Origin of the sequence: Microbacterium sp. F2E, from assembly GCF_020905435.1 — a bacterium.
Lineage (GTDB): Bacteria > Actinomycetota > Actinomycetes > Actinomycetales > Microbacteriaceae > Microbacterium > Microbacterium lacticum.
On record NZ_JAJJIB010000008.1, the window covers coordinates 1 to 114,835 of the forward strand.

Consider the following 114,835-nt stretch of genomic DNA (forward strand, 5'->3'; position numbering starts at 1 on the left):
ATCGGTACTTCTCACTGACCATCGCACGATGGCTCACCCACGTCTACGACGCAGACAACCCTGCCGAATCCTCCACCACTCCAGGGGACGTCATCCCGACGCGGGGAGGTAGGGGTCAATGAGTAGTGGCTCTTCGAGCTTTGCTACCTCGATAAGCGCTCGCGCGTTCGTCACTGGGTCGTCCAGATGACCAACGACCTCAACCACTTCATCGGCTTGCACCGAATCGACGAGCTTCACTTCCCGTTCGCGAGCTGCGTCACCTGCACCTGGCCGACCTCGCCCGCGGCGATCTTCGGCCTAGCCATGACGCTGCTCCCGCGCCCAGGCGAGCACGTCGTCGCGGTCGTACTTGACGTGCCGGCCGAGCTTCAGCCACGGCGGCCCCGACTTCGTGAGCCGCCAGCCTTCGAGCGTGCGCGCGGGCACGCCCAGCAGCACGGCTACCTCAGCCTGGGTCAGGAACGCGGGCTCGACCTCGATGCGTGCATGAGCTTCCATGCCAGACAGGTGCGGAGCGCGTACCCACGCGAACGAGCGGGGCCGAGTGCGTACTTCATCAGCAGAGACGAGGGCGAGACGCGCCTCTCGGGGGTTTCTGGTCACCAGACGCCAAATCGCGCCATTCGACGGAGTGAGGAGGGAGCCGGACTTCCCAGGGAACTCTAGCGATTCGTTGCTGGGGTACCTGGACTCGAACCAAGAACAACTGAACCAGAATCAGCCGTGTTGCCAATTACACCATACCCCAAGGGGGTTCGACCGAAGTCGTACCGAGGGTCTAGCTTAGCCCACGGTCGGGGTGCAGCCAAACCCGCGACGCCCGGGCGTGCCGCCCCGATCCTCCCGGGCCGAGGCATCCGCATGCCGGCGGATCCAACGACTTCATAGCCCACGCTTCGATGCCGATGGGTGGGGTGGTTCTAGCGTGACTGCCGTGCTGATCATGGATGCCTCCCCCGCGCCGCCGCCCGCGGCGCTCGCGACCCCGGCCCGCCGCCGCGGCGGAGCATGGACGTGGGCACTCGTCGCGCTCGCCGCCGTGACGTTCGCGCTCACCGCATGGGGCGTCGGCGAATCGATGTCGGAGTACTACGCCTCGATCGCCCTGTCGATGAGCAGGAGCTGGCCGAACTTCTTCTTCGGCGCGGTCGACCCGGCGGGAACCCTTGCACGGGACAAGATCCCCGGCTCGTTCTGGATCACCACCCTGTCGGCACGGCTGTTCGGCTTCCCCCCTCGGCGATCAGCATCCCCGATGCGCTGGCCGCGACCGCCGCCGCCCTCATCACGGAGTGTTCATGGCCGCCGGCTTCCAGACGTACATGCTCGAGTCGTGGGCGGTGTGGCCCGCCCTCGCCGCCGCGTACCTGTGCACCCGCCGTCCGTGGCTTCGCAAGATCTCGCACCTCGCGCTGGCGGGCGCTGTCAGCCTCGCGCTCTCGCTCGGCTGGATCATCGTGGTGGCGCTGATCCCGACATCCCACCGCTTCTTCATCGGCAGCGTCGGCAGCATCGGCGGCTTCAACGGCGGCGACGCCGCGCCGACGCTCACCGCTTTCGAGAAGCTCGTCGAGGATGGTGCGCTCCGATACGTGCTCGGGTCGGGAAGCACCGGCGCCGCCGGTTCGTCGCGCGGGGGCTGCTTCGGCAGCACAGGAACCGGCAACACTGCGGCAACTCGGACGGATCGAGCAGTGCCGACACCTCCAGCGCCCAGATCCGCACGTGGGTGCTGGCGAACTGCACGGCCGTCGGCGACTCGCCGGTGACGGGCATTTACGAACGCGGCGGGTGACCCGCAGGGCGTCCGCGCCGAGCACGGGCGTCAGCCGATGCGCTGCACCAGGGCATCCAGCCGGCGGATCGTCTCCGCCTTGCCCAGGATCTCCATCGACTCGAACAGCGGCGGCGACACGCGGCGACCGCTGATCGCGACCCGCAGCGGGCCGTAAGCGACGCGGGGCTTCAGACCCAGGTCGTCGATGAGCGCCTTCTGCAGCTCCGACTGCACCGCCGCGGCGGTGAAGCCCTGCTCGGGCACGAGTTCGAGCGCGCCGACCGACGCGACGAGCACCGGCCCGGAGTTCTCCGGCAGGCTCTTCAGCGCGTCGTCGTCGTAGACGACCTCGTCGCGGAAGAGGAAGCCCAGCAGGCCCGGCGCCTCGCCGAGCAGCTGCATGCGCTCCTGCACGAGCGGAGCCGCCGCGTCGAGGATCGTCTGCTGGTCGGCGGTGGGCGGGTTCTCGACGAGGTCCGCCGTCGCCAGGTACGGCACGAGGCGGGCGGCGAAGTCGGATGCCTCGAGCATGCGGATGTGGTCGCCGTTGATCGACTCGGCCTTCTTCTGGTCGAAGCGGGCCGGGTTCGGGTTGACGTCGGCGATGTCGAACGCGGCGATGAACTCGTCGAGCGTGAACACGTCGCGGTCGGGAGCGATCGACCAGCCGAGGAGGGCGAGGTAGTTGAGCAGCCCCTCGTGGATGAAGCCCTTCTCCCGCTGCAGGAAGAGGTCGGCCTGCGGGTCGCGCTTGGAGAGCTTCTTGGTGCCGGTCTCGCCGAGCACCAGCGGCATGTGCCCGAACCGGGGCACGAAGTCGGTCACCCCCGCGCCGATGAGGGCGTCGTAGAGGGCGAGCTGACGCGCCGTCGAGGGCATGAGGTCTTCGCCGCGGATGACGTGGGTGATTCCCATGAGCGCATCGTCGACCGGGTTCGTGAACGTGTAGAGCGCCTGCCCGCCCGCTCGCACGACGACGAAGTCGGGGAACGAGCCGGCGGGGAAGGTCACCTCGCCGCGGATGAGGTCGACGTAGGTGAGGTCGTGGTCGGGCACGCGCAGCCGGTACGCGGGCTCGCGCCCCTCGGCGCGGAAGGCGGCTTTCTGCTCATCGCTGAGCGTCCGGTCGTAGTTGTCATACCCGAGCTGCTTCGCGCGCCCCGCCGCCTCGTTGCGCGCGTCGATCTCCTCGGCGGTCGAGTACGACTCGTACACGGCACCGCTGTCGATGAGCTGCTGCAGGACGCCCGCGTAGATGTCGCGCCGCTGCGACTGCCGGTACGGGGCGTGCGGGCCGCCTTTCTCGACGCCCTCGTCCCAGTCGATCTCGAGCCACGTGAGCGCGTCGACGAGCTGATGGTAGCTCTCCTCGCTGTCGCGCGCGGCGTCGGTGTCTTCGACGCGGAAGATCAGCTTGCCACCGGTGTGCCGCGCGTACGCCCAGTTGTAGAGCGCGGTGCGGATCATGCCGACGTGCGGCAGCCCGGTCGGCGAGGGGCAGAACCGCACGCGCACGTCGGTGCCGCTGGCGGTGGTGGTACGGGGATCGATCGCTGCAGACATCTCCCCCAGTCTAGCCAGCGGCGGCCCGCTCCTTCCGGCTCGTCCCGACGCTCTGCAGCACCGGTCCGAGCACCTCGAGCACCGCGGCGATGGATGGCACGCGCTCCGCGCTCTGCGCCGTCACGAGGTGCAGCCGCCGCGCCTCGGCGACCGGGAGCGGCACCGTCGCGACCCCGGGCAGCAGCGGGAACGACTCGAGCGCCATCCGCGGCAGCGTCGCCACCCCGATCCCCTGCGCGACGAGGCCCTCGACCGCGACGTAGTTGTCGGTCTCGTAGCCGATGCGCGGCGCGAAGCCCGCGCGCTCGCAGAGCTCCAGCAGGTGGCCGCGACAGCGCGGGCATCCGGCGATCCAGGTCTCGTCGGCGAGGTCCGAGACGTCGTCGACCGGCCCGTGCCCCGCCGGCAGCACCAGCATCAGCTCGTCGCGCCCCGCGGCGCGGACGCTGAGGCCGCGCGCGCTCGACCGGTGCGGGTCGTCGCGGTCACCCGGGTAGCTGAACGTGAGCGCGATGTCGGCGCGGTCGTCGCGGATCGCCTCGACCGCTTCGGGCGGCTCCGCTTCCAGGTACGTCAGCGAGAGCCCGGGGTGCGCGGCGGCGAGGGCGGCGATGAGGCGCGGCACGAGCACCGGGGATGCCGAGGGGAAGGCGACCAGGCGCACGACCCCCGTCCGGAGCCCCCGCAGCTGCGCGAGCTCCTCGGCGGCGGCGTCGACGGCGAGGGTCACGGCCGGAGCGTGCCGGGCGAGCACGCGCCCCGCCTCGGTGAGCCGCACGCCGCGCCCGACCCGCTCTACGACCGCCACCTCGACTCGCGCTTCGAGGCGGCGCAGGTGCTGGCTGATCGCCGGCTGGCTGTAGCCGAGCGCCGCCGCCGCGCCGGTGATCGAGCCGGTGTCGGCGATCGCCCGCACGATCTTGAGGCTCAGCACGTCGAGCTCGACCGAGGCATCCGTCATGCACACATAATCTCACGGCATGCGATGCATTCCATACCTGACGTAGACGCATGAGTATGCCCAAGCTGATGCTGGAGGCATGACTCTCACGGCGACCGCGACCGACCGCCTTGCGGCGCTCCGCGCAGAATTCCGGGGAGCGGATGCGGCCGCGGCAACGGGGTACCTCGCCGCCTGCACGGCGGGACTGCCGACGGCGGGCACGCGGCGCGCGATCACGGCCGATCTCGCCGGCCGCCCCGACGTCGCGGGGTACAGCCGGGCCGTCGAGGCATCGCGCTCGCACTTCGCGCGCCTCGTCGGCGTCGCACCCGACCGCGTCGCGATCGGCTCGCAGACCTCGGCGCAGGTCTCGCTGCTCGCCGCCGCGCTGCCGAGCGGCGCGCGGGTGCTCGTGCCCGAAGACGAGTTCTCCTCGCTCGTGCTGCCCTTCGTCCACGCCGGTCGCGGCATCGAGGTGCGCGCCGTCCCGCTGCGCACCCTCGCCGAGGAGATCGCGGCGGACACCGACCTCGTCGCCTTCTCGCTGGTGCAGTCGGGCTCGGGCGAGGTCGCCGACCTCGACGCCATCGGCGCCGCGGCGGCGCGCGTCGGCGCACGCACGGTGTGCGACGCGACGCAGGCTGTCGGATGGATGCCGGTGGATGCCTCGCGCGTCGACGCCCTGCTCTGCCACGCGTACAAGTGGCTGTGCTGCCCGCGCGGCGTCGCCTTCCTCGCGCTCCGTGCCGAATACGCCCGCACCCTCACTCCGCTGCACGCCGGGTGGTACGCCGGCAACGATCCGTGGTCGTCGTGCTACGGCGGTGCGGCCGAGCTCGCCTCCTGCGCGCGGCGCTTCGACGTGTCGCCGGCGTGGCAGGCGTTCGTCGGCGCCGAACCCGCGCTCCGGGCCTTCGCAGACGCCGACCCGGGCGCGTTGCACGCGCACGCGACGGGTCTCGCGGCGCGGTTCCGCGCGCTGATCGGCCTCGCCGAGCCCGCGCGGCCGAGCGCGATCGTCACGTGGCCGGATGCGTCAGGCGCCGACCTCGCGCGCCTCACCGCCGCCGGGCTGATCGCCTCGGGGCGCAACGGCCGCGCGCGCGTCGCGTTCCACGTGTTCAACGACGAGCGCGACGTCGACCTCGCCGCACGCGCACTCGCTCGCTGACCTCGTTCGCGGGCGCGCCGGCTCGCCGACCGGCCGGCGTCAGATCGCGAAGCCGAGGGCGCGCATCATGTCGCGCCCGTCGTCGGTGATGCGCTCGGGGCCCCACGGCGGCATCCACACCCAGTTGATGCGGAACCGGTCGACGACGTCGTCGAGCGCCTGCGCCGTCTGCTCCTCGAGCACGTCGGTGAGCGGGCACCCGGCCGAGGTGAGGGTCATGTGGATGACCAGCGCGTCGTTCTCGTCGTCCCACGACAGGTCGTAGATGAGCCCCAGGTCGACGACGTTGATCCCGAGTTCCGGGTCCATGACGTCTTTGAGCGCCTCGGTGACGTCGTCGTACTTCTCCGGGCTGAGCGTCGCGGTCATACGTCGATCCTAGGCTTCGGTGACATCGCTGGGGTCGAGGTAGCGGTCGTAGCCCTCGTTCTCCAGGCGCTCGGCGAGCTCGGGGCCGCCCTCCTCGGCGACGCGACCCTTGACGAGCACGTGCACGAAGTCGGGCTTGATGTAGCGGAGGATGCGCGTGTAGTGCGTGATGAGCAGCACACCGAGGTCGGTGGCGGCCTTCGCGCGGTTGACACCCTCGGAGACGATCTTCAGCGCGTCGACGTCGAGGCCCGAGTCGGTCTCGTCGAGCACCGCGATCGCGGGCTTGAGGAGCTCAAGCTGGAGGATCTCGTGGCGCTTCTTCTCGCCGCCCGAGAAGCCTTCGTTGACGTTGCGCGAGGCGAACTTCGGGTCCATCCGAAGGTCCTTCATGGCCGCCTTGACGTCCTTCGTCCACGCGCGGATCGCGGGCGCCTCGCCGTCGATCGCGGTCTTGGCGGTGCGGAGGAAGTTCGTGACGGTGACGCCCGGGATCTCGACCGGGTACTGCATCGCGAGGAAGAGGCCCGCGCGGGCGCGCTCGTCGACCGACATCGCGAGGACGTCTTCGCCGTCGAGGGTGATCGTGCCCTGCGTCACCGTGTACTTGGGGTGCCCGGCGATCGTGTAGGCGAGCGTCGACTTGCCCGAACCGTTCGGGCCCATGATCGCGTGGGTCTCGCCGGTGCGGACCGTCAGGTCGACGCCGTTGAGGATGGGGGTGGTCCCCTCGTCGGTCTCGACCGTCACGTGCAGGTCGCGGATCTCGAGAACAGCCATGTCAGATTCCTTCGTCAGTTCACATCTTTGGTGACGGCGGGGTCGATGAGGATGTCGTCCCCGTCGATCGTCACTTCGTATACGGGCACCGGCTCGTAGGCCGGGAGGTTCAGGGGGCGGCCGGTGCGCAGCGAGAACGCCGAGCCGTGCGCCCAGCACTCCAGGGTCTCCCCCTCGACGAAGCCGTCGGAGAGCGAGACGTCGCCGTGCGTGCAGGTGTCGCCGATCGCGTGCACCTCGCCGTTCGAGTCGAGCACGACGGCGATGGGCACGCCGTCGACGACGACGCGCACCGCGGTGTCCTGCTCGAGGTCGCTGAGGTTCAGCACCTTCTGCGCGGTCATGCGGATGCCTCGGCGGAGACCGATGCCGTGAGCGCGAGTTCCGCCTCGATGGCTTCGATGAGCTCGCTCTGCAGGTCGTCGATGCCGATCTTCTGCACGATCTCGGCGAGGAAGCCGAGGACGACGAGGCGACGCGCCTCGTCCTCGGCGATGCCGCGCGCCTGCAGGTAGAACAGCTGCTCGTCGTCGAAGCGTCCGGTGGCGCTCGCGTGTCCGGCGCCGACGATGTCGCCGGTCTCGATCTCGAGGTTCGGGATCGAGTCGGCGCGTGCGCCCTCGGTGAGCACCAGGTTGCGGTTCGCCTCGTACGAGTCGGTGCCCGTGGCATCCGGCCCGATCAGCACGTCGCCGATCCACACGGTGCGCGCACCGGCGCCCTGCAGGGCGGCCTTGTAGAGCACGTCGCCGGTGGTGTGCGGACCCTTGTGGTGCAGGTACACCTGGCTCTCCAGGTGCTGCCCCGAGTCGGAGAAGGCGAGGCCGTAGAGCTTGCCGTCGGCACCCGCGCCGGAGAGCTCGACCGACGGGTTCACGCGCACGAGACCGCCGCCGAGGCTGACGACGACGTGGGTGAGCGCGGCGTCGCGGTCGACGCGGGCCTGGTGGGATGCCAGGTGCACGGCGTCGTCGTCCCAGCGCTGCACCGACACGAGCGTGAGGGCGGCGCCGTCGCGGACGATGATCTCGACGTTCTGCGCCTGCTGGGCGGTGCCCTCGTGGCGGAGGATCACGGTGCCGCGCGAGTGCGGCTGCGCCTCGATGACGACGTGGGCGTGTGCGACGCCGCCGCGGCCGGTGAGGCGCACCACGATCGGATCGTCGAGCTCGACGCCCTGCGGGATGCGGATGAGCGGCGCCTCGGCCTCCTGGTGCCAGGCGATCGCGCTCGGCAGGTCTTCGGGGCGGAACACCTCGCCGCGCGGCGCCTCGCCGACGGCGAGACGGCCCTGCTCGACGGCGTCCGGCGCCGACACCTCGACGCCGATGACGTCGTGCGGGGCGGGCTCGTCGCGCAGCAGCTCGGCGATCGCCTTCAGCGGCGTGTGCTTCCAGTTGACCTCGGTGCCGACGGGCGTGCCGAAGTCGGCCGGGTCGAACGACGTGGGCCGCTCGGAGCGGGTCTGCACCGGCACGAACTCGTTGCTGTCGGGGATGCCGGGCTGGCGGACGCCGGTCAGGCGCGCGGCAGGGTCGAGGTGACCCTCCGTCCGCTCCTGGCCCGAGGAGGCGGGGGTCTGAGTCGCTGTCGTCATCAGCCGACGGATCCTTCCATGCCCATCTCGATGAGCTTGTTCAGTTCGAGGGCGTACTCCATGGGCAGCTCCCGGGCGATCGGCTCGATGAAGCCGCGCACGATCATGGCCATCGCCTCGTCTTCGGGCATGCCGCGGCTCATGAGGTAGAACAGCTGCTCCTCGCTGACCTTCGAGACCGTCGCCTCGTGGCCGAGCTGCACGTCGTCGACGCGGATGTCGATCGCGGGATACGTGTCGGAGCGCGACTTCGTGTCGACCAGCAGCGCGTCGCAGCGCACGGTGTTCGCCGAGTGGTGCGCATTGGCATCCACCCGCACCTCACCGCGGTAGCCCGCGCGTCCGCCGCCGCGGGCGATCGACTTCGAGACGATCGACGACTGCGTGTACGGCGCCATGTGGATCATCTTCGCGCCGGCATCCTGGTGCTGGCCGGGGCCGGCGAAGGCGACCGACAGCGTCTCGCCCTTGGCATGCTCGCCCATCAGGTAGATCGAGGGGTACTTCATCGTCACCTTGGAGCCGATGTTGCCGTCGATCCACTCCATCGTCGCGCCCTCGTGGGCGACGGCGCGCTTGGTGACGAGGTTGTACACGTTGTTCGACCAGTTCTGGATCGTCGTGTAGCGCACGCGCGCGTTCTTCTTGACGATGATCTCGACGACCGCCGAGTGCAGCGAGTCGGACTTGTAGATCGGGGCCGTGCAGCCTTCGATGTAGTGCACGTACGAGCCCTCGTCGGCGATGATCAGCGTCCGCTCGAACTGGCCCATGTTCTCCGTGTTGATGCGGAAGTAGGCCTGGAGCGGGATCTCCACGTGCACGCCCGGCGGCACGTAGACGAACGAGCCGCCCGACCAGACCGCGGTGTTGAGGGCCGCGAACTTGTTGTCGCCGGCGGGGATGACCGTGCCGAAGTACTCCTCGAAGAACTCGGGGTGCTCGCGCAGCGCGGTGTCGGTGTCCATGAAGATGACGCCCTGACGCTCGAGCTCTTCGTTGATCTGGTGGTAGACGACCTCGGACTCGTACTGCGCCGCGACACCGGCGACCAGGCGCGCACGCTCGGCCTCGGGGATGCCGAGCTTCTCGTACGTGTTGCGGATGTCCTCGGGGAGGTCCTCCCACGACTGCGCCTGCTTCTCGGTGGAGCGGACGAAGTACTTGATGTTGTCGAAGTCGATCTCCGACAGGTCGGCGCCCCACGTGGGCATCGGCTTGCGGCCGAAGAGCTGGTGGCCCTTCAGGCGCGTCTTGAGCATCCACTCCGGTTCGGCCTTCAGGGCCGAGATGTCGCGCACGACGGCCTCGGAAAGGCCTCGCTTGGCACTGGCACCCGCGGCATCCGCGTCGTGCCAGCCGAACTCGTAGACGCCGAGCCCTTCGAGCTCGGGTCGGTCGATGAGCACATCCGACATGGCATTGCCTCCTTCGCGCCCGGCGGTGTCATCCGCTCCGACATTCCCACGACCCGCCGTGCTCACGGTGGAGGGTCGTCGGCGAGGGGTGGGATGCCGCTGTCAGGCCGTCTGCGTCTTTCTCGGACGCACAGTTCGCGCGCCTAGACTGGGAGTGGGTCGGGCACGCATCGCGTCGCCGTTCCCACCATTCGAGTCTACAGGCAACGCTCCCCCTCGGGCGTGGCCGGCGCCTTCCCGAGGCGCATCCCAGGAGGCGACAGCCATGTCCGATCCGTCCGCTGCGACCGCGGCGCCCGCACGACCGACGCTCGTCTCGGCGCTGCTGCCCGACCACATCACCCGGTACACCCGGGTGCTGGCGTGGCTGCTGCTGATCAGCAACATCGTCATCGTCGGCACCGGCGGCCTCGTGCGGCTCACCGGTTCGGGCATGGGATGCGAGACCTGGCCGTACTGCACGTCCGAGTCGCTCGTGCCGACGCCCGAGCTCGGCGTGCACGGCCTGATCGAGTTCGGCAACCGCACCCTCACCGGCGTGCTGGTGGTCGTGGCGCTCTTCGCCTTCCTCTCGGTGGTGCGGCTGTGGTCCACGCGCCCGGAGCTTCCCCGCCTGACCCTCGCCGTCGGTATCGGCATCATCCTGCAGGCCGTCGTCGGCGGCGTCACGGTGTGGCTGCACCTGCACCCGGCGATCGTCGGGCTGCACTACCTGATCTCCGCCGCGCTCGTCGCGATCGCCACCGCCTACGTCGTGCGGGTCTACGCCGAACCCGGGCCGCGCCGTCTCGCCGTGCCGCGCCGCCACGCGACACTCGTGCACGTGACGAGCGTCGTCGTGCTGATCACGGTCATCATCGGCATCCTGCTCACCGGATCGGGCCCGCACGCGGGCGACGATGCGGCGGCGCGCAACGGGCTCGACCCGATCTTCTGGCAGCACGTGCACAGCTGGCCGGCGTACCTGCTGTTCGCCCTGACGATCGTCGTGTTCGCCGTGTCGTTCCGCATGCCGCAGACGCTGCGCCTACCGCTGTGGACCGGACTGCTGCTGGCGGTCGAGGTCGTGCAGATCATCGTGGGACTGTGGCAGGCGCGCACCGGACTGCCGATCGTCCTGGTGAACATCCACATGGTGCTGGCGGTGACGCTCGTCTCCGCGATGACCGCGGTGCTGATGCATCTGAAGGCCCCGCGCGCCGTGCTGACTTTCGCCGACGGATCCACAGCGGGATCATAGGTGGTGCATCGCTCGCACTCGGGCGGTTCGCAGATAGTCGAACAGCCGTCGCGTGTGCGTCGGCACGACAGAAGGAGTCCCGCATGTCCACCACCCGCCTCAGCCGCAGCATCCCGTTCTGGGTGCTCGTAGGCGGCTCCGTCGTCGCGATCGCCGGCGGCGCCTACCTGCTCATCTCGAAGCTGACCACGATGGCGTCGACACTCACCGACGGGACGGCGACCGGCGTCGAGGTCTACGCCGGTCAGATCTGGGCCGTCCTCGGCGCGATCCTCATCGGCGCCGGCCTCGTGGGTCTCGCTCTCGCTCTCGTGCTCGGCGCGCTCAACTCGGCCGTCGCACCCGCCGCGGACGCTGTCGTCGTCGAGCCGTCGGAAGAGGACGTCGTCGAGGTCGCCGCTCCCGTCACCGCCTCGGAGCCGGTCGTCTCTTCGGAGCCTGTCGTGGCATCCGAGCCCGTCGTGGCCTCCGAGCCGGTCGTCGAGACCGACGCCACGCCGAACACGGACGCACCGCGCGCCTGACGCCCGCTCCCTCCGCAACCGCGGAGATCTGCACACCTGCGGATGCCTCGCCGGCACCGATCCGCAGGAGTGCCGATCTCCGCGGTTCTGCGTGTGCCCGGCCTACGCGAGGTGCAGGCGCTGCGCGAGCGCGCGCATGATCGCGCTCTGCACAGCGGGCCAGTCGCCGACGATCTGCGCGTACGTGAAGCGCAGCACGTGGTATCCGCGGAGCATCAGCTCCGCGTCGTGGGCGAGGTCCTCCGCGCGCTGCGCCCCGACGTGATGCCCTCCGTCCGCCTGCACCACGAGCCGCTCGCCGATGAGGAAGTCGGCCCGGTGCCCGGTGAGCCAGATCTGATGCAGGATCCGCACGCGCAGCCAGCGCAGCCGCACCCGGAAGAGCGTCTCGATCCCGGAATCGGTGAACTCCTCCACCGCCGCCAGCACCGCGCGCCCCGCCGGACCGAGCGGCAGCCGCGCCAGCTCGGCCTTCGTCACGAGGCCCTGGCGCACGGCCGAATCCCACACCGTGAGTGCCGCCTCGTGCGGCTGGCAGGATGCCACGGCGACGAGCGCGTTCTCCACCGGATCGGCCAACGCATCGGTGTGACGCGGGACGACCGGCCGCGCCCAGTGGACCGTGACCGCCTCCGGCGCCGGTCCGCCGCGATGCGGATCGGCGGCGACGTGGCACCGGTCCTCTGCCAGCACCCACAGGCCGAGACGCCGGGCCGCCGTCACGCAGGTGAGCACGACGGCGTCCCGCGCCGCGGCGACCAGTTCGGGGTCGGCGCCGGGGAGCGCGACCCATCCTCGCCGCACGCGCACGAGCATCCCCGCATCGAGCGCGCCGGCGATGCGGGAGCGCGAATGGCCCGCGCGGATCAGCATCACGGTGCGCGCGACGCCCTGGCGGGCCCGCACGGCCTCGGTCAGCGCGCGCAGTCGGGGGTGTGTGGCGACGTCCATCCCGTCATCGTTGCGAGGGGGGTCGCCTGAAAACGCCGGAGCGACGCGAATGTGGACAACTCGCGCGACGTTCGCCCCTGGGGAGGAGGCGACGCCCCCTCCACTCGTGCCCCGCCCCGCCGGCGCCACCGCGGACATCGGCACAACAGCGGATGCCTCGCGCCCAGGCATCCGCGATTCGGCAGATCTCCGCAATTGCGCGAGCCGCGCGGCTCGCGAGATCTCCGCAGCTACGCAGGCGCAGCGCGCCAGCGGGTCAGAACGGGAGCAGCGGGTCGACGGCGATCGCGAGGAACAGCAGCGTCAGGTACGTGATCGAGGCGTGGAAGACGCGCATCGGCTTGATCTGCTCGCCGCGCACGGCACGGTTGTAGAGCACGTGCGACTCGTAGACGAACCAGCCGCCGAACACGAGCGCCGACACGGTGTAGACGAGTCCCATGCCCGCGACCGGGATGAGCAGCAGCGAGCAGGCGACCGTCGCCCACGCGTACAGGATGACCTGCAGACCGACCTGGATGCCGTCGCGCGTCGCGCCGAGCATCGGCACATCGGCCTCGGCGTAATCGCCCTTGTACTTCATCGACAGCGGCCAGTAGTGCGGCGGCGTCCAGAGGAACACGAGCAGGAACAGGATGAACGGGGTCCAGGTGAGCGACCCGGTCACGGCCGACCAGCCGATCAGCACGGGGAAGCATCCCGCGATGCCGCCCCACACGATGTTCTGCTCGGTGCGGCGCTTCAGGATCATCGTGTAAATCACGACGTAGAAGAAGATCGCCACCACGCTGAGCGTCGCCGCGAGCCAGTTGGTCGTCGCGAGCAGCCAGACGGTGGACGCCCCGGCCAGCACCCAGGCGAACACGAGACCCGCACGCGGGGAGATCTCACCCGTCACGAGCGGGCGGTTCTCGGTGCGGTGCATGTGCGCGTCGATGTCACGGTCGAGGTACATGTTGAACGCGGCGGCGGAGCCGGCGCTCATCGCCCCACCGATCGTCGTCGCGATCACGAGCCACAGGTCGGGCATGCCGCCCTGCGCGAGGATCATCACCGGCACGGTCGTCACCAGCAGCAGCTCGAGCACGCGAGGCTTGGTGAGGGTGACGTAGGCGGCGACGGTGTGACGCAGATCGCGCCCGGTGGTGGCGCGTTCACCGCTCTGGGTCGTCGTGATGTCCATCTCCCCCGCCGCTGTCTGGAAAGTCCCCGTCAGTCTACGTCATGGCTGCGGACGGCCGACGGCCGGCGGGGGCATCCGCCCACCATCCCCCACGCGTCGAGACGCTGCCGATCGGCGTCATGCATCGCCCCGACGGCATACCGCTTCGATATGCTGGAGGCACATACGCGCGCCCGATTCGCCGATCCCCTCCCCCTTCTCTTCGAGGCAACCGACCGGCGTGGGCGCTCTTGCAGAAAGGCGACCGCGTGGCCGAGCTGAACACCGTCCTGGACTGGGAAGACATCGATCGGCGCGCGGTGGACACCGCCCGCGTGCTGGCCGCCGATGCCGTGGAGAAGGTCGGCAACGGCCACCCCGGCACGGCGATGAGCCTGGCGCCGGCGGCGTACCTGCTGTATCAGCGCGTGCTGCGTCACGACCCGTCCGATACCCACTGGCTGGGCCGTGACCGGTTCATCCTCTCGGCGGGGCACTCGTCGCTCACCCAATACGTGCAGCTGTACCTCGGCGGCTTCGGTCTCGAGCTCAGCGACCTCCAGGCCCTCCGCACCTGGGGCTCGCTCACTCCGGGGCACCCCGAGTACGGCCACACGAAGGGCGTCGAGATCACGACCGGCCCGCTGGGTCAGGGCCTCTCCTCCGCCGTCGGCTTCGCGTACGCGGCGCGCTACGAGCGCGGGCTGTTCGACCCCGAGGCCGCTGCCGGCACGAGCCCGTTCGACCACTTCGTCTACGTGATCGCCAGTGACGGCGACCTGCAGGAGGGCGTCACCGCCGAGGCATCCAGCCTCGCCGGCCACCAGAAGCTCGGCAACCTCATCGCGATCTACGACTCGAACCAGATCTCGATCGAAGACGACACGAACGTCGCGTTCACCGAAGACGTCGCCAAGCGCTACGAGGCGTACGGCTGGCAGGTGCAGACCGTCGACTGGAAGAAGACCGGCGAGTACGTCGAAGACGTGGCCGAGCTGTACGCGGCGATCGAGGCCGCGAAGGGCGAGACGTCGAAGCCGTCGATGATCATCCTGAAGACGATCATCGGCTGGCCGAGCCCCGGCAAGCAGAACTCCGGCAAGATCCACGGGTCCGCGCTCGGCGCCGACGAGCTGGCCGCGACGAAGAAGGTGCTCGGCTTCGACCCGGAGCAGAGCTTCGTCGTCGCCGACGACGTGATCGCGCACACCCGCGAGCTGCAGGATCGCGCCGCCGAGGCGCGCGCCGCCTGGCAGAAGGACTTCGACGCGTGGGCCGCGGCGAACCCGGAGCGGAAGGCCCTCCTCGACCGGCTCGAGGCCGGCGAGCTCCCCGCAGACCTCGAAGCGCCCACGTTCGCAGCGGGCAAGGACGTCTCCACGCGCGCCGCGTCGGGCCAGGTCATCAACGCCCTCGCCGCGCAGCTCCCGGAGCTGTGGGGCGGGTCGGCGGACCTCGCCGAGTCGAACCTGACGACGATCAAGGATGCCAAGAGCTTCATCCCCGCCGAGTGGTCGACCCACGAGTGGTCGGGCGACCCGTACGGTCGCGTGCTGCACTTCGGCATCCGCGAGCACGCCATGGGCGCGATCGTCAACGGCATCAAGCTGCACGGACCGACCCGTCCGTTCGGCGGCACGTTCCTGATCTTCAGCGACTACATGCGCCCCCCGGTGCGCCTCGCCGCGCTCATGGACATCCCGTCGATCTTCGTCTGGACGCACGACTCGGTCGCGCTCGGCGAGGACGGCCCGACCCACCAGCCGGTCGAGCATCTGTCGACGCTGCGGCTCATCCCGAACTTCACCGTGGTGCGCCCCGCCGACGCGAACGAGACCTCCGCCGCGTGGCTCGAGATCGTCCGCCGCACCTCGGGCGGCCCGGTCGGCATCGCCCTCACCCGGCAGAACGTGCCGGTGTTCCCCCGCGGCATCGACGGGTTCGCGACGACCGACGGCGTCGCGAAGGGCGCCTACGTGCTGGTGGATGCCGAGAACGGCACCCCCGACGTGATCCTCATCGCGACCGGCTCCGAGGTGCAACTCGCCGTGCAGGCGCGCGAGACCCTCGCCGCCGAGGGCATCGCCGCGCGCGTCGTGTCGGCGCCCTCGCTGGAGTGGTTCGCCGAGCAGGATGCGGCGTACCGCGAGAGCGTGCTCCCCGCCGCCGTCACGGCGCGCGTGTCGGTCGAGGCCGGCTCCACCCCGCTGTGGCGCGGCATCGTCGGCGACACCGGCCGCTCGGTCGGCATCGACCACTTCGGCGCCTCCGCCGACTACAAGACCCTGTTCGAGAAGTTCGGCATCACCGCCGATGCGGTCGTCGAAGCGGCGCGCGCAACCGTCAAGGAGAACAACGCATGAGCACCCCCACCGAAGATCTGTCCGCCGCCGGCGTCAGCATCTGGCTCGACGACCTGTCGCGCTCGCGCATCGACTCCGGCAACCTCGCCGAGCTGATCTCGACCCGGAATGTCACCGGTGTCACCACGAACCCGTCGATCTTCCAGGCGGCGATCGGCAACCAGAACGACGACTCGTACGACGCGCCGCTCGCGGCCCTCGCGTCCGCCGGCGCCGACGTCGACACCGCGATCTTCGAGATCACCACGACCGATGTGCGCGACGCCGCCGACATCTTCCGCCCCGTCTACGACGCCACCGGCGGGCTCGACGGGCGCGTGTCGATCGAGGTCTCCCCCGACCTGGCGCACGACACCGAGGGCACCTCGGCCGAGGCGAAGAAGCTGTGGGCGAAGGTCGACCGCCCGAACGCGCTGATCAAGATCCCCGCGACCAAGGCGGGACTCCCCGCGATCACCGCGACGCTCGCCGAGGGCATCTCGGTCAACGTCACCCTGATCTTCTCGCTGGAGCGCTACGGCGAGGTCATCGACGCGTACCTCGCCGGTCTCGAGCAGGCGAAGAAGAACGGGCACGACCTGTCGGCCATCCACTCGGTCGCCTCGTTCTTCGTCTCGCGCGTGGACACCGAGGTCGACAAGCGGCTGTCGCTCTACCGCAGTGAAGAGGCCGAGGCGCTGAAGGGCAAGGCGGGGCTCGCGAACGCCCGCCTCGCGTACCAGCTGTTCGAGAAGCGTTTCGCCACCCCGCGCGCACAGGAGCTCGTCGCCGCCGGCGGCAACGTGCAGCGGCCGCTCTGGGCATCCACCGGCGTCAAGGACCCGGCCCTCCCCGACACGCTGTACGTGACCGAGCTCGTCGCCCCCGGCACCGTCAACACGATGCCCGAGAAGACCCTCGAGGCCACGTTCGACCACGGCGTCATCACCGGCGACACGATCACCGATCACTACGAAGACGCGCAGCTCGTGTTCGCCCAGCTCGCGCAGCTCGGCGTCGACATCGCCGACGTCACTCAGGTGCTCGAGGACGAGGGCGTCGAGAAGTTCATCGCCTCGTGGCACGACCTGCAGAAGACCGTCGCCACGGCGCTGGAGAGCGCACCGGAGAACGCCGCGGAGAACGCGCAGTGAGCTTCGAGATCCATGTCTCCGGCCACGTCAAGGACGTGGTCGACCAGACGCTGCCGGGGCTCGTCGACTCGCTCATCGCGAGCGGCATCACCGCCGGCGACCCCGACCTGTGGGGACCCGAGGCGGCCCCCGAGGCCGCACGTCGGCTCGGTTGGGTCGAGGCCGTCTCGGTCTCGCGCCCGCTCCTCCCCGAGATCGAGGCGCTCCGCGCGGAGCTGAGCGAGCGTGGCATCACCCGCGTGGTGCTCGCCGGCATGGGGGGCTCGTCGCTCGCGCCCGAGGTGATCACGGCGACCGCGAACCTGCCGCTGGTGATTCTCGACTCCACCGCCCCCGGTCAGGTGCTCGCCGCGATCGACGGCGACGCCGAGCAGGGCGGCCTGGCCGAGACGGTGCTGGTCGTCTCGTCGAAGTCCGGCTCGACGATCGAGACCGATTCGGCCCGTCGCGCGTTCGAGGCGGCGTGGACCGACCTCGGCATCGACCCCGCCGCGCACATCGTCGTGGTCACCGACCCGGGATCGCCGCTCGACGTCTCGGCGCGCGAGGCGGGCTACCGCGTCTTCAACGCCGACCCGAACGTCGGCGGCCGCTACTCGGCCCTGACCGCGTTCGGTCTCGTGCCGGCCGGGCTCGCGGGCGTCGACGTCTCGGAGATCCTCGACGAGGCCGACGCGACCCTGCTCGAGGTGTCGATCGACGACGCGCGCAACCCCGCGCTCATCCTCGCGGCCGCGATCGCCGGCACCGCCGACGGCGAGCCGCGCCGCGACAAGCTCGGTCTCATCACCGACGGCACGCACATCGTGGGCCTCCCCGACTGGATCGAGCAGCTCGTCGCCGAGTCGACGGGCAAGAACGGCACAGGCATCCTGCCCGTCGTGCTGCAGCCGCTCTCCCCCGAGGCCGACCCCGACTTCACACCGACCGACATGCAGCTGGTGCGTCTCGTCGACGACGCGGTGCACTTCCAGCTGATCGAGCAGCATCCGAGTGAGGTGCTCGTCAGCGGATCGCTGGGCGCGCAGTTCATCGTCTGGGAGTACGCGACGGCGATCGCCGGGCAGATCCTCGGCATCAACCCCTTCGACCAGCCCGACGTCGAATCCGCCAAGGAGGCGGCGCGCGGGCTCCTCGACGCGCGCCCCGAGGTGGGCGCCGCGGCGTTCCGCGCGGGCGGCATCGAGGTGCGCGTCTCCGACATCGCCCTCGTCGAGGGAGCGAGCCTCGAATCTGTGCTGGATGCCTTGTGGGCCCGCCTCTCGCCGACCGGGTACGTCTCGATCCAGGCCTACGTCGACCGCGTCGCCGTGCCGCAGCTCGCGGGCCTGCGCGAACTGGTCGCCGCCGACAGCCGTCGCCCGACGACCTTCGGCTGGGGGCCGCGCTTCCTGCACTCGACCGGCCAGTACCACAAGGGCGGTCCCGCGGAGGGCGTGTTCCTGCAGATCCTCGGGCCGAGCGACGTCGACCTCGAGATCCCCGGCCGGCCCTTCACGTTCGGCCAGCTCATCACCGCGCAGGCCGCCGGTGACGCCGCCGTGCTCGTCGCGCACGGGCGCCCCGTCGTGACCCTCACCCTCTCCGACCCGCAGGCCGACGTGCTCGCGCTGTTCGAAGCAGCCCAGTAGGAGTTCCACACCGATGACTGTCGAGATCTCGCGCGGAGTGAACCCTCTGCGCGACCCCGATGACCGCCGCCTGAACCGCATCGCCGGTCCGAGCGCGCTGGTCATCTTCGGCGTGACAGGAGACCTGTCGCGCAAGAAGCTCATGCCCGCCGTCTACGACCTCGCCAACCGCGGCCTGCTCCCCCCGGGCTTCGCGCTCGTCGGGTTCGCGCGGCGCGACTGGGAGGACCAGGACTTCGCCGAGGTCGTACACGATTCCGTGCGTCAGTACGCGCGTACGCCCTTCCGCGAGGAGACGTGGAAGCAGCTGCTGCAGGGGATCCGCTTCGTCTCCGGCGAGTTCGGCGACGCCGACGCGTTCCGCCGCCTGCGGGAGACGGTCGAGAAGCTCGACGTCGAACGCGGCACGATGGGAAACCACGCGTTCTACCTGTCGATCCCGCCGCGTGACTTCCCGATCGTGACGAAGCAGCTGAAGGACTCCGGTCTCGTCGACGACAAGGTGAACAACCCGGATGCCTGGCGCCGTGTCGTCGTCGAGAAGCCGTTCGGCTCCGACCTGCAGTCCGCGCGAGAGCTGAACGCGGGCCTCGAGGCCGCGTTCCCGGCCGACTCGATCTTCCGCATCGACCACTACCTCGGCAAGGAGACGGTGCAGAACATCCTCGCGCTGCGCTTCGCCAACGAGCTGTACGAGCCGATCTGGAACGCCAACTACGTCGACCACGTGCAGATCACGATGGCCGAGGACATCGGCGTCGGCGGCCGCGCCGGGTACTACGACGGCATCGGCGCCGCGCGCGACGTCATCCAGAACCACCTCCTGCAGCTGCTGGCTCTGACCGCGATGGAGGAGCCCATCTCGATGGATGCCTCGCACCTGCGCGCCGAGAAGGAGAAGGTGCTCGCCGCGGTCCGCCTGCCGGAGGACCTGTCCACCGCGACTGCCCGCGGACAGTACGCCGGGGGCTGGCAGGGCGGCGAGGAGGTCACCGGCTTCCTCGAAGAGGACGGCATCAACCCCGAGTCGACGACGGAGACGTACGCGGCCATCAAGCTCGAGATCGGCACGCGCCGCTGGGCGGGCGTCCCGTTCTACCTGCGCGCGGGCAAGCGCCTCGGTCGCCGCGTCACGGAGATCGCGGTCGTCTTCAAGCGCGCGCCGCAGCACCTGTTCCAGCGCAATCAGACGCTCGAGCTCGGCCAGAACGCGCTCGTGATCCGCGTGCAGCCCGACGAGGGCGTCACGATCCGGTTCGGTTCGAAGGTTCCCGGCGCGGCGAATGAGGTGCGCGACGTCACGATGGACTTCGGCTACGGGCACGCCTTCACCGAGTCCAGCCCCGAGGCGTACGAGCGCCTCATCCTGGATGTCCTGCTCGGCGACCCACCGCTGTTCCCCCGTCACGAAGAGGTCGAACTGTCGTGGAAGATCGTCGACCCCGTCGAGGAGTACTGGGCCGCCGTCGGTGGTCCGCTCGAGCAGTACGCCCCCGGTTCATGGGGCCCCTCTTCCGCCAATGAGCTCCTGGCCCGCGACGGCCGCGTCTGGAGGCGTCCATGATCGTCGATCTGCCCGATACCACCGTCTCGAAGATCGCGCGCTCGCTCGTGAGCGTGCGTGAAGAGGGCGGTGCGGTCGCGCTGGGCCGCGTGCTGACCCTCATCATCGTGACGGCCGACGGCCTGCAGGAAGAAGCCATCGAGGCCGCCAACGACGCCTCCCGCGAGCACCCGATGCGCGTCATCGTGCTGATCGCCGATCCCACGGGCGAGCCGAAGCTCGACGCGCAGATTCGCGTGGGCGGCGACGCCGGCGCGAGCGAGGTCATCGTACTGCGCGCACATGGTCCCGCCGCGGCGAGCCAGGAGGGTCTCATCACCGGCCTGCTGCTGCCTGACGCTCCGGTTGTCGCGTGGTGGCCCGATCACCCGCCGGCCTCCCCCTCGACCTCCGAAGTGGGACGTGTCGCGCAGCGTCGCATCACGGATGCGTCGACACCGCCGTTCGCGAAGACCCGGCTCAGCCAACTGGGTGCGACCTACGCACCCGGCGACACCGATCTCGCCTGGACTCGTCTGACGCGCTGGCGTGAGCAGCTCGCCGCCGTGCTGGACCAGCCTCCGTACGAGCCGGTCACGGCCGTCGAAGTCGTGGGCGCCGGCAGCTCCCCCTCCACGGGACTGCTGGCCGCGTGGTTGCGGCTCAAGCTGGACGTGCCCGTGAGCTGGCGCTCGGCTGACCCCGACGAGTGGGAGCACGGCATCCAGTTCGTCCGTCTCACGCGTCCCAGTGGCGACATCCTGCTGCAGCGCAGCAACGACATCGACGCGACTCTCACCCAGCCGGGACAGCCGTCGCACGACATCGTGCTGCCGCGCCGCACCCTGCGCGAGTGCCTCGCCGAGGAGTTGCGTCGGCTGGATCCGGACGTCCTGTATGGTCGAGTGATCACGGAGGGCTGGGAGCTCCTCGGGCCCCCGACCACCACCGAGTCGTAGGAGTCGCGATGGCGCAGCTGTGGACCGAGAAACGTGTCGTGATCAGCCCCGACGCGCAGACCCTGGCTTCCGCTGTCGCCGGGCGTCTCCTCGAGCGGCTCGCGCGCCGCTCAGGCGCGGGGAAGACGAGCCACGTGTTGCTCACCGGCGGCGTCATCGGCACGGCTGTGCTGCGCGCCGCCGGTGCGAGTCCCGCGCGCACGAAGGTCGACTGGTCGACCGTGCACCTGTGGTGGGGCGACGAGTTGTTCCTGCCGGCATCCGACCCCGAGCGCAACGACGTGCGGGCGCATCGCGCGCTGATCGACCACATCGACATCCCGGCCGAGAACGTGCACGCGATGGCGGGCGCCGACAGCGGCGTTGACATGGCGGCCGCGGCCGAAGCGTACGCGGGCGAGCTCGCGATGTTCGCGGCCGACGACCAGGAGTGGCCGTCGTTCTACGTGTGCTTCCTCGGCGTCGGTCCGGACGGCCACATCGCCTCGCTGTTCCCCGACCGCGGTGAGATCCAGTCGACGGATGCCGTCGTGCTGCCGGTCTCCGGCGCGCCCAAGCCCCCGTCGGAGCGGCTGACGCTCACGCGTCCCGTGCTGAACTCAGCGCGGTGCGTGTGGCTCGTCGTCTCGGGCACCGACAAGGCCGCGGCCCTGGGGCTCGCTCTCGCGGGTGCGAGTTATGAGAGCGTCCCCGCAGCAGGCGCGAAGGGCCGCAAGCGCACGCTCTTCTTCGTCGACGAGGCTGCCGCCGCCAACGTCCCGCCCGAGCTCATCGACCAGGAGTTCTGAGTCGAGCCCCACCGGTCGCGCCGGCACTCGATCAACAGTGGGTCGGCGAGGCGGGTCAGGCCTGGCCGCGGCGCTCGCGCAGCTGCTGCAGCGCGTCGTCGAGGAGGGCGTCGGCCTCTTCCTCGGTGCGACGCTCCTTCACGTACGCGAGGTGCGTCTTGTAGGGCTCGGTCTTGGCGACAGCGGGCGGGTTCTCCTTGTCGCGACCGGCGGGAAGGCCGGAGTGCGGCGAGTCGATGACCTCGGGGATCTCCTCCTCGGGAATCCCCGCGGCGAAGTAGCGGACGGTCTCGTTGCCGAGCGCATCCCAGTACGAGATGGCGACGCGGTCGGCGTGGTGGCCGTGATCCTGCTCGCCCATCGGGCCGGCGCCGACACGGGTGCCGCGGATTGCGTTTCCGCCGGTAGCCATCAGATCCCCTGGAACTTCGTGATCAGGCCGAGCGCCACGATCGAGACGAACCACACGAGCGCGAGCACGACCGTGAAGCGGTTGAGGTTGCGTTCGGCCAGTCCCGACGATCCCATCGCCGAGCTCATGCCGCCGCCGAACATGTCAGACAGACCGCCACCGCGGCCCTTGTGCAGCAGGATCAGGAGGGTCAGCAGGAGGCTGGTGATGCCCAGCAGCACCTGCAGCACGAACTCGAGGATGTCCACAGTCGAGAAAGCCTTTCGCGGCGCCCACCGCAGGGCGCACAGGGTACGAGTATACCGGTGCCTCCGACAGGCTCAGGGCCGGCGGGGCTCACGCCCCACCGACCCCGAGCCCATCGAGCGGCGTCAGACGCCGACGTGCTTCTGGTAGCGGATGATCGCGGCGAACTCTTCGGCGACGAGGCTCGCACCACCCACCAGCGCACCGTCGACATCGGGCTCGCGCATGAAGCTCGCGATGTTGCCCGACTTCACGGAGCCGCCGTACAGGATGCGCGTGCGCGCCGCCGCATCCGCACCGAGCTTGTCGGCGACGACCTGGCGCACGGCGGCACAGACCTCCTGCGCCTGCTCGGGCGAGGCCACCTGACCGGTGCCGATCGCCCAGACGGGCTCGTAGGCCACGACGATGTCCGCGTCGGCCGGCACGCCCTCAAGCGCCACCTGCAGCTGCGCAACCGCCACCGCGGTGGGGCCGGACTCCTCACGCTGCTCCAGCGTCTCGCCGACGCAGATGACGGGGACGAGCCCGTGCCTCAGTGCGGCCTGCACCTTGGCGGCGACGATCTCGTCGGTCTCGTGGTGGTACTCGCGACGCTCGGAGTGCCCGATGATCACGTACGCGCAGCCGAGCTTCGCCAGGAACGCCCCCGAGACCTCACCCGTGTATGCGCCCGCATCGTGCATCGAGAGGTCCTGCGCGCCGTGGGCGAACGGGATCTTGTCGGCGTCAATCAGCGTCTGCACCGTGCGGATGCTTGTGTACGGCGGAAAGACGGCGACCTCGACGGAGGCGTCGTCGTGCGCGGCATCCTTCAGCGTCCAGTGCAGCTTCTGCACGAAGGCGACCGCCTGCAGGTGGTCGAGGTTCATCTTCCAGTTGCCGGCGATGAGCGGTGTGCGGGCCATCAGCTCTCCCATCCCAGGACTTCGAGCCCGGGGAGCTTCTTGCCCTCCAGGAACTCCAGACTCGCCCCACCACCGGTGGAGATGTGACCGAACTGCTCGTCGCGGAAGCCGAGCTGACGGACGGCCGCGGCGGAATCGCCGCCGCCGACGACCGAGAGGCCGTCGACCTCGGTGAGCGCCTGCGCGACGGCGCGGGTGCCGCCCGAGAAGGCGGGGAACTCGAACACGCCCATCGGGCCGTTCCAGAACACCGTCGTCGACGAGCGGATCGCCTCGGCGAAGGTCGTCGCCGTGTCGGGACCGATGTCGAGACCCATGCCGTCCGCGCCGAAGGGGGTGTCCTCCAGCGCATCGGCGGGGGCGACGACGTGGTCGGCGTCGGCGGCGAAGCCGGAGGCCATGACCGCGTCGACGGGGAGGATCAGTTCCACGCCCTTGTCGGCCGCCGTCTGGATGTAGCCCTTGACCGTGTCGATCTGGTCGGCCTCGAGCAGGCTCTTGCCGACGGGGAAGCCCTGTGCGGCGAGGAACGTGAACATCATGCCGCCGCCGACGAGGATCTTGTCGGCGCGCGGGAGCAGGTGCTCGATGACGCCCAGCTTGTCGCTGACCTTCGACCCGCCGAGGACGACCGCGTACGGGCGCTCGGGGTTCTCGGTGAGGCGGTCGAGCACGTCGACCTCCTTCTCGATCAGCAGACCCGCCGCCGACGGCAGGATCTCCGCGAGTTCGTAGACCGAGGCCTGCTTGCGGTGCACGACGCCGAAGCCGTCGGAGACGAGGGCCTCGCCGAGCGCGGCCAGCTGCTCCGCGAAGGCGCGGCGCTCACCGGCATCCTTCGCCGTCTCGCCCGGGTTGAAGCGGAGGTTCTCGATCACCGCGACGTCGCCGTCTTCGAGTGCCGCAGCGGCCTCCTGGGCGGAGGTGCCGACCGTGTCGCGCGCGAACGCGACCGGCTTCCCGAGCAGCTCCGAGAGCCGCTGGGCGACCGGTTCGAGGCTGTACTTGGGGTCGGGGGCGCCGTCGGGACGACCCAGGTGCGAGCACGCGATGACGCGGGCGCCCTGGTCGATGAGCTTGTTCAGCGTGGGAAGAGCCGCCCGGATACGGCCATCGTCCGTGATGACGCCCTCTTTGAGAGGGACGTTGAAGTCAACACGGACGATGACGCGCTTACCGGCCAGCGAACCCAGCGAATCGAGGGTACGCAGAGCCATGAGTGAACCTCAGAGCTTTTCGGCGACGAGCTCGGCGAGGTCGACGAGGCGGTTCGAGTAGCCCCACTCGTTGTCGTACCACGCCGACACCTTCACGAGGTTGCCCGAGACGTTGGTCTGGCCCGCGTCGAAGATCGACGAGTGCGGGTCGTGGACGATGTCGGTCGAGACGATCGGGTCGGTGTTGTACTTCAGGTAGCCGACGAGCTCACCCTCCGACGCGGCCTTCTCGTACGCGGCGTTGATCGCCTCGACGGTCAGACCCTCGGTGGGGGTGATGATCGTCAGGTCGACGATCGAGCCCGTGGGGATCGGCACACGGTACGACGAGCCGCTCAGCTTGCCATTGAGCTCGGGCAGCACAAGGCCGATCGCCTTGGCGGCACCGGTCGAGGCGGGAACGATGTTCAGCGCGGCGGCGCGGGCACGGTGCAGGTCGCTGTGCGGGCCGTCCTGCAGGTTCTGGTCGGCCGTGTAGGCGTGCGCGGTCATCATGAAGCCGCGCTCGATGCCGAACGCGTCGTTGAAGACCTTGGCCAGCGGCGCGAGGCAGTTCGTGGTGCACGAGGCGTTGGAGATGATGTTCATCGTCTCGGTGTCGTACGACTCGTCGTTCACACCCACGACGAACGTGCCGTCGACATCGGTGCCGGGAGCCGAGATGATGACCTTCTTGGCGCCGCCCGCGAGGTGCTTGCCGGCGTCTGCGCCCTTGGTGAAGCGACCGGTCGACTCGATGACGATGTCGACGCCCAGGTCGCCCCAGGGGAGGTTCGCGGGGTCGCGCTCTTCGAAGACCTTGATCGACTTGCCGTTGACGGTGATCGAGTCCGCGTCGTACGAGACCTCGGCGTCGAGACGTCCGCCGACGGAGTCGTACTTGAGCAGGTGAGCGAGGGTCTTGTTGTCGGTGAGGTCGTTCACCGCCACGATGTCGAGGTCCGCACCCTGCTCCAGAGCTGCGCGGAGGAAGTTACGTCCGATGCGGCCGAAGCCGTTGATTCCGATCTTGACAGACACGTTGTCTCCCGGTTCTTGTCGCCGCAGCCGCCGTCGGGCGCTCCGCGAAGCGATTGTCTGATGTGAGAAGAGGATGCCGGGTCTCCCCCCATCACCGGGCGGAGACCCGGCATCCTCACCTGGTCATGACACTACTACTTGAGTAGGCCCACCGTCTTGTCGCGAGCCGTCGAAAAACGCTCGGCGACGTTGCCCCAGTTCGCGATGTTCCAGACCGCCTTGACGTAGTCCGCCTTGACATTCAGGTAGTCGAGGTAGAAGGCGTGCTCCCACATGTCGAGCTGGAACACGGGGATGGTGCCCTGCGCCGTGTTCGACTGCTGGTCGAACAGCTGCTGGATGATCAGCTGCTCACCGATCGTGTCCCAGCTGAGCACCGCCCAGCCCGAACCCTGGATGCCGGTGGCCGCCGCCGTGAAGTGGGCCTGGAACTTGTCGAAGCCGCCGAAGTTGTCGTCGATCGCCGCCGCGAGCTCGCCCTCGGGCTTTCCGCCGCCGCCGTCGCTCTCGGGCGCGAGGTTGGTCCAGAAGATCGAGTGGTTGACGTGACCGCCCAGGTTGAAGGCGAGGTCCTTCTCGAGCTTGTTGACGTTCGCCAGGTTGCCCGAATCGCGTGCCTCGGCGAGCTGCTCGAGCGCCGTGTTCGCACCCGTGACGTACGCCTGGTGGTGCTTGTCGTGGTGCAGCTGCATGATCTTGCCGCTGATGTGCGGCTCGAGCGCTGCGAAGTCGTAGGGGAGGTCGGGCAGGGTGTAGGTCGCCATGTTCTCTTCTTCCTGTTCGCGCCGCGCTGCGAACGCGGCGAGGGGACGTTTTCCATCCTATTGAGGTGCGACGCCCTCGTCAGGGGGTTGTTCCCCGGGTGACGGTATGCGACGGCCCGACCGCTCGGGGAGGGGTCGCCAGGCGCGCGGACGCGTCAGTCCTCGAAGCCCTCCGGGACGGCGGACTCGGTGCCGGGGATGCCCTCGGCGGTCGCCTTCTTGTCGGCCATGGCCAGCAGGCGACGGATGCGGCCGGCGACGGCGTCCTTCGTCAGCGGCGGTTCGGCGTGGTGGCCCAGCTCGTCGAGGCTCGCGTCGCGGTGCGACAGGCGCAGCTCCCCCGCCTCGCGGAGGTGCTCGGGCACCTCGTCGCCGAGGATCTCGAGGGCGCGTTCGACCCGCGCGCACGCGGCGACGGCGGCCTGCGCGGAGCGGCGGAGGTTCGCGTCGTCGAAGTTGACCAGCCGGTTCACCCCGGCGCGCACCTCGCGGCGCTGGCGCATCTCCTCCCACGCCTGCGCGGTGCGGACGGCGCCCATCTCGGCGAGCGCGACCCGGATCGCATCGCCCTCGCGCACGACGACGCGCGGCACGCCGCGCACCTCGCGCGCCTTCGCGGAGATGCCCAGCCGGTGCGCGGCGCCGACGAGGGCCATCGCGGCCTCGCCCGACGGGCAGGCGATCTCGAGCGCGGCCGACCGGCCGGGCTCGGAGAGCGTGCCGGCGGCGAGGAACGCCCCGCGCCACACCGCGGCGAGGTCGGGGCGGGCGCCCGTCGTCAGCTTGTTCGGCAGGCCGCGCACGGGGCGGCGGCGCTGGTCGAGGAGTCCCGTCTGGCGGGCAAGGGTCTCGCCGCCGTCGATCACGCGCACGGCGAACGAGCCGCCCGTGCGGCCGCCGGATGCCTGGACGCGGTGGAGCTCGGGGCGCACCCCGTACAGCTCCATGATGTCGCGCGCGACGCGGCGGGCGAGCTGATCGGAGTCGAGCTCGGCCTCGACGGCGACGCGGCCGGCGATCGAGTGGAGCCCACCCGAGAAGCGCAGGATCGCGGTCAATTCGGCCACCCGTGCCGTCGGACGAGGGTCGCGGACCGCGGCCAGCTCGGACTTGACATCGGCGGTGGGCGGCACAGCGATCCTTCGGTGTTCAGGTGGGGGGACGAACGTCCAGCCTACTCGCGTCCGAGGTCGCGATGCTTCACGCGCACTGCCACGCCCGGCACCTCGGCGAGCCGACGGGCGAGCTCGATCGCGGTGACGACCGACCGGTGCTTGCCGCCGGTGCAGCCGATCGCGACGACGGAGTGCCGCTTGTTCTCGCGCTGATAGCCCTCCAGCACCGGGTGCAGGGCGAGCGCGTACGCGTCGATGAACTCGAGCGCTCCGTCCTGCGAGAGCACGAAATCGCGCACCGGCCCCTCCTCGCCGGTGAGTCCCCTCAGCTCGGGGATCCAGAACGGGTTCGGCAGGAAGCGCATGTCGGCGACGAGGTCGACGTCGGTGGGCAGCCCGTACTTGAACCCGAAGCTCATCACCGTGACCGTGTGCCGCGCCTGCCCCTCCTCGCTGAACAGGTCGACGATGCGGTTCGCGAGCTGGTGGATGTTGAGGGCGCTGGTGTCGACGATGACGTCGGCGCTCTCGCGGATCACCGCGACGCGCTCGCGCTCGCGCCGGATGCCGTCGAGGATCGTGCCGTCGCCCTGCAGGGGATGCGGGCGGCGCACCGACTCGAAGCGGCGCACGAGCACCTCGTCGGAGGCATCCAGGAAGAGCACGCGCAGCTGGCCGCCCGTGCGCAGCGAGCTCGCGATCGCCGGCAGCTCGCCGAACAGGTCGCGCCCGCGCACGTCGACGACCGCAGCGATCTTCGGCAGCGCGCCGGCCGCGAGGCCTGTGAGGTCGAGGAGGGGGCGCAGCATCTGCGGCGGCAGGTTGTCGACGACGTACCAGCCGAGGTCTTCGAGGGCGTTCGCCGCCGTCGTCCGACCGGCGCCGGACATGCCGGTGACGATCAGGATCTCGCCGGCCGCCTGCTCTTCATCCACCCCAGTGTTCCCGTCTCTCCCTCGGTTCGGCAGTCGACTCTGCCCGGCGCGAGAGCGCACGGGCACAGCCTACCGATTGGCGAGACGCTGCTCGATCGCGGCGGCGAGCTTCGGGCCGATGCCGGGGAGGGCGGTGATCTCTTCCGCGCTCGCGCGGCTGAGGGCGGCGACCGACCCGAAGTGCTTCAGCAGCGCCTTGATGCGCGCCTCGCCGAGGCCGGGCACCTCGCCGAGCACCGTGGTGATGTCGCGCTTGCGCCGCTTGCGCTGGTGCGTGATCGCGAACCGGTGCGCCTCGTCGCGCAGCCGCTGCAGCAGGTACAGCGCCTCGGAGGTGCGGGGCAGGATGACGGGGTACTCCTCCCCCGGCAGCCAGATCTCCTCCAGCCGCTTCGCGATGCCGCACAGGGCGATCTCGGTGTGCCCGGAGTCTTCGAGGGCGCGCGCCGCCGCCGCCACCTGCGGCGCGCCGCCGTCGACGACGAGCAGCTGCGGGCGGTAGGCGAAGCGCGGCCGCTTGCGCTCGGTGACGACGGGCTCTTCGACGGCCTCCACGACCTCGACAGCCTCGGCCTCCACAGCCGCGGCCACCTCAACGGCCTCCACCGCCTCCACGACCTCCGCGGCCACGACCTCGGCCGCGACGACCTCCGCCGGGTCGTCGCGGTCGACGTGCGCGAGCCGGCGCATGAGCACCTGATAGAGCGAATCGGTGTCGTCGGTGGTCTCGGGCACGCCGAACGAGCGGTACTGGTCCTTGCGCGGCAGGCCGTCTTCGAAGACGACCATGGATGCCACGACGTTCGTGCCCGACAGGTGCGAGACGTCGTAGCACTCGATGCGCAGCGGCGCCTCGTCGAGTCCGAGCGCGAGCTGCAGGTCGGTGAGCGCCTTCGTGCGCGACGTGTAGTCCGAGGTGCGGCGGGTCTTGTGCAGCATCAGCGCCTGCTGCGCGTTGATCGTCGCCGTGCGCAGGAGATCCGCCTTGGCACCGCGCTGGGCGATCTGGATGCTCACGCGCTTGCCGCGTCGCTCCTGAAGCCACTCCTCGAGGTCGGCGGCGTCGCCCGGCAGCTCTGGCACGAGCACCTGGCGCGGGATCTCGCCCGCGCCGGCGCCGCCGTAGGTGCGCTGGAGCACCTGGTCGACGAGGTCGCCCCCCGAGATGTCGAGCTCCTTGTCGATCGTCGTCGCGCGCACGCCGCGCACGCGGCCGCCGCGCACGACGAAGTGCTGCACGGCGGCCGACAGCTCGTCTTCGGCGATGCCGAACAGGTCGGCGTCGGTGTCGCTCGGCAGCACGAGCGCGCTCCGGCTGAGCACGGCGTCGATCGCCTGCAGCCGGTCGCGGTAGACGGCGGCCGACTCGTAGTCCATGGCGGCGGATGCCTCGCGCATGCGCGCCGTGAGCTCTCGCGTGAACCGGGCGTCGCCCCCCGACATGAACGCGACGAAGTCATCCACGATCGCGCGGTGCTCCTCCACCGTCACCTTCATGGAGCACGGCCCGCCGCAGCGGCCGATCTGCCCCGGGAAGCACGGACGGCCCGTCGCCATCGCCTTCTTGTACGAGGCATCCGAGCACGTGCGGATCGGGAACACCTTGATCATGAGGTCGATCGTGTCGTGCACGGCCCAGATCTTCGGGTACGGCCCGAAGTAGCGGGCGCCGGGGATGCGCCGGTTGCGGGTGACGATCACGCGCGGAGCCTCGTCGGCGAGGGTGATCGCCATGTACGGGTAGGACTTGTCGTCCTTGTAGCGCACGTTGAACGGCGGAGAGAACTCCTGGATCCACATGTACTCGAGCTGCAGCGATTCGACGTCGCTGCCGACGACGGTCCACTCCACCGAGGTCGCGGTCGTGACCATGCGCCGGGTGCGCTCGTGCAGCGTGTGCAGGGGCGCGAAGTAGTTCGACAGCCGCGCCCGGAGGTTCTTCGCCTTGCCGACGTAGAGCACGCGGCCTTCCGCGTCGCGGAACCGGTACACCCCGGGCTGGGTCGGGATCTCCCCCGGCTTCGGCTTATAAGGCAGGGCGTTCGCCATCAGCCCGCCTTGCGCACCGCTTCTCGGGCCTCCGCCTCGGCGACGGCCTCGACCGCGACCCGCGAGCGGTCGGCGAGCACTTCGGCGAGGAAGGCGCCGGTGTGGCTCTCGGCGACCTTCGCGACCTTCTCCGGTGTGCCGGTGGCGACGATCTGCCCGCCGCCCGAGCCGCCCTCGGGACCGAGGTCGATGATCCAGTCGGCCGACTTGATGACGTCGAGGTTGTGCTCGATGACGATGACCGTGTTGCCCTTGTCGACGAGGCCGCCGAGCACCTCGAGCAGGCGCGCGACGTCTTCGAAGTGGAGGCCGGTGGTCGGCTCGTCGAGCACGTAGATGCTGCGCCCGTTCGACCGACGCTGCAGCTCGGTGGCGAGCTTGACGCGCTGCGCCTCGCCGCCGGAGAGCGTCGTCGCCGACTGCCCGAGTCGCACGTAGCCGAGGCCGACGTCGACGAGCGTCTTCAGGTAGCGGTGGATCGCCTGGATCGGCTCGAAGAAGTCGGCCGCCTCGGAGATCGGCATCTCCAGCACCTCGGCGATGTTCTTGCCCTTGTAGTGCACGGCCAGGGTGTCGCGGTTGTAGCGCTTGCCGTGGCACACCTCGCAGTCGACGTACACGTCGGGCAGGAAGTTCATCTCGATCTTGATCGTGCCGTCGCCCGAGCACGCCTCGCAGCGCCCGCCCTTGACATTGAAGCTGAAGCGCCCCGGCTGGTAGCCGCGCACCTTCGCCTCGCTCGTCTCGCTGAAGAGGGTGCGGATGCGGTCGAACACACCCGTATAGGTGGCGGGGTTCGACCGCGGGGTGCGGCCGATCGGCGCCTGGTCGACGTGCACGACCTTGTCGAGGTTGTCGAGACCCGTCACGCGCGTGTGCTTGCCGGCCACGCGGCGCGCCCCGTTGAGCTTCGTCGCGAGCACTTCGTAGAGGATGCCGTTGACCAGCGACGACTTGCCGGAGCCGCTGACCCCGGTGACGGCCGTCAGGACGCCGAGCGGGAACTCGGCCGTGACGTTCTTGAGGTTGTTCTCGCGGGCGCCGACGACCGTCAGCATGCGCTTCTTGTCGATCTTGCGCCGCTTGGCGGGCGTCTCGATGGTGCGACGTCCGCTGAGGTAGGCGCCGGTGAGCGAGCGGGGCTCGTCGAGCAGCGACGACAGCGGGCCGGAGTGGACGACCTCGCCGCCCTCGACGCCCGCGCGCGGTCCGATGTCGACCACCCAGTCGGCGGCGTGCACGGTCTCTTCGTCGTGCTCGACGACGATCAGCGTGTTGCCGAGGCTCTTCAGGTGCACGAGCGTCTCGATGAGCCGGCGGTTGTCGCGCTGGTGCAGGCCGATCGACGGCTCGTCGAGCACGTAGAGCACGCCGGTCAGGCCCGACCCGATCTGGGTGGCGAGGCGGATGCGCTGCGCCTCGCCGCCGGAGAGCGACCCGGCCGCGCGGCTGAGGCTCAGGTAGTTGAGGCCCACCTGGATGAGGAAGTCGAGCCGGGCCCGGATCTCGCGCAGCACGGCCGCGGCGATCTTCGCCTCGCGGTCGGTGAGCTCGAGCTCGGCGAAGTAGGTCTGGGCGTCGCCGAGGCTCATGCGCGAGGCATCCGCGATGGAGTGCCCGTGCACGAGCACCGCGAGCACCTCGGGCTTGAGCCTGTCGCCGTGGCAGACGGGGCACGGCACCTCGCGCAGGTACTCGGCCCAGCGCTGGCGCTGCGTGTCGGTCTCGGCCTGCGTGTACTGGCGCTCGATGTAGGGCACGACGCCCTCGAAGCCCGACGAGTAGCGCATCTCACGGCCGTAGCGGTTGCGCCACTTGACCGTCACCTTGTAGTTCTCGCCGCGCAGCACCGCCTCCTGCACGTCGGTCGGCAGCTCGCGCCACGGAGTGTCGAGGGAGAAGCCGAGGTCGTCGGCGAGACCCACCAGCAGGCGCTCGTAGTACTGGTAGAGGCCCTTGCCCTGCGTCGTCCACGGGATGATGACGCCCTCGTTGATCGACAGCTCGTCGTCGCCCAGCATGAGCTCGACGTCGACCGACATGCGCGTGCCGAGACCGGAGCAGGCCGGGCAGGCGCCGAACGGCGCGTTGAACGAGAACGTGCGCGGCTCGATCTCGGTGAGCTGCAGCGGGTGGCCGTTCGGGCAGGCGAGCTTCTCGCTGAAGCTCTGCCAGGCGTCGTCGCCCTCTTCGTCGACGAAGTTCACCTGCATGATGCCGCCGGCGAGACCGAGCGCGGTCTCCACCGAATCGGTGACCCGGCCGAGGATGTCGGGCGCGGCGACCAGCCGGTCGACCACCACGGCGATGTCGTGCTTGTAGCTCTTCTTCAGCGTGGGCGGTTCGGACAGCTGGATGAGGTCGCCGTCGACGACGGCGCGCGCGTACCCCTTGGCCGAGAGCTCTTTGAAGAGGTCGACGAACTCGCCCTTCTTCTGCGTGACGACGGGCGCGACGATCTGATACCGGGTGCGCTCGGGCAGGTCCATCAGCTGGTCGGCGATCTGCTGCACCGTCTGGCGCTGGATCTCGGCGCCGCACTCGGGACAGTGCGGCACGCCGATGCGCGCCCAGAGCAGACGCATGTAGTCGTGGATCTCGGTGATCGTGCCGACGGTGGACCGCGGGTTGCGGTTGGTCGACTTCTGGTCGATCGACACGGCGGGGCTGAGCCCCTCGATGAAGTCGACGTCGGGCCGGTCGACCTGACCGAGGAACTGGCGCGCGTAGGCGCTCAGCGACTCGACGTAGCGGCGCTGCCCCTCGGCGAAGATCGTGTCGAACGCGAGGCTCGACTTGCCGGATCCGGACAGCCCGGTGAACACGACGAGCGAGTCGCGCGGAATGTCGAGGTCGACGTTCTTGAGGTTGTGGACGCGGGCTCCACGGACGCTGAGTTTCGAGGCGGCGACGGGGACGATAGGCACTCCTCAAGCTTAGGCGGGGCCTCCGACATCGGGCCCGCCTTGCGCTCAGGGCGAAGCCTCGCGCACGGGGTAGCCCGCCTCGGCGCCGCCCTCCCTCGACGAGCCGACGACGCCGGCCGGTCCCCTGCCCGAAAAGGCCGACCAGGAGGCTCCCGAGCCACGCACCCCCACCGGGGCGCCGTCGGCGGATGCCGCGCGCGCGAGCGCTCAGCAGGGCGACCGCCTGACGACGGCCCCGGGGCTGCGGCTGGGCGACACCGACCACTCCCTGAAGGCGGGTCCGCGCGGGCCGGTGCTGCTGCAGGACCACCACCTGCGGGAGAAGATCACGCACTTCGACCACGAGCGCATCCCCGAGCGCGTCGTGCACGCACGCGGCGCGGCCGCGCACGGCGAGTTCGTCGCGAACGGCGCCGCCGAGTCGGTGACGCGCGCCGCATTCCTCAAGAAGGGCGTGCGCACGCGGGTCTTCACCCGCTTCTCCGCCGTGCTCGGCTCACGCGGGTCGGCGGACACCGTCCGCGACACCCGCGGATTCGCGACGAAGTTCTACACACAGGAGGGCGTCTACGACCTCGTCGGCAACAACATCCCGGTGTTCTTCATCCAGGACGCCATCACGTTCCCCGACGTCGTCCACGCCGGCAAGCCGCACCCCGACCGCGAGATCCCGCAGGCGCAGTCGGCGCACGACACGTTCTGGGACTTCGTCTCGCTCCACACCGAGGCGCAGGCGCACACCATGATGTTCGAGGGGATCGATCTGCTCGATCCGACGAAGTTCGTGCCCGAGGAGCTCGCCCCGCTGCAGATCGTCGGCACGATGACCCTCACCGCGAACCCGACGAACTACTTCGCCGAGACGGAGCAGGTCGCCTTCCATCCGGGGCACCTCGTCCCGGGCATCGACGTCACGAGCGACCCGCTCCTGCAGGGCCGGCTCTTCTCGTACCTCGATACGCAGATCTCCCGTCTGAGCGGCCCGAACTTCGCGCAGCTGCCGGTGAACCGGCCGCACGCGCCCGTCAACGACATGCTCCGCGACGGGATGCATCAGAGCGCCGCGCACACGGGGGTCGCCCCGTCGCACCCGAACACGCTCGACGGCGGCTGCCCGTTCCACGCCGGCGCCGACGAAGGCGCGTTCGTCGACCTTCCGGTGACGGTGACCGAATCCGTCATCGAGCGGGCGCTGCCGCCGAGCTTCGACGACCACTTCTCGCAGGCGCGCGTGTTCTACCGCTCGCTCACCGAGGTCGAGCAGGAGCACGTGCGGGATGCCTATGCGTTCGAACTCGCCAAGTGCTACGAGCAGGCGATCAAGGAGCGACAGCTGCGCGCGCTCGCGCGCATCGACGCGGACCTGTGCGCCTTCGTCGCCGACGCGCTGGGCCTGGCCGTCCCGGAACCTGCGGAACCTCTGGAGGACGTCGAACCGAGCCCCGCCCTGCGCATGATCGGCGAGACCTGGCCGATCGACGGACGCGTCGTGGCAATCCTGACGGGCGACGAGGTGGATGCCGCGGAGCTCTCCGCCGTCCGGCACGCCGTCGACACCGCGGGTGCGCTGCCTCTCGTGCTCGCGCCGCACGGCGGACTGCTCGGCGAGATCCCCGTGCAGCGCACGCCGTTCACCGCGGCGAGCATCGAGTTCGACGCGCTCGTCGCCCTCGCGCCGTCGGAGGATGCGCGCGTGGTCCGTCTGGTCGATGAGATCTCACGGCAGGGAAAGGCGATCGGTGCCGTCGAGGATGCGGGGGGCCTCCTCGCCTCCGCCGGAGTGGCCACGGATGCTCCCGGCGTCGTCGTGGGCACCGCGACCGAGGTCACGGCCGGCGTGCTCGACGCTCTCGCGGCGCACCGTGCCTGGGAGCGGGTCGCCGGCTGACGCCGGCACCGAGCATTCGGTCGGCGGCCGCTCCGGCGGGTCGCCGGCCGGCCGCTCAGCCGCTTCGCCGGCCGGAGAACGGAGCGAGACCGTCGCGGAGGGCGGCGAGCTCTGTGGCATCCATCCCCACCCGCGCCATGATCTGCTCGGGGACGGCCAGGGCGAGGGTGCGCAGCTCGGCGCCCTCGGTGGTGAGCGCGATCTCGAGCACGCGCTCGTCGGCGGCGCTCCGGGCCCGCGTGACGAGACCCTGCCCCTCCAGCCGCTTGACGATCGGCGAGAGGGTCGCCGGTTCCATCGCGAGCTCGTCGGCGAGTTCGCCGAGCGCCCGCGGCGCGTGCTCCCACAGCGCGAGCATGACGAGGTACTGCGGGTGCGTCAGCCCGAGGGGCTCGAGCACGGGGCGGTAGATCGAGACGACGTTGCGCGCAGCGGTGACGAGCGCGAAGCAGAGCTGGTTCTCGAGTTTCAGCAGATCGTCGCGCGGGCCCATGCGCCGCATTCTACTCGATTCGTTAGTACACTAATCATCATGACACGAAGCGATCGCGACCGGCCGTCGCTGCGCGAACGCGCGCGAGCCGGCGGCGGCTGGTACGCGTACCTCAACAACCGCCTGATCCGTTTCGCCGGCCCGGCATCCGTCGGCCCCTACGACACCGCACCCGAGCCGGCGCGCACCGAGCGCGCTTGTCCCCTGTGCAAAGCGCCGATGTCGCAGCACACCTTCGACCGATCCGGCCCGAAGCCGCTCATGCACTGCCCCGACGGCGTCCCGAGCGTGAGCTGATCCCCGAGCTCAGTTCGCGGCGCGTCGACGCGCCAGAGCCCACTCGACCTCGTCGGGGTCGCTGTGCGGCACGATGCCGTGCGCCGTGATCTGGTGCCGCTCGTCGCCCTTGCCGACGATGACGAGCAGGTCACCGGGCTGCGCCAGGTCGACCGCGTGGTGGATCGCCTCGGCCCGGCCCGCCACGTCGAACACCTCGGCGCGCGAGCCGCGCGTGCCCGCGACGACGGCTCGACGGATCATGGCGGGGTCTTCGTCGGCCGGGTTGTCGTCGGTGACGACGACGACGTCGGATGCCATGGCCGAGAAGCGCCCCATCAGCGGGCGCTTGTGGGCGTCGCGGTTGCCGTTCGAGCCGATCACCGTGATGATGCGGCCGGGGGTCGCGGGGCGGAGCGCACACAGCAGCGCGTTGATCGCCTCCGGCTTGTGGCCCGCGTCGATCACGACGCGGAAGTCCGCGTCGACGGGCACGAACTGCACGCGCCCCTCGGGCCCGGTGAAGTCGGCGAGGCCGGCGACCGAGCGCTCGAGCGGGTATCCCACCCGGTCGAGTGCGGCGACGGCGGCGAGGATGTTGCTCACCGTGAAGGTGCCGATGATCGGGGTCGTGAAGCGCGCCGACTGCCCCTCGGGGCCGACGACGGTGAAGGCCGAGCCGTCCGGCCCGAGCTCGATGTCGACGGCGCGCCAGTCGGCGTCGCGGCCGGTGATCGAGAATGACTCGGTGTTCAGCTCCGGGTCGTCGTGGAAGCGGCGGCCGGCCTGATCGTCGATGTTCACGAGCGCGAGTCGCGACATCGCCGGGGTGAGCAGCTCGCGCTTCGCGGCCCGGTAGTTCTCCTGCGAGCCGTGGAAGTCGAGGTGGTCGTGACCGAGGTTGAGGAACACCGCGACGTCGAATACGAGGCCATCCACGCGGCGCATCGAGATCGCCTGGCTCGAGACCTCCGACGACACCCAGCGCACGCCCTGCTCCCGCATGCGGGCGAGGAGCGCCTGCATGGCGGGCGCCTCGGGAGTGGTGAGCTTCGTGGGCACCGGGACGCCGTCGATCTTCGAGCCCATCGAGCCGATGAGCCCGCTGTGGTGCTCGCCGAGCGCCGCGTCGATGAGGAACGTCGTCGAGGTCTTGCCCTGCGTGCCGGTGACGCCGATGGTCTTCAGCGCGTCGGCGGGCCGGTCGTAGAACCACACCGAGAGGCGGCCGAGCACGGCACGCGGGTCGGCGACGACGATGATCGGCACCCCGCTCGGAACGAGCGCGGCACCGTCGGGGTCGGTGAGCACGGCGACCGCGCCCGCGGCGAGGGCGTCGGAGGCGTACCGCGCGCCGTGCGTGCTCGCGCCGCCCGCCGCGACGAACAGGTCGCCGGGGCGGACGCCCTGCGTGCTGAGCGCGATGCCGGTCACCGCCGGACCGTCCGTGACGAGTTCGCCGTCGACCTGCGCGGCGATGTCCGCCAAGGGGTGGGTGAACGTCGCGTCCGGCCGTTCGTCGTGCTGCTGTCGCCGGGATTCGTTCGTCACAGATGCCTCTCGCGCCCTCTCTCGGGCGACCGTCTTGCCAACCACACGACGATACCAAACGCCGGGTCGGAGCCGGCTCAGCGCCGCCGCGTGCGACCCTGGTCACCGGTCATCCAGCCGGGGTCAGGCGTGCCCCGCCTTCTCCATCGCGCGCAGCTCCTTCTTGAGGTCCTGCACCTCGTCGCGGAGCCGCCCGGCGAGCTCGAACTTGAGCTCCGACGCGGCGGCGAGCATCTGATTCGACAGGTCCTGGATCGTCGCCTCGAGCTGCATCGCCCCCTCGGCGGCGATGCCTTCGCGTCGCAGCTGCGGGGTCGGCGACTTGCCCTTGCCCGACTTGTTCTTCGCGGTCGCGCGGCCGCTCAGCAGGTCGTTGGTGTCGGATGCCTCGCGGGTGAGCGCGTCGGTGATGTCGGCGATCTTCTTGCGCAGCGGCTGCGGGTCGATGCCGTTCTCGAGGTTGTAGGCGATCTGCTTCTCGCGGCGGCGGTCGGTCTCCTCGATCGCGGAGCGCATCGAGTCGGTCATGTTGTCGGCGTACATGTGCACCTCACCCGACACGTTGCGCGCCGCGCGCCCGATGGTCTGGATGAGCGACGTGCCGCTGCGGAGGAACCCCTCCTTGTCGGCGTCGAGGATCGCCACGAGTGACACCTCGGGCAGGTCGAGACCCTCGCGCAGCAGGTTGATGCCGACGAGCACGTCGTAGACGCCCTGCCGCAGCTCGGTGAGCAGCTCGACCCGGCGGAGGGTGTCGACATCGGAGTGCAGGTAACGCACCCGCACGCCGTGCTCGCCGAGAAAGTCGGTGAGCTCCTCCGCCATCTTCTTCGTCAGCGTCGTCACGAGCACGCGCTCGTCGCGCTCGACGCGTACCCGGATCTCTTCGAGCAGGTCGTCGATCTGGCCCTCCGACGGCTTCACGATGATCTCGGGGTCGACGAGCCCCGTCGGGCGGATGATCTGCTCGACCACGCCGTCCGCGATGCCCATTTCGTAGCGGCCGGGCGTCGCGGACAGGTAGACGGTCTGCCCGATGCGCTGCTTGAACTCGTCGAAGCGCAGTGGCCGGTTGTCGAGCGCGCTCGGCAGCCGGAAGCCGTGGTCGACGAGGGTGCGCTTGCGCGAGGCATCCCCTTCGTACATCGCGCCTATCTGCGGCACCGTCACGTGCGACTCGTCGATGACCATCAGGAAGTCGTCGGGGAAGAAGTCGAGCAGCGTGTGCGGCGGCTCGCCGGGCGCGCGCCCGTCGAGGTGGCGGGAGTAGTTCTCGATGCCCGAGCAGAAGCCGAGCTGCTGCAGCATCTCGAGGTCGAACGTGGTGCGCATGCGCAGCCGCTGCGCCTCGAGGAGTTTGCCCTGCCCCTCGAGCTCCTTCAGTCGAACCGCGAGCTCTTCTTCGATCGTGCCGATCGCGCGCTGCACGGTGTCGGTGCCCGCGACGTAGTGCGAGGCGGGGAAGATCGGCACGCTGTCCATCTTCTGCACGATCTCGCCGGTGAGCGGGTGCAGCATGTACAGCGCCTCGATCTCGTCGCCGAACAGCTCGATGCGCACGGCGTACTCCTCGTACACCGGGATGATCTCGATCGTGTCGCCGCGCACGCGGAAGTTGCCGCGGGAGAAGTCGACGTCGTTGCGGTTGTACTGCATCGCGATGAACTTGCGGATGAGCGCGTCGCGGTCATAGCGCTCGCCCACCTGCAGGGCCACCATCGCGCGCAGGTACTCCTCCGGCGCGCCGAGGCCGTAGATGCACGACACCGTCGAGACCACGACCACATCGCGCCGGCTGAGGAGCGAGTTGGTCGTCGAGTGCCGCAGCCGCTCGACCTCGGCGTTGATCGACGAGTCCTTCTCGATGAAGGTGTCGGTCTGCGGCACGTACGCCTCGGGCTGGTAGTAGTCGTAATAGCTGACGAAGTACTCGACCGCGTTGTTGGGCATGAGCTCGCGGAACTCGTTCGCGAGCTGCGCGGCGAGGGTCTTGTTGTGCGCGAGCACGAGCGTCGGGCGCTGCACCTGCTCGATGAGCCAGGCTGTCGTCGCCGACTTGCCGGTGCCGGTCGCACCGAGCAGCACGACGTCGGTCTCGCCGGCGTTGACACGTGCCGCGAGCTCCGCGATCGCCTGCGGCTGATCGCCGCTGGGCTCGTACTCGCTGATCACCTCGAACGGGCGGACGGAACGCGTGGTCTGCATCAGACCAGGCTATGCCGACCCACCGACACCGGGGGCGGTGTTCGCCGACGGCGGCAGAACGCCGCAGACGGCGGATGCCACGGAGCGGCCGTTCACGCGTCGGGGTCGTCGCCCGATTCGAAGTCGCCGGTCGCGAAGTCGTCCCATTCGAACTCCGGGTCGGACCGCCGCGCTGCGCTGAAAAGGTGGGGCATGGTCGTCTCCGATCGTCGATGGAGCGTCGTGGAACTCAGGTCATGCCACCGAGAGTAGCCCCGCGATATGAACGGGGCGTTGCGGGCCGGTCACTGCGCGGTGACCGGTCGCCGCGAGGATGCCGAGGGCATCCGCCCGACCGGCCGTCCAGACTTCCTCGGCCCTTCGGGGTCAGCGCGTCGCGGTGAGGCGCTCCCACAGCGCGTCGGCCTGGGTCAGCGTCTCTTCGAGCGAGCCCGCCGTGTCGATCACGACATCGGCGATCGCGCGGCGCCGGTCGTCGCTCACCTGCGAGGCGAGGCGCGCCGCGGCATCCGATTCACTGAGTCCACGCTCGTCGACGAGCCGCCCCGCGCGCAACGCCGCCGGGGCGTCGGCGACGACGATGAGGTCCCACGGGTCATCCACGCGCGCCTCGACGAGCAAGGGCACGTCGTAGACGACCACGGCAGCCGGATCGGCGTCGAATGCGGCCGCGAACCGCCGCGCCGATTCGGCGCGGACGGCCGGGTGGACGATCGCGTTGAGCCGCGCGAGCGCCTCGTCGTCGCCGAACACCCGCGCGCCGAGCGCGGCGCGGTCGAGCGCCCCGTCGGCGGTGATCACGTCCTCGCCGAAGGCCGCGGCGATCTCGTCGAGCACGGGCGAGCCGACCGCCTGCACGTCGCGGACGATCGCGTCGGCGTCCACGACGACGGCCCCCCGATCGGCGAGGCGGCGGGCGATCGTGGACTTGCCGGAGGCGATTCCACCGGTCAGCGCGATGAGGGGCACGGATGCCAGCCTGTCACGATGACGCGGCCGGCGCATCGACCAGCACCGACGCGCCCGGCGTGGCCGCCGCCCGTCGCGCCGCAGCGCGGGCCCCGCGCAGGAGCGCCCCGACGTCGTAGCCGACGTCGCCGGTGAACGCGACGCCCACGCCGACGAACGGGAACAGCCCCGAATCGGCGCGGGCCAGTTCCTCCATGCATCCGCGGTAGATCATCGCGCCGAGGCGGCGCGCGTCGGCGGCGGTCGGGGCGAGTGCCGCGACGGCGAGACGGTGCTCGTCGTCCTCGCCGACGATCGCCGAGGCCGGGGCGTAGCGGCGCACCGCCTGGCGGCAGGCGCCGCTGATGTCGTCGGCGGCCTCCTGCCCGAACGCGGTGCGGATCTCGGCGAGGCCCTCGACGTGGATGACGATGATCACGACGCCCTCGGACCGCCACGAGGCACGTTCGATGATGTCCGCGCTCGCGGCCACGAAGGTGCGCGCGAGCATGACCCCGTCCGATGCGACGCCCCGCTCGGTCAGCCACTCGTAGCGCTGCTCGGCGCTCCGGTGCGAGCGCAGCACCGACGTGACGATCGCGGCGACGACGGTGAGTACGACAGTCACGATGTTCGCGCTGATCGTGCCGAACCAGCGGCTGAACAGCGGGCTCGCCGGACCGGCGGCGAGAAAGAGCACCAGCCGCACCGCGGAGAAGAGTGCCGCGAACAGCAGCACAGCCGCGAGCGCCCACCCGCTTCGGATGTGCCCGAGCGGCGCCCGGAGCGCCTCGGCGGCGGCGACGAACAACGCGACCAGACACGCCGCCATCGTCGTCCACCCGCCCCAGCTGCCCCAATCGTCGGCCTGGATCAGCGCGGCGGCGAAGCTCGCCAGCGCGAAGACGACCACGAGCACGAGCGACCAGCCGATCGGCCGATCGTTGAAGCGGCGCGCCCCGAGCCAGACGAACCCGGGCACCAGCACGAAGAGGCTGTTGCCGACGGCCACCGAGACGAACCCACCGACGCCCGACGACCAGGCCATGTAGGCGATGGCCGCGGACAGCCCGCAGAAGAACGCCACCGCCCAGAGCCGCCCCGGCCCGGCGTCGCGCCGGAAGATCGTCTCCAGGATGTACGTGATGCTCGCCACGGATGCCACGATCGCGGTCATCACCGTCACGGTGAACAGATCGAGGGTCATCGGCTCGTCCTCGTCTCAGCGTGCGCGGGGAGCACGATGGTGAAGGTCGACCCGACACCCGGATCTGAGGCGACCGTGAGTGTGCCGTCGTGCGCCTTGATGATGTCGGCGCTGATCGCGAGGCCGAGCCCGTTGCCGGCGACGTCCTCCGACGCGCGGAAGAATCGCTCGAAGACGTGCTCCTGGTCTTCGGCGGCGATGCCCACGCCGGTGTCGCGCACCGCGATGGTCGTGGCTTCGCCGTCGGTCGACACCGTGACATCCACCGCTCCCCCGTCGCGGTTGAACTTGATGGCGTTGCCGAGGAGGTTGTCGATGACCTGGCGGAGCCGGCCGGGGTCGGCGTACACGACGGCGTGCCCCGTCTCCGTCACGCTCACCTTGATCACCCGGTCGGCAGCGACCGGGCCGAGCGCGAGCACCGACTCGCGCACGAGCTCGACCGCGTCGATCTCGCGAGGGTGCACGGCGGCCTCCACCGAGGTGCGCGACCGCCGCGAGATGAGCAGGATGTCGGAGATGATCGCGAGCAGGCGTTCGCCGCTGCCGAGAGCCGTGTCGAGGTATCGCCGGACGCGCTCGGAGTGATCGTCCTCGTCGATGGCGAGCTCGAGGTACCCCAGCACCGAGGTGAGCGGGGTGCGCAGCTCGTGCGAGACCGACGCGACGAGGTCATCGCGCGCGCGCAGTGCCTCCTGCTCCGCGGTGACGTCGCGCGCGACGAGCACGCCGCCGGCGTCGGCCCCCCGGTGATCGAGCAGCCGACGGGCGGTGAACGTCAGCGCGACGCGCCGCCCCTCGGCATCCTGCGACCACACGGTCTCGTCCTCGAAGCTTTCGCCGCGGCGCGCCCGCGCCAGCGGATGGCCGTGCGCGTCGAGCGGCGTCTCGCCGTCCTCCTGCAGCAGCACCCGGGTCTCGCCCGCGGCGTGCAGTCGGGGCATGGATCCGCCGAGACGTCCGACGGCGTCGTTCTCGTAGACGACGTCGCCGCCGACCGAGAAGCGCACCACGCCGAAGTCGACGGTGTCGAGCACCTCGGTGACCAGCTGCTCCTGCTGCACGGCGGCGGAGCGCGCGAAGGCGAGGCGCGCGGCCTGCGCGTCGAGGAGGTCTCGCTGCGCCGCGAAGCGACGCGCCGAGGCGTACACCGCGCTGCTGATCGCGATGATGACGAGGGGCAAGAGGAAGGACGCGAAGCTGAACACCGGCTCCGGGCCCACCGCGATCAGCGACCAGTACAGCGCCGGGATGAGGACGCAGCACGTGATGAGCCCGGCACGCCCGAGCGTGGCGAGCCACATCGCCGGGAACACCCAGAGCAGCCCGAGCCCCCGATGGGATCGGCCTGGCGCATCAGCGCGATCGCGACGATGTCGACGAGCGGCAGCACGGCGACCCAGCCGGCGGGAATGCTCGTCCACGGCACGGCGAGCGCGGCGATGCCGCCGAGGCCGATGAGGAGAGCGCCGAGCGCGAACAGCTCGGGGCGATGGATGAAGCCGCCTACGAGACCGACGACGAACAGCACCGCGACGATCGCGCACAGCAGCAGCTGGTTGGCCGCCGCGGTGCGGTCGCGCAGGTCGAATCGCTGCCCGTCGCGCCGCGGACGCTGCTGCGAGGTGAGCGCGGCGCGGTGGGTGGTCGCCCGTTGGAAACGCTTCACAACACCGACGTTATCGCTCCTCATCAGTGTTATCCCTCCACACCGGTCCCATCCCGCCGCACAAAAAGCCACAGGGGCCGCGGCCCGAAGGCCACGACCCCTGTCGGAAGGATGCTGCGGATCAGCGACCCGAGAGCTTCTCGCGCAGAGCCGCGAGCGCCTCGTCGTCGGCGAGGGTGCCGCCACCGCCGAGGTCGGAGGTGAACGACGACGACGCCGAGGTGGTCTCAGTCGGCGCGTTCGCCTCGGCCTCGAGGGCCTTGGCGACGGCGACCTTGTGCGCCTCCCAGCGAGCCTGGGCAGCGGCGTACTCCTGCTCCCACTTCTCGCGCTGAGCGTCGAAGCCCTCGAGCCAGGCACCCGACTCGGCGTCGAAGCCCTCAGGGTACTTGTACTCGCCGTTCTCGTCGTACTCGGTCGTCATGCCGTACAGCGCCGGGTCGAACTCGGTGCCGTTGGGGTCGACCGACTCGTTGGCCTGCTTGAGCGACAGCGAGATGCGGCGACGCTCGAGGTCGATGTCGATGATCTTGACGAAGACCTCTTCGCCGACCGAGACGACCTGCTCGGCGAGCTCGACGTGCTTGCCGGAGAGCTCCGAGATGTGCACGAGGCCCTCGATGCCGTCCGCGACGCGCACGAACGCGCCGAACGGGACGAGCTTGGTGACCTTGCCCGGTGCGACCTGACCGATCGCGTGCGTGCGGGCGAAGACCTGCCACGGGTCCTCCTGCGTCGCCTTCAGCGACAGCGAGACGCGCTCGCGGTCGAGGTCGACCTCGAGGATCTCGACGGTGACCTCCTGGCCCACCTCGACGACCTCGGAGGCGTGCTCGATGTGCTTCCAGCTGAGCTCGGAGACGTGCACGAGGCCGTCCACGCCGCCGAGGTCGACGAACGCACCGAAGTTGACGATCGACGAGACGACGCCCTTGCGGACCTGGCCCTTGTGCAGGTTGTTGAGGAACGTGGTGCGCGACTCGGACTGCGTCTGCTCGAGCAGGGCGCGGCGCGAGAGCACGACGTTGTTGCGGTTCTTGTCGAGCTCGAGGATCTTGGCCTCGATCTCCTGGCCGAGGTACGGCGTGAGGTCGCGGACGCGACGCAGCTCGATGAGCGAGGCGGGGAGGAAGCCGCGCAGGCCGATGTCGACGATGAGGCCACCCTTGACGACCTCGATGACCTGACCGGTGACGACGCCGTCGTTCTCCTTGATGCGCTCTACGTCGACCCACGCGCGCTCGTACTGCGCACGCTTCTTGGAGAGGATCAGGCGACCTTCCTTGTCCTCCTTCTGAAGGACCAGGGCCTCGACCTCGTCGCCGACCTTGACGACCTCGTTGGGGTCGACGTCGTGCTTGATCGAAAGCTCGCGCGAGGGGATGACGCCCTCGGTCTTGTAACCGACGTCGAGGAGGACCTCGTCGCGGTCGATCTTGACGACGGTGCCTTCGATGAGGTCTCCGTCGTTGAAGAACTTGAGCGTCTTCTCGACCGCGGCCAGGAAGTCCTCAGCAGATCCGATGTCGTTGATGGCGACCTGCTTGGTGGCCGGGGCGGTCGTTGCGGTAGTCATGTAGTGGGTTGTCCTTGGGTGGTTGTGTTGTCGGGCCGAGCCCCGTCCGAACGCACAGGGGCGAACGGATGCCAGGGACTGCAGCGGTTGGATTCTCTTGCGATGTCACGCACGCATGCCGAATGGCCACAGGCGTGACACTTCATGCTATCAGAACCGGCTCCGCCCCGTCCGGATGCCGTCGCCTCCTCCCCAATCGGCCGATCTGCGGATCGGTCCACAGATCGGTGCCGGCGGGCATTCCCGGCCTGGCCGACGCGTCAGGCTCGGCCCATGACAACGACAACTCCGCGCACCGCTCCCGCCGCCTCATCCGCACCGCGCCGCCCGCAGTGGCCGATGGTGCTGTCCGTCATGACGCTCGTCCTCTCGGGCGGCATGGGGCTCCTCTTCGTCGTGCTGTGGTTCAGCTCCGCCGCGCAGGGCGACTTCGCACTGCTGATGGGGCTGCTCGCGCTCGGCGCGATCCTCCCCCTCGTGCTGCTCGTCGGCTTCGCCGTCGTGCTCGCCGCCCTGTGCGCCCGCCGCGGCGAGAACATCGCGATGTGGCTGTCGATCGCCTCGATCGTCTGCCAGCTGCCGGTGATCGCCGCGGTGGTGATGGTGCTGCAGTGGATGATGTGAGCGCGTCAGCCGTGCAGCGAGTCGGCCGGGTTCTGCGGATCCAGGGCCGGGGCGTCGGGCCGCGAAAGAGTGAGCACGACCCAGGCCACCCGCGGGCTCGTGGCGACCTCGTCCTCGATCTCGTTGAGGGTCGCCGCGACTTCGTGCTCCGCGGTGTCGCCGGCGAGGTCGACGGCGGCCACGACGAACACCCGCCCGGGGCCGACGTACTCGATGTGCAGGTAGGTGATCTGCGCGATCGCCGGGTGGGCGAGCAGCCGCTGCAGCGCGGCGGCGCGCACGTCGGGCTCGACAGCCACGCCGATGAGGAAGCGGCGGTTCTGCCGGATCAGCACGTAGGCGACGACGGCGAGCAGCAGACCGACGAGGATCGACCCGACCGCGTCGGGCACCGCCGACCCCGTGATCTGGTGCAGCAGGATGCCGACGAAGGCGATGACGAGACCGATCAGCGCCGCGGCATCCTCGAAGAACACCGCGCGCAGCGTCGGGTCGGACGTGCTCATGACGTGGTCGAGCACGTCGCGGTGCGACGCGGATGCCTCGCGACGCGACTGACGCCACGCCTGCAGGAACGAGGTGCCCTCGAGCACGAAGGCGATAGCGAGCACCGCATACGAGATGCCGAACCGGTCGGCGGGCTCGGGATCGAACAGCTCCTGCACGCCGTGCATGATCGAGACGCCGGCGCCGACGACGAAGAGGCCGAACGCCGCGAACAGCGACCACACGTAGGCCTCGCGGCCGTAGCCGACGGGATGGCTCGCGTCGGCCGGCTTGACGCTCCGTCGCGCGGCGACGTAGAGGAAGATCTCGTTGCCGGTGTCGGCCCACGAGTGCGCCGCCTCGGCGACCATCGACGCCGCTCCGGTGAGGGCCGCGGCGATCGTCTTGGCGATCGCGATCAGCAGGTTCGCGCCGAGGGCGATCAACACCGTGAGCATCGACGCAGGCTCGACGTCGGCGGCTGCCGCCGCCGCGCGGTCAGGTCGCGTGGGCATGACCACACGCTACTCTCACGCCGCGACGCGTCAGGAGACCTCGCCGTCGAGGTAATACCAGCGCCCCGCCGCGCGGCGGAACCTGCTCACCTCGTGCAGCACCCCGCGCTGACCGCTGGGTGCGTCGTGCCACCGCGCGCGGAACTCGACCGTGGCGCGGCGGTCGTCGGCGGCGGTCGTCGCGTCGATGATCTCGAGGCCGTCCCATCGCATCGCGGGGTCGAGAGTGAGGCTCTCCGGCGCGGTGGACGGATGCCACGTCGCGCGCAGGTGCGCCGCGTCGCCCACCGCGAAGGCGGTGTAGCGCGAGCGCATGAGCTGTTCGGCTGTCGGCGCCGGCCTCCCCGCGAGGACCCGACCGCAGCAGGTGCCGAACGTCCCTCCGCCGCACGGGCAGGGGTCGTCCGGCGCCGGACGCGACCGGCGCTCGGCAGCTGTTCCGAAAGACATGCTTTCGAGCGTACGCGTCTGTGGATAACCGGACGGAAGGCGGATGCCATTGGCTAGCGTTAGCACCATGGCACACCGCATGCGACGCACGATTCTCGCGGGAGCGGCCACCGCACTCGCGCTGGCGCTCACCACGGCGTGCACACCCGACCCGGCACCCAGCCCCACACCCACCGGCTTCGCCTCCGAAGAAGACGCCTTCGCCGCCGCGGAGGCCACCGTTCACGAGTACTTTGACGCTTCCAACAGAGTGGTCCTGTCGGACCCCGAGACATTCGAGGACGTGTTCGCGTTAACAGCTGCTGATCAGAACGCCTTCGACAGAAAGCGCTACTCGGAGTACAACGCCGAATCGTACGTACTCGTCGGCTCGTCCGACGTAGTCGCAGTCCAGCCCTCATCATGGGATCCGACTCAACAAATGGCCGTAGTCGACGTATGCCTAGATGTCTCGACGCTGGATCTGCAGCGAGCAGACGGTACTTCTCTGGTCTCTGCGGATCGTCCGGATGAGCAGAACCTCCAGATCACGCTACAAGCGTCATCAGAACACTTCCTAATAACGTCGATTGAGGGAAGCGACCAGTCATCGTGCGGAACCTAGTCATCTACGGGCTAGCCGCGCTGTCCTTGGCGGTTGCGGCTCCGGTTACGACAGTCGTGAAAGCGGCTCCTCCCTGCGACTACGTCACGGAGTACTGCAAGGGCACCTCGACTGACGGCTCGTCAGTCGAGGTGAGCGGGACTCTGACGGGCGACTCCAACGACGGTCGCTCACGGCCCACACCAGATGACGACGACACCGACGACACTCCCTCGCCCGACACGACTCCCCCGGCACCAGCCACGCCGCCCGTCGATGATTGCCGTCCTACCGATCCGGCTTCCTGCACGGTGCAGCCCGACCCGCCGCCGGCGATCCCCCAGCCGACGCTGAGCGACGTGGCCCGGTTCGCCCCGGCATCCGCTCCCCTGATCGACGAACCCGACGGCGTCGGCGTGGTGGGCATGCCGATGAACTTCGTCGTCGACGCCACCACGCACGAAGTCACCGGCACGCTGTTCGACCTGCCGGTGACCGTCCGGTTCACCCCGACATCCGTCCTCTTCGTGCACGGCGACGGCACGAGCCGCGAATCCGACGACGGCGGCCAATCCTGGGCGACGCTCGGACTCGCCCAGTTCAGCGCGACATCGACCAGCCACGCGTATTCCACCCGCGGCACCTACACCGCCTCCGCCGCCGTCCGCTACGCCGCCGACGTGAACTTCGGCGGTGGATGGATCACCGTCCCCGGCACCCTCGAGATCCCCACCACCGCCGGCGACGTCCAGATCTTCGAGGTGCGCACCGCCCTCGTCGACAAGACCTGCCTCGAAAACCCCAGCGGCATCGGCTGCTGACCCGCCACGCGCAGCGGCCGCGTGTCAGGATGATCGCGTGACCGACCGCCTCATGCTGCTCGACACCGCCAGCCTCTACTTCCGCGCGTTCTACGGCGTGCCCGACACCGTGAAGGCGGCCGACGGCCGTCCCGTCAACGCCGCGCGCGGACTGCTCGACATGATCGCGAAGCTCGTGATGACGTACGAGCCGACCCACCTCGTCGCCTGCTGGGACGACGACTGGCGCCCGCAGTGGCGCGTCGACCTCATCCCCAGCTACAAGGCGCACCGCGTCGCCGAACTCGTCGAGACCACCCGCGATGTGGAAGAGGTGCCTGACCCCCTCGAGGCCCAGATCCCCGTCATCCGCGCCGCACTCGATGCCCTCGGCATCCCCGTCGTCGGAGTTCCGGCGCACGAGGCCGACGACGTCATCGCGAGCTTCGCCGCGCAGTCGGCGATGCCCGTCGACATCGTCACCGGTGACCGCGACCTCTTCCAGCTGGTCGACGACGCCCACGGCATCCGCGTCATCTACACCGGCCGCGGCATGAGCAACCTCGAGGTGCTCGACGAAGCCGCCGTCGTCGAGAAGTATCGTGTGCTGCCCGCGCAGTACGCCGACTATGCGGTGCTGCGCGGCGACGCCTCCGACGGGCTGCCCGGCGTCGCCGGCGTCGGCGAGAAGACCGCCGCGACCCTCCTCGCCGCGCACGGCGACCTCACCGGCATCCTGGCTGCCGCCGAGACCGGCACCGGGATGACCGCCGGCGTGCGGGCGAAGCTGCTCGCCGCTGCCGACTACCTCGCCGTCGCCCCCACCGTGGTCGAGGTGGTCCGCACACTCGACCTGCCCGTCGTCGACACTCAGCTGCGCACCCCCGACGCCGCCACGGTCGCAAGCCTCGGCGCCGAATGGAACCTCGGTTCCTCCCTCGACCGGGCCGTGGCGGCCATCAGCGCCCAGCACTGACCGCGAACCCGCGAACGCGGATCACGCCGAGCGGCCGCGTTCCCCGCAACCCGCGCCGACTCAGCGCGCCCGCGCCGTCCACGCGCGCAGCCGGTCGAACGGCCAGGTGGTCACGATCCGCTCGGCCGGAACGCCCGCGCGCTCGGCGCGGGCGGCGCCCTCATCGAGCAGCCCGAGCTGCCCCGGGGCGTGCGCGTCGGAGTCGATCGAGAAGAGGCATCCTGCCTCGAGTGCGACGGCGATCAGCTCGCCCGGCGGGTCCTCGCGCTCCGGGCGTGCGTTGATCTCGACAGCGACACCGTGCGCGGCGCACGCGTCGAACACCGCCCGGGCGTCGAACGTCGACGGCGGCCTCGTCCCCCGCTCGCCCGCGATGAGGCGCCCGGTGACGTGACCGAGCACGTCGACCCGAGGATGGGATGCCGCGGCCACCAGTCGCCGCGTCATCGGCACGGCATCCATCCGCAGCTTCGAATGCGCCGACGCGACCACCACGTCGAGGTCGCCGAGCAACGCGTCGTCCTGGTCGAGCGCACCGTCGTCGAGGATGTCGACCTCGATGCCACTCAGCAGTGTGAACCCGGCCGCGCCGTCCCCGCCAGCGGCGTTCAGCTCGGCCACGACCTCCAGCTGCTCGCGCAGGCGCTCGGCACTGAGCCCGTTCGCGACCCGCAACCGCGGCGAATGGTCCGTCAGCGCGAGGTACTCGTGACCGAGCGCCCGCGCCGCCGCGGCCATCTCGGCGATCGAGGTGGTGCCGTCCGACCAGTCGGAGTGGCAGTGCAGGTCACCGCGCAGGAGTCCGCGGAGCGCCGAGCGGGCCGGCGCATACCGCTCGCGCAGCCGCGCGAGGTAGTCCGGCACCTCGCCCGCGAGCGCCTGGCCGATCACCGCGAGCGACGAGTCGCCGACCCCCTCGCGCCGCCGCAGCGCCGCGGTGTCGGCGAGCTGCTCGCGACTCAGCTCGGCGATCGCCGCCGCCGCGGTGCGGAACGCCTTCGACCGATAGCGCGACGCACGCTCGCGCTCGAGCAACGCGGCGATCTCGAGGAGCGCGTCGACGGGTTTCATGGTGTCTTCCGAAAGCACGATGGGCCCGCGCTCGCGCGCAGGCCCATCGAACGAAGGGTGAGGCCTCAGGCCCGGGTGACCGTCGAACGACGGACGATGACCGGGACGGATGCCAGGCGGTTCAGCGCCCAGCCGAACAGGATCGACAGGATGCCGACGCCGATCGCGAAGGCGGCGACGCCGAACGAGACGACCGAGGTGAACAGCGAGGTCCGCAGGAACGACGCGTTCATCATCGTGGTGCGTACCGGGTCGTCCTGCGCGAGCTCGGCGTACGTCTTGCCGCCCGAGATCTTGAGGGCGTGGCGCTGGATGATGTCGGCCTGCACGTACGCCGTGAAGGGACCGGCGACGGTCTGCCCCTGGAAGGCCATCGCGTCGTCGGGCACCGTGATGTTCTCGGCGCGCAGCTGCGTCGAGACCATCACCCAGACGACGATGCCCACGACGATGAGTGCGATGCCGCCCAGGATGCCGAGGACGCCGGCGACCTTGACGATGCCGACCTTCTTCTGCGGGGGCTCGATGGTGTCGGCCGTGACGACCACTTCTTCGGACATGGGGGCGTTCCTCTCTGGGGATGCCGGGATGTTGAGTTCACGGTATCCGGCACACCGCGGAGGGCAGCAGAGAGGCGACCGGACAAACCCGGCCGAGGTCGGTGCGGTCAGTCCTCGCCGTCGGCCGCGTCACGCTGCGTGGCGGCGACCCAGAGCGCCAGCACACCGTCGGCCGCGCCGTCGTCGATGGCCGTCGCCGCGCGGTCGCGCGCCTGTGCGAGACGCTCGAGGATCGGCCGCTGCACCTGCGCCGCGTCGCGGAACAGCTCGTACGACACGATGCCGGCCGCCGCGTTCAGCAGGACGATGTCGCGCACCGGCCCCTGCTCCCCGCCGAGCACCCGGCGCACGACCTCCGCATTGTGGAGCGCGTCGGCGCCGAGGAGGTCGTCGATATCGGCGAGGGGGATGCCGATGTCCCGCGGGTCGATGTCGTGCTCGTGCACGTCGCCGCGGCTGATCTCCCACAGCCGGCTGTGCCCCGTGGTGGTGAGCTCGTCGAGCCCGTCGTCGCCGCGGAAGACGAGCGCGGTCGCGCCGCGCGTCTGGAACACCCCGGTGATGAGCGGCACGCGGTCGAGGTTCGCCACGCCGACCGCGTTCGCCTCGGCGCGCGCGGGGTTGCAGAGCGGCCCGAGGAAGTTGAACACCGTCGGCACGCCGAGCTCCGACCGGGTGGGTCCGGCGTGACGGAATCCGGGGTGGAAGGCCGAGGCGAAGGCGAAGGTGATGCCGACCTCGCCGAGCACCGCGGAGACGCGCTCGGGCGAGAGGGTCAGATCGATGCCGAGGGCGCCGAGCACGTCGGACGATCCGGAGGCCGAACTGGCCGCGCGGTTGCCGTGCTTGACAACAGGGATGCCCGTGGCCGCCGCCACGATCGCCGACATCGTCGACACGTTGACGGTGCCGAATCGGTCTCCCCCGGTGCCGACGATGTCGAGCACCTCGGCCGGCACGGGGAGCGGCAACGCCGCCTCGAGGATGGCGTCGCGGAAGCCGACGATCTCGTCGACCGTCTCGCCCTTGGCGCGCAGCGCCAGCAGGAATCCGCCGAGCTGCGAGGGGGTCGCGCGCCCCGACATCACCTGCCGCATCGCCCAGGTGGCCTCCGACACGCTGAGGTCACGCCGATCGAGGATCGTGGTGAGGATTTCCGGCCACGAGAAGAGCTCCGCCATGACCGTCGATCCTATCGGCAGACTGCCAGCACACTCGCGGCGCGCTCCGAGCGCATTCCGATGCCCCCGAAAGTCCGGTGATCCGCACGGAGACCTTCAGGGATGCGAAAACTGGGCGCCGCATCCGCCATAATGGGGAGCGTGACGACCACTCCAGCGACCTATTCCCAGGCCTTGCGCTCCGTCAAGCGACCGGATCCGGTCGCTGTGGGCACCATCGTGTGGCTGGGTAGCGAGGTCATGTTCTTCGCCGGCCTCTTCGCGATCTACTTCACCCTGCGCAACGTCTCCCCCGACCTGTGGGCCGAGAGCACGCAGGACCTCAACGTGCCGTTCGCCGCGGTCAACACGCTGATCCTGGTGCTGTCGTCGTTCACCGCTCAGGCCGGCGTCTTCGCCGCCGAGCGCTTCCAGCCCTACCGCACCGGTTCGTTCTGGCAGTTCCGCAAGTGGGGCATGGTCGAGTGGTTCTTCCTCTCCTTCGTCATGGGCGCCGTCTTCGTCTCCGGCCAGGTGTTGGAGTACGCGACGCTCGTCGCCGAGGGCCTGCCGATCACCGCGAACTCCTACGCGTCGGCGTTCTACCTCACCACCGGTTTCCACGCGCTGCACGTGACGGGCGGTCTCATCGCCTTCCTCCTCGTGATCGGCCGCGCCTTCGCCGTGAAGAACTTCGGGCGCAAGGAGATGACGTCCGCGATCGTCGTGTCGTACTACTGGCACTTCGTCGACGTCGTCTGGATCGTCCTGTTCTTCGTCATCTACGTCGTCAAGTGAGAGCGGAGCTGACTCCTTCCATGCCTTCGAAGACCCCACGCCAGAAGACCGGCCGTCGCAGCAAGTGGGCCGCGGCCGCGCTGATCGGCATCGGCCTGCTCGTCACGGGCGGCATCTACGCCGGCGCCTCCGCGGCGATGGCGGCGACCGAGCCCACCTCGGCATCCACCGCGCTCACCGTCGAGGACGGCAAGAAGCTCTTCCAGGCCAACTGTGCGACCTGTCACGGGCTGAACCTCGAAGGCACCGCCGACGGCCCGTCGCTGTACGGCGTGGGCGAGCTCGCGGTCGAGTTCCAGATGTCGACCGGCCGCATGCCCCTGCAGATGCAGGGGCCCCAGGCTCCGCAGAAGCCTGCGCAGTTCACGGAAGACCAGATCAAGGCGATCGCCGCCTGGGTGCAGTCTGTTTCCCCCGGTCCGACGTACCCGGATCCCGAGGTCATCGACGGTAAGGGTGACGTCGCCAACGGCGCCGAGCTCTTCCGCATCAACTGCGCGATGTGCCACAACGTCGCCGCAGCCGGTGGCGCCCTGACGGAGGGCAAGTACGCCCCCGCCCTGACGTCGACGAGCCCCCTGCACATGTACGCCGCGATGGTGACGGGCCCGCAGAACATGCCGGTCTTCAACGACATGACGCTGACGCCCGACGAGAAGCGCGACATCATCTCCGCACTGCTCTACCTGCGGGAGAACGAGTCTCCCGGTGGCTGGTCGCTCGGCTCGCTCGGCCCGGTCTCCGAGGGTCTGTTCATCTGGATCTTCGGCATCGGAACACTCATCGGCATCACCGTGTGGATCACGGCGAAGTCGAACTGATCGATCACTGACGTACGGAACGGACGCACCATGGCACACGAGGAAGACGTGCTCGAGCACGAGAGGGCTTCATGGCAACCCTCCCCCGGGCTCGCCGTCGCGGTTCCCGACCCCGTGCAGAACCCCGGTCTGCCGCCGCATCGGGAGCGCATCACCGACAAGGATCCGGCCGCCATGAAGCGCGCCGTCCGCACGGTGTACACCCTCTTCTACCTCTCCCTCGCGGGGAGCATCTGGGCGATCGCCGCCTACATGCTCTTCCCGATCGAGAGCGGCCGGATGGTCGACATCCGCCACAACAACCTCTTCATCGGTCTCGGCATCGCGCTCGCGCTGCTGGCCCTCGGCATCGGTGCGATCCACTGGTCGAAGGCCGTCATGAGCGACAAGGAGTTCGTCGAGCCGCGCCACGCGACGCGCGGCCGCGATACGACCCGCGAAGGCGCCGTCGAGGCGTTCCGCGAGGCGAACGAGGAGTCCGGCTTCGGACGCCGCACCGCCATCCGCGGGTCGCTCATCGCGGCGCTGGTCGCTTCGATCCTCCCGGGAATCACCCTCTTCCGCGGCCTCGCCCCCGAGTCGAGCCCCGAGAACCCGATCGCCGGAGACCCGGTGGCGCTGCTCAGCCACACGATGTGGAAGAAGGGCGAGCGCCTCGCGCACGACCCGTCCGGCAGGCCCATCCGCGCCGCCGACCTGACGCTCGGCTCGGCCGTGCACGTCATCCCCGAGTCGCTTGCGTCGCTCAGCCACCAAGACGGCTACCTCGAGGAGAAGGCGAAGGCGATCGTGCTCCTCATGCGTCTGCTCCCCGAGCAGCTGCCCGCCGAGCACAACAAGCTGGAGTGGTCATACGACGGCATCGTCGCCTACTCCAAGGTGTGCACGCACGTCGGATGCCCCGTGGCCCTGTACGAGCAGCAGACCCACCACCTGCTGTGCCCCTGTCACCAGTCGCAGTTCGACGTGTCGCGCTCCGCGGCGGTCATCTTCGGCCCGGCCGCCCGTCCGCTGCCGCAGCTGCCGATCACCGTCGACGACGAGGGCTACCTCGTCGCGCAGAGCGACTTCACCGAGCCCGTCGGCCCGAGCTTCTGGGAGCGTCATTGAGCACCGCGACCGTCACTGAGTCCCCGTCGAGCACCGCACGCCCCGGCACCGATCCGCAGAGCGAGAAGCCGCTCGGCGGACGGTTCGTCGCGGGCGCCGCGAACTACATCGACGAGCGGACGAGCCTCTCCGGCCTCGTCAAGGAGCTCGGACGCAAGATCTTCCCCGACCACTGGTCGTTCATGCTCGGCGAGATCGCCCTGTGGAGCTTCGTGGCCGTGCTGCTGTCCGGCACGTTCCTGACGTTCTTCTTTCAGGCATCCATGGTCGAAACGCACTACGCGGGCGCCTTCCTGCCCCTCCGCGGCGTCGAGATGTCGGCAGCGCTGGATTCCACCCTGCGCCTGTCGTTCGACATCCGCGGTGGTCTGCTCGTGCGTCAGATCCACCACTGGGCCGCGCTCGTGTTCGTCGCCGGTATCGGCGTGCACATGCTGCGCGTCTTCTTCACCGGCGCCTTCCGCAAGCCCCGCGAGCTCAACTGGGTGATCGGCTTCATCCTGTTCATCCTCGCGATGGCCGAGGGCTTCACCGGCTACTCGCTTCCCGACGACCTGCTCTCGGGCAACGGCCTCCGCATCATCGACGGCATGATCAAGGGCATCCCGCTGATCGGCACGTGGACCTCGTTCCTGCTGTTCGGCGGCGAGTTCCCCGGCACGCAGATCGTGGGTCGCCTGTACACGCTGCACATTCTGCTGCTGCCGGCGATCCTCGTCGCGCTGCTCGTGGCGCACCTCATGCTGATGGTCATCAACAAGCACACGCAGTTCGCCGGCCCCGGCCGCACGAACAGCAACGTCGTAGGCTACCCGATGATGCCGGTGTACATGACGAAGATGGGTGGATTCTTCTTCCTCACCTTCGGCGTGATCGTGCTGATCGCCTCGCTGTTCACGATCAACCCGATCTGGAACTACGGTCCCTACGACCCCTCCCCGGTGTCTGCCGGCACGCAGCCCGACTGGTACATCGGCTTCGCCGACGGTGCCCTTCGTCTCGTGCCGCCGCACCTGGAGTTCGTGCTGTGGGACCGCACCTGGTCGTTCAACATCCTGCTGCCGCTCGGCATCATCGGGATCTTCATCGTCCTGGTGCTCATCTACCCGTTCATCGAGGCGTGGGTCACCGGCGACAAGCGCGAGCACCACATCGCCCAGCGTCCCCGCAACGCCCCGACGCGCACCGCGATCGGTGTCGCCGGCGTGATCTTCTACGCCGTGCTGTGGGCGGCCGCCTCGTCCGACATCATCGCGACCCACTTCCGCCTCACGATGGAAGGCGTCATCCACACGCTGCAGGCGCTGCTGATCGTCGGCCCGATCCTCGGGTACTTCATCGCCAAGCGCATCGCCCTCGCGCTGCAGAAGAAGGACCGCGAGATCGCGCTGCACGGCTACGAGTCGGGCCGCATCGTGCGCCTCCCCGGTGGCGAGTACATCGAGGTGCACCAGCCCGTCGACGCGTACGAGCGGGTCAAGCTGGTCGACTACGAGACCAACGCGCCGCTCGTGGTGCGCCCGAACGACCAGGGCCGCATTCCGTGGCACGAGAACTTCCGCGCCTCGCTGTCGCGCTGGTTCTTCGAAGACCGGCTGGTCCCCGTCACGCAGGCCGACGTCGACGCCGCCGAGGCGCACTCGCACCACGAGCTCGCGCACATCGACGAGGAGGAGAACCTCGAGCTCCAGGGCATGCACGAGCGCGCCGGTGTTCCGGATGCCCCGCACCACCCGATCGACGACGGTCACAACCCGGAGACGGCCAACCGTCCGTCGAACATCATCATCCCGGACGACGAGCCGAAGAAGGACTGACCGCTCATCTGGCAGACAAGCGGCGAGGAGTGACCGCCACGGTCCTCCTCGCCGCTTTCTGGTTGCCCTAGCGTGAGAGGCATGACCGACGCCCTCGCCTACTTCTCCGCCAAGCTCACCCACGAGACCGACGCCTCCGACGTGTACGCCGCCCAGCAGGCCGGTGACGCGTTCGTGCTGGTGGATGTCCGGAGCGCGGATGCCTGGGCGCAGGGGCACGCCGTGGGCGCCGTCCACGTGCCGTATCGCGACATCGCCGCCCGGGCGGCGGAGTTCGACCCGGCCGTCCCCGTCGTCGTGTACTGCTGGAGCCCGGGATTCAACGCCGGCGCCAAGGGCGCCGTGGAGTTCGCGAAGCGGGGGTTCTCGGTGCGCGAGATGATCGGCGGCTACGAGTATTGGGCTCGGGAGGGGCTGCCGGTCGAGGGTGAAGACGGTCCCCTCCCCCGCGTGTTCGACCCGCTGGTGATGTACGTGCGGCCCGAGAGGTCCGAGAGGGGCTAGCGGCCTCGCGGGAGCGACGACCGGCGCGCGATAGCGCGAGCCCGCCGGTCCGGCCCGGCGTCCTCAGACGGCGGCGTCGAGCTCTTCGGAGAACCGTGCCGCGGCCGCGCCGGCGAAGCGCACCGGGCGAGCATCCGCCGCGCCGTCGACCACGTCGGCGACCGCGGCGGTGACGTTGTCGCGCGATCCCGCGTCGAGGGCGAGGCGCACGGTCTCGTCTGCCGCCGCCTGCGGGTCGCCGGCGCCGCGCAGCACGTCGGCGATGGCATCGTCGGGCAGGTAGTCGCTCACGCCGTCGCTGCAGATCATCCACCGGTCGCCCCTGACCGGCACCCGCTCGGCGACGCGCACGAGGTCGGTCGCGTCTCCGCGCAGCGATGCGGTGATGATGTTGCGACGCGGGTGGGTCATGGCATCCTCTGCCCGCACCAGGCCCTGCTCGACGAGCGTCTGCACGAAGGAGTCGTCGCGCGTCTGGCGCATCAGCTCACCGCCGTGCAGGAGGTAGGCACGGGAATCGCCCGTGTGCGCGAGCAGCAGCGTGCCCCGCTGGCTGAACCACACGGCGGTGAAGGTCGTCGCCATGCCCGCCAGGGCGGGGTCGCGCCGCACGTGCGCGCCGAGATCCCAGTTCGCTTCGCGGATGCGCACGGCCAGCGCCGGGGCATCCATCACCCGGTCACCGCCCGCCACGAGGCGGTGCACGAGCGCCGCCGAGGCGAGATCGCCGGCGGGCCCTCCCCCGACGCCGTCGGCCACTCCGGCGCCCCAGGGCGCGACGAACGCCGCGTCCTGGTTGACGTCACGGTATCCGCCGATGTCGCTGTGGACACCGGCCGACAGACAGAGGGCCATCGCAGGGAGGAGAGCTCAGCTCAGCGCGCGAAGTATCCGCGGTAGTACTCGTACACCCAGCCGACGATCGCGACGAGGAAGACGGCCCCAGCGATCGGCAGCAGGAAGTTGCCGACGGCCAGGCCGATCATGCCGAGCGCGGCCGAGAACGCGAGCACGAGCGGCCACCACGACCACGGGCTGAACTCGCCGATCTCGGGGTCACCGTCGTCGATGTCCGCCGTCAACGTGTCCTCGGGCAGTTCGCCGCCCTGCGCGCGGTGCACGCGGTTGACGTAGAAGCCGATCATGACGGACATCGCGGCCGAGAAGAGCAGGGCGATCGTGCCGACCCACTCGATGGCGTTGTACCACGGCTTGCTGGAGTGCTCGATGATGTTCCAGCCCGTGTAAACGGCCGTCACCAGCAGGAAGAAGCCCGTGAGGATCCACCAGAGATTGACGTTGGTCTTCACTTACTTCACCTCTCCATCGGCCGCATCGACCACGGGCGCATCGGGCGCGTCCTTCGCGGGACCGACGCCCACCGGCACGGCGGCCTCGGGGTGGTTCAGGTCGAACGCAGGACGCTCGCTGCGGATGCGCGGGATCGAGGTGAAGTTGTGGCGCGGCGGCGGGCAGCTGGTCGCCCACTCGAGCGATCCGCCGTAGCCCCACGGGTCGTTGACGGTGACCTTCGGGGCCTTGCGCGCCGTGATCCAGACGTTCAGGAAGAACGGGATCATCGAGGCGCCGAGCAGCATCGCACCGATCGTGGACACCTGGTTCTGCCAGGTGAAGCCGTCGGCCGCCGAGTAGTCCGCGTAGCGGCGCACCATGCCCTCCACGCCCAGCCAGTGCTGGATGAGGAACGTCACGTGGAAGCCGATGAACAGCATCCAGAAGTGCACCATGCCGAGACGCTCGTTGAGCATCCGACCCGTCCACTTCGGCCACCAGAAGTAGAAGCCGGCGAACATCGCGAACACGACCGTGCCGAAAACGACGTAGTGGAAGTGCGCGACGACGAAGTACGAGTCGGACAGGGCGAAGTCGAGCGGCGGCGAGGCGAGGATGACGCCGGTGAGGCCACCGAAGACGAACGAGACGAGGAAGCCGAGGCTGAACACCATCGGGGTCTCGAACGTGATCGATCCACGCCACATCGTGCCGATCCAGTTGAAGATCTTCACACCCGTCGGCACCGCGATGAGCATCGTCATGAGCGAGAAGAACGGCAGCAGCACGGAGCCGGTGACGTACATGTGGTGCGCCCACACCGACACCGACAGCGCCGCGATCGCGATCGTCGCGTAGACGAGCGTCTTGTAGCCGAAGATCGGCTTACGGCTGAAGACCGGGAAGATCTCCGAGACGATGCCGAAGAACGGCAGCGCGATGATGTAGACCTCGGGGTGGCCGAAGAACCAGAACAGGTGCTGCCACAGGAGCACACCGCCGTTGGCCGGGTCGTAGATGTGCGCACCGAGCACGCGGTCGGCGGCGGCGGCGAGGATCGCCGCGGCGAGCACCGGGAAGGCCATCAGGATCAGGATGCTCGTGACGAGCGTGTTCCACGAGAAGATCGGCATGCGCCACATGGTCATGCCGGGCGCGCGCATCGTGATGATGGTCGTGATGAAGTTCACGGCGCCGAGGATGGTGCCGAAACCGCTCATGCCGAGGCCGAGCATCCACAGGTTTCCACCCGCACCGGGTGAGAAGGTGGCGCCGGCGAGCGGCTGATAGGCGAACCAACCGAACGAGGCCGCACCCTGTGGGGTGAGGAAGCCGGCGACCGCGATCAGCGAGCCGAAGATGAACAGCCAGAGCGCGAAGGCGTTCAGACGCGGGAACGCCACGTCGGGCGCGCCGATCTGCAGGGGCAGGATCGCGTTGGCGAAGCCCGCGAACAGCGGCGTCGCGAACATCAGCAGCATGATCGTGCCGTGCATCGTGAACAGCTGGTTGTACTGCTCCTTGGTCGGCACGATCTGCATGCCGGGCTCGAACAGCTCGGCGCGGATGATGAGCGCCATGACGCCGCCGAGCAGGAAGAACAGCACCGACGCGATCAGGTACATGTACCCGATCGTCTTGTGGTCGGTGGAGGTGATCCAGCGGACGAGGATGTTGCCCTTCTGCTCGACGCGCGAAGAGGTCAGCAGAGCTGCCTGGCGCGGCGGCAGGGTGGTGGGGCGGTGCGGAGCCTCGCCCTGGAGCGGGAGCGACGTCGTCGCCATCAGTGTTCTCCCTCGGATTCGGAAGCGCCCGTGCCCGGCAGGTTCTGCAGGCGGTTGTAGGCCTCGTTGATGTCGCCCGTCTGGCCGGCGTCGCGCAGGCCGTCGAGGTACGCGTCGTACTCGGCCTGCTCGACGACCTTCACCTTGAAGAGCATCATCGAGTGGTACTGGCCGCACAGCTCGGCGCACTTGCCGTCGTACTCGCCGACGCGCGTCGGCGTGAACGACCAGTAGTTGTCCTTGCCGATGTACATGTCCTTCTTGTACAGGAAGTCGATGATCCAGAAGGAGTGGATCACGTCACGCGAGGTGAGCTTGATCTTCACCTTCTTGTCGACCGGCAGGTAGAGCGTGGGCAGCTCGCTGGTGATGTCGCCCTTGGCGTCCGTCTGCGCCTGCACGCCCATCGTCCAGACGGCGTCGGACGCGTCGTCGCAGTCCTGCTGGGCGTACTGGAAGTCCCACGCCCACTGCTTGCCGATCGCGGTGATGCAGGCGTCGGGCTCGTCGTACTGGGTCTCGAGCGTCGTCTGGTCGCGTGCCGTGAAGGCGAAGAAGCCCAGCACGAGGATGAGGGGCACGACCGTGTAGAAGATCTCGATCGGCATGTTGTAGCGCAGCTGCACGGGAAGGCCGGTCTGGCCCTTGCGGCGACGGTAGGCGATGGCCGCCCAGCCCATCAGGGCCCAGGTGATCACGCCGACGGCGAGCAGGACGATCCACGAGTTGACCCACAGACCCGACACCATCTCGGTGTGGTTGGTGGCCTGGGTGCCGTCGTCGGTGAAGCCGGGCAGGAACCCGTTCAGCTGAGTCGTCGTGCAGCCCGCGAGGGCGACCGCCGTGACGATCCCGAGCGGGATGGCGGCGAGGCGGAGGCGGCGAGTGACGCGCACGGTGCACCTTTCGGGGTCATGAAGGTCGAACACCGATCAGTCTAGGGCAACCTCCCACGCGATTCAGGCCATGCGCCCAGGATGTCCCCTGCGTGCGGAGGGGGTTTCGCGGGCTGATCCGGCCTGTTCGCGGCGCGCGGGCGCGCACGGACGGACGGGTCGCCGACGGGGCGGCTCGGCTCGTCTGCAGGGGGTGCGATCGGTGGGTGATCGGGGTCTGATCGGTGGGGGTGGGCGCCTCAGTGGAAGCTGTCGCCGCAGGCGCAGCTGCCGGCCGCGTTCGGGTTGTCGATCGTGAAGCCCTGCTCCGAGATGGTGTCCTTGAAGTCGATCGTCGCGCCGTCGAGGTAGGGCACCGACATGTCGTCGACGATGACCTCGACGCCATCGAAGTCGACGGCCTGGTCGCCGTCGAGGTAGCGCTCGTCGAAGTAGAGCTGGTAGATCAGGCCCGAGCATCCACCGGGCTGCACGGCCACCCGCAGGCGCAGGTCGTCGCGACCCTCCTGGTCGAGCAGGCTCTTGACTTTGGCGGCCGCGGCGTCGGTGAGGCCGACTCCGTGCGCCTTCTCGGCGGTGGTCGCGTTCGTGATGGCGGTGTCGGTCATAGCACTCTCCCGGGATCTCGTGCCGGGTTCAGCCGGCGGGATGCCACCATTCTACGCGGCCTCGCCGCCGTCGGCTCCGGAGTCGAGGCTCTCGAGCAGGAGCGCCTCCGAGACGAGCGCCCGGCGGAACGTGTCGAGGTGCAGCGACTCGTTCGGGCTGTGCGCCCGCGCGTGCGGGTCTTCGACGCCCGTGACGAGGATCTGCGCGGCCGGGAACTCGCTCACGAGATCGGCGATGAACGGGATCGACCCGCCCACCCCGATGTCGACCGGGGAGGTTCCGTAGCCGGTCTCGAGCGCGGCGCGCGCCTCGGCGACCGCCGCGCCGCTCGTGTCGACGAGGAAGGGGTTTCCGCAGTCGACGTCGCTGAAGGTCAGTTCGGCGCCGAACGGCGCGTGCGCGCGCAGGTGCGCCTCGATCGCCTCGTAGGCCTCGCGTGCGTCCTGCCCCGGTGCGACGCGCGCGCTGATCACGAGCGAGAGCTCGGGGGTCAGCGTGTTGGAGGCGTTCCGCACGGAGGGGTAGTCGATGCCGGTCACGGTGACGGTGGGCTTGTTCCAGATGCGGCTGAGGATCGTGCCGCGCCCGATCGGGCTGACGCCGGCGGGCAGGCCCGCCTCGCTGCGGAGGGTCTCCTCGGAGTAGTCCGGCGTCGCGGCATCCCGCTCGCGGAGCCCCTCCACCGCGACGGCGCCGTCCTCGTCCCACAGCGTCGAGAGCATCTTGACGGTCGCGAGCATCGCGTCGGGCACCGCTCCTCCGAACATGCCGGAGTGCGACGCGTGCTCGAGCGTCTTCACGGTCAGGGTGAAGCGCGCGTTGCCGCGGAGCGACACGGTGAGCGCAGGGGTGTCGGCGTCCCAGTTGCCGGAGTCGGCGACGACGATCACATCGGCGCGGAGGGCGTCGGCGTTCTCGCGGAGGAACGCCGCGAACGAGGCGGATCCCGCCTCCTCCTCCCCCTCGATGAAGAGGTTGACACCGAGGTCGAAGTCGTCACCGAGCGCCTCGACGAGCGCGCGCAGCGCGCCGATGTGCGCCATGACCCCCGCCTTGTCGTCGGCCGCGCCGCGGCCGTACAGGCGTCCGTCGCGGACGGTCGGCTCGAACGGCGCACTCTCCCAGAGGGCCTCGTCGCCGACGGGCTGCACGTCGTGGTGCGCGTAGAGGAGGATCGTGGGCTTGCCGTTCTTGGCGGCGCGGGATGCCAGCACCGCAGGCATCCCCTCGGCTCCCGTCTCGGGGATCACCGCGGTCTTCACCTCGACGCGGTCGAAGATGCCGAGCCCCTCGGCGAGCTCCTTGACCGCCGCGGCGCTGCGTGCGACCTCGGCGCGGTCGAAGCCGGGGAACGCGATCGAGGGGATGCGCACGAGCCGGCCGAGATCGCCGAGCGCCGCCGGAACGATCGCCTCGGCGGCGGAACGGACGGCGTCGCGGCGGGAGGTTTCGGGGGCGGAGGAGGCGGACCGGGGCGCGGGGGAACTCATGCGGGTAATCTTAAAGGGGCGCGTTTCGCGCACCAGTCGTCCAGATCTTTGAGGACCCCCGCCGTGGCCAAGAACCCCGTTTCACCCGACACCGCCCCCGAGGTGCCCGCCGGGCCGGGCAAGAACCGCCCGACGCCCTCGCGCGCCGAGCAGGAGGCGGCACGCAAGCGCCCCCTCGTGGCCGACACGAAGGAGGCGCGCGCTCGCGCGAAGGCCGACCTCGCCACGCAGCGCGAGAAGGCCCGCATCGGCATGGCGCAGGGCGACGAGCGGTACCTCCCGGCGCGCGACAAGGGTCCGCAGCGCAAGTTCGCGCGCGACTTCGTCGACGCGGGTTGGCACCCGGGCGAGCTGCTCATGCCGCTGATGCTGATCGTGATCCTGGTGAGCCTCGTGCAGAACCAGGCGATCGTCTACTACTCGTTCGTGGCGCTGTGGGTGTTCATCCTGGCCGTCGTCGGCGACATGATCATCACGAGCCACCGGGTCAAGAAGCTCGCACGCGAGAAGTTCGGCGACCGCATCGAGAAGGGCCTCGGCTGGTACGCCGCGATGCGCACCATCCAGATGCGCTTCATGCGTCTCCCCAAGCCGCAGGTCAAGCGCGGCGGCTACCCGGTCTGAGGCGCGCGCCGCGCCCCGTTCACGCGGAGTTCTGCGCATCTGCGGACCCCTGCGCGCTGAGTGTCCGCAGGAGCGCAGATCCCCGCAGTTGCGCAGGGCCGTGGCATCCACCGCGCCGCGCCGCGCTAGCCAAGGGAGGATGCCGCGCCGCCGCGCGCGGTCAGAGTGCGGCGGCGAGACCCCGGTTGATCTGCCGAGCCCACAACGGGCCGCGGTAGATGAAGGCGGTGTAGCCCTGCACGAGGTCGGCGCCCGCGGCGAGGCGCCCCCGCACGTCGGCGGCGGTCTCCACTCCCCCGGCCGAGATGATGCAGAACTCCTCCGCCTCCTCGGGAACCGCGGCGCGCACGATCCGCAGCACGGCGAGCGAGCGCTGCCGCAGCGGGGCACCGGACAGGCCGCCCGGGCCCATCGCGGCGACGACCTCGGGGTCGGTCGTGAGCGGCTCGCGGGCGATCGTCGTGTTCGTCGCGACGAGACCGGCCAGCCGCAGCTCGACCCCGAGCCGGGTGATCGCCTCGATCTCGTCGTCGGGGAGGTCGGGGGCGATCTTGACGAGGAGCGGCGTGGTGCCCGCGGCATCCCGCACCGCCTCGAGCAGGGGCCGCAGGGTCTCGACCGCCTGCAGGCCGCGAAGACCGGGTGTGTTCGGGGACGACACGTTCACCACGAGATAGTCGGCGACCGGCGCGAGCTCGCGCGTGCTCCGCACGTAATCGGCGGTCGCCGCGTCGACGTCGACGACGCGGCTCTTTCCGATGTTGGCGCCGAGCACCGCGCGGCGGGGACGGCGACGCGAGCGCTCGAGGCGCCGGGCGGCCGCGGCGGCTCCGGCGTTGTTGAAACCCATCCGGTTGATCAGCGCGCGGTCCTCGATGAGCCGGAACAGGCGCGGCTTCGGGTTGCCGTCCTGAGCGATCGCCGTGACGGTGCCGACCTCGACGTGCCCGAAACCGAGGGCGTAGAGACCCTCGCTCATGACGGCGTTCTTGTCGAAGCCCGCCGCCACGCCGAACGGCGAGTCGAAGACGAGCCCGAGCGCCCGCGTCTGCAGGCGCGGATCGGGGCGGGTCAGCGCGCGCACGATCGGCGCGAACGGCCAGACGCCGAGCGCACGGATGACGGGGATCACCAGGTGGTGCGCCGCCTCGGGGTCCATGCGCGAGAAGAACGTGCGGAAGATGAACGGATACATTGGCACCAGCCTACGGCTCGCGCGCGGCGGCACCGGAAATGTGCGGGCCGTGAATTCCGCGAACCGCGGACGGGCGCCTACGCCTCGGCGCGCGCGGCGTGGTCGGCGCGCAGCTGCGCGATGGATGCCTCGAAGTCCTCCAGCGAGTCGAACGCCTGATACACGCTCGCGAACCGCAGGTAGGCCACCTCGTCGAGTTCGCGGAGCGGCCCGAGGATCGCGAGGCCGATCTCGTTCGTGTCGATCTGCGACGACCCGGTCTGGCGCACCGCCTCCTCGACGGCCTGCGCCAGCACGGCCAGGTCGGAGTCGGTCACGGGCCGGCCCTGGCATGCCTTGCGGACGCCCGACATGACCTTCTCGCGGCTGAACGGCTCGATCACGCCGGAGCGCTTGATGACGTTGAGGCTCGCCGTCTCGATCGTCGAGAAGCGGCCGCCGCACTCGGGGCACTGGCGACGGCGGCGGATGCTCAGGCCGTCGTCGCTCGTGCGCGAATCGATCACGCGCGAGTCGGCGTGGCGGCAGAACGGGCAGTGCACGGGTCAGTCCTCCGATCCGGTGGCGTTCGCGGCGAACCGTGCGGTGACGGCCTCGCCGTGGGCGGGCAGCGCCTCGGCATCCGCCAGCGCGACGATCTCCGCGCCGACGGCCTCGAGTGCCGCACGGTCGTAGGCGATGACCTGCTGGGGACGGAGGAACGTCGAGGCCGACAGCCCCGCCGCGTAGCGCGCCTGACCGCCGGTGGGGAGAACGTGATTGCTGCCGGCGAGGTAGTCGCCGAGACTCACCGGCGACCACGCGCCGACGAAGACGGCGCCCGCGTTGACGAAATCCTCCGGGCGAGGGTCGACGACGTGCAGCTCGAGGTGCTCGGGCGCGTACGCGTTGCTGAACGCGGTGGCAGCGGCGCGGTCGTCGACGAGCACGACGGCCGACTGCGGACCCTCCAGGGCCGCGCGGGCACGGGCGCCGTTGCGGGTCGCGTCGACGCGTCGCTCCACTTCGGCACGCACGGTGCGCGCCAGGTCCTCCGACCAGGTGACCAGAACCGCAGATGCCTGTTCGTCGTGCTCCGCCTGACTGATGAGGTCGACGGCGATCAGCGAGGCATCCGCCCCACCGTCCGCGACGATGAGGATCTCGGTCGCGCCGGCCTCGGCGTCCGTGCCGACGACACCGGCGACGGCGCGCTTGGCGGCAGCGACGAAGTTGTTGCCGGGACCGGTGACCACATCGACCGGTTCGAGGCCGATCGAAGCGACGCCGTAGGCGTAGGCGGCGACGGCTCCCGCCCCGCCGAGCGCGTAGACCTCGTCGATGCCGAGGAGCTTCGCCGCGGCGAGGATGTCGGGGTGCACCCGCCCGTCGAACTCCGCCTGCGGCGGCGACGCGAGGGCGACCTCGCCGACGCCCGCGACCTGCGCGGGTACGACGTTCATGACGACGCTCGAGGGATACACGGCCTTGCCGCCCGGGACGTACACGCCGGCACGCCGCACCGGCTGCCAGCGCTGCTCGACGACGGCGCCCGGGCCGAGCTCGGTGACCACCGGCGCCGGCACCTGGGCCGCCGAGGCGGCGCGCACCCGGCGGATCGCCTCTTCGAGGGCGGCCCGCACGGTGGGATCGAGCCGCTCCAGCGCCTCGTCGAGGTGCGCGGCGGGCACGCGGATGTCGTGACCGGTGACCCGGTCGAAACGCTCGGCCTGCTCACGCAGCGCGTCTTCGCCGCGCTCCCGCACGTCCGCGACGATGTCGGCGGCCGCGCTCAACGCCTGGGCACGCGCCGCCTGGGCGCGCGGAACGGCGGCGAGCAGCTCGGCGGTGGACAGGTCGCGGCCGCGGAGGTCGATCGTGCGGAGCATCCGTAAAGGCTAACCGAACGCCGCGCGCGGTCAGCCGCGCGTGACGCCGGAGACGTCGGTCAGGTAGCCGATGCGGCCGTCTTCGTGACGCACGACGAAACGGTCGCCGCGGTCTTCGATCACGAGCGCCCACGCGGTGGGTCCGATCGTGAAGATCGTGGTGCCGTTCTCGTCGACGACGTTGCGCTCGACCGGCGCGAGGGCCCAGAACGCCTGCGAGGCGGCGGGAGTGGACGTGGTCTCCGCGACCTCCGCGACGGGCTCCTCGACGACGCCCGCGGCAACCGTGTCGAGCGGCGTGATCTGCGTGGTGTCGCCGGCGGGCGACGCGTCCTCCGACGCCAGCCCGACCGGCGCGGCGGTGTCCGCGGCGGTGAAATCGCTCTCGGGGGCACCGGCGGGCGGTGTGGCGGCGGGCGCGGCCTGGGGGCGCGGGGTGCGCGGGCGCGCCACGATCGGGCGCGCGGGGCTCGCGACGCGGTGCGCGGGCACCTCGGGGCGGTGGCGGAAGTCTTCGCCGATCGTCGGGAACAGGGGCGCGAACACGGTCAGCAGCACGCCCGCGAGCATGACGATGAACTCGACCCAGACGACCCACGTCGCGTGGAACAGGCGCTGGCCGGCCAGCGAGACGAACGAGGCCCAGAGGATGCCGAGCCAGACGACCATCGACACCGTGAACGCGACCGAGGCGAACTGGTCGATGCCGAGCGAGCCGACCCGGCGGATGCCCTGCGGCGACAGGCGGCGCAGCAGCAGCAGGAGGACGGCCACCGTCGGCACGCCGATCGTGAGCACCCAGTCGATGCCCGCGGTCCACACCGACGACCCGCCGACGTTGTAGATCGGGAAGAACGAGACGATGAAGGCGATCACCCAGATGCCGCCGAGCGCCACCTCGCGGACCGAGAACGGGCCGACGCCGTACTGCGGCGGGGCGGTCTCGTCGACGGCGTCGGGGCCGTCGGTGAGGGCGGCAAACGCCTCGCCGACCGAGTCGAACGTGACGTCGGGGTCGGCGGATGCCTCGGGCACGCGCCGGTCGAAGTCGGTCTCGGGGGGCTGGGGGGTGTTGTTCTCGTCAGTCACGATGATCGGTCCTTCCACGACGGTTCCGTCGCCTGCGATCCTACACACACGCTCGTCGCTCACCCCAGGCACTGCGGTCCGAGCAGACCTTTGAGTTCGCCGTACAGATCGACCGACACGCCGACCCGGGCGGGCACCTCGAACACCTTCGCGGTGCCCGACTTGTGCAGCTTCAGTGTCACCTCGGTGCTCCCCGGATGCCGGGAGAAGACGCGGGCGAGTTCGCCCACCGTCGACTCGGTGGCGCGGTGCTCGGGCATGAGGAGGATCAGCGGACCGGAGGCATCGACCGCGCCGAGATCGGGGGTGAAAGCCGACTGGCCGTGCAGGTTCAGCCCGTCGTCGCGGCGCGAGACGCGCCCGCGCACGACGAGGATCGAGTCGGCGACGAGCATCGACTGGAACTCGGTATAGGTCTTCCCCATGAACATCACGGTCACCTCGCCGTCGAAGTCCTCGACGGTGATCATGCCGTAGGGGTTGCCGCTCTGCTTGGCGACGCGGTGCTGCACGCTCGTGACGAGACCGGCGACCGTGACGATGTCGCCGTCGGAGACGTCTTCGTCGGCGAGCAGGTCGTGGATCGAGGTCGAGGCGTGCTTGGCGAGCGGGATCTCGAGGCCCGCGAGGGGGTGGTCGGAGACGTACAGACCGAGCATCTCGCGCTCGAAGGCGAGCTTGTCCTTCTTCGTCCACTCCGGGCGCGGCGGCACCTTCGGCGGCACGGTCTCCTCCGCGGCGTCGTACAGGCTGTCGAAGTCGAAGCCGATGGCGCCCTGTGCCTCGTTGCGCTTCCGGCCGACGGCCGCCTCCGTGGCATCCTCGTGGATCTCCAGCAGCGCCCGCCGGGTGTCGCCCATCGAGTCGAAGGCGCCGGCCTTGATGAGCGACTCCACGGTGCGCTTGTTGGCGACGTGCATCGGCACTCGGCCGAGGAAGTCGTGGAACGAGGAGTACGGCGCGTCGGTGCGGGCGGCGACGATGCCGTCGACGACGTTGCTGCCGACGTTGCGGACGGCGCCCAGACCGAAGCGGATGTCTTCGCCGACGGCGGCGAAGTAGCGGATCGACTCGCTGACGTCGGGCGGCAGCACCTTGATGCCCATGCGGCGGCACTCGTTGAGGTAGACCGCCATCTTGTCCTTCGAGTCGCCGACGCTCGTGAGGAGCGCCGCCATGTACTCGGCGGGATAGTGGGCCTTGAGGTACGCGGTCCAGTACGAGACGAGCCCGTACGCGGCGGAGTGCGCCTTGTTGAAGGCGTAGTCGGAGAACGGCAGCAGGATGTCCCAGAGCGCCTGGATCGCGCCCTCGCCGAAGCCGCGGTCTTTCATGCCGCCGGAGAAGCCCTCGTACTGCTTGTCGAGCTCGGACTTCTTCTTCTTGCCCATCGCGCGGCGGAGGATGTCGGCCTGGCCGAGCGAGAACCCGGCGACCTTCTGCGCGATGGCCATGACCTGCTCCTGATAGATGATCAGGCCGTAGGTCGTGTCGAGGATGTCGCGGAGGGGCTCTTCGAGCTCGGGGTGGATCGGGGTGATCGGCTGCAGGCCGTTCTTGCGCAGCGCGTAGTTGGTGTGCGAGTTCGCGCCCATCGGGCCGGGCCGGTACAGGGCGATGACGGCCGAGATGTCCTCGAAGTTGTCGGGCTTCATGAGCCGCAGCAGCGACCGCATCGGGCCGCCGTCGAGCTGGAAGACGCCCAGCGTGTCGCCGCGGGTGAGCAGGTCGTAGGCGGGGCGGTCGTCGAGGGCGAGGTGCTCGAGGTCGAGCTCCTCCCCCCGGTTCATGCGAATGTTCTCGAGCGCGTCGGAGATGATCGTGAGGTTGCGCAGCCCCAGGAAGTCCATCTTGATGAGGCCGAGCGACTCGCACGACGGGTAGTCGAACTGCGTGACGATCTGGCCGTCCTGCTCGCGCCGCATGATCGGGATGATGTCGAGCAGGGGCTCCGACGACATGATGACGCCGGCCGCGTGCACGCCCCACTGGCGCTTGAGGCCCTCGAGACCGGTCGCCCGGTCGAAGACGGTCTTGGCCTCGGGGTCGCTCTCGATGAGCGCGCGGAACTCGCTCGCCTCCTTGTACCGTTTGTGCTCGGGGTCGAACATGCCGCCGAGCTCCATGTCCTTGCCCATGACGGCGGGCGGCATGGCCTTGGTGAGCTTCTCCCCCATGCTGAAGGGGAACCCGAGCACACGCCCGGCATCCTTCAGCGCCTGCTTCGACTTGATGGTGCCGTACGTGACGATCTGCGCGACGCGCTCGGAGCCGTACTTCTCGGTGACGTACTCGATCACCTCGCCGCGGCGCCGGTCGTCGAAGTCGACATCGAAGTCGGGCATGGAGACGCGGTCGGGGTTCAGGAACCGCTCGAAGATGAGTCCGTGCTCGAGCGGGTCGAGGTCGGTGATCTTCATCGCGTAGGCGACCATCGATCCTGCACCCGAGCCGCGGCCGGGGCCGACGCGGATGCCGTGGTCCTTGGCCCAGTTGATGAAGTCGGCGACGACGAGGAAGTACCCAGGGAAGCCCATCTGCAGGATGATGCCGGTCTCGTACTCTGCCTGCTTGCGCACCTTGTCGGGGATGCCGTCCGGGTAGCGGTAGTGCAGCCCCGCCTCGACCTCTTTGATGAGCCAGCTGTCCTCGGTCTCGCCGTCCGGCACCGGGAAGCGGGGCATGTAGTTGGCGGCGGTGTTGAACTCCACCTCGCACCGCTCGGCGATGAGCAGCGTGTTGTCGCACGCCTCGGGGTGGTCGCGGAACATCTGGCGCATCTCGGCGGCCGTCTTGACGTAGTAGCCGTCGCCGTCGAACTTGAACCGGTTCGGGTCGTCGAGGGTCGAGCCCGACTGCACGCACAGCAGCGCTTCGTGCGCGTCGGCCTCGTGCTGGTGCGTGTAATGCGAGTCGTTGGTCGCCACGAGCGGGATGTCGAGGTCTTTCGCGAGCCGCAGCAGGTCGGTCATCACGCGGCGCTCGATCGAGAGCCCGTGGTCCATGATCTCGGCGAAGTAGTTCTCCTTGCCGAAGATGTCCTGGAACTCCGCCGCCGCCGCGCGCGCCGCGTCGTACTGCCCGAGCCGCAGGCGCGTCTGCACCTCGCCCGACGGGCAGCCGGTCGTGGCGATGAGCCCGGAGCCGTAGGTCTGCAGGAGCTCGCGGTCCATGCGGGGCTTGAAGTAGTAGCCCTCCATGCTCGACAGCGAGCTGAGCCGGAACAGGTTGTGCATGCCCGCGGTGTTCTGGCTCCACAGCGTCATGTGCGTGTAGGCGCCCGACCCGGAGACGTCATCGCTCTTCTGGTCGGGTGAGCCCCACTGCACGCGCGACTTGTCGCTGCGGTGCGTTCCGGGGGTGACGTAGGCCTCGAGCCCGATGATCGGCTTGACCCCGGCGGCCTTGGCCGCGTTGTAGAACTCGAACGCCGCGAACGTGTTGCCGTGGTCGGTGACGGCGATGGCGGGCATGCCGTAATCGGCGGCCGCCTGGGTCATCGCACCGATCTTCGCGGCCCCGTCGAGCATCGAGTATTCGCTGTGCACGTGCAGGTGAACGAAGGAGTCGGATGCCACCTGACGAGTCTACGGCGACCGTCTGACACCGGGGCTGAGGGCCCTCGGAGCGGCAGGATCCCGCACGGCCGGACCTAGGCTGAGGGCATAGCCACGCCTGATTTCGTCCTGTCGCTGCGCGAGCATATCGGCCACGCTCCCCTGCCGCTGGTCGGGGTGACCGCCGTGATCGTGCGAGACGGCGAGGTGCTCCTCGGCCGCCGCGCGGACAACGGCTCTCTCCCACGTCGACGAGTTCCACCGGCGGAAGATCGCGGCAGCCCTGCGCGACACCGAGAGCGCGGAGTTCTTCGGCGGCCAGTGACCGGCGGCGCCCAGAGGCGCGCGGTGCCCGGCGACGCGAGGCGGCGCCGGGCGCAGCATCCGCGCCCGCGCGAGGCCTACTGACCGCGCCGCCGCAGCAGCTCTTCGCGCACCTCGCGGCGCTGCACCTTGCCCACCAGGGAGCGCGGCAGTTCGTCGAACTCGACGATGGTGCGCGGAACCTTGTACCCGGTGAGGTGACCGCGGGTCCACTCGCGGATCCCCTCGTCGTCGAAGACCGCCCCGTCGCGCAGCGCCACCGCGGCGGCGACCTGCTCGCCGCCCGAGGCGCGCGGCAGCCCGACGACGGCGGCGTCGACGACGTCGGGATGCAGCATGAGCGCCTGCTCCACCTCGCTCGGGCTGATGTTGAAGCCGCCCGAGATGATGAGCTCCTTCAGCCGGTCGACGACGGTGATGAAGCCGTCGGCATCCGCCGTCACGATGTCGCCGGTGCGCAGCCAGCCCCCTTCGAGCAGGGTGCACGCGGTCTCGTCGGGTTGGTTCCAGTACCCCTGGAAGACCTGCGGCCCCCGCACGAGCAGTTCGCCCGGCTCGCCGAGCGGACGGTCGGCGGTGGGATCGTCGGGGTCGACCACCCGGATCTCGGTGCTCGGGAACGGCACCCCCACGGTGCCGACGCGCCGGCGCGGTCCCATCGGGTTGCCGAGACTGATCGGCGAGGACTCGGTCATGCCGTACCCCTCGACGAGGATGCCTCCGGTCGCCGCCTCCCAGCGCTGCACGGTGGATGCCGGAAGGGCCATGGCGCCCGAGATCGCGTTGCGGAGCGTCGACAGGTCGACCTTCTGGCGCACCGTCGCCCGCGCGAGGGCGTCGTAGATCGGCGGCACGGCCGGGAGGAACGTGGGGCGCGTCCGCCGGATCGCGTCGATGGTCATCGTGACGTCGAAGGTCGGGAAGAGCACGATCCGCGCGCCGATCGACAGCGCGGTCGTGAGGCACAGGGTCAGCCCGTAGGCGTGGAAGAGCGGCAGCACGCCGTAGAACACCTCACGGCCGAGGACGAGGTCCGGCACCCAGGCGACCGACTGCGCCGCGTTCGAGCGGAGGTTGCGGTGGCTCAGCACTGCCGCCTTCGGGCGCCCCGTCGTGCCGCTCGTGAACTGCAGCACCGCGGTGTCGTCGAGGGTCGGACGGCTCGCCGCCTTCGGCAGGCGGCGCCGGCCGAGCTTCGCCCACGGCAGGATGCCCTTCGTGGTCGGGCGCGCGGTGAGCGCGGCCCGCTTCTCCCGCGCCGAGCGCACGGGCAGGCGGAGGAGCGCCCGCAGACGCCACGGCATGGCATCCGGCAGCGTCACCGCGACGATGTGCTGCGGACGGATGTCGGAGGGGAACTCCGCGACGACGTCGGCGACCGCGTCCCACACGATCGCGACCTTCGCGTGGTGCACCTCGAACAGGTGGCGGAGCTCGGGCGGCGTGTAGCGGGGATTGTGCTCGACGACGATCGCGCCGAGGCGCTGCGCCGCGTAGAACGCGACGACGTGCTGCGGGGCGTTCGGCAGGATCAGCGCCACCCGGTCACCCGCCCGCACGCCGAGGCGCCAGAGCCCCGCCGCGGCGCGAGCGACCTGCTCCCCGAGCTCGCGATAGGTGGTCACCGCGCCGAAGAACTCCAGCGCCGGGCGGCGAGGGTAGCGGGCGACGGCGTCGTCGAGCATGTCGACGAGGGTCTGCGTGACCGGCTCGATCTCGGCGGGCACCCCGTCGGCGTAGGCGGCGAGCCACGGGCGTGCGCTGAGCTGATCCATGCTCCGAGCGTAGACACCCGAGTGTGCGCGCAGGGGCATGCGTTCGGGCGTCGAGACCCGCCGGGGCTTAGCCGCGCAGCACCTCGAGCGCGTGGGCGAGGTCGGCCGGGTCGTCGCTCGTGAACGTCACCCACTCCGTCGTCACCGGGTGCGCGAACGAGAGCTCGTGCGCGTGCAGCCACTGCCGGGTGAGCCCGAGCCGGGCCGAAAGGGTCGGGTCGGCGCCGTACAGCGGATCGCCGACGCACGGATGCCGGTGCGCCGCCATGTGCACGCGGATCTGGTGGGTGCGTCCTGTCTCGAGATGAATCTCGAGCAGGGATGCCGAGGGAAAGGCCTCGATCGTCTCGTAATGCGTGATCGAGTCCTTGCCGTCCGGCGTCACGGCGAACTTCCATGAGTGCGAAGGGTGCCGCCCGATCGGCGCGTCGATCGTGCCGGCGAGCGGATCGGGGTGACCCTGCACGACGGCGTGGTAAATCTTCTCGACCTCGCGCTCCTTGAACGCGCGCTTGAGCGCGGTATAGGCGCGCTCGCTTTTGGCGACGACCATGAGCCCGCTCGTGCCGACATCGAGGCGGTGCACGACACCCTGGCGCTCGGCGGCACCGGTCGTCGCGATGCGGTAGCCGCCCGCGGCGAGGGCACCGAGCACGGTCGGACCCTCCCAGCCCACGGAGGGATGCGCGGCGACCCCGGCGGGCTTGTCGACGACCACGATGTCGTCGTCGTCGTAGACGATGCCGAGGTCGGGCACGGCGATCGGCACGATCTCGGGCTCGCGGCGCTCCTGCCAGTCGACGTCGAGCCACGAGTCGGCGCGCAGCTTGTCGCTCTTGCCGAGGGCGCGGCCATCCAGCCGCACGCCGCCCGACTCGGCGACCTCCGCGGCGAAGGTGCGCGAGAAGCCGAGCAGTTTCGCGAGGGCCGCGTCGACGCGGACTCCATCGAGTCCTTCGGGGACGGGAAAGCTGCGGGAGGGCACGCTAGAGGTCCGTGCGACGCACGGTCGAGGCATCCGCGTCGTCCGCAGCGGCGTCGTCGGTCGCGGCGGTGTCGGCGGCCGGAGTCTCCTTCACGGCGCGCGGCTCACGCGTGCCGTCGAGGCGCACGCCGAGGAGCACCAGCAGGGCGACGCAGATCATCATCGTGACGATGAACATGTCGGCGACGTTGTAGATCGCCGGCATCATCCACGGGGTGTAGATGACGTCGATGACATGGCCGATCGCGAAGCCGGGCTCGCGCAGCAGGCGGTCGGTGAGGTTGCCGAGGATGCCTCCGAGGAGGAGCCCCAGGACGATCGCCCACCAGCGCCCGCGCACCCGCGTGGCGGCGAGGAAGACGATGAGCAGCGCGGCGATCGCGAGGACGATCGTGAACACCCAGGTGACACCCTCGCCGAGCGAGAACGCCGCGCCGGAGTTGCGCGTCAGATAGAACTGCAGCACATCGCCCCACACCGGGACGATCTGCTGATACGGCAGGTTCTGCAGAGCGAGATGCTTCGTGAACTGGTCGACGGCCAGCACCACCACCGCGAGGATCGCGATGACGATGCCGGCCGTCGTGGGACGCAGTCGTCGTGTGCGGCCTTCCACCGGCCCGCTCAGGAAGCCGAGACGGACGAGCCCGAGGTCGCGCCGGCGACGTCGAGGTCGCGCAGCTTCTCCTCGATGAAGCCGCGCAGCTGCGAGCGATAGTCACGCTCGAACTGACGCAGTTCGCTGATGCGGGTCTCGAGGGTCGCGCGCTCGGCGTCGAGGCGGGCGATCTCGTCGCGGCCCTTGGCTTCGGCGTCGGCGAGGATCGAGGCGGCCTGGGCCTGGGCGTCGGAGATCAGCTTGTCGTGCTGGGCCTGGGCGTCGGAGATCAGCTTGTCGCGCTGGGCCTGGCCCTCGGCGACGTGCTCGTCGTGCAGGCGCTGGGCGAGCTCGATGATGCCGGCCGAGGCGGCGGCACCACCAGTGGCGGGAGCCGCGGCGACCGGAGCGGGAACCTCTTCGACGACGGCCTCGGGCTCGGGCGCGGTCTCGACGACGGCGACCGCAGCGGCGGCGGCCGCGGCGCCCGACTCGAGCTCGGCGACGCGCGCCTTGAGCTCCTCGTTCTCGGCGATCGTCTTGCGCCACTCGACGACGATCTCGTCGAGGAAATCATCGACCTCGTCCGGGTCGAAGCCCTCCTTGAAGCGGACGTGCTGGAACTGCTTGGTGACGACGTCTTCGGGGGTCAAAGCCATGGTGTTTCCTCTTTCGGGGCTCACGACGCGAACCGATCGGGGCGGACCGCGATCCGCGGTGCGGTACTGGAACAGCATAGTCCCCACACCTGAGGCGTGCGAGAAGCCCGTCACATGCGGGCGATGGCACCCGTGATCGACAGGAGCACGAACACGACGAGCATCGTGATCGGAAAACCGAGGTCGAGCGCGATCGGTCCGATCCGCAGCGGCCGGATCAACCGCCGGAAGAAGCGCAACGGCGGATCGGTGACGGTGTAGACGACCTCGGCGAGCACGAGGCCGAATCCCTTCGGCCGCCACTCGCGGTTGAAGATCGGGATGTACTCGAGGATGAGACGGGCGAGCAGGAACAGCAGGTAGATCAGCAGCAGCGTGTTGAGGACGGCCGCCGCCAGGCTCACGAACTGCACGACTACTGCGTGAAGGGTGCCGCCTCGGGGTCGGCCGGCGCCAGGGTGCCGTCGCCCGAGATCGCGACGTTCTCGGGCGAGAGCAGGAACACCTTGCTGGTGACCCGCTCGATGCGCCCGTAGAGACCCAGCGACAGACCGCTCGCGAAGTCGATGAGACGGCGCGCGTCGGCGTCGCTCATCTGCGACAGGTTGATGATGACGGGGATGCCGTCGCGGAAGTTCTCGGCGATCAGCTGCGCGTCACGGTACTGCTTGGGGTGGACGGTCAGGATCTCGCTCACCGTGCCGGCCGTGGGCTGACGCACGACGGCGGGGCGGTGCAGCGGCGTCACCGGAGCCGCCTTCTCGACGACACGCTCGGTGCGCTCGCGGCGCACGGGCGCCTCGGCGACCGGCTCGTCGTACACCTCTTCCTCGTCGGCGAGGCCCAGGTACACCATGGTCTTCTTGAGCGGGTTCGACATCGCATCCTCCGTTTGCTCGTCTGTGTCGAGGTTAACCGTGCGCGGGGCGCGCGCCCGTGATTGCCGTACCGATCCGCAGGTGTGTCGCGCCCGCGGCGATCGCCTCGGTGAAGTCGCCCGACATGCCCGCGGAGATCCACGCGGCATCCGGCACCACCGCGCGCACGGCGTCGGCGGAGGCGGCAAGGCGGGTGAACGCCGCCGCCGGGGCCTCGCCGAGCGGCGCGACGGCCATGACCCCGCGCAGCCGCAGCGACGGACAGCGCGCGGCGATGTGCTCGGCGAGCCGGGCCGTGCCGGCGGGCGCCACTCCCCCGCGGCCGGGGTCGTCGGTGAGGTTCACCTGCACGCAGACATCCAGCGGGTTGCCGTCCGGGTCGGCGGCGTGCAGCGCATCGGCGAGACGGTCGCGGTCGACCGAGTGGACGGCGTCGGATGCCGCGCGCACGGCCCGCGCCTTCTTCGTCTGCACCTGGCCGATGAAGTGCCAGCGCACTCCGTCGAGGTCGGCGAGCTCGGCGCGCTCGGCGGTGATCTCCTGCTGCCGGTTCTCGCCGACGTCGCGCACGCCGAGCGCGGCGAGGTCCACGACCAGCTGCGCCGGGTGGAACTTCGTCACGACGATGCGCGTGAGCTCCGCCGGGTCGCGGCCCGCCGACCGCGCGGCATCGGCGATGCGCGCGTCGACGTCGGCGAGCCGCTGCGCCAGCGTGGAGCTCACTTGAGGAAGTCGGGGATGTCCAGGTCGTCGGCGCCGTAGACGGACTGGTGCGAGTCGGTCGAGGCCGACACCGTCACCGCTTCGCGCTCCTCCGCGTCGGCGACCCGGGCCGCCTCGTCGGCCGGCACCGCCGGCACGACCGGTGCGACGGCGGGACGCTGCGTCGTGATCGGCTCGATGCGCGCCTGCGGCTCGCCGCCGTCGAAGCCGGCGGCGATGACGGTGACCCGCACCTCGTCGCCGAGCGTGTCGTCGATAACCGTTCCGAAGATGATGTTCGCCTCGGGGTGCGCCGCCTCGCGCACGAGCTGCGCGGCGTCGTTGATCTCGAAGATGCCGAGGTTCGAGCCGCCCTGGATCGACAGCAGCACGCCGTGCGCGCCCTCGATGGATGCCTCGAGCAGGGGCGACTCGACGGCGAGCTCGGCCGCCTTGATCGCCCGGTCGGCGCCGCGGGCGGAGCCGATGCCCATGAGCGCGGAGCCCGCCCCCTGCATCACCGACTTGACGTCGGCGAAGTCGAGGTTGATGAGACCCGGCGTCGTGATGAGGTCGGTGATGCCCTGCACACCGGCCAGGAGCACCTGGTCGGCGGTGGCGAACGCCTCGATCATCGAGATGCCGCGGTCGCTGATCTCGAGGAGACGGTCGTTCGGCACGACGATGAGGGTGTCGACCTCTTCCTTGAGCTTGTTGACACCCGCCTCTGCCTGGCTCTGCCGGCGTCGACCCTCGAACGAGAACGGACGCGTCACGACACCGATGGTCAGGGCGCCGATCGACTTGGCGATCCGCGCGACGACGGGCGCGCCGCCGGTGCCGGTGCCGCCGCCCTCGCCCGCCGTGACGAAGACCATGTCGGCGCCCGCGAGGGCCTCCTCGATCTCCTCGGCGTGGTCCTCCGCAGCGCGGCGACCGACCTCGGGGTCGGCGCCCGCACCGAGTCCGCGCGTGAGCTCGCGGCCCACGTCGAGCTTCACGTCGGCGTCGCTCATCAGCAGCGCCTGCGCGTCGGTGTTGACGGCGATGAACTCGACGCCCCGCAGCCCGAGCTCGATCATCCGATTGACGGCGTTCACGCCGCCGCCACCCACACCCACGACCTTGATCACCGCGAGGTAGTTCTGGTTCTGGCTCATGCCGGCCTCCATTGTGTCCCGAACCCTGACTGTCAAACCTTGAACCTCAAGTTGAGGTTTAAAGAATTGCCGAGTATGCAATTCCTGGATTGAAAGTAAGCGGGCGAGCGCCCGCGCCCGGCGAGGCGGTGGGCGTGTCGCGCACAAACACGCGCGCGCTCACTGCGAAGGACGGTCAGCGGATGACTATGGCCTCGGGAGACGACACGTCGTAGCTCGCGACGCCGTCGGGCGGACGCGCCGTCATCGCGCGCGAGAGGTAGAACGCCTTCTTCGCCGAGTCGTCGGCGTTCCCCCACACCACCTCGGTGCCGGTGCCGCCGAGCGTGAGCGTCACATCGTTCGCGGTCGTCGCCGTCATCTGGGTGACCTGACCGCGGATGTCGCCGGTCAGCGAGCGGAAGACGGTGCCGATCGCGTCGAAGGCATCCGACCCCACGCCGCCCGTGGCGACGATCACCGGATGCCCCGCAGCCGGCTCGGGCGTCGTCGAGAGCGCGACCCCCGCGGCATCCACCAGCGTGTAACCCGCCGCCGACTGGATCGATCCGATCGGGGTGCGCTCGACGATGCGCACGACGAGTTCGTGCGGCGGACGCGCTTCGAGCGTGTACGACTCGACGAGCGGGAATGTCACGAGCACCGCTTTGACCGCTGACGAGTCGACGAGAGGCAGCGGGGTGCCGATCTGCCCGGCGAGCGCCGCCTCGACCGCTCCGGCATCGAGCGTGCTCGTGCCCACGACGCTCACCTGCTCGACCGCGAATAGCGGACTGTACGCGGCGCCGAGAGTGCCGAGCAGGAGCAGCAGGAGCGCCGCGAGCGTGCCACCCCACAGCATCCGCCGCCGCCGCTGGCGCACGGTGAAGCGACGCACCTCGGCACGCAGCGCGCGGCGGCGCGCCCGCGCTGCGGCCCACACGTCGCGGACGCCGATGCCGGTCGGATCGTCTTCGCTCTCGTCGCGCTCGACGTCGGCCGGCCGGTCCGTCGGCGGCGCGCTGAGAGCTTCGGACGCCGTCGTCGGCCGAGCGGGCGCTCGGCCCGGCGCGGTGCTGCCGAGCGGTCGCGGCGCGGGCAGGATGTCGGGCCCGCCGAACAGCTCGTCCGCCTGTGGCTGCTCGTTCGCCGGTGCGCTGTTCTCCGCGGCGGCGGTCGTCGCGGCGGGCGCGCGCCTGCCGGGGGTGCGACGCGGCGCGGGCTCGGGCTTCGCGGTCTGCTCCGCGGGCAGGGGGCCGGGCCGGCGCACGCGCTAGGCCCCGGTCTCGGCGGGTGCGCCGGTCTCGGTCTCGGCGAGTGCCTGCAGCACCTGCGGGATGATCTGGTAGACGTTGCCGCAGCCGAGCGTGATGACGTAGTCGCCCGGTCGGGCGATGGATGCCGTGTAGTCGGCGGCCTGCTGCCAGTCGGGCACGTAGTGCACGTGCTCGGGGTCGGCGAACGCGTCGCTGACGAGCGCTCCGGTCACGCCCGGCACCGGGTCTTCGCGGGCGCCGTACACGTCGAGCATGACGGTGTGGTCGGCGGCCGCCTCGAGCACCTCGGCGAACTCGCGGTACATCTCCTGCGTGCGCGAGTAGGTGTGGGGCTGCTGGATCGCGATGAGGCGCCCCGCACCGACGACGCTCCGGGCGGCGGCGAGGGCCGCGGCGACCTCGGTGGGGTGATGCGCGTAATCGTCGTACACGCTCACGCCCCGGCGCACGCCGTGCAGCTCGAACCGGCGCACCGTTCCCGCGAATCCCTCGACGGCGCGCAGGGCCGGCTCGAGGTCGTAGCCGAGGGTGAGCAGCACCGCGACCGCACCGGCCGCGTTGAGCGCGTTGTGCGCGCCGGGGACGGCGAGCCGACCCGGGGCGGAGACGCCCTGGTGCGTGAGGGTGAACGAGACCGGGCCCTCGGTGGTGATCTCCGAGACGCGCACGTCGGCGGAGGCATCCTCACCGAAGGTCACCACGTGCGGGTGGCTGAGCGCCGCACGCACCCGGGCCGCGCCGGGGTCGTCGGCGCTGATCACGACGGCCTCGCGGGCGTCGTCGCCGAAGCGCACGAACGCGTCGTAGAACGCGTCGCGGGTGCCCCAGTGGTCGAGGTGGTCGGGGTCGACGTTCGTGATGAGCGCGATCGACGTGTCGTAGAGCAGGAACGTGCCGTCCGACTCGTCGGCCTCGATGACGAACAGGTCGTCGGAGCCGGTGCCGCTCGAGACGCCGAGGTCGGCGATCACTCCCCCGCTGACGAACGTGGGGGCGGTGGCGAGGGCGCGGAGGGCCGTGACGATCATGCCCGTCGAGGTCGTCTTGCCGTGCGCGCCGGCGACGCTCACGAGGCGACGACCGCCGATCAGCCAGTGCAGGGCCTGCGAGCGGTGGATGACGTGCAGGCCGCGCTCCTTGGCGAGGAGGAACTCGGGGTTCTCCGGCCAGATCGCGCCGGTGTGGATGACGGTGTCGGCGTCGTCCGGCAGGTTCGCCGCGTCGTGCCCGACGTGCACGTCGGCGCCGCGCGCGGCGAGCGCGCGGAGGGCCGCGCTGTCGGCACGGTCCGAACCCGACACCCGGATGCCACGGTCGAGGAACATCCCCGCGAGCCCCGACATGCCGGAGCCGCCGATGCCGATGAAGTGCGCGGCGGTGATCTCGTCGGGGATCGGGAGGGTCAGGTCGGGTCGAATCATGGCCCGACAAGTCTAGGTCGGCCCGCGCGGACCAGGCGCTGCGGCGCGCTGGCGTCGGCCGGCACGTGGTCCTCGGGTCAGCGGCGTGCATCGCTGTTCACGGAGCGGTCCGGGCTCCCGATTCTGCCGGTGATGATCGCCGTCGTCATCGCCGACGCATTCATCGTCGTCCGCCGACCCGTGTTCACCCCCGAGCCGGGCGCCCCGCCCGTCGCGCACGTGCGCGCCCTCCGCGCCGTCGACTATCTCGGGCGCGGTCGCATCGCGCTGCCGTGGATCCTCGCCCTCGGCGCCGCCGTCATCACTGCCGCTGCGGTTGTGGCGAGCACGGTCGCACGGAACACTCCGCTGCAACCGGCCTTCCTCCTCGGCGGGGTCATCGGGAGCGTCGTGGCGCTCGGCGCGTGCACCGCCCTGCCCCTCCTCGACCGACCCATCCTCGCCTCACCGCAGCGCGAGAGCACGCCCGTCGATCTCGCGTGGGACGACGTCGTGCGGACGGCATCGATGAACACCGTCCGCCTCGCCGTCTCGTCGATCGGCCTGTTCGCCGCCGCCTGCACGATCAGCGCCTGCATTCCCACTCACGGTGGATGGTCGGGCCTTCCGTTCATCGTCGCGTCCTGGCTGCAGCTCGCCCTCGGTCGCGTTCTCCCCGCCGACGGGCGCGGCCTCGCCGCGGATCTGCGCCCCGCGACCCCGCAGCGATTCCCCCTCGAGGCATCGTGATCGTCATCGATCCGCGCTCCCCCGTCCCCCCGTACGAGCAGCTGCGGGAGCAGCTGTTCGGCGCCGTGTCGGCCGGCGAGCTCGCGCCCGGTTCGCGCCTGCCGACGGTGCGTCGCCTGGCCGACGATCTCGGTCTCGCGCCGGGCACGGTGGCGCGCGCCTACCGCGAGCTCGAGACGAACGGCGTGATCGAGACGCGCGGGCGCAACGGCACCTTCGTGGCGGCGAGCGCCGACGACGCGACCCGGCTCGCCCAGCAGGCCGCGCGGGCGTTCGCCGAACGGGTGCGGGCGCTGCGCCTGACGACGGACGAGGCGATCGCGTACGTCACCGCCGCACTGCGCAGCGAGCCCACACCCTCCTGAGGAGCGCGGCTCGCCAGGCGGAGCCATCAGGGGCCGAGGGCCTCGTCGATCATCGCGACGACGTTCTCGGTGCCGGCGCGGGTGCCGACGGTCGCGGTGGCGGCGCGCATCGCGGCGAGGGCCTCGGGGTCGCTCAGCAGCGTCACCACCTCCTGGCGCGCGCGGTCGGGGGTGAACTCCCCGTCGGGGATGAGTCGGGCCGCGCCCGCGCGCACCGCCGCGGCCGCGTTGAGCGCCTGCTCGCCGTTGCCGACCGCGTAGGGCACGTATACGGCGGGGATGCCGAGCGCGGTCACCTCGCTCACCGTCGCCGCACCCGAACGCGCGACGACGACGTCGGCGAGGGCGAACGCCAGGTCCATGCGGTCGAGGTACGGCACGACGCGGTAGTCGGGGTGCGCGCTGTCGACGATCTCGTTGCGCTCCCCCGCCGCGTGCAGGATCTGCCACCCCGCGGCGACGATCTCCGGCCACGCCTCGGCCAGGGTCTCGTTGAGACGCCGCGCCCCGAGCGACCCGCCGAAGACGAGGAGCACCGGCCGCGTGGCATCCAGCCCGAACGCCGCGGCCGCCTCGGCGCGGAGCGCCGCGCGGTCGAGGTCGACGATCTCGCGCCGGAGCGGCATGCCGACCACGCGCGCACCGCGCAGCGGCGTGCCCTCGAAGACGACCCCGGTGCCGGCCGCCCGCCGCGCCCCGAGCACGTTCGCGAGGCCCGGCCGCGCGTTCGCCTCGTGCACCACGTACGGGATGCCTTCGCGTCGCGCCGCGACGTAGGCGGGCGCCGAGGCGTAGCCGCCGAACCCGACGACGACGTCGACGCCGCGCTCCCGGATGTGCCGGCGCACCTGCGCGACCGCGCGCGACCAGGCCACCGGGAACCGCACCGCCGCCGCGTTCGGGCGTCGCGGGAAGGGCACCTTGTCGACGATGAGCAGCTCGTAGCCGCGCTCGGGGACGAGGCGCGCCTCGAGCCCCTCCTTCGTGCCGAGGACGAGAACGGATGCCTCGGGCTCCCGCGCGCGCAGCGCGTCGGCCACGGCGAGGAGCGGGTTCACGTGCCCGGCGGTGCCGCCGCCGGCCAGGAGGTACGTCGTCGAAGCGTGCGGGGTCACCCGCCGAGCCTACTCGTGCGGGCTCAGCGGACGCGGCGTGCGGGCGCGGCGACGGCGGGCGCCGCGGCGGGGGGCTGGGGCAGGGTGCGGGCGAACGAGAGCAGCACGCCGCAGGCGAGGAGCACCGAGAGGAGCGACGTGCCGCCCTGCGAGAGGAACGGCAGCGGCACGCCCAGCACCGGGAAGAGGCGGAGCACGACGCCCATGTTCACGATCGCCTGACCGACGATCCACACGATGATGCCGCCCGAGACGATGCGGATGAACGGGTCGTGGGTCTTGCGGATGATGTGGAACGCGCCGACCGCGAAGAGGGTGAACAGCACGAGCACGACGGCGCAGCCGATGAGCCCCAGCTCCTCGCCGAGGATGGCGAAGATGTAGTCGTTCGACTTGGCGGGGAGCCACCCGTACTTCTCGCGCGAGTTGCCGAGCCCCAGGCCGAACAGTCCGCCGTTCGCGAGCGCCCACACCCCGTGCACCGCCTGGTAGCAGTCGCCGACGGCGGCGTTGTAGCAGGCGGTCGAGTCGAAGTTCACGAGGCTGCTCATGATGCGCGCCATGCGGTTCGGGCTCGTCACGGCGAAGTACACCGCCGCGAAGATGACGAGGAGGAGCGGCACGAGGAACATGCGCAGGCGCACACCGGAGAAGAAGAGGCATCCGAGCAGGATGGCCATGAGGATCAGGCCGGTGCCGAGGTCGTGGCTGCCGACCGCGACGAGCCCGATGACGAGGCCGCCGACCGGCACGACCGGGATGAACACGTGCTTCCACGAGCGCAGCAGCGACTGCTTGCGGTAGAGCACGTAGCCGAGCCACAGCGCGAGGCTGAGTTTCAGGAACTCCGACGGCTGCGCCTGGAAACCCGCGATCTGGATCCAGTTCTGGTTTCCGTCGTTGGTCACCCCCAGACCGGGGATGAAGACGAGGAGCTGGAAGAGCGTCGCGAGGATGAGCGCCGGCCAGGCGATCTTCTTCCAGAAGCGCACCGGCATCCGGCTGCAGAGGAACATCAGCGGGATGCCGATGATCGCGAACGCCGCCTGCTTCATGACGACCTCGAACGGGCTGTCACCGGCGGCGACGGAGGTCGCCATGGTGGCCGAGAGGACCATCATGAGACCGAAGCCGGTGAGGATCAGCGCCGTGGAGGCGATGAGGAGGAACTCGCTCGGCACCGGCGCGAACACGCGGCCGAGTGAGACGCGGGCGGCGAATCCGGTGCCGGTCTCGCCCGAGGCATCCACCGCCGGCGCGTTCTCGCGCGTGTTCGTGGGCGCGGTCGTCAGCGGACGGCGCCCGGTCGTGGTCGTTGCCACCGGCACCTCCGTCCTCCGTCTATTCGGCCGAGGGCTGCTCGCCGATCCTGTCGTGCACGGCCCGCGCGAAGCGGGTGCCGCGGTCGGAGTAGGACGTGAACTGATCGAAGGATGCCGCGGCCGGAGCGAGGAGGACCACGTCTCCGTCACGGGCGATTCCCGCCGCCAGTTCGACGACCTGCGCCATGACGTCTTCAGTTTGTGTGTGGTCGACCTCGAACAGCGGAATGGCAGGCGCGTGTCGCCCGAACGCCTCGACGATGCCCGTCCGATCGACGCCGATCACGATCGCGGCGCGCACCCCCGCACCGCGCGCGGCGACGAGGTCGGAGATGTCGACGCCCTTGAGGTCGCCGCCGACGACCCAGACGGCGCCCGGGAACGCGGCGAGCGACGAGGCGGCGGCGTGCGGGTTCGTGGCCTTCGAATCGTCGACCCAGGTGACTCCGGATGAGACGGCGACGACCTCGATGCGGTGCGGGTCGAGACGGAAGCCCCCGAGGGCGTCTCTGATCGCCCCGGGCGACACGTCGAGCGAGCGGGCCAGCGCGGAGGCGGCGAGGATGTTCGCGACCATGTGCGGCGCGGCGAGACCGACGGATGCCAGCTCGTCGAGCGTCGTCAGCTCGAGCGCGCTCCGGTGCCGGTCTTCGACGAAGGCGCGGTCGACGAGAATGCCGTCGACGAGGCCTACGTCGCTCGGGCCCGGCACTCCGAGGTCGAAGCCGATGGCGCGGCATCCCTCGACCACATCCGCCTCTTCGACCATCTCGCGGGTGGCGACGTCGGCCTTGTTGTAGACGCAGGCGATCCGCGTGTTCTGGTAGACGACGGCCTTCGCGTCGCGGTAGGCCCGTGCCGAGCCGTGCCACTGCAGGTGGTCGTCGGCGAGGTTGAGGCACACGCTCGCGTACGGCGAGAGCGCGCCCTCGCCGGTCTGCAGGGAGAGGTACCAGAGCTGATGGCTGGAGAGCTCGACGACGAGCACGTCGAAGCCGGCCGGGTCGCGCACAGCGTCGAGCACCGGCACGCCGATGTTGCCGACCGGTGCGGCGCGCAGTCCCCCGGCGACCAGCATCGAGGCGGTGAGGCGCGTCGTGGTCGTCTTGCCGTTGGTTCCCGTGATGAGCACCCAGTCGGCGGGCGAGCCGTCGGCACGGAGCACCTTGTCGCGCACGCGCCAGGCGAGCTCGACGTCGCCCCACAGGGCGATGCCCGACGCCTGCGCCCACCGGATGAGCGGGTGGTGCGGTGCGAACCCGGGAGACGCGACGATCACCTCGGGGGCGAACTCGACGAGGGCGGCGGGCACCTCCTGCAGCGGCTCGACGACCAGCCGCGCACCGATGACGGGCACGAGCCGCGCGTATTCTTCGGATGCCTTCTCGGTGACCACGAGCACGTCGGCGCCGAGCTCGGCGAGCGTGTCGGCGGCCGAGAACCCGGTCATCGAGAGGCCGAGCACGGCGACCCGCAGGCCGCGCCAGTCGGCGTGCCAGCTGCGCAGGGCGTCGAGGTCGCGCACGTCGCCGCTCATCCGGTCGTCGCCGCTCACACCGAGGCCAGCCATTCGACGTAGAAGAGCCCGACGCCGGTGACGGCGAGCATCCCCGCGATGATCCACATGCGCACGACGATCGTGATCTCGGGCCAGCCGCGCATCTCGAGGTGGTGGTGGAACGGACTCATCAGGAACAGCCGCTTGCCGCCGGTGGCCTTGAAGTACACGCGCTGCAGGATGACCGAGCCGGGGCCGATGATGAAGACGCCGGCGATGATGACCGAGAGGATCTCGGTACGCGAGAGCACCGCCATCGCGACGATGACGCCACCGATCGCCATCGACCCGACGTCGCCCATGAAGATCTTCGCCTTCGGGGCGTTCCACCACAGGAAGCCGACGAGCGCGCCGACGAACGACGCCGCGATGATCGTGAGGTCCATGGGGTCGCGGGTGTCGTAACAGGCCGCCTGGTAGGCGGCCACGAGCGCCTCCGACGTGCAGCGCTGCTGGAACTGCCAGAAGGTCACCAGGCTGTACGCCGAGATCGTGAAGATCCCCGCGCCGGTGGCGAGACCGTCGAGACCGTCGGTGAGGTTCGTGGCGTTCGACCAGGCGACGGAGAGGAACGAGATCCACACGAGGTAGGCGATCGACCCGATGATCGCGCCGAGGGCGAGGAACGACAGCATCGGGATGTCGCGGAAGAACGAGATGTACGGGGATGCCGGGGTCTGCGCGACCCGGTTGGGGAAGTTCAGCGCGACGATGCCGAACGGCACCGCGACGAGCACCTGGCCGACGACCTTGCGCCATCCGGACAGACCGAGGCTCCGCTGCTGGCGCACCTTCAGGTAGTCGTCGATGAAGCCGACGGCGCCGAGACCCACCATCATCCAGATGACGAGGAGGCCGGAGATCGAGGGCGGCGCTCCGCCGGTGAGCGTGCCGACGAGGTAGCCGACGATCGACCCGATGATGAAGATCACGCCGCCCATGGTGGGCGTGCCGCGCTTGGCCTGATGGTTCGGGTTGTGCGCGTTCTCCGGGGTGCGGATCACCTGCCCCCACCCGAGCTTCTCGAACAGCCGGATGAACAGCGGCGTGAGGAAGAGGGTGAAGGCGAGTGAGATCGTGGCAGCCGTCAGCAGGGATCTCACGAGAACGATTCTCCCAGACGATCGCCCAGATGACGCAGGCCCGCCGAGTTCGACGACTTCACCAGCACGCGGTCGCCGTCGCGCAGCTCACCGAGGAGGTACTCGTACGCCTCGTCGGCGGTCTCGAAGAACACCGCTTCGCCGTCCCACGATCCTTCGCCGACGGCGGCGAGATAGAGCCTGCGCGCGTCGCGGCCGACCACGACGATCCGCTCGATGCGCAGCCGCACCGCCTGCAGACCGATGCGGTCGTGCTCTTCGCCGGCGAACTCGCCCAGTTCGCTCATCGCGCCGAGCACCGCCACCTTGCGCTGGCCGGGCTCGGTGATCTGCGCGAGGGTGCGCAGCGCCGCCGACATCGAGTCGGGGCTCGCGTTGTAGGCGTCGTTGATGATCCGCACGCGCTCCGACCCGAGCGGCTGCATGCGCCAGCGCTCGGCGATCTCGACGGTCTCCAGGCGCGCCACGGCGTCCGGAAGCGACACGCCCAGCTCCCCCGCCGCGGCGATCGCGGCGAGGGCGTTCATGACGTGGTGCTCGCCGAGCACGCGCAGGTGCAGAGGCATCCGTTCCGCCCCGCGGACGATCACGCAGCGCGTTCCGGAGGCGGTGACCTCGACGTCTTCGGCGCGGATCTCGGCGCTCGGTCCGCGGCCGAACCAGCGCACGGCGGCGCCTCGCGCCTCGGCGACCGACGCCATCGCGGCGACGCGCGGATCGTCGGCGTTGAGCACGGCGACCCCGCCCGGGCGGATCGCCTCGACGAGCTCGGTCTTCGCCTTCTGCGTCGCCTCGACCCCGCCGAACCCGCCGGCGTGGGCGAGACCCACCATGAGCACGACGCCGACGTCGGGGGTGACGAGACCCGCGAGGCGCGCGATCTCCCCCGGGCCGGATGCCCCGAACTCGCTCACCAGGTAGCGCGTGGTCTCCAGGGCGCGCAGCATCGTCAGCGGGGCGCCGACCTCGTTGTTGTAGGAGCCGCGCGGGGCGATCGTCTCGCCCTCGTCCTGCAGGATGCGGGCGAGCAGGTTCTTGGTCGTCGTCTTGCCGTTCGAGCCGGTGATCCCGACGATCCGGAGCGCCCCGGCGGAGCGCACGCGCGCGACGACGGTGCGGGCGAGGTCGGCCAGCGCCTCGACGGCGTCTGCGACGACGATCTGGCTCACCGGGGCATCCTCGGGGGTCTCGACGAGGTGCTCGACGACCGCGAGCGCAGCGCCCGCCTCGGCGGCGGCGCCGACGAAACGGTGCCCGTCGGTGGCCTCGCCGGGCTTGGCGACGAAGATGTCGCCCGTCCCGATCACCCGGGAGTCGGTGTCGACGGCGCCGCTGACGACCGTCTCGGGCCCATCGCCCCCGGCGAGGTGAAGGGTTCCGCCGACGGCGTCGGCGATTTGTGAGAGGGTCATCCGGATCATGGCTGGGGGTTCCTCACGCGCACGGGGCGCGTCAATACATCACGGGCAGCAGCGGCGTCGCCGAGTTCGACGGCATGACGCGGTAGTGGGTGAGCACCTGCATCATGGCCTTCTTGAAGACGGACCGGTTCGCGGACGACATCCGGTTGGTCTTGGGCTCATCGAACAGCGTCAGAACAACGTACTGCGGATCGTCGGCGGGGGCGAACCCGGCGAGCGAGGTCATGTACAGCCCGTCCTTGTAGCCACCGGCACCATCGGGCACCTGCGCCGTTCCGGTCTTGACCGCCAGGCGGTAGCCGGGGATGTTGATGTCCTGCGCCAGCGTGCCCTGCGCGTAGACGTTCTCGAGCATCTGCGAGACCTGCGCCGCGGTGTCGGGCTTGATGACCTGCACGGGGTCGGGCTCGTCGGGAGTCACGACCGTGCCGTCGGGCTCGGTGCAGGATTCGACGAGGCTGGCCGGCAGCCGCACGCCGCCGTTCGCGATCGTCTGGAAGACGCTGACGACCTGGGTCGGGGTCACCGTGAACGCCTGACCGAACGTGGTCGTGTAGTAGGTCTGGTTGTCCCAGTCCTTCGAGTCGGACGAGAATCCGGCCGTCGGCGATCCCGACCAGTTCAGGGCGTCGCCGCCGCCCACTCCGAACCGCTGCAGATAGTCCTGACGCACATCGGCGGGCACGAGCGTGCCGAACTGGCTCATCGCGACGTTGGACGATTCGACGAGACCCCCGGTGAGGGTCAGGTTCTCGGTCGGGTGGCTCTCCGAGTCGTTGACGACGGCCCCGTTGGGGAACTCGATCCGGTCGGGCACCTCGACCGTCGAGGTCGGGGTGAGGCCGGCCTGCTCGATCGCGGTCGCGGCGGTCACCGGCTTGAACGTCGATCCGGGCTCGTACGCGACGCGCAGCAGGCGCGATCCGCGGTCATCGGGGGCCGAGGCGCCGGGGTCGTTCGGGTCGACGGTGGGGGTCTCCGCGATCGCGCGGATCTTGCCCGTCTTCACCTCCATCACCATGATCCCGCCCCAGTCGGCCTGATAATGGGCGGTCTCCTCGGCGATCAGCTGCTGCAGGTACCACTGCAGGTCGGTGTCGATCGTGAGCTTCAGCGTGCCGCCGTTGACGGCGGGGGTCTCGACCTCGGTGCCGGGGATGATGACCCCGTCCGCACCGCTCTGATAGGTGCGGGTGCCGTCGGTGGCGGCGAGGCACTGGTTCTGCAGGTCTTCAAGGCCCTCGAGGGGAGTGCCGTCCGACCCGACGAAGCCGAGGATGTTGCCGGCGACCGCACCGTCGGGGTAGGTGCGCGACGGATGCTGGGGGAACGACAGGAACGGCAGCGTGAGGTCCGCCAGTGCCCGGTACTCCTCCGTCGACACGTACTGCTTCACGTAGGCGAACCGCGACTCGGGGTTCTCCGCGACGGCGTCGTCGGCGACCTTCTGCACGTCGGCGGCCGACTGGCCGGTGACGGCCGCGATGCGCGCGGCGAGGTCGGGCCAGCCGATCATCTCCGGTTCGCCGTCGGCGCCCTTGACGACGTTGCCGTCGGCATCGGTCTTCGCGATCCCCTGCACGGCGAGCATGGGGTCGATCTGCACGTCGTAGAGCAGCGTGCTCGTGGCCAGCACCGTGCCGTTCGTGTCCACGATCTCGCCGCGGGCGCCGTAGAGGGTCTGCTTCGCGCCGGTCGCGAGCGACTGCGCGTCGTTGATGTGGTCGTTGGCGTTCACGACCTGGATGTCGACGAGACGCACGACGAAGGCGGCGAGGACCACCAGCACGATGGCGAGTGCGACGACGGAGCGACGGCGGGGGCTGCGAGTGGCGCGGGTCGTCATGATCTCAGTGTGTGGCGGGGGTCGGCAGACCGTCGGCGATGGCGGGGGGTGTCGATGTATCGGCGGCCGAGGCGGCGATCGCCTCGTCGGCGACGCTCTTTCCCGCGCCGATGCTCGCCGCCGGATCGGACACGAGGGGCACGCCGGCGACGAGCGCGTTCGCCACCGCCGCCTGGCTGAGGGCGTTGACCGAGCTCGCCCCGTTCGCTCCGGCGGCGGTGCCGATGATCGTCGCGTCGCTCAACCGCAGGAAGGTGGGCGCCTGACCGGTGACCATGCCGAGCGCCGATGCGTTGGCCGCCAAGTACTGCGGTGAGCTGAGGCCGGCGAGCGAGTCGGTGAGCATCTGCTTCTGGTAGTCGAGCGTGCGCTGCTGCGAGGTCAGTTCGGAGAGCTGGTACGACGCCTGCGTCGTGAGGATCGACAGCCCCATCTGCGCGGCGCCGATCAGCACCGCGCCGGCGACGGCGACGACCCCGTAGAGCATCCGCGGGCGTCGTGGACGACGATGCGATTCGGGGCGTTCGAGCGCCTGGAGGCGCCGCTCCCGCTCGGGCGTCCGCGGCGCGGACGCGCCGAGGTGATCGGTCAGCAGGTCGAACTCTGCGGGCGCGCTCATGCCGCCTCCCTCACACGTTCGGCGGCGCGCAGGCGCACCGGGGTGGCTCGCGGATTGCGCTCCTTCTCCTCGTCGGAGGCGAGCTCGGCGCCTTTGACGAGCAGGCGGAAGCGCGGCGCGTGCTCGGGCAGCTCCACGGGCAGCCCCGACGGGGCGGTGGAGGACGAGGCATCCGCGAACACCCGCTTGACGAGACGGTCCTCGAGTGACTGGTAGCTCATCACGACGACCCGTCCGCCGACCCGGAGCAGGTCCATCGAGGCGGGGATCGCCCGGTCGAGCACGGCCAGCTCGGCGTTGACCTCGATGCGCAGCGCCTGGAACACCCGCTTCGCGGGGTGGCCGCGCCCCTCGCGCTGCACGGCGGCGGGGGTCGCGGCGATCAGGATGTCGACGAGCCGTCCGGTGCGCTCGATCGGCGCGTCCGCGCGGGCGGCGATGATCGCGCGGGCGTAGCGGCCGGCGAGCTTCTCCTCGCCGTAGCGCTCGAAGATGCGGCGCAGGTCCCCCTCGCCGTAGGTCGCGACGATGTCGGCGGCGGTCGTGCCCGCGGTCTGGTCCATCCGCATGTCGAGCGGCGCGTCCTGCGCGTACGCGAAGCCGCGCGCCGCCTCGTCGAGCTGCAGCGACGAGACGCCGAGATCGAACAGCACGCCGTCGATGCGCGAGACGCCGGCGGATGCCACGGCGTCCGCGATCCCGTCGTACACGGTGTGCACGAGCGTGACCCGGTCGCCGAAGCGCGCCAGACGCTCCCCCGCGATGCGGAGCGCGTCGGTGTCGCGATCGAGGCCGATGAGCCGGATGTCGGGGAAGCGCTCGAGGAGCGCCTCGGAGTGCCCGCCCATGCCTTCGGTGGCATCGACGAGCACCGCGCCCGGCTGCGCGAGCGCGGGGGCGAGCAGCTCGACGCAGCGCTCGAGCATCACCGGGGTGTGGATGTCGGAGTGGCTCATGATGCGGGGGCCGTGACCCGTGGCCCTGATCCCCATCCGCCTGACCTGGCACCGGGGAAGTGTGTCAGGGCGTGCGGCTGGGAGTCACGGTCACGGGTCAGAAGAGGCCCGGGATCACCTCCTGCTCCATGTCCGAGTAGCTGTCCTCGTTGCTGTCGGCGTAGGCGTTCCACGCCTCTGCGTCCCAGATCTCGGCGTGCGCGCCGACACCGGTCACCACGAGCTCGCGCCCGAGGTTCGCGTAGGCGCGCAGGTGCGGCGGCAGGGTGATGCGGCTCTGGCTGTCGGGCTTCTCGTCGCTCGCGCCGGAGAGGAACATGCGCTGGAAGTCGCGCGCCTGCTTGTTGGTCAGCGGCGCCTCGCGGATCTTCTCGTAGACCCGCTCGAACTCCTTCGTGCTGAAGACGTAGAGGCAGCGCTCCTGACCGCGGGTGACGACCACGCCGTCACCGAGATCGGTGCGGAACTTGGCCGGCAGGATCACGCGTCCCTTGTCGTCGAGCTTGGGGGTGTAGGTGCCCAGCAGCATCCACGACCACCCCCCTTCGCTCCGGCCCGCCTCAGGTTCGCACCACTTTACTCCACTTCCCTCCACTTCACTATGCGTTTCTGCGCGAATCCTCGCCCAGCACGCAAAAAAACACCGACCCGAAGGTCGGTGCTTCTGTGTGAGCCGCCGTGCCGACGGCGTGCGGTCAGGTGCGCGCGATCAGCGCTCGCCCTGCCGCTTGTCCCATCGATCGTTCATGCGGTCCATGAACGACGACGACGGGCCGGTCTGCTTCTTGGCGCCGGCAGACGGCGTGCGCCCGGCGTGCGCGGCATCCGTCGCTCCCGCGCTGCGACGGGCGGGGGTCGCGGCGAGCACGACGCCGCCGACCATGGCGACGAAGGCGAGCACGCCCACGACGATGAGCCCGCTCGAGACACCGACGATCAGACCGCCGAGGCCCACGAGCACGAGGACCGTGCCGTACACGATGTTGCGGTAGCTGAGCGTCTGCCCGTCACGAGGCGCGCTGACGACGTCGGCGTCCTTGTTCATGAGATGGCGTTCCATCTCGTCGAGCAGGCGCTGCTCCTGTTCTGACAGCGGCATGCGTCCCCCTGACGGGTGTAGCGGGCGGGTCCCGTTACCCACGATTCTACGCGTGCACCCGAGAACTAGGCTAGGCCTGTGCAGGCTTCCGACGACCCGATCGAGGCAGTTTCCCAGCGACTGGCTAGCTTCGTGACAGACCAGAGCGCGACGTGGGCGTCCGAGGGAGCGGAAGCGGCCGGTTTCGTGCGTGCCGGCGCCGATGCGCTGACCGGCGGGAAGCGTCTGCGGGCGCGGTTCTGCCTGGCCGGATGGCAGGCCGTCGCCGAGACGCGCTCGACCGATGACTCCCCCGCCGTGCCCGGCGACGACGTCATCGCCGCCGCGGCCGCGCTCGAGATCTTCCACGCGGCGGCGCTCGTGCACGACGACCTCATCGACAACTCGGACACCCGCCGCGGGCGGCCCGCCGCGCACCGCGCCCTCGAGGCCGCGCACCGCGCGGCGGGCTGGGCGGGCGATGCCGCGGCGTTCGGCCGCTCGGGCGCGATCCTGCTCGGCGACCTGCTCGTCGCCTGGAGCGACGATCTGCTCGAGGCGGGCCTGCGCACCGCCGAGCACGCCGCGGCCGCGCGCGAGGTCTACGCGCTGATGCGTCGCGAGGTGACGGTCGGGCAGTTCCTCGACATCGCCGAGGAGGCCGCCTACGTGACGTCGCCCGACGACACGCACGCCGAGCGGGCGCTCCGGGTCGCGTCACTGAAGTCCGCGCGGTACTCCGTGCAGCATCCCCTCCTGCTCGGCGCGGCGCTGGCGGGCGCGGATGCCGCGCAGACGCGCGCGCTCTCGGCCTTCGGCCACCCGCTGGGGCTCGCCTTCCAGCTGCGCGACGACGTGCTCGGGGTCTTCGGCGACAGCGCCGTGACCGGAAAGCCGTCGGGCGACGACCTGCGCGAGGGCAAGCGCACGGTGCTCGTCGCCTACACCCGCGAATCGCTGGATGCCGGGGCGCGCGCGGCCTTCGACGCGCTGCTCGGTGACCCGTCGCTCGACGACGCCCAGATCACCGCTCTGCAGCAGACGATCCGCGATTCGGGCGCGCTCGACCGGGTCGAGGAGCTCATCTCGCGCAGCGCCGCCGAGGCCGACGACGCGCTCCGCGGCGCGGACCTCGGGACCGAGGCCACGCAGGGGCTGCTGCGGCTCTCGCGCGACGCCACCGCCCGCGCCGCCTGAGCGTCTCCTCCTGGTCAGGCGAGAGACTGCGCGACGCGGCGCACCTCGGCCTTGCGGCCGCGGCGGAGCGCGTCGATCGGCGCGGCGCCGATGGAGTCTTCCTCGGTGATCAGCCAGTCGATCAGCTCGTCGTCGCTGAACCCGGCATCCTGCAGCACGATCACGGTGCCGCGCAGCGAACCGAGCGGTTCGCCGTCGACGACGAACACCTCGGGCACCGCGAACACTCCGGTGCGCTTCGAGCCGACGAGGTGACGGTCATCAAGCAGGCGACGGATGCGGCCGAGCGGTTCGCCGAGCACCTCGACCAGGTCGGGCAGGGTGAGCCAGGCGGTCTCGACGACGGGGACGGATTCTTCGGTCACCCCTCCACTATCGCACCGTCTCCTCGCCCCGCGCGCGGGCGCCGAGATGAACTCTCGTCACACGAGTCACTTCGATCACGTCTCTATACACCCGTTGACATGAATGCCGTTCCGTGACACGGTGGCCGGGTCGAAAGAAGGGGGAGATTCTTGCGACCGACATCCGCACGCATCCGCCATGGCGTCACCACCACGACCGCCCTGGTCGGTTCGGTGTCGCTGGCGTTCACCGCCACGCCCGCCGCCGCACAGGCTCTGGCCACCGCGCACACTCCGTCCGCGGCACACCCGGGCCTCCGCCTGGCTGTCACGGTGCCGCCGCCGATGGCGACGCTGCGCGCCCTGGAGACCGCGCCGGCGGAGGTGACCGTCGTCCCCGGCGACACGGTCAGCGACATCGCCGCGCGCTGGGGCCTCGCCACCGCCGACGTGCTCGCGTGGAACGGGCTCGACTGGTCGAGCATCATCCACCCCGGCCAGCGCCTCAGGCTCGCGCCACCCGCGGGCGGCGCGAACGTCACGCCCGCGCCGGCCGCCGAGGCCGCACCCGCCGCCCCCGCGACCGCCGTCGCATCCCACACGGTCACCGGCGGCGACACCCTGTGGGCGATCGCGCAGGACGCCGGCGTCGGCCTCGCCGCGCTGCTCGAGGCCAACGGTCTGGAGCGCGGCTCGATCATCTACCCCGGACAGACCCTGCTGATCCCGGGCGCCGGCGGAGCGCAGCCCGCCGCGGCCGCACCCGCGGCGCCGGCGCCCGCCGAGGCATCCCCCGCTCCTGCCCCCGCGCCCGCGCCCGCGACACCACCCGCCGCGGCCGCTCCCGTCGTGCTCGACGCCGAGCAGATCGAGAACGCCCGCATCATCATCGAGGTGGGCCGCAGCCGCGGCGTGTCCGAACGCGGCATCGCGATCGCGCTGGCGACGGGCATGGTCGAGTCGTGGCTGCGGAACATCGACTGGGGCGACCGCGACTCGCTCGGGCTGTTCCAGCAGCGCCCGAGCACGGGGTGGGGCACCGAAGACGAGGTGCGCGACCCGTACCGGGCGGCGGCCGCCTTCTTCGGCGGCCCGGACGACCCCAACGGCACGGCCACGCGGGGCCTCCTGGACGTGCCGGGCTGGGAGGCGATGGACTTCGGCGCCGCCGCGCAGGCCGTGCAGATCTCGGCGCACCCCGAACGGTACGGTCCGTGGGAGCAGCAGGCTGAGGAGTGGCTCGCGACGCTCGGCTGAACGCGTGGCCCAGTCGAGCGAACCGCACACCGAGGTCGCGCGTGCGGTGAGCCGCTCCCCGGGCCTTCGGCATCCACTCCCTAGAATCACGTAGGTGAGCACGAGCCAGCAGACGGACCCGCTGATCGGCCGTCTGGTCGACGGCCGGTACCGCGTTCGTGCCCGCATCGCCCGTGGCGGCATGGCCACCGTCTACGTCGCGACCGATCTGCGCCTCGAGCGCCGCGTCGCGCTGAAGGTGATGCACAGCCACCTCTCCGATGACACCGTCTTCCAGGGACGCTTCATCCAGGAGGCCCGCGCCGCCGCGCGCCTGGCCGATCCGCACGTCGTCAACGTCTTCGACCAGGGCCAGGACGGCGAGATGGCCTATCTCGTCATGGAGTACCTGCCCGGCATCACGCTGCGCGACCTCCTGCGCGAGCAGCGGCGACTGTCGATCCCGCAGACGATCACGATCATGGATGCCGTGCTGTCGGGCCTCGCCGCCGCACACCGCGCCGGGATCGTGCACCGCGACGTGAAGCCCGAGAACGTGCTGCTCGCCGAAGACGGCCGCATCAAGATCGGCGACTTCGGGCTCGCCCGCGCGACGAGCGCGAACACCGCCACCGGGCAGATGCTGCTCGGCACGATCGCCTACCTCGCCCCCGAGCTCGTCACCCGGGGCACCGCGGATGCCCGGAGCGACATCTACGCCCTCGGGATCATGCTGTACGAGATGCTCGTCGGCGAGCAGCCGTACAAGGGCGAGCAGCCGATGCAGATCGCCTACCAGCACGCAACCGACTCGGTGCCGCGGCCGTCGGCGAAGAACCCGGGCGTGCCCGAGCAGCTCGACGAGCTCGTCATGTGGGCGACCGAGCGCGAACCCGACGAGCGTCCGTCCGACGCGCGTGCGATGCTCGACCGGCTGCGTGAGATCGAGAAGGAGCTCGGCGTCTTCCCGCACGTCGTGCGGACGCCCGCCCCGGGGCTCGTCGCCGTCGACGACGGCGTCGACTCGGGCGAGGTCACCAAGATCATGCCGGGCACGTTCACCGCGCCCACCGTCACCGACGACGTCGACAACGCGACGCTGCTGCGCCGCCGCGCGCGGCGGAACGCCGGCAAGGGCTGGTGGCTGCTGCTGCTCGTGGTGGTCCTCGCGGGGCTCGCGGGCGGAGCCGGCTGGTGGTTCGGCACGGGGCCGGGATCGCTCGTCGCCGTGCCCGACGTCGCGGGGCAGAGCTTCGACGAGGCATCCAGGACGCTCGCCGCACAGTCGCTCGTCGCCGTCCCGGGCGAGGACTACAGCCGTGATGTCGCGGCGGGCCTCGCCATCCGCACCGAACCGGGCACCGGGGAGCGGCTCGACAAGGACAGCCAGGTCACCGTCGTGATCTCTCTCGGCCCCGCATCGCACGACATCGGCGCACTGGCGGGCCTCAGCCTCGACGACGCCACGCGCATCCTCGACGAGCTCTACATCACGGCATCCGACGATCCGTCGCGCGTGTTCACCGACGCCCCGGCCGACCAGGTCGTGTCCGCGTCGATCACGCCGCCCGGCGGCGGCGACGCCGTCGACTGCACGCAGGGATGCACCGCCCTCGAGGGGTCGACCGCGTCGTTCGAGGTCTCGGCGGGCGCGATCCCGGACGTCGCCGGCCGGAGCGTCGCCGACGCGACCTCGATCCTCGCCGATGTGATGCTCTCCGTCACCACCTCGGAGGAGTACAGCGACGACGTCGACAGCGGCCGCGTCGTGCGCGTCGACCACGGCGACGGCGTGCGCCCCGGCGACACCGTCACCCTCGTCGTCTCGAAGGGTCCGGAGCCGATCGAGGTCCCGGATGTCTCGGGGCAGACCGTCGCCGTCGCGATGCAGACACTGCGGGAAGCCGGCTTCGAGCCCGGCACCGCGCTGCCCGAGATCGTCTGGGGCATCTTCACCGTCGCGAGCACGAGCCCCGCCGCCGGCACGTCCCAGCTGCCCGGCACGAAGATCACCGTCCGCTCGACGGGCTGACCCGCCCCGCGCCGCGCCCCTCGATCCCACACCGAGAACGCGCGATAGCACCTCTCGGAGCCCGTTTGCGGTGCTATCGTGCGTTCTCGCGCGCGAGCGCGCGGGCGATCCGCGCGAGGAGGGCGCTCGGGTCGGGGACCAGGTCGTCCGCGCCGACGAGCATGACGTCGTAGCCGGCGTCCTGGAACAGCTGCACGCGGGTCAGGTCGCTCCGCCATCGCGAGCGCGAGGTGCGGTGCTCGTCGCCCTGGTACTCGATGAGGAGCCGCTGCCGCTCGTACCCGAGGTCGCTGTGCAGCACCCCCACCGCCGTCTTCACGGGGAGCTGCACCGCGGGCTCGGGCAGGCCCGCGTCGACGATGCGCAGGCGCAGCAGCGTCTCGCGGGGCGACTGCGCGCCCGGGCGGATGAGCGCCAGCGCTTCGCGCAGCGCGCGGGTGCCGCGGCCGCTTCGGGCGTCGACGGCGCGGGCGAGGTCTGCTGCCGTCGCGAGCGGCGGCAGCGTCGATCCCGTCGAGAGCCGCCGCTTGGTGGTCAGGTAGTCCCCCGCGGTCACGAGCGCGTCGCGGCCGAGCAGCATCCTCGGTTCCGTCGCGCCACGGGTCGCGAGATGGCACCAGGTCGCGAGGGGGCCGATCACCCGCAGCCCCGCGTGCACGCGGCGATCCGGGTCATCCGATGTCGATCGCCCGATGACGTGGTGGTGACGCACCGGCACCCGTCCGCCGACCGTGAGCACGTGCAGCGGCTCGATCGGCGCGTACCGCTGCGGAAGGGGGATGCTCCAGAGCCGGGCAGCGGTCAGATGGCTGAACCAGTGCTGCGGGCCGAGCGCCACCGACAGCGCCGCGCATCGATCGAGCAGATCATCGGATGCCTCGGTGACGTAGATCCCGTGGTGCGGGTGGCCGAGGTCGCGCCCGCGCAGCCGCCCGCGCCCGACGCCCGCCGCGCGCGCCTGGTCGGCGGTGAACGCGCGCCCGCCGAACCGTTCGTCGAACGGCGGCGGCAGCGGCGTCGAGCGGGTCATGCGCCCAGTGTCACCCCGAGCGCCCGCGCCGCGCGCGATCTGTCCACACCCCGCGCGAGAACGCACGATAGCACCGCTCCGGGGCGCGAAGAGGTGCTGTTGTGCGTTCTCGGCGCCGGGCGGCGCGGGGGCCGCGCGAAGGTCAGCGCTTTTCGAGCTCCTCGGCCACCAGGAAGGCGAGTTCGAGCGACTGCATGTGGTTCAGGCGCGGGTCGCACAGGCTCTCGTAGCGGGTCGCGAGGGTCGCCTCGTCGATCTGCTCCGAGCCACCCAGGCACTCGGTGACGTCGTCGCCCGTGAGCTCGACGTGGATGCCTCCGGGGAAGGTGCCCACGGCGCGGTGCGCCTCGAAGAACCCGCGCACCTCGTCGACGACGTCGTCGAAGCGGCGCGTCTTGTAACCGGTGGGCGTGGTGATGCCGTTGCCGTGCATCGGGTCGGTGACCCAGAGGGGCGTGGCACCGGCATCCTTCACCGCTTCGAGCAGCGGCGGCAGCGCGTCGCGGATCTTGCCTGCGCCCATGCGCGTGATGAACGTCAGCCGGCCGGGCTCGCGCTCGGGGTCGAGCTTGTCGATGAGCTCGAGCGCCGTCTCGGGCGAGGTCGAGGGTCCGAGCTTCACGCCGATGGGGTTGCGGATCTTCGAGAAGTAGTCGACGTGGGCGCCGTCGAGCTCACGCGTGCGCTCCCCGATCCACAGGAAGTGCGCCGCGGTGTTGTACGGCGTTCCGGTGCGCGAGTCGACGCGGGTCATCGGCCGCTCGTAGTCCATCAGCAGGCCTTCGTGGCCGGTGTAGAACTCGACGCGCTTGAGCTCGTCGAAGTCGGCGCCGGCCGCCTCCATGAACTTGATCGCCCGGTCGATCTCGGTCGCGAGGCGCTCGTACTGCTGGTTCGCCGGGTTCTGCGCGAAGCCCTTGTTCCACGAGTGCACCTCGCGGAGGTCGGCGAAGCCGCCCTGCGTGAACGCGCGGATGAGATTGATGGTGGATGCCGCGGTGTGGTAGCCCTTCAGCAGCCGGGCCGGGTCGGGCTGGCGCGACAGCTCGGTGAAGTCGTAGCCGTTGACGATGTCGCCGCGGTAGGCGGGCAGCGTCACATCGCCGCGGGTCTCGGTGTCACTCGAGCGGGGCTTGGCGAACTGACCCGCCATGCGCCCCATCTTCACGACCGGCATGGATGCCCCGTAGGTCAGCACGACCGCCATCTGCAGCACCGTCTTGATGCGGTTGCGGATCTGCTCGGCCGTCGCGCCGGCGAAGGTCTCGGCGCAGTCGCCGCCCTGCAGCAGGAACGCCTGTCCGGCGGCCGCCTTCGCGAGCCGGTCGCGGAGGTTGTCGACCTCACCGGCGAACACGAGGGGCGGGAGCGACGCGATCTCGGCCGACACCGCGGCCACGGCGTCGAGGTCGGTCCAGCTCGGCTGCTGCTTGATCGGGAGCGTGCGCCAGTGATCCAGGTCGGCGTGCAGGGTGGGCATCCGGCCAGTCTAGTGGCGCCGCGAGAGGGTCGGATGCCGCGTGACGACGGCGATCAGGCGGCTTTCGAGCCCGCCTTCGCCGCGGTCTGCGCGGCGGCGGCGCGGTCTTTCACCGTCGAGGCGTACACGTCGGCGTACTGCTGCTCGCCGAGCCGCTGCAGCGCGACCATGATCTCGTCGGTCACCGAGCGCAGCACGAAGCGGTCGGACTCCATGCCGTGGAAGCGCGAGAAGTCGAGTGGTTCGCCGATCACCATGCCGACGCGCCCGATCCGCGGGATCGATCGGCCGATGGGCATGATCTCCCCCGTGTCGACCATGACGACGGGGACGACCGGCACGCGCGCCTCCAGCGCCATGCGCGCCAGGCCGGTGCGGCCACGGTAGAGCTTGCCGTCGGGGCTGCGGGTGCCCTCCGGATAGATGCCGAGCAGGTCGCCGCGGCCGAGCACCTGCAGCCCGGTGTTCAGGGAGTCCTCCGACGCCTTCCCGCCCGTGCGGTCGATGGGGATCTGCCCCGACGCCTTCATGAACATGCGGGTCGCCCAGCCTTTGAGGCCCTTGCCGGTGAAGTAGTCGCTCTTGGCGAGGAAGCTCATCGGGCGGTCGATCATGAGGGGCAGGAAGATCGAGTCGCTCACCGAGAGATGGTTCGAGGCGAGGATGGCCGCCCCGGATGCCGGGACGTTCGAGCGCCCGACGATCCACGGCCGGAAGATCGCCTTCACGATCGGGCCGATGACCACGTACTTCATGAACCAGTAGAACATCAGCGGCGCCCCAGACCGCCCGCGGCACTCGCGGCGGCGACCTCCGCCGTCGAACGGAGGCCGGCGAGGTCGGCGACGCCCACCAGTCCGGCGTCGTTGCCGAGGCTCGCCGTCACGAATCGGGCCGTGGGTCGCTCGCCGAAGCCCGGCAGCGACGTGTCGTAGGCGAGGCGGGTGGGCTCGAGCAGCGCATCACCGAGCTCGGCAACACCGCCGCCGACGACGATCAGGTCGGGGTCGAGCACCGCCTGGAACGCGCCGCAGGCCTCGCCGAGGGCGGTCGCCACGCGACGCACCGCCTCGAGGGCGCCCTCGTCGCCTTCATCGAGCAGCAGCGCGAGATCGGCGCCTGGCACGATCCCGGCGGCGTTCCGACGGGCCGCGACCCGCGCGCCGACACCGCCGGCGTCGGCGATGTCGGAGAGCTCGCGCTGCAGCGCGCGGCCGGACGCATACTGCTCCAGGCATCCGTTCTGCCCGCACCCGCAGGGCCGGCCGCCGCGGACGAAGCGCAGGTGGCCGAGCTCGGCGGCGCTGCCGTTCGCGCCGATGAGCAGGTGGCCGTCCGTGATGACGGCGCCGCCGACGCCCGTACCGAGGGTGACCATGACCATGTCGGTCGAACCGCGGCCCGCACCGAACCGGTACTCGCCCCAGCCCGCGGCGTTCGCGTCGTTCTCGAGGGTCACCGGGCGGCCGATGAGCGCCTCAAACTGCGCGCGCAGCGGGGCGTTGTGCCAGTCGATGTTGGGCGCGTGCAGCATGACGGATCGGCTGCGATCGATGTATCCCGCCGCGGCGACGCCGACGGCGTTCACCTCGTGGCGCGCGGCGAGCTCGGCGACCATGTCGGCCACGGCTCGCGCGAGCGCGTCGGTGTCGGTCGGAGTGGGCACCCGCAACCGCTCGAGAATCCGCCCGTCGGGCGCGACGACGCCGCCCGCGATCTTGGTGCCACCGATGTCGATGCCGACGTTGAGCACGACACTCCTCTCCCACCGCCCGGATGCCCCGCGCACTCCTCGTGCGGGGTCGCACGGCATCCGAGAGTCTAGTGTGGGAGCCACAGTTCTCCGGGGTCCCGTCGCCGGGTCTGATCCTGGGCGAGCCCGCCGCGAGACTGAGTGTCAGCACCCGTTAGACTCGATTCCACCCGTCACCTCGACGTCACCCGGTACCGAAGGAGTTGCCGCCCCATGAGCGCCGCCGTCCAGTTCGAAGTTCCCGCCGTCGTGCCTGCCGACCCGAACGCCAACATCGCCGATCTGCTCGTCGAGCGGGTGCGCGCGACCCCGTCGCTCGCCCTGTTCGCCGTGCCCGAGGGCGCCGGCTGGCGCGACATCACCGCCGCGGAGTTCCAGCGCCAGGTGATCGAGCTCGCGAAGGGGTTCGTCGCCGCGGGCATCGAGCCGGGCGACAAGGTCGCCTTCATCGCCCGCACCACCTACGAGTGGTCGCTCGTCGACTTCGCGCTCTTCTTCGCCGGGGCTGTGATGGTGCCCGTCTACGAGACGAGCTCCGCCGCGCAGATCAGCTGGATCGTCTCCGACTCCGGCGCGATCGCCGTGCTCTCCGAGTCGGAGGAGCACGCCGCCCGCGTCGCCGAGGTGCGGGACGAGCTCCCCCTCGTGCGCGACACCTGGAGCATGGCATCCGGTGCCCTCGACACCCTGCGCGCCGGCGGCGTCTCGGTCGACGACGGCGAGATCGAGCGCCGCCGCGGCCTCGCCGTCGGCTCCGACATCGCGACCCTCATCTACACGTCCGGATCGACCGGTCGGCCGAAGGGATGCGTGCTCACGCACAGCAACTTCGTCGAGCTGGCCCGCAACTCCGCCACGTCGCTCGAAGAGGTCGTGAACACACCCGGCGCCTCGACGCTGCTGTTCATCACGACGGCGCACGTGTTCGCGCGCTTCATCTCGATCCTCGACGTGCACGCCGGCGTCAAGACGGGCCACCAGCCCGACACCAAGCAGCTACTGCCGGCGCTCGGCTCCTTCCAGCCGACGTTCCTCCTCGCCGTGCCGCGCGTGTTCGAGAAGGTCTACAACTCGGCCGAGCAGAAGGCCGAGGCGGGCGGCAAGGGCAAGATCTTCCGCGCCGCCGCCGCGACCGCCGTCGAGCACTCCGCGCTCCTGCAGGACGGCAAGAAGGTGCCGCTGTTGACCAAGATCAAGTTCGCGCTGTTCGACAAGCTCGTCTACAGCAAGCTGCGCGAGGCGATGGGCGGGCGCGTCACGTACGCCGTGTCGGGCTCGGCGCCGCTCGGCCCGCGACTCGGCCACTTCTTCCACAGCCTCGGCGTGACGATCCTCGAGGGCTACGGCCTCACCGAGACGACCGCCCCCGCGACCGTGAACACTCCCGAGAAGGCGAAGATCGGCACCATCGGTCCGGTGCTGCCGGGTGTCGGCGTGCGCCTCGCCGAGGACGGCGAGATCGAGGTGCGCGGCATCAACGTCTTCAAGGAGTACTGGCGCAACCCCGAGGCGACCGCGGCCGCCTTCGACGGCGACTGGTTCAAGACCGGCGACCTCGGCTCGTTCGACGACGAGGGGTTCCTCTCGATCACCGGCCGCAAGAAGGAGATCATCGTCACCGCGGGCGGCAAGAACGTCGCGCCGGCCGCGCTCGAAGACCCGATCCGCGCGAACCCGATCGTCGGGCAGGTCGTCGTCGTCGGCGACCAGAAGCCCTTCATCGCGGCGCTCGTGACGCTCGACCCCGAGATGCTGCCCACGTGGCTCTCCAACAACGGGCTGCCGGCCGACATGTCGCTCGAAGAGGCGGCGAAGAACCCGAAGGTGCGTGACGAGGTGCAGCTGGCGGTCGACCGCGCGAACAAGTCGGTCTCGCGCGCCGAGTCGATCCGCAAGTTCACGATCCTGCCCGTCGAGTGGACCGAGGGCAGCGGCCACCTGACGCCGAAGATGAGCATCAAGCGCGGGGTCATCCTCGACGACTTCGCCGACGCCGTCGACGAGATCTACACCGTGCCGGTCAACACCACGAACGTGTCGCTCGGCTGACACGCCTCACCGGATCGGGGACCGCGCGGGAGACCGCCGGTCCCCGTTCCGTCTCCCGTCGCCGCGGGGCGCCGCGCGGCTCAGAACCAGGAGCTCTCGCGCACCTCGCGCATCGCCGTCTTGCGGTCGGCGGGGCTGAGGCGCGAGAGGTACAGCATGCCGTCGAGGTGATCGGTCTCGTGCTGCAGCGCCTGGGCGAGCAGCCCGTCGCCCTCGAGCACGATGTCGTTGCCGTCGAGGTCGATGCCGGTGACGCGCGCCCACGGGTGGCGGAGCGCGTCGTGCCAGAGGCCGGGCACCGACAGGCATCCCTCCCCCACCGGCTGCGGCTCGCCGCGCACTTCGGCGAGCATCGGGTTCAGCACGTACCCGATGTCGCCGTCGATGTTGTAGCTGAAGGCGCGCAGCGCGACACCGATCTGCGGCGCCGCGACCCCCGCACGACCGGGCAGCTCGACCGTGTCGACGAGGTCGGTCACGAGAGCGCGCACGCCCTCGTCGATCACGTCGATCGGTGCGCTGACGGCGCGGAGCACGGGGTCGCCGAAGAGGCGGATCTCGCGAACGGCCATCAGGCGGCGACCGACGAGGCGCGCAGACCCTCGACGACGATCGCGGCGAGCTCGCGCGCGGCGTCGCGGGTCTCGGGCTGCAGGTCGCGGAACGAGATCGCGCTGCCCGACGCGATGTGCGGGTCGTAGGGCAGGCGGACGACGGCGCGCACCCGGCTGCGGAAGTGCGCGTCGAGCTCGTCGGCGCGCACGAGCGCCGCGCCGGGACGGGAGGTGTTCAGCACCACGACGGCGGAGCGCACGCGCTCGGCGTAGCCGTTCGACTCGAGCCAGGTGAGCGTCTCCGACGCGAGGCGGGCCTCGTCGATGCTCAGCCCCGCGACGATGACGAGCTCGTCGGCGTGCTCGAGGGTCGCCTCCATGACCGAGTGCACGATGCCCGTGCCGGTGTCGGTGAGCACGACCGAGTAGAAGTGCGCCGCGACCTCGGCGACGTCGCGGTAGTCGGCGTCGCTGAATGCCTCGGACACGTGCGGGTCGGCGTCGGAGGCGAGCACGTCGAGGCGCGTGTGGTCGCGCGCGACGATCTGCGAGATGTCGTTGAAGCCGTGCACGTCGCCGCGCGCCCGCACGAGGTCGCGCACGGTCTTGCCGCTCGTGCGCCCGACCCGCTCGGCGAGGGTGCCGCGGTCCGGGTTCGCGTCGACGGCGATGATGCGATCCTCACGGGCATCCGCGAGCGCCATGCCGAGGAGCGTCGTGACGGTCGTCTTGCCGACGCCGCCCTTGCGCGAGAGGACGGGCACGAACCGCGCGCCGCCGGACAGCGGCGCGGCGATGCGATCGTCGAGCTGTTTGCGCGCGCGGGCGCGCTTGCTGTCGCCGAGGTTGATGCGCCGGCCCGACAGCGTGTAGACGAGGTGCCGCCACGCACCCTCCGGCTCGGGCCGGACGACGTGCGCGGGGTCGAGCAGGCGGTCGGCGGTGAGCAGGTCGGAGCTCTCGCGGTCGACCTCGAAGTCGCCGAGTCGGCGCGACTGCAGCGTGATCTCGGAGGTGCGCGGGCGCACCCGCTCGTGGTGGTCGAGCTCGGCGCGGGACGCGTCGGAGGCGGCGGGCGCGGTCGCCGAGGTGGATGCCACGGAGGAGGATGCCTGAGCCGCGGCCGCGGTCTTCGGTGCGGGAGCGGTCTTCGCCGCGGCTGGCGATGCGGCCGCGGCCGCCGACACCGACGCCTTCGGCGCGGGCTCCGCGGAGGCCGTGGAGACGGATGCCACGGGCACCGCCGTCGTCGCGGGGGCCTCGCCCCGCACCTCGTCGCGCTCGGCCGGCGGCTGCTCGAGCTGCACGAGCGTCACGTCCTCGCCGCGCACGACGTCGTCGTCGAAGTCGTCCTCTTCGTCGAAGGCCGTCGGCAGCGTCACCTCGACCTGCGCGGTCGCCCCCTCGACGATGCCGATGCCGGTCGTCTCCGTGCCGTCGGTCGTGGCCAGCACGCCGTTGTCGGCGTTCTCGCCCTCGTTCTCGTTACGCTCAGGCGCCACGTTCCACACTCCAGATCACTCGTGGACGCCGTGCGCCCCCGCCCCAGGCTAGTCGGCGGGTCGGAGGACGAGCAAAAGATCTCCCGCTTCGACCGGGGCCGTGCCCGAGACGACGGTACGCTCGACGACGCCCGCGACCGGAGCCGTGATCGCCGCCTCCATCTTCATCGCCTCGATGGATGCCACGGCCTGACCCGCCTGCACCTTGTCGCCGACGGCGACCTTCACGGTCACCGCGCCCGAGAAGGGCGCCGCCACCTGGCCGGGCTTGGACGTGTCGGCGCGCTCGGCGCGACGGGTCTCGACGGCGATGCTGCGGTCGCGCACGAACACGGGACGCAACTGCCCGTTGAGCGTCGTCATGACGGTGCGCATGCCGGCGGCATCCGGTTCGCCGATCGCCTCGAGCCCGACGTAGAGCTGCACGCCGGGGTCGATCTCGGCGACGTGCTCCTCGCCCGGCTTCAGGCCGTAGAAGTAGTCGGGCGTGCCGAGGGCCGACAGGTCGCCGAACTCCGCGCGTAGCTGCTCGAACTCGCGGGCGGGCGCCGGGAAGAGTAGCCGGTTGAGCGTCTGGCGGCGCTCGGCCGCGTCGCCGGCGAGCCCGCTCTCCTCGTCGGCGGTGAGCGGCGGGACCTCCACCGTCACCTCACGGCCCGCGAGCACCTTCGAGCGGAACGGCTCGGGCCACCCGCCAGGGAGGTCGCCGAGTTCACCGGCCATGAAGCCCACGACCGAGTCGGGGATGTCGTAGGCCTGCGGGTTCTCCTCGAAGTCGGCCGGGTCGGCGTTCGCCGCGACGAGCGCGAGGGCGAGATCGCCGACCACCTTCGACGACGGCGTCACCTTCGGGATGCGCCCGAGAATGCGGTCGGCGGCGGCGTACATGTCCTCGATGCGCTCGAACTGGTCGGCGAGGCCGAGCGCGATCGCCTGCTGGCGCAGGTTCGAGAGCTGGCCACCGGGGATCTCGTGGTGGTAGACGCGCCCGGTGGGGCCCGGCAGGCCCGACTCGAACGGGCGGTACAGGTGACGCACCGCCTCCCAGTAGGGCTCGAGGGCGCTGACCGCGTCGAGGTCGAGGCCCGTGTCGCGCTCGGTGTGCGCGAGGGCGGCGACGATGGCCGAGAGCGAGGGCTGGCTCGTCGTTCCGGCGAGGGGCGCGGCCGCGGCATCCACCGCATCGGCCCCGGCCGCGCTCGCGGCGAGGAGCGTCGCGAGCTGACCTCCGGCGGTGTCGTGCGTGTGCACGTGCACCGGCAGGTCGAACCGTTCGCGGAGCGCCGTGACGAGCCGCGCCGCCGCGGCGGGCCGGAGGAGCCCCGCCATGTCCTTGATCGCGAGGATGTGCGCCCCGGATGCCGCGATGCGGTCGGCCAGGCGCAGATAGTAGTCCAGGGTGTAGAGCGACTCGGCGGGGTCGAGGAGGTCGGAGGTGTAGCAGACCGCCACCTCGGCCACCGCGGTGCCGGTCTCGAGCACCGCCGAGATCGCCGGCAGCATCTGGTCGACGTCGTTCAGCGCGTCGAAGATGCGGAAGATGTCGACGCCGGTCGCCGCCGCCTCGGCGACGAAGGCATCCGTCACCGCCGTCGGCCGCGGCGTGTAGCCGACGGTGTTGCGCCCGCGCAGCAGCATCTGGATCGGGATGTTCGGCATCGCGTCGCGGAGCGCCTCGAGGCGCTCCCACGGGTCTTCGGCGAGGAACCGCAGCGCGACGTCGTAGGTCGCTCCGCCCCACGCCTCGACCGAGAGCAGCTGCGGGGTCATCCGGGCCACGTGCGGTCCGACGCGCACGAGGTCGCGCGTGCGCACCCGGGTGGCGAGGAGCGACTGGTGCGCGTCGCGGAACGTCGTCTCGGTGACCGCGAGGGCGGTCTGGGCGCGCAGCGCCTGGGCGAACCCAGCGGGGCCGAGCTCGCGCAGCACGTCACGCCCGCCGCGCGGCGGCGGCGCCTGCAGATCGATCTGCGGCAGCTTGCTGCCCGGCGAGACCGACAGCGGCTTCTCGCCGTAGGGCTGGTTCACGGTCACGTCGGCGAGCCACTTGAGCAGCTTCGTGGCGCGGTCGCGGGAGGGGTTGCGGGTGAGCAGCTCGGGCCGCTCGTCGATGAACGAGGTCGACACGTCGCCCGCGACGAAGGCGGCGTCGTCGAGCACCGCGCGCAGGAACGGGATGTTCGTCGAGACGCCGCGGATGCGGAACTCCGCGAGCGCCCGCCGCGCCCGGGCGACCGCGGCCGGGAAGTCGCGCCCGCGGCAGGTGAGCTTGGCGAGCATCGAGTCGAAGTGCGGGCTGATCTGCGAGCCCGCCGCCGTCGTGCCGCCGTCGAGGCGGATGCCGGCGCCGCCGGGCGAGCGGTACGTGGTGATGCGTCCGGTGTCGGGACGGAAGCCCTGCGAGGGGTCTTCCGTCGTGATGCGGCACTGCAGGGCCGCGCCGCGCAGGTGGATGTTCTCCTGGTGGAGGCCGAGGTCGGCGAGGGTCTCCCCCGCCGCGATCCGGATCTGCGACTGCACGAGGTCGACGTCGGTGACCTCCTCGGTCACGGTGTGCTCGACCTGGATGCGCGGGTTCATCTCGATGAAGACGACCTCGCCGGTGCGCGGCCCGGCCGTCTCGAGGAGGAACTCCACCGTGCCGGCGTTCTCGTACCCGATCGACCGGGCGAACGCGACGGCGTGGGCGTGCAGGCTTGCGGCGATCTCCGGGTCGAGGTTCGGCGCGGGCGCGATCTCGATGACCTTCTGGTGGCGGCGCTGCACCGAGCAGTCGCGCTCGAACAGGTGCACGGTCTCCCCCGTGGCATCCGCGAGGATCTGCACCTCGATGTGCCGGGGGCGCAGCACCGCCTGCTCGAGGAAGACGCGCCCATCGCCGAAGGCCGCCTCGGCCTCGCGCGACGCCTCGGCGATCGCGGGCGGCAGCTCTCCGGCGGTCTCGACGCGGCGCATGCCGCGGCCGCCGCCGCCGGCGACCGCCTTGACGAAGATGGGGAAGCCGATCTCCTCGGCCTGGGCGACGAGGCTGTCGACGTCGTCGGATGCCTCGGTGGAGCGCAGCACCGGGACGCCGGCCGCAATGGCGTGGTGCTTCGCGGTCACCTTGTTGCCGGCCATCTCGAGCGCGCGGGCGGGCGGTCCGATGAACACGATGCCGTTCTCGGCCGCTCGGGCGGCGAGGTCGGGGTTCTCCGACAGGAAACCATAGCCGGGGTAGATCGCGTCGGCCCCGGCGGCGAGCGCCACGCGGATGATCTCGTCGATGTCGAGGTAGGCGCGCACCGGATGCCCGGGCTCGCCGATCTCATACGACTCGTCGGCCTTCTGCCGGTGCAGCGACCCCCGGTCCTCCCAGGGGAAGACGGCGACCGTGCGGGCGCCCAGTTCGACGGCGGCGCGGAACCCTCGGATGGCGATTTCGCCACGGTTCGCGACCAGGATCTTTCGGAACATGCTCACCTCTTACGGAGAGGCCGGCGTGCGACATCACACGCCGGGGGTGCCAAGTGGACAGCTGAGTGTCCTCACAGCCTAGGGGACGGTAACGTAGAGCCTCGTGCACGTACTTTCCGTCTCCTCACTCAAGGGGGGTGTCGGCAAGACGACCGTCACGCTCGGCCTCGCCTCTGCGGCGTTCGCCCGCGGCGTGCGGACTCTCGTCGTCGACCTCGACCCGCAGTCCGACGTGTCGACGGGCATGGACATCCAGGTCGCCGGGCGCCTGAACGTCGCCGACGTGCTCGCCAACCCCAAGGAGAAGGTCGTCCGTCAGGCGATCACCTCGAGCGGCTGGGCGAAGGTGCACGCGGGCACGATCGACGTGATGATCGGCAGCCCCTCGGCGATCAACTTCGACGGCCCGCACCCGAGCGTGCGCGACGTGTGGAAGCTGGAGGAGGCCCTCGCCACGATCGAGGTCGACTACGACCTCGTGCTGATCGACTGCGCGCCGTCGCTCAACGCGCTCACCCGCACCGCGTGGGCGGCGTCGGACCGCGTCATCGTCGTCACCGAGCCCGGCCTGTTCTCGGTGGCTGCCGCCGACCGGGCGCTCCGCGCGATCGAGGAGATCCGCCGCGGCCTGTCGCCACGCCTGCAGCCCCTCGGCATCGTCGTCAACCGCGTGCGTCCACAGTCGATCGAGCACCAGTTCCGCATCAAGGAGCTCCGCGACATGTTCGGGCCGCTCGTGCTCTCTCCGCAGCTGCCCGAGCGCACCTCGCTGCAGCAGGCGCAGGGCGCGGCGAAGCCCCTGCACATCTGGCCGGGCGACTCCGCTCAGGAGCTCGCCGGCGACTTCGACGCGCTGCTCGACCGCGTCATGCGCACCGGACGCATCGCGGCCGGCGAACAGCGCGCCTGATCGCTTCCGATCCGCTCACGCGGCTCGGCGATCCCTGATGTCGTGACCGGCTGACGCCGACGCGCGCCGTCAGGCGGAGCGGACGGCGCGGCGTGCCGCGAGTTCGTCGACCGGGTCGGGCGCCTGCGGGTCGAAGTCGAGCAGGGTCGACTCCACCTCGTGCAGCACCTTGCCGACGGCGATGCCGAACACTCCCTGGCCGCGGCTGACGAGGTCGATGACCTCGTCGTTCGACGTGCACAGGTACACCGAGGCGCCGTCGCTCATGAGCGTCGTACCCGCAAGATCGCGGATGCCCGCGGCGCGCAGCTGGTCGACGGCGGTGCGGATCTGCTGCAGCGAGATGCCGGTGTCGAGCAGGCGCTTGACGAGCTTCAGAACGAGGATGTCGCGGAAGCCGTACAGCCGCTGCGAGCCTGAGCCCTTCGCCCCGCGGACGGTGGGCTGCACCAGCTCGGTACGGGCCCAATAGTCGAGCTGGCGGTAGGTGATGCCGGCCGCGCGAGCGGCGACCGCACCGCGATAGCCGACCTCGTCGTCCATCTGCGGCAGCCCGTCGGTGAACAGCAGCTCGGACCCGAACTGCGCGTCACCGGGCACGTCATGCTCGCTCATTTGCGCCTCCAGCCGATGTGCTTCCACGGTAGATCAGAGGTGCCTCACCGGCAACGACATCCGCATTCGGGCCGTCGGCGTGTCGCGCCGCGCTCACGGCGCGAGCCGGTCGAGCGCCGCGGTCACGAACGCCGCGCGCACCTCGTCGAGTCGGCGCAGCAGCTCGGGGGCGAGTTCGTTCGCCCGCGCCCGCGAGGCGGCGTCGGTGCGGCGCAGGAGCGGCGCGAGCGCGCTGCCGACGAGGGCGACCTCGCGTTCGGCGGCCTGCCGCATGCCGCGGACGTGCCGTGGCTGGATGCCATGGGCGCCCAGCGCCACGAGGGCTCGCAGGAGGGTCAGGGCGCGCTCGTCGTAGCTCTCCCCCGCGGTCACGAGGCCGGCGCTCACGGCGCCTTCGAGAAGCGCGGGCGACGCCCCCGCGGTGGCGAGCAGCTCGTCGCGGCGGTAACGGCGCGGTGCCTCGAGGATCGACGGCGGCAGCACGACGCCCTCCTCGCCGTCGTGGGCGTCGAGGTACTCGCGGATGCGTGCCAGCTTGAAGTCATGGTCGCGCTGCAGCGTGAGCGCGGTGCGCAGGCGCGCGACGTCGGACGGCGAGAACTTGCGGTAGCCGGCTTCGGTGCGCAGCGGCGTGACGAGCCCCTGCTCCTCGAGGTAGCGGAGCTTGCTCGCGCTGAGCTCGGGGAACTCCGGCGTCAGACGTGCGAGCACCTGACCGATGCTCAGGTGCCCCGCGGCCGCCGAGCGTCCGCGGGGTGAGGCTGCCGGCGTCACGCCCCAGCCACCGCTGCGCGGTCGGCGGGCGAGAGGAAGAAGTTCAGGCGGAACTTGCCGATGCGAAGCTCCGCGCCGTCGTCGAGCACGGCGCGGTCGACCCGCTCGCCGTTGACGTAGGTGCCGTTGAGCGAGCGCTGGTCGACGAGTTCGAAGAAGCCGCCCGTGCGGGTGACCTCGGCGTGCCGGCGGGAGACCGTCACATCGTCGAAGAAGATGTCCGCTTCGGGGTGGCGCCCGATCGTCGTCACATCGGTGTCGAGCAGGTAGCGCGCGCCCGCGGTCGGGCCGGAGCGCACGAGCAGCAGCGCCGCGCGCTCGGGGAGGGCCGCGATCGCCTCGAGCTCGGCGTCGGTCAGATCACTGCCGAACGGGGTGAAGGACAGGTCGGAGTCGTGCCCGAAGGTCTGCGTGGTATCCACGGAGCGCGCCGCACCCGCATCGCGTCGGATGTCTTCGGCGCCTCGTACGGCGCCCGTCTCGTTCTCGTTCACGGCGTCCTCCTCCCTCTTCACCCTAACGGATCGGCCCGTCCCGCGAACCCCTCGCGGGCTGCCCGCGCCCCACCGAATGTTGCTCCGTGTGTCGCTCGGTGCGCGGCGGGCGACGCGCCCGACGTACCGTGAAGTCTCACGATCGCCGTACCGACCGAAGGAGCACCCCGTGTCCACGCCCCGCAACCGCCTCGAGACCACCCCGGTGCGTCAGGGCGCGGTCTGCATGTGCGTGCACGGCCGGGCCTGCTCCTCGTTCGCTCCCGGGCACGCCGTGCACCTCATCCAGGCGCGCCTGGCCTCGGCGACGCCCGGCGAATGGCTCGACGCGATCGTGACCACGGTGGATGCCGCGGAGGGCAGCCTGCTGCTGCACACGCTCGATGGCGCGCCGCTGGCGCTGTGGAGCGGCGCGGGCGCCGCCCATCACCTCGTGCCGGGCACCCCGGTCGCCTTCCACCCGCGCTACCACGCCCTCTCGGTGGGCGGGCACCTCTTCAACTGCCTCGCGCTCTGAGCGATCGAGGCATCGCTCACGTCCGGTGAGCTCCCAGCCCGCTGGGCTCAGGCCATCATGGCTTCCTTGACCGCCATGCAGGCGTCCATGCACGCGCGGCACGCGTCGGCACACATCGCGCAGACGGGGCTCTCGTCGGCGTGCGCGCGACACTCGTCCTCGCACATCTGACACATCGCGATGCAGGCGTCGAGCATCGCCATCATCACCGGCGCGGTCATCCCCTGCATGCGCAGCATCGAGCGCATCATCGTGTGGCACATGTCGGCGCAGTTCATGCACGCCGGAGCGCAGTCCATCAGCTGCGTCGAGCAGACCGTGCAGGCCTGCTCGACAGCAGCACAGGCATCCATGCACGCCTGCATCATCGCCATGTCCATCGCCGCCATGCCGTCCATCGCCATCATGCCCTCGGACATGGCGTCCATCATCATGGAGTCCATCTCGCACCCGCTCTCGATCGGAGACGGGCACCGGGACCTGCGATCGTCAACGGGGTCGCAGGCCGCCCGCCTGCCGCCACCGTACCGCGCACGGCCGCGGCGCGACAGGCTCGCCTAGGCTTGGGCGGGTGATGTCACACAGAATTCACACGCCGCGTCCATTCTCCGCCGCCACCGCTCTTCTCGCCCTCATCGTGGGCTTCGCGCTGACACTCGTCGCCTCGCCGGCCTTCGCGCACGACGAGCTGATCGGCTCGTCACCGGCGGCGGGCAGCGAGGTCGACGCCCTGCCGGCCGAGATCACCCTCACCTTCAGCGGCGTGCTCATCGACGGGGCGGGCACGACGCAGATCGTGGTCACGGATGCCTCCGGAGCCGACATCACGGGCGGCGATCCCGTGCTCGACGGCACGAAGGTCACCCAGCCGCTGGCGGCGTCCGCGGCGCCCGGCCTCGTCACGGTCGTGTGGCGGGTGGTCTCGAGCGACGGGCATCCGGTCTCCGACCAGTTCACCTTCACCGTCGCGGGCGGATCGGGCGCGTCCCCCGAGGCGTCGGCATCGGCGAGCTCTCCCGCC

The 114,835-nt window shown here is 70.5% G+C and carries 106 protein-coding genes, 1 tRNA gene and 2 pseudogenes (1 of these 109 cut by a window edge); 32 read left to right on the plus strand and 77 right to left on the minus strand.

Features of this window, described 5'->3' with window-relative positions; all coding sequences use genetic code 11:
• Positions 1–300 precede the first annotated feature (300 nt).
• Positions 301–501, minus strand: a complete 201-nt coding sequence (locus tag LOK55_RS07650) for a helix-turn-helix domain-containing protein (protein WP_229934904.1) — start codon at positions 499–501, stop codon at positions 301–303.
• A gap of 178 nt (positions 502–679) precedes the next feature.
• A tRNA-Gln gene (locus LOK55_RS07655) sits at positions 680–751 on the minus strand.
• A 550-nt stretch (positions 752–1,301) separates the two neighbouring features.
• Between LOK55_RS07655 and LOK55_RS07660 the strand changes: the two genes are divergently transcribed.
• Complete coding sequence (locus tag LOK55_RS07660; RefSeq protein WP_229934905.1) at positions 1,302–1,772, plus strand: hypothetical protein; 471 nt, start codon at positions 1,302–1,304, stop codon at positions 1,770–1,772.
• 56 nt (positions 1,773–1,828) lie between these two features.
• Here LOK55_RS07660 and gltX read toward each other — a convergent pair whose 3' ends face one another.
• On the minus strand, positions 1,829–3,343 hold the full coding sequence (gene gltX, locus LOK55_RS07665; RefSeq protein WP_229934906.1) for a glutamate--tRNA ligase: 1,515 nt from the start codon (positions 3,341–3,343) through the stop codon (positions 1,829–1,831).
• Positions 3,344–3,353: 10 nt separating this feature from the next.
• Positions 3,354–4,304 (minus strand): LysR family transcriptional regulator, encoded by a 951-nt coding sequence (locus tag LOK55_RS07670; protein WP_229934907.1) that lies wholly within the window; start codon positions 4,302–4,304, stop codon positions 3,354–3,356.
• A gap of 79 nt (positions 4,305–4,383) precedes the next feature.
• Here LOK55_RS07670 and LOK55_RS07675 point away from each other — a divergent pair, with 79 nt between their 5' ends.
• Positions 4,384–5,457: an aminotransferase class V-fold PLP-dependent enzyme gene (locus LOK55_RS07675; RefSeq protein ID WP_229934908.1), complete on the plus strand. Its 1,074-nt coding sequence runs from the start codon at positions 4,384–4,386 to the stop codon at positions 5,455–5,457.
• A 39-nt stretch (positions 5,458–5,496) separates the two neighbouring features.
• Here the strand turns inward: LOK55_RS07675 and LOK55_RS07680 are convergent, their stop codons facing one another.
• The 5 genes from LOK55_RS07680 to sufB are packed head-to-tail and all read right to left on the minus strand — an operon-like array spanning position 5,497 to position 9,621.
• The gene (locus tag LOK55_RS07680; protein WP_141378784.1) at positions 5,497–5,826 is read right to left on the minus strand and encodes a metal-sulfur cluster assembly factor; all 330 of its coding nucleotides are present in this window, start codon (positions 5,824–5,826) and stop codon (positions 5,497–5,499) included.
• 9 nt (positions 5,827–5,835) lie between these two features.
• Complete coding sequence (gene sufC, locus LOK55_RS07685; protein ID WP_229934909.1) at positions 5,836–6,606, minus strand: Fe-S cluster assembly ATPase SufC; 771 nt, start codon at positions 6,604–6,606, stop codon at positions 5,836–5,838.
• 14 nt (positions 6,607–6,620) lie between these two features.
• Positions 6,621–6,950, minus strand: a complete 330-nt coding sequence (locus LOK55_RS07690) for a non-heme iron oxygenase ferredoxin subunit (RefSeq protein WP_141378780.1) — start codon at positions 6,948–6,950, stop codon at positions 6,621–6,623.
• Positions 6,947–8,203 (minus strand): Fe-S cluster assembly protein SufD, encoded by a 1,257-nt coding sequence (gene sufD / locus LOK55_RS07695; protein ID WP_229934910.1) that lies wholly within the window; start codon positions 8,201–8,203, stop codon positions 6,947–6,949. The genes LOK55_RS07690 and sufD overlap by 4 nt, the downstream gene beginning before the upstream one ends.
• Positions 8,203–9,621: a Fe-S cluster assembly protein SufB gene (sufB, locus tag LOK55_RS07700; protein WP_141378776.1), complete on the minus strand. Its 1,419-nt coding sequence runs from the start codon at positions 9,619–9,621 to the stop codon at positions 8,203–8,205. The genes sufD and sufB overlap by 1 nt, the downstream gene beginning before the upstream one ends.
• Positions 9,622–9,886: 265 nt before the next feature.
• Between sufB and LOK55_RS07705 the strand changes: the two genes are divergently transcribed.
• The gene (locus LOK55_RS07705; RefSeq protein ID WP_229934911.1) at positions 9,887–10,861 is read left to right on the plus strand and encodes a heme A synthase; all 975 of its coding nucleotides are present in this window, start codon (positions 9,887–9,889) and stop codon (positions 10,859–10,861) included.
• 83 nt (positions 10,862–10,944) lie between these two features.
• Positions 10,945–11,385 (plus strand): dinucleotide-utilizing enzyme, encoded by a 441-nt coding sequence (locus LOK55_RS07710; protein ID WP_229934912.1) that lies wholly within the window; start codon positions 10,945–10,947, stop codon positions 11,383–11,385.
• A 102-nt stretch (positions 11,386–11,487) separates the two neighbouring features.
• Here LOK55_RS07710 and LOK55_RS07715 read toward each other — a convergent pair whose 3' ends face one another.
• Positions 11,488–12,336, minus strand: a complete 849-nt coding sequence (locus tag LOK55_RS07715; protein ID WP_229934913.1) for a type IV toxin-antitoxin system AbiEi family antitoxin domain-containing protein — start codon at positions 12,334–12,336, stop codon at positions 11,488–11,490.
• Between the two features lie 256 nt (positions 12,337–12,592).
• Positions 12,593–13,519 carry a heme o synthase gene (locus LOK55_RS07720; RefSeq protein ID WP_229934914.1) on the minus strand — a complete coding sequence of 309 codons (927 nt, stop codon included), beginning with the start codon at positions 13,517–13,519 and terminating at the stop codon, positions 12,593–12,595.
• A 248-nt stretch (positions 13,520–13,767) separates the two neighbouring features.
• Here LOK55_RS07720 and tkt point away from each other — a divergent pair, with 248 nt between their 5' ends.
• From tkt to pgl, 6 genes are read left to right on the plus strand one after another with little or no spacing between them, the layout of a single operon-like run.
• Positions 13,768–15,861: a transketolase gene (gene tkt / locus LOK55_RS07725; protein WP_374107633.1), complete on the plus strand. Its 2,094-nt coding sequence runs from the start codon at positions 13,768–13,770 to the stop codon at positions 15,859–15,861.
• The gene (tal, locus tag LOK55_RS07730) at positions 15,858–16,994 is read left to right on the plus strand and encodes a transaldolase (RefSeq protein WP_229934915.1); all 1,137 of its coding nucleotides are present in this window, start codon (positions 15,858–15,860) and stop codon (positions 16,992–16,994) included. Before tkt ends, tal begins: the two co-directional genes overlap by 4 nt.
• On the plus strand, positions 16,991–18,625 hold the full coding sequence (locus LOK55_RS07735) for a glucose-6-phosphate isomerase (RefSeq protein WP_229934916.1): 1,635 nt from the start codon (positions 16,991–16,993) through the stop codon (positions 18,623–18,625). The genes tal and LOK55_RS07735 overlap by 4 nt, the downstream gene beginning before the upstream one ends.
• 13 nt (positions 18,626–18,638) lie before the next feature.
• Complete coding sequence (gene zwf / locus LOK55_RS07740; protein WP_196322854.1) at positions 18,639–20,189, plus strand: glucose-6-phosphate dehydrogenase; 1,551 nt, start codon at positions 18,639–18,641, stop codon at positions 20,187–20,189.
• Complete coding sequence (locus LOK55_RS07745) at positions 20,186–21,127, plus strand: glucose-6-phosphate dehydrogenase assembly protein OpcA (protein ID WP_196322855.1); 942 nt, start codon at positions 20,186–20,188, stop codon at positions 21,125–21,127. Before zwf ends, LOK55_RS07745 begins: the two co-directional genes overlap by 4 nt.
• A gap of 8 nt (positions 21,128–21,135) precedes the next feature.
• Positions 21,136–21,915 (plus strand): 6-phosphogluconolactonase, encoded by a 780-nt coding sequence (pgl, locus tag LOK55_RS07750; protein WP_196383954.1) that lies wholly within the window; start codon positions 21,136–21,138, stop codon positions 21,913–21,915.
• A gap of 55 nt (positions 21,916–21,970) precedes the next feature.
• Here the strand turns inward: pgl and LOK55_RS07755 are convergent, their stop codons facing one another.
• The 10 genes from LOK55_RS07755 to uvrA all read right to left on the minus strand — a co-directional run bounded on the left by LOK55_RS07755 (position 21,971) and on the right by uvrA (position 33,508).
• The gene (locus tag LOK55_RS07755; RefSeq protein ID WP_141378758.1) at positions 21,971–22,327 is read right to left on the minus strand and encodes an RNA polymerase-binding protein RbpA; all 357 of its coding nucleotides are present in this window, start codon (positions 22,325–22,327) and stop codon (positions 21,971–21,973) included.
• Positions 22,327–22,575: a preprotein translocase subunit SecG gene (secG, locus tag LOK55_RS07760; protein ID WP_196322857.1), complete on the minus strand. Its 249-nt coding sequence runs from the start codon at positions 22,573–22,575 to the stop codon at positions 22,327–22,329. The genes LOK55_RS07755 and secG overlap by 1 nt, the downstream gene beginning before the upstream one ends.
• Before the next feature lie 123 nt (positions 22,576–22,698).
• Complete coding sequence (gene tpiA, locus LOK55_RS07765) at positions 22,699–23,481, minus strand: triose-phosphate isomerase (protein ID WP_229934917.1); 783 nt, start codon at positions 23,479–23,481, stop codon at positions 22,699–22,701.
• Positions 23,481–24,698, minus strand: coding sequence for a phosphoglycerate kinase (gene pgk / locus LOK55_RS07770; protein WP_229934918.1), 1,218 nt, complete (start codon positions 24,696–24,698; stop codon positions 23,481–23,483). Before pgk ends, tpiA begins: the two co-directional genes overlap by 1 nt.
• A 9-nt stretch (positions 24,699–24,707) precedes the next feature.
• The gene (gap, locus tag LOK55_RS07775) at positions 24,708–25,718 is read right to left on the minus strand and encodes a type I glyceraldehyde-3-phosphate dehydrogenase (RefSeq protein ID WP_196383959.1); all 1,011 of its coding nucleotides are present in this window, start codon (positions 25,716–25,718) and stop codon (positions 24,708–24,710) included.
• 134 nt (positions 25,719–25,852) lie between these two features.
• Entirely contained in the window at positions 25,853–26,482 is a 630-nt protein-coding gene (locus LOK55_RS07780) for a superoxide dismutase (RefSeq protein WP_229934919.1), read from the minus strand.
• A 155-nt stretch (positions 26,483–26,637) separates the two neighbouring features.
• Complete coding sequence (whiA, locus tag LOK55_RS07785) at positions 26,638–27,615, minus strand: DNA-binding protein WhiA (protein WP_229934920.1); 978 nt, start codon at positions 27,613–27,615, stop codon at positions 26,638–26,640.
• Between the two features lie 41 nt (positions 27,616–27,656).
• Positions 27,657–28,532 carry an RNase adapter RapZ gene (gene rapZ, locus LOK55_RS07790; RefSeq protein ID WP_308066650.1) on the minus strand — a complete coding sequence of 292 codons (876 nt, stop codon included), beginning with the start codon at positions 28,530–28,532 and terminating at the stop codon, positions 27,657–27,659.
• 69 nt (positions 28,533–28,601) lie between these two features.
• On the minus strand, positions 28,602–30,581 hold the full coding sequence (gene uvrC, locus LOK55_RS07795; RefSeq protein WP_229934921.1) for an excinuclease ABC subunit UvrC: 1,980 nt from the start codon (positions 30,579–30,581) through the stop codon (positions 28,602–28,604).
• A complete protein-coding gene (gene uvrA, locus LOK55_RS07800) occupies positions 30,581–33,508 on the minus strand; it encodes an excinuclease ABC subunit UvrA (protein ID WP_229934922.1) in 2,928 nt (975 codons plus the stop codon). Before uvrA ends, uvrC begins: the two co-directional genes overlap by 1 nt.
• A 73-nt stretch (positions 33,509–33,581) precedes the next feature.
• Between uvrA and LOK55_RS07805 the strand changes: the two are divergent.
• Positions 33,582–35,396, plus strand: a pseudogene (locus LOK55_RS07805) (catalase); the annotation flags it as partial.
• Positions 35,397–35,451: 55 nt separating this feature from the next.
• On the opposite strand, the gene LOK55_RS07810 reads toward LOK55_RS07805, so the two are convergent.
• Complete coding sequence (locus LOK55_RS07810; RefSeq protein WP_229934923.1) at positions 35,452–35,889, minus strand: MarR family winged helix-turn-helix transcriptional regulator; 438 nt, start codon at positions 35,887–35,889, stop codon at positions 35,452–35,454.
• Between the two features lie 39 nt (positions 35,890–35,928).
• On the opposite strand from LOK55_RS07810, the gene LOK55_RS07815 reads away from it, so the two are divergent.
• Positions 35,929–36,186, plus strand: coding sequence for a hypothetical protein (locus LOK55_RS07815; RefSeq protein ID WP_141378738.1), 258 nt, complete (start codon positions 35,929–35,931; stop codon positions 36,184–36,186).
• 9 nt (positions 36,187–36,195) lie between these two features.
• Here LOK55_RS07815 and LOK55_RS07820 read toward each other — a convergent pair whose 3' ends face one another.
• The 7 genes from LOK55_RS07820 to rpsA form a co-directional block, all read right to left on the minus strand.
• Positions 36,196–37,716, minus strand: coding sequence for a UDP-N-acetylmuramoyl-L-alanyl-D-glutamate--2,6-diaminopimelate ligase (locus tag LOK55_RS07820; RefSeq protein ID WP_229934924.1), 1,521 nt, complete (start codon positions 37,714–37,716; stop codon positions 36,196–36,198).
• A gap of 123 nt (positions 37,717–37,839) precedes the next feature.
• A complete protein-coding gene (gene uvrB, locus LOK55_RS07825; protein WP_229934925.1) occupies positions 37,840–39,921 on the minus strand; it encodes an excinuclease ABC subunit UvrB in 2,082 nt (693 codons plus the stop codon).
• A gap of 366 nt (positions 39,922–40,287) precedes the next feature.
• Positions 40,288–40,890, minus strand: coding sequence for a dephospho-CoA kinase (gene coaE / locus LOK55_RS07830; RefSeq protein WP_229934926.1), 603 nt, complete (start codon positions 40,888–40,890; stop codon positions 40,288–40,290).
• Positions 40,891–40,903: 13 nt separating this feature from the next.
• A complete protein-coding gene (locus tag LOK55_RS07835; RefSeq protein WP_229934927.1) occupies positions 40,904–42,076 on the minus strand; it encodes a diguanylate cyclase in 1,173 nt (390 codons plus the stop codon).
• Complete coding sequence (locus LOK55_RS07840) at positions 42,073–43,392, minus strand: cell wall metabolism sensor histidine kinase WalK (protein WP_229934928.1); 1,320 nt, start codon at positions 43,390–43,392, stop codon at positions 42,073–42,075. Before LOK55_RS07840 ends, LOK55_RS07835 begins: the two co-directional genes overlap by 4 nt.
• Entirely contained in the window at positions 43,305–43,769 is a 465-nt protein-coding gene (locus LOK55_RS07845; RefSeq protein ID WP_229934929.1) for a hypothetical protein, read from the minus strand. Before LOK55_RS07845 ends, LOK55_RS07840 begins: the two co-directional genes overlap by 88 nt.
• A gap of 97 nt (positions 43,770–43,866) precedes the next feature.
• Positions 43,867–45,321 carry a 30S ribosomal protein S1 gene (gene rpsA, locus LOK55_RS07850; protein ID WP_196322877.1) on the minus strand — a complete coding sequence of 485 codons (1,455 nt, stop codon included), beginning with the start codon at positions 45,319–45,321 and terminating at the stop codon, positions 43,867–43,869.
• Between the two features lie 273 nt (positions 45,322–45,594).
• Between rpsA and LOK55_RS07855 the strand changes: the two genes are divergently transcribed.
• A complete protein-coding gene (locus LOK55_RS07855) occupies positions 45,595–45,945 on the plus strand; it encodes a hypothetical protein (RefSeq protein ID WP_141378726.1) in 351 nt (116 codons plus the stop codon).
• Positions 45,946–45,950: 5 nt separating this feature from the next.
• Here LOK55_RS07855 and LOK55_RS07860 read toward each other — a convergent pair whose 3' ends face one another.
• Together LOK55_RS07860 and LOK55_RS14410 are read right to left on the minus strand one after the other, a co-directional pair.
• Complete coding sequence (locus tag LOK55_RS07860) at positions 45,951–46,946, minus strand: cation diffusion facilitator family transporter (protein ID WP_229661378.1); 996 nt, start codon at positions 46,944–46,946, stop codon at positions 45,951–45,953.
• Between the two features lie 30 nt (positions 46,947–46,976).
• Positions 46,977–47,261, minus strand: a complete 285-nt coding sequence (locus tag LOK55_RS14410; RefSeq protein WP_374107634.1) for a YchJ family protein — start codon at positions 47,259–47,261, stop codon at positions 46,977–46,979.
• 202 nt (positions 47,262–47,463) lie between these two features.
• Between LOK55_RS14410 and LOK55_RS07870 the strand changes: the two genes are divergently transcribed.
• From LOK55_RS07870 to LOK55_RS07880, 3 genes are all read left to right on the plus strand, one after another.
• Positions 47,464–48,000, plus strand: coding sequence for a hypothetical protein (locus tag LOK55_RS07870; protein ID WP_229934931.1), 537 nt, complete (start codon positions 47,464–47,466; stop codon positions 47,998–48,000).
• A 131-nt stretch (positions 48,001–48,131) separates the two neighbouring features.
• Positions 48,132–48,800: a hypothetical protein gene (locus LOK55_RS07875; protein ID WP_229934932.1), complete on the plus strand. Its 669-nt coding sequence runs from the start codon at positions 48,132–48,134 to the stop codon at positions 48,798–48,800.
• A 37-nt stretch (positions 48,801–48,837) separates the two neighbouring features.
• Positions 48,838–49,755, plus strand: a complete 918-nt coding sequence (locus LOK55_RS07880) for a 5'-3' exonuclease (protein WP_229934933.1) — start codon at positions 48,838–48,840, stop codon at positions 49,753–49,755.
• A 60-nt stretch (positions 49,756–49,815) separates the two neighbouring features.
• Here the strand turns inward: LOK55_RS07880 and LOK55_RS07885 are convergent, their stop codons facing one another.
• From LOK55_RS07885 to trpD, 3 genes are all read right to left on the minus strand, one after another.
• Positions 49,816–50,826, minus strand: a complete 1,011-nt coding sequence (locus tag LOK55_RS07885) for a PHP domain-containing protein (protein WP_229934934.1) — start codon at positions 50,824–50,826, stop codon at positions 49,816–49,818.
• 65 nt (positions 50,827–50,891) lie between these two features.
• Positions 50,892–51,386, minus strand: coding sequence for an aromatic ring-opening dioxygenase LigA (locus LOK55_RS07890; protein ID WP_141378715.1), 495 nt, complete (start codon positions 51,384–51,386; stop codon positions 50,892–50,894).
• A gap of 107 nt (positions 51,387–51,493) precedes the next feature.
• The gene (gene trpD, locus LOK55_RS07895) at positions 51,494–52,567 is read right to left on the minus strand and encodes an anthranilate phosphoribosyltransferase (protein ID WP_229934935.1); all 1,074 of its coding nucleotides are present in this window, start codon (positions 52,565–52,567) and stop codon (positions 51,494–51,496) included.
• Between the two features lie 132 nt (positions 52,568–52,699).
• Here trpD and LOK55_RS07900 point away from each other — a divergent pair, with 132 nt between their 5' ends.
• The 5 genes from LOK55_RS07900 (at position 52,700) to LOK55_RS07920 (ending at position 57,596) form a co-directional block, all read left to right on the plus strand.
• Complete coding sequence (locus LOK55_RS07900) at positions 52,700–53,344, plus strand: heme-copper oxidase subunit III (protein WP_229934993.1); 645 nt, start codon at positions 52,700–52,702, stop codon at positions 53,342–53,344.
• Positions 53,345–53,364: 20 nt separating this feature from the next.
• Complete coding sequence (locus LOK55_RS07905; protein WP_229934936.1) at positions 53,365–54,165, plus strand: c-type cytochrome; 801 nt, start codon at positions 53,365–53,367, stop codon at positions 54,163–54,165.
• A 30-nt stretch (positions 54,166–54,195) separates the two neighbouring features.
• On the plus strand, positions 54,196–55,275 hold the full coding sequence (locus LOK55_RS07910) for a ubiquinol-cytochrome c reductase iron-sulfur subunit (protein ID WP_229934937.1): 1,080 nt from the start codon (positions 54,196–54,198) through the stop codon (positions 55,273–55,275).
• Positions 55,272–57,092 carry a cytochrome bc complex cytochrome b subunit gene (locus LOK55_RS07915; RefSeq protein WP_268252408.1) on the plus strand — a complete coding sequence of 607 codons (1,821 nt, stop codon included), beginning with the start codon at positions 55,272–55,274 and terminating at the stop codon, positions 57,090–57,092. The genes LOK55_RS07910 and LOK55_RS07915 overlap by 4 nt, the downstream gene beginning before the upstream one ends.
• Before the next feature lie 81 nt (positions 57,093–57,173).
• Positions 57,174–57,596 carry a rhodanese-like domain-containing protein gene (locus LOK55_RS07920; RefSeq protein ID WP_229934938.1) on the plus strand — a complete coding sequence of 141 codons (423 nt, stop codon included), beginning with the start codon at positions 57,174–57,176 and terminating at the stop codon, positions 57,594–57,596.
• A gap of 63 nt (positions 57,597–57,659) precedes the next feature.
• Here the strand turns inward: LOK55_RS07920 and LOK55_RS07925 are convergent, their stop codons facing one another.
• The 6 genes from LOK55_RS07925 to LOK55_RS07950 all read right to left on the minus strand — a co-directional run bounded on the left by LOK55_RS07925 (position 57,660) and on the right by LOK55_RS07950 (position 63,668).
• Positions 57,660–58,451, minus strand: a complete 792-nt coding sequence (locus tag LOK55_RS07925) for a PP2C family serine/threonine-protein phosphatase (protein WP_229934939.1) — start codon at positions 58,449–58,451, stop codon at positions 57,660–57,662.
• A 20-nt stretch (positions 58,452–58,471) separates the two neighbouring features.
• Entirely contained in the window at positions 58,472–58,906 is a 435-nt protein-coding gene (locus LOK55_RS07930) for a cytochrome c oxidase subunit 4 (protein ID WP_229934940.1), read from the minus strand.
• A complete protein-coding gene (ctaD, locus tag LOK55_RS07935; RefSeq protein WP_229934941.1) occupies positions 58,907–60,673 on the minus strand; it encodes a cytochrome c oxidase subunit I in 1,767 nt (588 codons plus the stop codon).
• Positions 60,673–61,569: a cytochrome c oxidase subunit II gene (gene coxB, locus LOK55_RS07940; RefSeq protein ID WP_229934942.1), complete on the minus strand. Its 897-nt coding sequence runs from the start codon at positions 61,567–61,569 to the stop codon at positions 60,673–60,675. The genes ctaD and coxB overlap by 1 nt, the downstream gene beginning before the upstream one ends.
• A gap of 239 nt (positions 61,570–61,808) precedes the next feature.
• The gene (gene erpA, locus LOK55_RS07945) at positions 61,809–62,177 is read right to left on the minus strand and encodes an iron-sulfur cluster insertion protein ErpA (protein WP_141378695.1); all 369 of its coding nucleotides are present in this window, start codon (positions 62,175–62,177) and stop codon (positions 61,809–61,811) included.
• A 51-nt stretch (positions 62,178–62,228) separates the two neighbouring features.
• The gene (locus LOK55_RS07950) at positions 62,229–63,668 is read right to left on the minus strand and encodes a dipeptidase (RefSeq protein ID WP_229934943.1); all 1,440 of its coding nucleotides are present in this window, start codon (positions 63,666–63,668) and stop codon (positions 62,229–62,231) included.
• A 63-nt stretch (positions 63,669–63,731) separates the two neighbouring features.
• On the opposite strand from LOK55_RS07950, the gene LOK55_RS07955 reads away from it, so the two are divergent.
• Positions 63,732–64,292, plus strand: a complete 561-nt coding sequence (locus tag LOK55_RS07955) for a DUF3043 domain-containing protein (protein WP_229934944.1) — start codon at positions 63,732–63,734, stop codon at positions 64,290–64,292.
• 160 nt (positions 64,293–64,452) lie between these two features.
• Here LOK55_RS07955 and LOK55_RS07960 read toward each other — a convergent pair whose 3' ends face one another.
• The 5 genes from LOK55_RS07960 to dnaE form a co-directional block, all read right to left on the minus strand.
• Positions 64,453–65,487 carry a quinone-dependent dihydroorotate dehydrogenase gene (locus LOK55_RS07960; protein WP_229934945.1) on the minus strand — a complete coding sequence of 345 codons (1,035 nt, stop codon included), beginning with the start codon at positions 65,485–65,487 and terminating at the stop codon, positions 64,453–64,455.
• A 77-nt stretch (positions 65,488–65,564) separates the two neighbouring features.
• Positions 65,565–66,029 carry a transcriptional regulator NrdR gene (nrdR, locus tag LOK55_RS07965; protein WP_141378689.1) on the minus strand — a complete coding sequence of 155 codons (465 nt, stop codon included), beginning with the start codon at positions 66,027–66,029 and terminating at the stop codon, positions 65,565–65,567.
• A gap of 3 nt (positions 66,030–66,032) precedes the next feature.
• Entirely contained in the window at positions 66,033–67,355 is a 1,323-nt protein-coding gene (hisD, locus tag LOK55_RS07970; RefSeq protein WP_229934946.1) for a histidinol dehydrogenase, read from the minus strand.
• Between the two features lie 30 nt (positions 67,356–67,385).
• Positions 67,386–68,444: a hypothetical protein gene (locus tag LOK55_RS07975; RefSeq protein ID WP_229934947.1), complete on the minus strand. Its 1,059-nt coding sequence runs from the start codon at positions 68,442–68,444 to the stop codon at positions 67,386–67,388.
• A gap of 59 nt (positions 68,445–68,503) precedes the next feature.
• Entirely contained in the window at positions 68,504–71,974 is a 3,471-nt protein-coding gene (dnaE, locus tag LOK55_RS07980; RefSeq protein WP_206694363.1) for a DNA polymerase III subunit alpha, read from the minus strand.
• A 135-nt stretch (positions 71,975–72,109) separates the two neighbouring features.
• Between dnaE and LOK55_RS07985 the strand changes: the two are divergent.
• Positions 72,110–72,241, plus strand: a pseudogene (locus LOK55_RS07985) (NTP pyrophosphohydrolase); the annotation flags it as partial.
• A gap of 161 nt (positions 72,242–72,402) precedes the next feature.
• Here LOK55_RS07985 and LOK55_RS07990 read toward each other — a convergent pair.
• The 10 genes from LOK55_RS07990 to murC all read right to left on the minus strand — a co-directional run bounded on the left by LOK55_RS07990 (position 72,403) and on the right by murC (position 81,759).
• Positions 72,403–74,100 (minus strand): long-chain-fatty-acid--CoA ligase, encoded by a 1,698-nt coding sequence (locus tag LOK55_RS07990; RefSeq protein ID WP_229934948.1) that lies wholly within the window; start codon positions 74,098–74,100, stop codon positions 72,403–72,405.
• Between the two features lie 67 nt (positions 74,101–74,167).
• Complete coding sequence (locus LOK55_RS07995; protein WP_229934949.1) at positions 74,168–75,085, minus strand: RluA family pseudouridine synthase; 918 nt, start codon at positions 75,083–75,085, stop codon at positions 74,168–74,170.
• A 1-nt stretch (position 75,086) separates the two neighbouring features.
• Positions 75,087–75,701: a signal peptidase II gene (gene lspA, locus LOK55_RS08000; RefSeq protein ID WP_229934950.1), complete on the minus strand. Its 615-nt coding sequence runs from the start codon at positions 75,699–75,701 to the stop codon at positions 75,087–75,089.
• Between the two features lie 8 nt (positions 75,702–75,709).
• Positions 75,710–76,342, minus strand: a complete 633-nt coding sequence (locus LOK55_RS08005) for a DivIVA domain-containing protein (protein WP_229934951.1) — start codon at positions 76,340–76,342, stop codon at positions 75,710–75,712.
• A 110-nt stretch (positions 76,343–76,452) separates the two neighbouring features.
• Positions 76,453–76,755, minus strand: a complete 303-nt coding sequence (locus LOK55_RS08010; RefSeq protein ID WP_229934952.1) for a YggT family protein — start codon at positions 76,753–76,755, stop codon at positions 76,453–76,455.
• A gap of 2 nt (positions 76,756–76,757) precedes the next feature.
• Complete coding sequence (locus LOK55_RS08015; protein WP_229934953.1) at positions 76,758–77,222, minus strand: cell division protein SepF; 465 nt, start codon at positions 77,220–77,222, stop codon at positions 76,758–76,760.
• A 31-nt stretch (positions 77,223–77,253) separates the two neighbouring features.
• Positions 77,254–77,943, minus strand: coding sequence for a YggS family pyridoxal phosphate-dependent enzyme (locus LOK55_RS08020; RefSeq protein WP_229934954.1), 690 nt, complete (start codon positions 77,941–77,943; stop codon positions 77,254–77,256).
• Positions 77,940–79,082: a cell division protein FtsZ gene (gene ftsZ, locus LOK55_RS08025; RefSeq protein WP_229934955.1), complete on the minus strand. Its 1,143-nt coding sequence runs from the start codon at positions 79,080–79,082 to the stop codon at positions 77,940–77,942. The genes LOK55_RS08020 and ftsZ overlap by 4 nt, the downstream gene beginning before the upstream one ends.
• 175 nt (positions 79,083–79,257) lie before the next feature.
• Positions 79,258–80,331, minus strand: coding sequence for an FtsQ-type POTRA domain-containing protein (locus LOK55_RS08030; protein ID WP_229934956.1), 1,074 nt, complete (start codon positions 80,329–80,331; stop codon positions 79,258–79,260).
• Between the two features lie 3 nt (positions 80,332–80,334).
• Complete coding sequence (murC, locus tag LOK55_RS08035; protein ID WP_229934957.1) at positions 80,335–81,759, minus strand: UDP-N-acetylmuramate--L-alanine ligase; 1,425 nt, start codon at positions 81,757–81,759, stop codon at positions 80,335–80,337.
• A 132-nt stretch (positions 81,760–81,891) separates the two neighbouring features.
• On the opposite strand from murC, the gene LOK55_RS08040 reads away from it, so the two are divergent.
• A complete protein-coding gene (locus LOK55_RS08040) occupies positions 81,892–82,488 on the plus strand; it encodes a hypothetical protein (RefSeq protein ID WP_229934958.1) in 597 nt (198 codons plus the stop codon).
• On the plus strand, positions 82,485–82,853 hold the full coding sequence (locus LOK55_RS08045; RefSeq protein ID WP_229934959.1) for a GntR family transcriptional regulator: 369 nt from the start codon (positions 82,485–82,487) through the stop codon (positions 82,851–82,853). Before LOK55_RS08040 ends, LOK55_RS08045 begins: the two co-directional genes overlap by 4 nt.
• Before the next feature lie 26 nt (positions 82,854–82,879).
• On the opposite strand, the gene murG is transcribed toward LOK55_RS08045, so the two are convergent.
• The 10 genes from murG to LOK55_RS08095 all read right to left on the minus strand — a co-directional run bounded on the left by murG (position 82,880) and on the right by LOK55_RS08095 (position 93,892).
• Positions 82,880–83,968 (minus strand): undecaprenyldiphospho-muramoylpentapeptide beta-N-acetylglucosaminyltransferase, encoded by a 1,089-nt coding sequence (murG, locus tag LOK55_RS08050; protein ID WP_141378659.1) that lies wholly within the window; start codon positions 83,966–83,968, stop codon positions 82,880–82,882.
• 23 nt (positions 83,969–83,991) lie between these two features.
• Positions 83,992–85,290 carry a putative lipid II flippase FtsW gene (ftsW, locus tag LOK55_RS08055; RefSeq protein ID WP_374107635.1) on the minus strand — a complete coding sequence of 433 codons (1,299 nt, stop codon included), beginning with the start codon at positions 85,288–85,290 and terminating at the stop codon, positions 83,992–83,994.
• Positions 85,291–85,309: 19 nt separating this feature from the next.
• The gene (gene murD / locus LOK55_RS08060) at positions 85,310–86,860 is read right to left on the minus strand and encodes a UDP-N-acetylmuramoyl-L-alanine--D-glutamate ligase (protein ID WP_374107636.1); all 1,551 of its coding nucleotides are present in this window, start codon (positions 86,858–86,860) and stop codon (positions 85,310–85,312) included.
• On the minus strand, positions 86,842–87,951 hold the full coding sequence (gene mraY, locus LOK55_RS08065) for a phospho-N-acetylmuramoyl-pentapeptide-transferase (RefSeq protein ID WP_229934960.1): 1,110 nt from the start codon (positions 87,949–87,951) through the stop codon (positions 86,842–86,844). Before mraY ends, murD begins: the two co-directional genes overlap by 19 nt.
• Positions 87,948–89,372 carry a UDP-N-acetylmuramoyl-tripeptide--D-alanyl-D-alanine ligase gene (murF, locus tag LOK55_RS08070; protein ID WP_229934961.1) on the minus strand — a complete coding sequence of 475 codons (1,425 nt, stop codon included), beginning with the start codon at positions 89,370–89,372 and terminating at the stop codon, positions 87,948–87,950. Before murF ends, mraY begins: the two co-directional genes overlap by 4 nt.
• A 31-nt stretch (positions 89,373–89,403) precedes the next feature.
• Positions 89,404–91,218, minus strand: a complete 1,815-nt coding sequence (locus LOK55_RS08075) for a penicillin-binding protein 2 (RefSeq protein WP_229934962.1) — start codon at positions 91,216–91,218, stop codon at positions 89,404–89,406.
• Between the two features lie 4 nt (positions 91,219–91,222).
• Positions 91,223–91,837, minus strand: a complete 615-nt coding sequence (locus tag LOK55_RS08080; RefSeq protein WP_229934963.1) for a hypothetical protein — start codon at positions 91,835–91,837, stop codon at positions 91,223–91,225.
• Positions 91,834–92,793: a 16S rRNA (cytosine(1402)-N(4))-methyltransferase RsmH gene (gene rsmH, locus LOK55_RS08085; protein WP_229934964.1), complete on the minus strand. Its 960-nt coding sequence runs from the start codon at positions 92,791–92,793 to the stop codon at positions 91,834–91,836. The genes LOK55_RS08080 and rsmH overlap by 4 nt, the downstream gene beginning before the upstream one ends.
• A gap of 97 nt (positions 92,794–92,890) precedes the next feature.
• Entirely contained in the window at positions 92,891–93,322 is a 432-nt protein-coding gene (gene mraZ / locus LOK55_RS08090) for a division/cell wall cluster transcriptional repressor MraZ (RefSeq protein ID WP_196324890.1), read from the minus strand.
• Between the two features lie 180 nt (positions 93,323–93,502).
• Complete coding sequence (locus LOK55_RS08095) at positions 93,503–93,892, minus strand: DUF3040 domain-containing protein (protein WP_141378643.1); 390 nt, start codon at positions 93,890–93,892, stop codon at positions 93,503–93,505.
• Between the two features lie 78 nt (positions 93,893–93,970).
• On the opposite strand from LOK55_RS08095, the gene LOK55_RS08100 reads away from it, so the two are divergent.
• Positions 93,971–95,068: a polyprenyl synthetase family protein gene (locus LOK55_RS08100; RefSeq protein WP_141378641.1), complete on the plus strand. Its 1,098-nt coding sequence runs from the start codon at positions 93,971–93,973 to the stop codon at positions 95,066–95,068.
• A gap of 14 nt (positions 95,069–95,082) precedes the next feature.
• Here LOK55_RS08100 and LOK55_RS08105 read toward each other — a convergent pair whose 3' ends face one another.
• The gene (locus tag LOK55_RS08105; RefSeq protein WP_196325323.1) at positions 95,083–95,433 is read right to left on the minus strand and encodes an Rv2175c family DNA-binding protein; all 351 of its coding nucleotides are present in this window, start codon (positions 95,431–95,433) and stop codon (positions 95,083–95,085) included.
• A gap of 150 nt (positions 95,434–95,583) precedes the next feature.
• Between LOK55_RS08105 and LOK55_RS08110 the strand changes: the two genes are divergently transcribed.
• Together LOK55_RS08110 and pknB are read left to right on the plus strand one after the other, a co-directional pair.
• Entirely contained in the window at positions 95,584–96,669 is a 1,086-nt protein-coding gene (locus LOK55_RS08110) for a LysM domain-containing protein (RefSeq protein WP_229934965.1), read from the plus strand.
• A gap of 94 nt (positions 96,670–96,763) precedes the next feature.
• Positions 96,764–98,680: a Stk1 family PASTA domain-containing Ser/Thr kinase gene (gene pknB / locus LOK55_RS08115; RefSeq protein ID WP_229934966.1), complete on the plus strand. Its 1,917-nt coding sequence runs from the start codon at positions 96,764–96,766 to the stop codon at positions 98,678–98,680.
• 73 nt (positions 98,681–98,753) lie between these two features.
• Here pknB and LOK55_RS08120 read toward each other — a convergent pair whose 3' ends face one another.
• The 4 genes from LOK55_RS08120 to LOK55_RS08135 all read right to left on the minus strand — a co-directional run bounded on the left by LOK55_RS08120 (position 98,754) and on the right by LOK55_RS08135 (position 102,943).
• On the minus strand, positions 98,754–99,710 hold the full coding sequence (locus LOK55_RS08120; protein ID WP_229934967.1) for a hypothetical protein: 957 nt from the start codon (positions 99,708–99,710) through the stop codon (positions 98,754–98,756).
• Positions 99,711–99,852: 142 nt separating this feature from the next.
• The gene (locus LOK55_RS08125; protein WP_196325025.1) at positions 99,853–101,190 is read right to left on the minus strand and encodes a class II 3-deoxy-7-phosphoheptulonate synthase; all 1,338 of its coding nucleotides are present in this window, start codon (positions 101,188–101,190) and stop codon (positions 99,853–99,855) included.
• A gap of 53 nt (positions 101,191–101,243) precedes the next feature.
• A complete protein-coding gene (locus tag LOK55_RS08130; RefSeq protein WP_229934968.1) occupies positions 101,244–101,960 on the minus strand; it encodes a 1-acyl-sn-glycerol-3-phosphate acyltransferase in 717 nt (238 codons plus the stop codon).
• Complete coding sequence (locus tag LOK55_RS08135; RefSeq protein ID WP_141378794.1) at positions 101,960–102,943, minus strand: ROK family glucokinase; 984 nt, start codon at positions 102,941–102,943, stop codon at positions 101,960–101,962. Before LOK55_RS08135 ends, LOK55_RS08130 begins: the two co-directional genes overlap by 1 nt.
• Positions 102,944–103,156: 213 nt before the next feature.
• Here LOK55_RS08135 and LOK55_RS08140 point away from each other — a divergent pair, with 213 nt between their 5' ends.
• Positions 103,157–104,992, plus strand: a complete 1,836-nt coding sequence (locus tag LOK55_RS08140) for a long-chain fatty acid--CoA ligase (RefSeq protein ID WP_229934969.1) — start codon at positions 103,157–103,159, stop codon at positions 104,990–104,992.
• Between the two features lie 80 nt (positions 104,993–105,072).
• Here LOK55_RS08140 and LOK55_RS08145 read toward each other — a convergent pair whose 3' ends face one another.
• The 3 genes from LOK55_RS08145 to LOK55_RS08155 are packed head-to-tail and all read right to left on the minus strand — an operon-like array spanning position 105,073 to position 110,504.
• Positions 105,073–105,564, minus strand: coding sequence for a peptide deformylase (locus LOK55_RS08145; protein WP_229934970.1), 492 nt, complete (start codon positions 105,562–105,564; stop codon positions 105,073–105,075).
• The gene (locus LOK55_RS08150; RefSeq protein WP_229934971.1) at positions 105,564–107,048 is read right to left on the minus strand and encodes a MinD/ParA family protein; all 1,485 of its coding nucleotides are present in this window, start codon (positions 107,046–107,048) and stop codon (positions 105,564–105,566) included. Before LOK55_RS08150 ends, LOK55_RS08145 begins: the two co-directional genes overlap by 1 nt.
• Before the next feature lie 48 nt (positions 107,049–107,096).
• On the minus strand, positions 107,097–110,504 hold the full coding sequence (locus tag LOK55_RS08155) for a pyruvate carboxylase (protein WP_229934972.1): 3,408 nt from the start codon (positions 110,502–110,504) through the stop codon (positions 107,097–107,099).
• 103 nt (positions 110,505–110,607) lie between these two features.
• On the opposite strand from LOK55_RS08155, the gene LOK55_RS08160 reads away from it, so the two are divergent.
• Positions 110,608–111,414, plus strand: a complete 807-nt coding sequence (locus tag LOK55_RS08160; RefSeq protein WP_196325020.1) for a ParA family protein — start codon at positions 110,608–110,610, stop codon at positions 111,412–111,414.
• Between the two features lie 69 nt (positions 111,415–111,483).
• Here LOK55_RS08160 and LOK55_RS08165 read toward each other — a convergent pair whose 3' ends face one another.
• From LOK55_RS08165 to LOK55_RS08175, 3 genes are all read right to left on the minus strand, one after another.
• Positions 111,484–112,029, minus strand: a complete 546-nt coding sequence (locus LOK55_RS08165) for a MerR family transcriptional regulator (protein ID WP_141378620.1) — start codon at positions 112,027–112,029, stop codon at positions 111,484–111,486.
• A gap of 93 nt (positions 112,030–112,122) precedes the next feature.
• Complete coding sequence (locus tag LOK55_RS08170) at positions 112,123–112,803, minus strand: MerR family transcriptional regulator (RefSeq protein ID WP_229934973.1); 681 nt, start codon at positions 112,801–112,803, stop codon at positions 112,123–112,125.
• Positions 112,800–113,297 carry an FHA domain-containing protein gene (locus LOK55_RS08175; RefSeq protein WP_374107637.1) on the minus strand — a complete coding sequence of 166 codons (498 nt, stop codon included), beginning with the start codon at positions 113,295–113,297 and terminating at the stop codon, positions 112,800–112,802. Before LOK55_RS08175 ends, LOK55_RS08170 begins: the two co-directional genes overlap by 4 nt.
• A 169-nt stretch (positions 113,298–113,466) precedes the next feature.
• Between LOK55_RS08175 and LOK55_RS08180 the strand changes: the two genes are divergently transcribed.
• Positions 113,467–113,814 carry a hypothetical protein gene (locus LOK55_RS08180; protein WP_229934974.1) on the plus strand — a complete coding sequence of 116 codons (348 nt, stop codon included), beginning with the start codon at positions 113,467–113,469 and terminating at the stop codon, positions 113,812–113,814.
• 47 nt (positions 113,815–113,861) lie between these two features.
• Here the strand turns inward: LOK55_RS08180 and LOK55_RS08185 are convergent, their stop codons facing one another.
• Positions 113,862–114,257: a hypothetical protein gene (locus tag LOK55_RS08185; RefSeq protein WP_229934975.1), complete on the minus strand. Its 396-nt coding sequence runs from the start codon at positions 114,255–114,257 to the stop codon at positions 113,862–113,864.
• Positions 114,258–114,388: 131 nt separating this feature from the next.
• On the opposite strand from LOK55_RS08185, the gene LOK55_RS08190 reads away from it, so the two are divergent.
• Positions 114,389–114,835, plus strand: the 5' portion of a protein-coding gene (locus tag LOK55_RS08190; RefSeq protein WP_229934976.1) for a copper resistance protein CopC. Its footprint extends 207 nt past the window's final position; only the first 447 of its 654 coding nucleotides appear in the window; it begins with the start codon at positions 114,389–114,391; its stop codon lies beyond the right edge, outside the window.

Coding starts and splice junctions, on each gene's coding strand:
- LOK55_RS07650 (WP_229934904.1), bottom strand. CDS start 501: ATGGAAGCTCATGCACGCATCGAGGTCGAGCCCGCGTTCCTGACCCAG.
- LOK55_RS07660 (WP_229934905.1), top strand. CDS start 1,302: ATGGCCGCCGGCTTCCAGACGTACATGCTCGAGTCGTGGGCGGTGTGG.
- gltX (WP_229934906.1), bottom strand. CDS start 3,343: ATGTCTGCAGCGATCGATCCCCGTACCACCACCGCCAGCGGCACCGAC.
- LOK55_RS07670 (WP_229934907.1), bottom strand. CDS start 4,304: ATGACGGATGCCTCGGTCGAGCTCGACGTGCTGAGCCTCAAGATCGTG.
- LOK55_RS07675 (WP_229934908.1), top strand. CDS start 4,384: ATGACTCTCACGGCGACCGCGACCGACCGCCTTGCGGCGCTCCGCGCA.
- LOK55_RS07680 (WP_141378784.1), bottom strand. CDS start 5,826: ATGACCGCGACGCTCAGCCCGGAGAAGTACGACGACGTCACCGAGGCG.
- sufC (WP_229934909.1), bottom strand. CDS start 6,606: ATGGCTGTTCTCGAGATCCGCGACCTGCACGTGACGGTCGAGACCGAC.
- LOK55_RS07690 (WP_141378780.1), bottom strand. CDS start 6,950: ATGACCGCGCAGAAGGTGCTGAACCTCAGCGACCTCGAGCAGGACACC.
- sufD (WP_229934910.1), bottom strand. CDS start 8,203: ATGACGACAGCGACTCAGACCCCCGCCTCCTCGGGCCAGGAGCGGACG.
- sufB (WP_141378776.1), bottom strand. CDS start 9,621: ATGTCGGATGTGCTCATCGACCGACCCGAGCTCGAAGGGCTCGGCGTC.
- LOK55_RS07705 (WP_229934911.1), top strand. CDS start 9,887: ATGTCCGATCCGTCCGCTGCGACCGCGGCGCCCGCACGACCGACGCTC.
- LOK55_RS07710 (WP_229934912.1), top strand. CDS start 10,945: ATGTCCACCACCCGCCTCAGCCGCAGCATCCCGTTCTGGGTGCTCGTA.
- LOK55_RS07715 (WP_229934913.1), bottom strand. CDS start 12,336: ATGGACGTCGCCACACACCCCCGACTGCGCGCGCTGACCGAGGCCGTG.
- LOK55_RS07720 (WP_229934914.1), bottom strand. CDS start 13,519: ATGGACATCACGACGACCCAGAGCGGTGAACGCGCCACCACCGGGCGC.
- tal (WP_229934915.1), top strand. CDS start 15,858: ATGAGCACCCCCACCGAAGATCTGTCCGCCGCCGGCGTCAGCATCTGG.
- zwf (WP_196322854.1), top strand. CDS start 18,639: ATGACTGTCGAGATCTCGCGCGGAGTGAACCCTCTGCGCGACCCCGAT.
- LOK55_RS07745 (WP_196322855.1), top strand. CDS start 20,186: ATGATCGTCGATCTGCCCGATACCACCGTCTCGAAGATCGCGCGCTCG.
- pgl (WP_196383954.1), top strand. CDS start 21,136: ATGGCGCAGCTGTGGACCGAGAAACGTGTCGTGATCAGCCCCGACGCG.
- LOK55_RS07755 (WP_141378758.1), bottom strand. CDS start 22,327: ATGGCTACCGGCGGAAACGCAATCCGCGGCACCCGTGTCGGCGCCGGC.
- tpiA (WP_229934917.1), bottom strand. CDS start 23,481: ATGGCCCGCACACCGCTCATCGCCGGCAACTGGAAGATGAACCTCGAC.
- pgk (WP_229934918.1), bottom strand. CDS start 24,698: ATGGCTCTGCGTACCCTCGATTCGCTGGGTTCGCTGGCCGGTAAGCGC.
- LOK55_RS07780 (WP_229934919.1), bottom strand. CDS start 26,482: ATGGCGACCTACACCCTGCCCGACCTCCCCTACGACTTCGCAGCGCTC.
- uvrC (WP_229934921.1), bottom strand. CDS start 30,581: ATGGCGAACGCCCTGCCTTATAAGCCGAAGCCGGGGGAGATCCCGACC.
- LOK55_RS07810 (WP_229934923.1), bottom strand. CDS start 35,889: ATGGGCCCGCGCGACGATCTGCTGAAACTCGAGAACCAGCTCTGCTTC.
- LOK55_RS07815 (WP_141378738.1), top strand. CDS start 35,929: ATGACACGAAGCGATCGCGACCGGCCGTCGCTGCGCGAACGCGCGCGA.
- uvrB (WP_229934925.1), bottom strand. CDS start 39,921: ATGCAGACCACGCGTTCCGTCCGCCCGTTCGAGGTGATCAGCGAGTAC.
- LOK55_RS07835 (WP_229934927.1), bottom strand. CDS start 42,076: ATGACCCTCGATCTGTTCACCGTGACGGTGATGACCGCGATCGTGGCA.
- LOK55_RS07845 (WP_229934929.1), bottom strand. CDS start 43,769: ATGAGGAGCGATAACGTCGGTGTTGTGAAGCGTTTCCAACGGGCGACC.
- rpsA (WP_196322877.1), bottom strand. CDS start 45,321: ATGACTACCGCAACGACCGCCCCGGCCACCAAGCAGGTCGCCATCAAC.
- LOK55_RS07855 (WP_141378726.1), top strand. CDS start 45,595: ATGACAACGACAACTCCGCGCACCGCTCCCGCCGCCTCATCCGCACCG.
- LOK55_RS07860 (WP_229661378.1), bottom strand. CDS start 46,946: ATGCCCACGCGACCTGACCGCGCGGCGGCGGCAGCCGCCGACGTCGAG.
- LOK55_RS14410 (WP_374107634.1), bottom strand. CDS start 47,261: ATGCGCTCGCGCTACACCGCCTTCGCGGTGGGCGACGCGGCGCACCTG.
- LOK55_RS07870 (WP_229934931.1), top strand. CDS start 47,464: ATGGCACACCGCATGCGACGCACGATTCTCGCGGGAGCGGCCACCGCA.
- LOK55_RS07885 (WP_229934934.1), bottom strand. CDS start 50,826: ATGAAACCCGTCGACGCGCTCCTCGAGATCGCCGCGTTGCTCGAGCGC.
- LOK55_RS07890 (WP_141378715.1), bottom strand. CDS start 51,386: ATGTCCGAAGAAGTGGTCGTCACGGCCGACACCATCGAGCCCCCGCAG.
- trpD (WP_229934935.1), bottom strand. CDS start 52,567: ATGGCGGAGCTCTTCTCGTGGCCGGAAATCCTCACCACGATCCTCGAT.
- LOK55_RS07900 (WP_229934993.1), top strand. CDS start 52,700: ATGGGGAGCGTGACGACCACTCCAGCGACCTATTCCCAGGCCTTGCGC.
- LOK55_RS07905 (WP_229934936.1), top strand. CDS start 53,365: ATGCCTTCGAAGACCCCACGCCAGAAGACCGGCCGTCGCAGCAAGTGG.
- LOK55_RS07910 (WP_229934937.1), top strand. CDS start 54,196: ATGGCACACGAGGAAGACGTGCTCGAGCACGAGAGGGCTTCATGGCAA.
- LOK55_RS07920 (WP_229934938.1), top strand. CDS start 57,174: ATGACCGACGCCCTCGCCTACTTCTCCGCCAAGCTCACCCACGAGACC.
- LOK55_RS07925 (WP_229934939.1), bottom strand. CDS start 58,451: ATGGCCCTCTGTCTGTCGGCCGGTGTCCACAGCGACATCGGCGGATAC.
- ctaD (WP_229934941.1), bottom strand. CDS start 60,673: ATGGCGACGACGTCGCTCCCGCTCCAGGGCGAGGCTCCGCACCGCCCC.
- erpA (WP_141378695.1), bottom strand. CDS start 62,177: ATGACCGACACCGCCATCACGAACGCGACCACCGCCGAGAAGGCGCAC.
- LOK55_RS07950 (WP_229934943.1), bottom strand. CDS start 63,668: ATGAGTTCCCCCGCGCCCCGGTCCGCCTCCTCCGCCCCCGAAACCTCC.
- LOK55_RS07960 (WP_229934945.1), bottom strand. CDS start 65,487: ATGTATCCGTTCATCTTCCGCACGTTCTTCTCGCGCATGGACCCCGAG.
- hisD (WP_229934946.1), bottom strand. CDS start 67,355: ATGCTCCGCACGATCGACCTCCGCGGCCGCGACCTGTCCACCGCCGAG.
- dnaE (WP_206694363.1), bottom strand. CDS start 71,974: ATGCTCGACGGGGCCGCGAAGATCGGTGCGATGACCCAGGCGGCCGCC.
- LOK55_RS07990 (WP_229934948.1), bottom strand. CDS start 74,100: ATGGATCAGCTCAGCGCACGCCCGTGGCTCGCCGCCTACGCCGACGGG.
- LOK55_RS08005 (WP_229934951.1), bottom strand. CDS start 76,342: ATGGCTTTGACCCCCGAAGACGTCGTCACCAAGCAGTTCCAGCACGTC.
- LOK55_RS08015 (WP_229934953.1), bottom strand. CDS start 77,222: ATGTCGAACCCGCTCAAGAAGACCATGGTGTACCTGGGCCTCGCCGAC.
- ftsZ (WP_229934955.1), bottom strand. CDS start 79,082: ATGAGCCAGAACCAGAACTACCTCGCGGTGATCAAGGTCGTGGGTGTG.
- murC (WP_229934957.1), bottom strand. CDS start 81,759: ATGATTCGACCCGACCTGACCCTCCCGATCCCCGACGAGATCACCGCC.
- LOK55_RS08040 (WP_229934958.1), top strand. CDS start 81,892: ATGATCGCCGTCGTCATCGCCGACGCATTCATCGTCGTCCGCCGACCC.
- murD (WP_374107636.1), bottom strand. CDS start 86,860: ATGGCTGGCCTCGGTGTGAGCGGCGACGACCGGATGAGCGGCGACGTG.
- murF (WP_229934961.1), bottom strand. CDS start 89,372: ATGATCCGGATGACCCTCTCACAAATCGCCGACGCCGTCGGCGGAACC.
- LOK55_RS08075 (WP_229934962.1), bottom strand. CDS start 91,218: ATGACGACCCGCGCCACTCGCAGCCCCCGCCGTCGCTCCGTCGTCGCA.
- LOK55_RS08080 (WP_229934963.1), bottom strand. CDS start 91,837: ATGAGCGCGCCCGCAGAGTTCGACCTGCTGACCGATCACCTCGGCGCG.
- rsmH (WP_229934964.1), bottom strand. CDS start 92,793: ATGAGCCACTCCGACATCCACACCCCGGTGATGCTCGAGCGCTGCGTC.
- mraZ (WP_196324890.1), bottom strand. CDS start 93,322: ATGCTGCTGGGCACCTACACCCCCAAGCTCGACGACAAGGGACGCGTG.
- LOK55_RS08095 (WP_141378643.1), bottom strand. CDS start 93,892: ATGCCGCTGTCAGAACAGGAGCAGCGCCTGCTCGACGAGATGGAACGC.
- LOK55_RS08120 (WP_229934967.1), bottom strand. CDS start 99,710: ATGACCCGCTCGACGCCGCTGCCGCCGCCGTTCGACGAACGGTTCGGC.
- LOK55_RS08125 (WP_196325025.1), bottom strand. CDS start 101,190: ATGCCCACCCTGCACGCCGACCTGGATCACTGGCGCACGCTCCCGATC.
- LOK55_RS08130 (WP_229934968.1), bottom strand. CDS start 101,960: ATGTTCTACTGGTTCATGAAGTACGTGGTCATCGGCCCGATCGTGAAG.
- LOK55_RS08140 (WP_229934969.1), top strand. CDS start 103,157: ATGAGCGCCGCCGTCCAGTTCGAAGTTCCCGCCGTCGTGCCTGCCGAC.
- LOK55_RS08145 (WP_229934970.1), bottom strand. CDS start 105,564: ATGGCCGTTCGCGAGATCCGCCTCTTCGGCGACCCCGTGCTCCGCGCC.
- LOK55_RS08155 (WP_229934972.1), bottom strand. CDS start 110,504: ATGTTCCGAAAGATCCTGGTCGCGAACCGTGGCGAAATCGCCATCCGA.
- LOK55_RS08165 (WP_141378620.1), bottom strand. CDS start 112,029: ATGAGCGAGCATGACGTGCCCGGTGACGCGCAGTTCGGGTCCGAGCTG.
- LOK55_RS08185 (WP_229934975.1), bottom strand. CDS start 114,257: ATGGACTCCATGATGATGGACGCCATGTCCGAGGGCATGATGGCGATG.